95 protein-coding genes and 2 pseudogenes are annotated in these 100,097 nt (G+C 63.4%); 39 read left to right on the top strand and 58 right to left on the bottom strand.

Going from position 1 to position 100,097, the window contains the following annotated elements; genetic code table 11:
* Positions 1-15: 15 nt before the first annotated feature.
* Positions 16-882: a transcriptional regulator HexR gene (gene hexR, locus POF53_RS12555; RefSeq protein ID WP_023630201.1), complete on the bottom strand. Its 867-nt coding sequence runs from the start codon at positions 880-882 to the stop codon at positions 16-18.
* A 103-nt stretch (positions 883-985) separates the two neighbouring features.
* On the opposite strand from hexR, the gene zwf reads away from it, so the two are divergent.
* Positions 986-2,428: a glucose-6-phosphate dehydrogenase gene (zwf, locus tag POF53_RS12550; RefSeq protein WP_203649326.1), complete on the top strand. Its 1,443-nt coding sequence runs from the start codon at positions 986-988 to the stop codon at positions 2,426-2,428.
* Between the two features lie 89 nt (positions 2,429-2,517).
* Here the strand turns inward: zwf and POF53_RS12545 are convergent, their stop codons facing one another.
* Complete coding sequence (locus tag POF53_RS12545) at positions 2,518-5,394, bottom strand: EAL domain-containing protein (protein WP_232855419.1); 2,877 nt, start codon at positions 5,392-5,394, stop codon at positions 2,518-2,520.
* 239 nt (positions 5,395-5,633) lie between these two features.
* Between POF53_RS12545 and uvrD the strand changes: the two genes are divergently transcribed.
* The 3 genes from uvrD (at position 5,634) to POF53_RS12530 (ending at position 9,457) form a co-directional block, all read left to right on the top strand.
* Entirely contained in the window at positions 5,634-7,817 is a 2,184-nt protein-coding gene (gene uvrD, locus POF53_RS12540; protein WP_498967933.1) for a DNA helicase II, read from the top strand.
* A 270-nt stretch (positions 7,818-8,087) separates the two neighbouring features.
* Complete coding sequence (locus tag POF53_RS12535; RefSeq protein ID WP_062360080.1) at positions 8,088-8,936, top strand: Tim44 domain-containing protein; 849 nt, start codon at positions 8,088-8,090, stop codon at positions 8,934-8,936.
* Between the two features lie 113 nt (positions 8,937-9,049).
* A complete protein-coding gene (locus POF53_RS12530; protein WP_028689999.1) occupies positions 9,050-9,457 on the top strand; it encodes an SMI1/KNR4 family protein in 408 nt (135 codons plus the stop codon).
* A 143-nt stretch (positions 9,458-9,600) separates the two neighbouring features.
* Here POF53_RS12530 and POF53_RS12525 read toward each other — a convergent pair whose 3' ends face one another.
* Positions 9,601-11,361: a cation:proton antiporter gene (locus tag POF53_RS12525; protein WP_203649317.1), complete on the bottom strand. Its 1,761-nt coding sequence runs from the start codon at positions 11,359-11,361 to the stop codon at positions 9,601-9,603.
* Between the two features lie 326 nt (positions 11,362-11,687).
* Between POF53_RS12525 and POF53_RS12520 the strand changes: the two genes are divergently transcribed.
* Positions 11,688-12,173, top strand: a complete 486-nt coding sequence (locus POF53_RS12520; RefSeq protein WP_050707577.1) for an acyl-CoA thioesterase — start codon at positions 11,688-11,690, stop codon at positions 12,171-12,173.
* Here the strand turns inward: POF53_RS12520 and pdxY are convergent.
* Positions 12,170-13,042 carry a pyridoxal kinase PdxY gene (pdxY, locus tag POF53_RS12515; protein ID WP_498967930.1) on the bottom strand — a complete coding sequence of 291 codons (873 nt, stop codon included), beginning with the start codon at positions 13,040-13,042 and terminating at the stop codon, positions 12,170-12,172. The genes POF53_RS12520 and pdxY overlap by 4 nt on opposite strands.
* Positions 13,043-13,162: 120 nt before the next feature.
* On the opposite strand from pdxY, the gene POF53_RS12510 reads away from it, so the two are divergent.
* The gene (locus tag POF53_RS12510; protein ID WP_498967928.1) at positions 13,163-13,555 is read left to right on the top strand and encodes a DUF3301 domain-containing protein; all 393 of its coding nucleotides are present in this window, start codon (positions 13,163-13,165) and stop codon (positions 13,553-13,555) included.
* On the opposite strand, the gene POF53_RS12505 is transcribed toward POF53_RS12510, so the two are convergent.
* Genes POF53_RS12505 through zigA form a run of 3 tightly spaced genes read right to left on the bottom strand, consistent with a single transcriptional unit; the run spans position 13,556 to position 16,405 of the window.
* A complete protein-coding gene (locus POF53_RS12505; protein WP_498967926.1) occupies positions 13,556-14,530 on the bottom strand; it encodes a CobW family GTP-binding protein in 975 nt (324 codons plus the stop codon).
* Between the two features lie 52 nt (positions 14,531-14,582).
* Positions 14,583-15,200: a DUF1826 domain-containing protein gene (locus POF53_RS12500; protein WP_203649304.1), complete on the bottom strand. Its 618-nt coding sequence runs from the start codon at positions 15,198-15,200 to the stop codon at positions 14,583-14,585.
* Positions 15,197-16,405 (bottom strand): zinc metallochaperone GTPase ZigA, encoded by a 1,209-nt coding sequence (zigA, locus tag POF53_RS12495; protein ID WP_498967923.1) that lies wholly within the window; start codon positions 16,403-16,405, stop codon positions 15,197-15,199. Before zigA ends, POF53_RS12500 begins: the two co-directional genes overlap by 4 nt.
* Before the next feature lie 110 nt (positions 16,406-16,515).
* Here zigA and POF53_RS12490 point away from each other — a divergent pair, with 110 nt between their 5' ends.
* Both POF53_RS12490 and folE2 read left to right on the top strand, forming a co-directional pair.
* Positions 16,516-16,893, top strand: a complete 378-nt coding sequence (locus POF53_RS12490; protein WP_203649300.1) for a glutamine synthetase — start codon at positions 16,516-16,518, stop codon at positions 16,891-16,893.
* A gap of 24 nt (positions 16,894-16,917) precedes the next feature.
* Positions 16,918-17,799, top strand: coding sequence for a GTP cyclohydrolase FolE2 (gene folE2, locus POF53_RS12485; RefSeq protein WP_498967921.1), 882 nt, complete (start codon positions 16,918-16,920; stop codon positions 17,797-17,799).
* Between the two features lie 4 nt (positions 17,800-17,803).
* On the opposite strand, the gene POF53_RS12480 is transcribed toward folE2, so the two are convergent.
* Positions 17,804-18,331, bottom strand: a complete 528-nt coding sequence (locus tag POF53_RS12480; protein ID WP_050707585.1) for a DUF3617 domain-containing protein — start codon at positions 18,329-18,331, stop codon at positions 17,804-17,806.
* A 129-nt stretch (positions 18,332-18,460) separates the two neighbouring features.
* Here POF53_RS12480 and cls point away from each other — a divergent pair, with 129 nt between their 5' ends.
* Positions 18,461-19,900 carry a cardiolipin synthase gene (gene cls, locus POF53_RS12475; RefSeq protein WP_498967919.1) on the top strand — a complete coding sequence of 480 codons (1,440 nt, stop codon included), beginning with the start codon at positions 18,461-18,463 and terminating at the stop codon, positions 19,898-19,900.
* A gap of 35 nt (positions 19,901-19,935) precedes the next feature.
* On the opposite strand, the gene cfaB is transcribed toward cls, so the two are convergent.
* A complete protein-coding gene (cfaB, locus tag POF53_RS12470; protein ID WP_110736169.1) occupies positions 19,936-21,120 on the bottom strand; it encodes a C17 cyclopropane fatty acid synthase CfaB in 1,185 nt (394 codons plus the stop codon).
* 216 nt (positions 21,121-21,336) lie between these two features.
* Between cfaB and lpdA the strand changes: the two genes are divergently transcribed.
* Complete coding sequence (gene lpdA / locus POF53_RS12465) at positions 21,337-22,737, top strand: dihydrolipoyl dehydrogenase (protein ID WP_498967917.1); 1,401 nt, start codon at positions 21,337-21,339, stop codon at positions 22,735-22,737.
* Positions 22,738-22,892: 155 nt separating this feature from the next.
* Here the strand turns inward: lpdA and hcnC are convergent, their stop codons facing one another.
* From hcnC to rpmH, 24 genes are all read right to left on the bottom strand, one after another.
* Complete coding sequence (hcnC, locus tag POF53_RS12460; RefSeq protein WP_096049068.1) at positions 22,893-24,143, bottom strand: cyanide-forming glycine dehydrogenase subunit HcnC; 1,251 nt, start codon at positions 24,141-24,143, stop codon at positions 22,893-22,895.
* Positions 24,144-24,145: 2 nt separating this feature from the next.
* Complete coding sequence (hcnB, locus tag POF53_RS12455; protein ID WP_186712253.1) at positions 24,146-25,540, bottom strand: cyanide-forming glycine dehydrogenase subunit HcnB; 1,395 nt, start codon at positions 25,538-25,540, stop codon at positions 24,146-24,148.
* Positions 25,537-25,851: a cyanide-forming glycine dehydrogenase subunit HcnA gene (hcnA, locus tag POF53_RS12450; protein ID WP_050707591.1), complete on the bottom strand. Its 315-nt coding sequence runs from the start codon at positions 25,849-25,851 to the stop codon at positions 25,537-25,539. The genes hcnB and hcnA overlap by 4 nt, the downstream gene beginning before the upstream one ends.
* Positions 25,852-26,071: 220 nt before the next feature.
* On the bottom strand, positions 26,072-27,907 hold the full coding sequence (gene glmS, locus POF53_RS12445; RefSeq protein WP_254463967.1) for a glutamine--fructose-6-phosphate transaminase (isomerizing): 1,836 nt from the start codon (positions 27,905-27,907) through the stop codon (positions 26,072-26,074).
* Between the two features lie 12 nt (positions 27,908-27,919).
* Positions 27,920-28,687, bottom strand: coding sequence for a DeoR/GlpR family DNA-binding transcription regulator (locus POF53_RS12440; protein ID WP_498967914.1), 768 nt, complete (start codon positions 28,685-28,687; stop codon positions 27,920-27,922).
* Positions 28,688-28,903: 216 nt separating this feature from the next.
* Complete coding sequence (gene glmU, locus POF53_RS12435) at positions 28,904-30,271, bottom strand: bifunctional UDP-N-acetylglucosamine diphosphorylase/glucosamine-1-phosphate N-acetyltransferase GlmU (RefSeq protein WP_254463965.1); 1,368 nt, start codon at positions 30,269-30,271, stop codon at positions 28,904-28,906.
* Positions 30,272-30,393: 122 nt separating this feature from the next.
* Positions 30,394-30,813: a F0F1 ATP synthase subunit epsilon gene (locus tag POF53_RS12430; protein WP_054893003.1), complete on the bottom strand. Its 420-nt coding sequence runs from the start codon at positions 30,811-30,813 to the stop codon at positions 30,394-30,396.
* A gap of 44 nt (positions 30,814-30,857) precedes the next feature.
* Positions 30,858-32,234, bottom strand: a complete 1,377-nt coding sequence (atpD, locus tag POF53_RS12425) for a F0F1 ATP synthase subunit beta (RefSeq protein ID WP_028690019.1) — start codon at positions 32,232-32,234, stop codon at positions 30,858-30,860.
* Positions 32,235-32,261: 27 nt separating this feature from the next.
* Entirely contained in the window at positions 32,262-33,122 is an 861-nt protein-coding gene (gene atpG, locus POF53_RS12420) for a F0F1 ATP synthase subunit gamma (protein ID WP_028690020.1), read from the bottom strand.
* A 48-nt stretch (positions 33,123-33,170) separates the two neighbouring features.
* Positions 33,171-34,715: a F0F1 ATP synthase subunit alpha gene (gene atpA, locus POF53_RS12415; protein WP_038707082.1), complete on the bottom strand. Its 1,545-nt coding sequence runs from the start codon at positions 34,713-34,715 to the stop codon at positions 33,171-33,173.
* A gap of 21 nt (positions 34,716-34,736) precedes the next feature.
* Positions 34,737-35,273 (bottom strand): F0F1 ATP synthase subunit delta, encoded by a 537-nt coding sequence (locus POF53_RS12410; protein ID WP_023628561.1) that lies wholly within the window; start codon positions 35,271-35,273, stop codon positions 34,737-34,739.
* Between the two features lie 12 nt (positions 35,274-35,285).
* Positions 35,286-35,756, bottom strand: a complete 471-nt coding sequence (locus POF53_RS12405) for a F0F1 ATP synthase subunit B (protein WP_475860162.1) — start codon at positions 35,754-35,756, stop codon at positions 35,286-35,288.
* A 58-nt stretch (positions 35,757-35,814) separates the two neighbouring features.
* Positions 35,815-36,072, bottom strand: coding sequence for a F0F1 ATP synthase subunit C (gene atpE / locus POF53_RS12400; RefSeq protein WP_003097235.1), 258 nt, complete (start codon positions 36,070-36,072; stop codon positions 35,815-35,817).
* A gap of 144 nt (positions 36,073-36,216) precedes the next feature.
* Complete coding sequence (atpB, locus tag POF53_RS12395) at positions 36,217-37,086, bottom strand: F0F1 ATP synthase subunit A (protein WP_046857652.1); 870 nt, start codon at positions 37,084-37,086, stop codon at positions 36,217-36,219.
* A gap of 16 nt (positions 37,087-37,102) precedes the next feature.
* Positions 37,103-37,510 carry a F0F1 ATP synthase subunit I gene (locus POF53_RS12390; RefSeq protein ID WP_008092225.1) on the bottom strand — a complete coding sequence of 136 codons (408 nt, stop codon included), beginning with the start codon at positions 37,508-37,510 and terminating at the stop codon, positions 37,103-37,105.
* Between the two features lie 149 nt (positions 37,511-37,659).
* Entirely contained in the window at positions 37,660-38,538 is an 879-nt protein-coding gene (locus POF53_RS12385; protein ID WP_498967939.1) for a ParB/RepB/Spo0J family partition protein, read from the bottom strand.
* A 3-nt stretch (positions 38,539-38,541) separates the two neighbouring features.
* Positions 38,542-39,333, bottom strand: a complete 792-nt coding sequence (locus POF53_RS12380; RefSeq protein WP_011536509.1) for a ParA family protein — start codon at positions 39,331-39,333, stop codon at positions 38,542-38,544.
* Positions 39,334-39,351: 18 nt separating this feature from the next.
* Entirely contained in the window at positions 39,352-40,002 is a 651-nt protein-coding gene (gene rsmG / locus POF53_RS12375; protein WP_203649276.1) for a 16S rRNA (guanine(527)-N(7))-methyltransferase RsmG, read from the bottom strand.
* Positions 39,999-41,891 carry a tRNA uridine-5-carboxymethylaminomethyl(34) synthesis enzyme MnmG gene (gene mnmG, locus POF53_RS12370; protein WP_232855430.1) on the bottom strand — a complete coding sequence of 631 codons (1,893 nt, stop codon included), beginning with the start codon at positions 41,889-41,891 and terminating at the stop codon, positions 39,999-40,001. Before mnmG ends, rsmG begins: the two co-directional genes overlap by 4 nt.
* Positions 41,892-42,456: 565 nt before the next feature.
* A complete protein-coding gene (gene mnmE, locus POF53_RS12365) occupies positions 42,457-43,827 on the bottom strand; it encodes a tRNA uridine-5-carboxymethylaminomethyl(34) synthesis GTPase MnmE (protein ID WP_234560798.1) in 1,371 nt (456 codons plus the stop codon).
* Between the two features lie 87 nt (positions 43,828-43,914).
* Positions 43,915-45,597 carry a membrane protein insertase YidC gene (gene yidC, locus POF53_RS12360; RefSeq protein ID WP_050707603.1) on the bottom strand — a complete coding sequence of 561 codons (1,683 nt, stop codon included), beginning with the start codon at positions 45,595-45,597 and terminating at the stop codon, positions 43,915-43,917.
* A gap of 2 nt (positions 45,598-45,599) precedes the next feature.
* Entirely contained in the window at positions 45,600-45,788 is a 189-nt protein-coding gene (gene yidD, locus POF53_RS12355; RefSeq protein ID WP_498967937.1) for a membrane protein insertion efficiency factor YidD, read from the bottom strand.
* Between the two features lie 49 nt (positions 45,789-45,837).
* Complete coding sequence (gene rnpA, locus POF53_RS12350; protein ID WP_498967906.1) at positions 45,838-46,236, bottom strand: ribonuclease P protein component; 399 nt, start codon at positions 46,234-46,236, stop codon at positions 45,838-45,840.
* 16 nt (positions 46,237-46,252) lie between these two features.
* Positions 46,253-46,387 (bottom strand): 50S ribosomal protein L34, encoded by a 135-nt coding sequence (gene rpmH / locus POF53_RS12345; protein WP_003253163.1) that lies wholly within the window; start codon positions 46,385-46,387, stop codon positions 46,253-46,255.
* A gap of 581 nt (positions 46,388-46,968) precedes the next feature.
* On the opposite strand from rpmH, the gene dnaA reads away from it, so the two are divergent.
* From dnaA to gyrB, 4 genes are read left to right on the top strand one after another with little or no spacing between them, the layout of a single operon-like run.
* A complete protein-coding gene (gene dnaA, locus POF53_RS12340) occupies positions 46,969-48,495 on the top strand; it encodes a chromosomal replication initiator protein DnaA (protein ID WP_498967903.1) in 1,527 nt (508 codons plus the stop codon).
* A 40-nt stretch (positions 48,496-48,535) separates the two neighbouring features.
* Complete coding sequence (dnaN, locus tag POF53_RS12335) at positions 48,536-49,639, top strand: DNA polymerase III subunit beta (RefSeq protein ID WP_234560797.1); 1,104 nt, start codon at positions 48,536-48,538, stop codon at positions 49,637-49,639.
* Positions 49,640-49,654: 15 nt separating this feature from the next.
* Positions 49,655-50,758 (top strand): DNA replication/repair protein RecF, encoded by a 1,104-nt coding sequence (gene recF, locus POF53_RS12330; protein WP_028690032.1) that lies wholly within the window; start codon positions 49,655-49,657, stop codon positions 50,756-50,758.
* Positions 50,759-50,762: 4 nt separating this feature from the next.
* Positions 50,763-53,183: a DNA topoisomerase (ATP-hydrolyzing) subunit B gene (gene gyrB, locus POF53_RS12325; RefSeq protein WP_232855434.1), complete on the top strand. Its 2,421-nt coding sequence runs from the start codon at positions 50,763-50,765 to the stop codon at positions 53,181-53,183.
* An 80-nt stretch (positions 53,184-53,263) separates the two neighbouring features.
* On the opposite strand, the gene POF53_RS12320 is transcribed toward gyrB, so the two are convergent.
* Positions 53,264-53,899 carry a LysE family translocator gene (locus tag POF53_RS12320; protein WP_498967900.1) on the bottom strand — a complete coding sequence of 212 codons (636 nt, stop codon included), beginning with the start codon at positions 53,897-53,899 and terminating at the stop codon, positions 53,264-53,266.
* A 102-nt stretch (positions 53,900-54,001) separates the two neighbouring features.
* Positions 54,002-54,214: pseudogene (locus POF53_RS12315) on the bottom strand (2Fe-2S iron-sulfur cluster-binding protein); the annotation flags it as partial.
* Between the two features lie 263 nt (positions 54,215-54,477).
* Here POF53_RS12315 and POF53_RS12310 point away from each other — a divergent pair.
* On the top strand, positions 54,478-55,467 hold the full coding sequence (locus tag POF53_RS12310; RefSeq protein ID WP_475860172.1) for a threo-3-hydroxy-L-aspartate ammonia-lyase: 990 nt from the start codon (positions 54,478-54,480) through the stop codon (positions 55,465-55,467).
* Between the two features lie 45 nt (positions 55,468-55,512).
* Here POF53_RS12310 and POF53_RS12305 read toward each other — a convergent pair whose 3' ends face one another.
* Entirely contained in the window at positions 55,513-56,811 is a 1,299-nt protein-coding gene (locus POF53_RS12305) for a sigma-54 interaction domain-containing protein (protein ID WP_232855436.1), read from the bottom strand.
* A 245-nt stretch (positions 56,812-57,056) separates the two neighbouring features.
* On the opposite strand from POF53_RS12305, the gene POF53_RS12300 reads away from it, so the two are divergent.
* From POF53_RS12300 to POF53_RS12290, 3 genes and pseudogenes are all read left to right on the top strand, one after another.
* Positions 57,057-57,941: an MBL fold metallo-hydrolase gene (locus POF53_RS12300; protein ID WP_498967897.1), complete on the top strand. Its 885-nt coding sequence runs from the start codon at positions 57,057-57,059 to the stop codon at positions 57,939-57,941.
* A gap of 83 nt (positions 57,942-58,024) precedes the next feature.
* A pseudogene (locus tag POF53_RS12295) lies at positions 58,025-59,260 on the top strand (NAD(P)/FAD-dependent oxidoreductase); the annotation flags it as partial.
* Positions 59,257-60,075 carry a sulfite exporter TauE/SafE family protein gene (locus tag POF53_RS12290; protein ID WP_203649233.1) on the top strand — a complete coding sequence of 273 codons (819 nt, stop codon included), beginning with the start codon at positions 59,257-59,259 and terminating at the stop codon, positions 60,073-60,075. The pseudogene POF53_RS12295 and the gene POF53_RS12290, both read left to right, overlap by 4 nt.
* Here the strand turns inward: POF53_RS12290 and POF53_RS12285 are convergent.
* A complete protein-coding gene (locus tag POF53_RS12285) occupies positions 60,064-60,951 on the bottom strand; it encodes a LysR family transcriptional regulator (protein ID WP_254463959.1) in 888 nt (295 codons plus the stop codon). The genes POF53_RS12290 and POF53_RS12285 overlap by 12 nt on opposite strands.
* A 239-nt stretch (positions 60,952-61,190) precedes the next feature.
* Here POF53_RS12285 and POF53_RS12280 point away from each other — a divergent pair, with 239 nt between their 5' ends.
* Both POF53_RS12280 and POF53_RS12275 read left to right on the top strand, forming a co-directional pair.
* On the top strand, positions 61,191-62,840 hold the full coding sequence (locus tag POF53_RS12280) for a GMC family oxidoreductase (RefSeq protein ID WP_498967895.1): 1,650 nt from the start codon (positions 61,191-61,193) through the stop codon (positions 62,838-62,840).
* A gap of 97 nt (positions 62,841-62,937) precedes the next feature.
* Positions 62,938-64,557 (top strand): MFS transporter, encoded by a 1,620-nt coding sequence (locus POF53_RS12275; protein WP_498967893.1) that lies wholly within the window; start codon positions 62,938-62,940, stop codon positions 64,555-64,557.
* Between the two features lie 264 nt (positions 64,558-64,821).
* Here POF53_RS12275 and POF53_RS12270 read toward each other — a convergent pair whose 3' ends face one another.
* The 4 genes from POF53_RS12270 to glyQ all read right to left on the bottom strand — a co-directional run bounded on the left by POF53_RS12270 (position 64,822) and on the right by glyQ (position 69,167).
* Entirely contained in the window at positions 64,822-65,592 is a 771-nt protein-coding gene (locus tag POF53_RS12270) for a lysophospholipid acyltransferase family protein (RefSeq protein ID WP_203649224.1), read from the bottom strand.
* 65 nt (positions 65,593-65,657) lie between these two features.
* Complete coding sequence (gene gmhB, locus POF53_RS12265; RefSeq protein ID WP_062572332.1) at positions 65,658-66,185, bottom strand: D-glycero-beta-D-manno-heptose 1,7-bisphosphate 7-phosphatase; 528 nt, start codon at positions 66,183-66,185, stop codon at positions 65,658-65,660.
* Positions 66,186-66,189: 4 nt separating this feature from the next.
* A complete protein-coding gene (gene glyS / locus POF53_RS12260) occupies positions 66,190-68,244 on the bottom strand; it encodes a glycine--tRNA ligase subunit beta (protein ID WP_186712236.1) in 2,055 nt (684 codons plus the stop codon).
* A complete protein-coding gene (glyQ, locus tag POF53_RS12255; RefSeq protein WP_353618262.1) occupies positions 68,241-69,167 on the bottom strand; it encodes a glycine--tRNA ligase subunit alpha in 927 nt (308 codons plus the stop codon). The genes glyS and glyQ overlap by 4 nt, the downstream gene beginning before the upstream one ends.
* A 104-nt stretch (positions 69,168-69,271) precedes the next feature.
* Here glyQ and POF53_RS12250 point away from each other — a divergent pair, with 104 nt between their 5' ends.
* Positions 69,272-69,823 (top strand): DNA-3-methyladenine glycosylase I, encoded by a 552-nt coding sequence (locus tag POF53_RS12250; protein ID WP_498967889.1) that lies wholly within the window; start codon positions 69,272-69,274, stop codon positions 69,821-69,823.
* Positions 69,824-69,864: 41 nt separating this feature from the next.
* Complete coding sequence (locus POF53_RS12245) at positions 69,865-70,752, top strand: lysophospholipid acyltransferase (RefSeq protein ID WP_203649220.1); 888 nt, start codon at positions 69,865-69,867, stop codon at positions 70,750-70,752.
* A 108-nt stretch (positions 70,753-70,860) separates the two neighbouring features.
* Here the strand turns inward: POF53_RS12245 and POF53_RS12240 are convergent, their stop codons facing one another.
* The 5 genes from POF53_RS12240 to def all read right to left on the bottom strand — a co-directional run bounded on the left by POF53_RS12240 (position 70,861) and on the right by def (position 75,503).
* Positions 70,861-71,169 carry a tetratricopeptide repeat protein gene (locus POF53_RS12240; RefSeq protein ID WP_186712233.1) on the bottom strand — a complete coding sequence of 103 codons (309 nt, stop codon included), beginning with the start codon at positions 71,167-71,169 and terminating at the stop codon, positions 70,861-70,863.
* 125 nt (positions 71,170-71,294) lie between these two features.
* Positions 71,295-72,668 carry a Trk system potassium transporter TrkA gene (trkA, locus tag POF53_RS12235; RefSeq protein WP_050707620.1) on the bottom strand — a complete coding sequence of 458 codons (1,374 nt, stop codon included), beginning with the start codon at positions 72,666-72,668 and terminating at the stop codon, positions 71,295-71,297.
* A gap of 26 nt (positions 72,669-72,694) precedes the next feature.
* Complete coding sequence (gene rsmB, locus POF53_RS12230) at positions 72,695-74,005, bottom strand: 16S rRNA (cytosine(967)-C(5))-methyltransferase RsmB (protein ID WP_232855442.1); 1,311 nt, start codon at positions 74,003-74,005, stop codon at positions 72,695-72,697.
* Entirely contained in the window at positions 74,002-74,934 is a 933-nt protein-coding gene (fmt, locus tag POF53_RS12225; RefSeq protein ID WP_232855443.1) for a methionyl-tRNA formyltransferase, read from the bottom strand. Before fmt ends, rsmB begins: the two co-directional genes overlap by 4 nt.
* A 62-nt stretch (positions 74,935-74,996) precedes the next feature.
* Positions 74,997-75,503, bottom strand: coding sequence for a peptide deformylase (gene def / locus POF53_RS12220; RefSeq protein WP_028690050.1), 507 nt, complete (start codon positions 75,501-75,503; stop codon positions 74,997-74,999).
* A 289-nt stretch (positions 75,504-75,792) separates the two neighbouring features.
* Here def and dprA point away from each other — a divergent pair, with 289 nt between their 5' ends.
* From dprA to POF53_RS12195, 5 genes are all read left to right on the top strand, one after another.
* Positions 75,793-76,809 carry a DNA-processing protein DprA gene (gene dprA / locus POF53_RS12215; RefSeq protein ID WP_498967885.1) on the top strand — a complete coding sequence of 339 codons (1,017 nt, stop codon included), beginning with the start codon at positions 75,793-75,795 and terminating at the stop codon, positions 76,807-76,809.
* A 42-nt stretch (positions 76,810-76,851) separates the two neighbouring features.
* Complete coding sequence (gene tsaC / locus POF53_RS12210) at positions 76,852-77,406, top strand: L-threonylcarbamoyladenylate synthase type 1 TsaC (protein WP_498967883.1); 555 nt, start codon at positions 76,852-76,854, stop codon at positions 77,404-77,406.
* 436 nt (positions 77,407-77,842) lie between these two features.
* Complete coding sequence (locus tag POF53_RS12205; RefSeq protein ID WP_498967881.1) at positions 77,843-78,154, top strand: hypothetical protein; 312 nt, start codon at positions 77,843-77,845, stop codon at positions 78,152-78,154.
* Between the two features lie 294 nt (positions 78,155-78,448).
* Complete coding sequence (locus POF53_RS12200; RefSeq protein WP_046853585.1) at positions 78,449-78,733, top strand: type II toxin-antitoxin system Phd/YefM family antitoxin; 285 nt, start codon at positions 78,449-78,451, stop codon at positions 78,731-78,733.
* Positions 78,699-79,004, top strand: a complete 306-nt coding sequence (locus POF53_RS12195; RefSeq protein ID WP_203649203.1) for a Txe/YoeB family addiction module toxin — start codon at positions 78,699-78,701, stop codon at positions 79,002-79,004. The genes POF53_RS12200 and POF53_RS12195 overlap by 35 nt, the downstream gene beginning before the upstream one ends.
* A 112-nt stretch (positions 79,005-79,116) precedes the next feature.
* Here POF53_RS12195 and POF53_RS12190 read toward each other — a convergent pair whose 3' ends face one another.
* Complete coding sequence (locus tag POF53_RS12190) at positions 79,117-80,094, bottom strand: NADPH:quinone reductase (protein ID WP_475860194.1); 978 nt, start codon at positions 80,092-80,094, stop codon at positions 79,117-79,119.
* Positions 80,095-80,226: 132 nt separating this feature from the next.
* Between POF53_RS12190 and hemF the strand changes: the two genes are divergently transcribed.
* Together hemF and aroE are read left to right on the top strand one after the other, a co-directional pair.
* A complete protein-coding gene (gene hemF / locus POF53_RS12185; RefSeq protein WP_498967878.1) occupies positions 80,227-81,138 on the top strand; it encodes an oxygen-dependent coproporphyrinogen oxidase in 912 nt (303 codons plus the stop codon).
* 25 nt (positions 81,139-81,163) lie between these two features.
* Positions 81,164-81,988 carry a shikimate dehydrogenase gene (gene aroE, locus POF53_RS12180; RefSeq protein ID WP_254463952.1) on the top strand — a complete coding sequence of 275 codons (825 nt, stop codon included), beginning with the start codon at positions 81,164-81,166 and terminating at the stop codon, positions 81,986-81,988.
* 124 nt (positions 81,989-82,112) lie between these two features.
* Here aroE and POF53_RS12175 read toward each other — a convergent pair whose 3' ends face one another.
* From POF53_RS12175 to betC, 3 genes are all read right to left on the bottom strand, one after another.
* Entirely contained in the window at positions 82,113-83,678 is a 1,566-nt protein-coding gene (locus POF53_RS12175) for a SulP family inorganic anion transporter (RefSeq protein ID WP_498967875.1), read from the bottom strand.
* Positions 83,679-83,827: 149 nt separating this feature from the next.
* Positions 83,828-84,751 (bottom strand): choline ABC transporter substrate-binding protein, encoded by a 924-nt coding sequence (gene choX / locus POF53_RS12170; protein ID WP_232855451.1) that lies wholly within the window; start codon positions 84,749-84,751, stop codon positions 83,828-83,830.
* A gap of 14 nt (positions 84,752-84,765) precedes the next feature.
* Entirely contained in the window at positions 84,766-86,283 is a 1,518-nt protein-coding gene (gene betC, locus POF53_RS12165) for a choline-sulfatase (protein ID WP_498967873.1), read from the bottom strand.
* 108 nt (positions 86,284-86,391) lie between these two features.
* On the opposite strand from betC, the gene POF53_RS12160 reads away from it, so the two are divergent.
* Both POF53_RS12160 and POF53_RS12155 read left to right on the top strand, forming a co-directional pair.
* The gene (locus tag POF53_RS12160) at positions 86,392-87,288 is read left to right on the top strand and encodes a choline sulfate utilization transcriptional regulator (protein WP_232855453.1); all 897 of its coding nucleotides are present in this window, start codon (positions 86,392-86,394) and stop codon (positions 87,286-87,288) included.
* A gap of 160 nt (positions 87,289-87,448) precedes the next feature.
* Positions 87,449-87,781: a DOPA 4,5-dioxygenase family protein gene (locus POF53_RS12155; protein ID WP_203649193.1), complete on the top strand. Its 333-nt coding sequence runs from the start codon at positions 87,449-87,451 to the stop codon at positions 87,779-87,781.
* A 119-nt stretch (positions 87,782-87,900) separates the two neighbouring features.
* Here the strand turns inward: POF53_RS12155 and trpA are convergent, their stop codons facing one another.
* Positions 87,901-88,710 carry a tryptophan synthase subunit alpha gene (gene trpA / locus POF53_RS12150; protein WP_203649191.1) on the bottom strand — a complete coding sequence of 270 codons (810 nt, stop codon included), beginning with the start codon at positions 88,708-88,710 and terminating at the stop codon, positions 87,901-87,903.
* Positions 88,707-89,924: a tryptophan synthase subunit beta gene (gene trpB, locus POF53_RS12145; protein WP_498967870.1), complete on the bottom strand. Its 1,218-nt coding sequence runs from the start codon at positions 89,922-89,924 to the stop codon at positions 88,707-88,709. Before trpB ends, trpA begins: the two co-directional genes overlap by 4 nt.
* A gap of 214 nt (positions 89,925-90,138) precedes the next feature.
* Here trpB and POF53_RS12140 point away from each other — a divergent pair, with 214 nt between their 5' ends.
* Positions 90,139-91,035, top strand: a complete 897-nt coding sequence (locus POF53_RS12140; protein ID WP_498967868.1) for a LysR family transcriptional regulator — start codon at positions 90,139-90,141, stop codon at positions 91,033-91,035.
* On the opposite strand, the gene POF53_RS12135 is transcribed toward POF53_RS12140, so the two are convergent.
* Positions 91,032-91,355, bottom strand: a complete 324-nt coding sequence (locus POF53_RS12135; protein ID WP_498967866.1) for an ElaB/YgaM/YqjD family protein — start codon at positions 91,353-91,355, stop codon at positions 91,032-91,034. The two genes, POF53_RS12140 and POF53_RS12135, sit on opposite strands and share 4 nt — an antisense overlap.
* Before the next feature lie 150 nt (positions 91,356-91,505).
* Here POF53_RS12135 and POF53_RS12130 point away from each other — a divergent pair, with 150 nt between their 5' ends.
* Both POF53_RS12130 and POF53_RS12125 read left to right on the top strand, forming a co-directional pair.
* Positions 91,506-91,721: a dodecin gene (locus POF53_RS12130; protein ID WP_011531496.1), complete on the top strand. Its 216-nt coding sequence runs from the start codon at positions 91,506-91,508 to the stop codon at positions 91,719-91,721.
* Between the two features lie 102 nt (positions 91,722-91,823).
* Entirely contained in the window at positions 91,824-92,045 is a 222-nt protein-coding gene (locus POF53_RS12125; protein WP_110736077.1) for a DUF1161 domain-containing protein, read from the top strand.
* 99 nt (positions 92,046-92,144) lie between these two features.
* On the opposite strand, the gene POF53_RS12120 is transcribed toward POF53_RS12125, so the two are convergent.
* Positions 92,145-93,149, bottom strand: coding sequence for an LLM class flavin-dependent oxidoreductase (locus POF53_RS12120; RefSeq protein WP_203649187.1), 1,005 nt, complete (start codon positions 93,147-93,149; stop codon positions 92,145-92,147).
* Between the two features lie 152 nt (positions 93,150-93,301).
* Here POF53_RS12120 and POF53_RS12115 point away from each other — a divergent pair, with 152 nt between their 5' ends.
* The gene (locus POF53_RS12115) at positions 93,302-93,727 is read left to right on the top strand and encodes an OsmC family protein (RefSeq protein WP_498967863.1); all 426 of its coding nucleotides are present in this window, start codon (positions 93,302-93,304) and stop codon (positions 93,725-93,727) included.
* 75 nt (positions 93,728-93,802) lie between these two features.
* On the top strand, positions 93,803-94,036 hold the full coding sequence (locus POF53_RS12110) for a DUF1161 domain-containing protein (RefSeq protein WP_498967861.1): 234 nt from the start codon (positions 93,803-93,805) through the stop codon (positions 94,034-94,036).
* A 137-nt stretch (positions 94,037-94,173) separates the two neighbouring features.
* Here POF53_RS12110 and POF53_RS12105 read toward each other — a convergent pair whose 3' ends face one another.
* Both POF53_RS12105 and POF53_RS12100 read right to left on the bottom strand, forming a co-directional pair.
* Positions 94,174-94,587 (bottom strand): PA0061/PA0062 family lipoprotein, encoded by a 414-nt coding sequence (locus POF53_RS12105; RefSeq protein ID WP_203649181.1) that lies wholly within the window; start codon positions 94,585-94,587, stop codon positions 94,174-94,176.
* A 55-nt stretch (positions 94,588-94,642) separates the two neighbouring features.
* Positions 94,643-95,062, bottom strand: coding sequence for a PA0061/PA0062 family lipoprotein (locus tag POF53_RS12100; RefSeq protein ID WP_254463949.1), 420 nt, complete (start codon positions 95,060-95,062; stop codon positions 94,643-94,645).
* 139 nt (positions 95,063-95,201) lie between these two features.
* Between POF53_RS12100 and POF53_RS12095 the strand changes: the two genes are divergently transcribed.
* Complete coding sequence (locus POF53_RS12095; protein WP_498967858.1) at positions 95,202-96,242, top strand: aminopeptidase; 1,041 nt, start codon at positions 95,202-95,204, stop codon at positions 96,240-96,242.
* A 57-nt stretch (positions 96,243-96,299) separates the two neighbouring features.
* Here POF53_RS12095 and POF53_RS12090 read toward each other — a convergent pair whose 3' ends face one another.
* Together POF53_RS12090 and POF53_RS12085 are read right to left on the bottom strand one after the other, a co-directional pair.
* Positions 96,300-96,947, bottom strand: a complete 648-nt coding sequence (locus POF53_RS12090; protein WP_498967857.1) for an HAD family hydrolase — start codon at positions 96,945-96,947, stop codon at positions 96,300-96,302.
* Between the two features lie 103 nt (positions 96,948-97,050).
* Positions 97,051-97,599: a gamma carbonic anhydrase family protein gene (locus POF53_RS12085; RefSeq protein WP_232855458.1), complete on the bottom strand. Its 549-nt coding sequence runs from the start codon at positions 97,597-97,599 to the stop codon at positions 97,051-97,053.
* Positions 97,600-97,665: 66 nt separating this feature from the next.
* On the opposite strand from POF53_RS12085, the gene prlC reads away from it, so the two are divergent.
* Positions 97,666-99,753, top strand: a complete 2,088-nt coding sequence (gene prlC / locus POF53_RS12080; protein WP_498967854.1) for an oligopeptidase A — start codon at positions 97,666-97,668, stop codon at positions 99,751-99,753.
* Positions 99,750-100,028, top strand: coding sequence for a YheV family putative zinc ribbon protein (locus POF53_RS12075; RefSeq protein WP_110736062.1), 279 nt, complete (start codon positions 99,750-99,752; stop codon positions 100,026-100,028). The genes prlC and POF53_RS12075 overlap by 4 nt, the downstream gene beginning before the upstream one ends.
* The last annotated feature ends 69 nt before the right edge of the window (positions 100,029-100,097 follow it).

Genomic DNA, 100,097 nt, shown 5'->3' with positions numbered 1-100,097 from the left:
GAACCTCTGCATTGCTCAGTCGTCGGTGGCCTTGATCGACTTCGGCGACAAACGCAGGCTGCGCAAGCTGCGCTTCACGCTCTTGAGGTGGTTGACCAGGCTTGGCCCACGGGCCATGGCCACGCCCATGGCCAGCACGTCGATCACCACCAGGTGGGCGATACGCGAGGTCAGCGGGGTGTAGATCTCGGTGTCTTCATGCACATCGATGGCCAGGTTGACCGTCGACAATTCGGCCAGCGGCGTCTGGCTCGGGCACAGGGTGATCAGGTTGGCGCCGCTTTCACGCACCAGGTTGGCGGTGATCAGCAGGTCCTTGGAACGCCCCGACTGCGAAATGCACACCGCCACATCGCCCGGCTTCAGGGTGACCGCTGACATCGCCTGCATGTGCGGGTCGGAATAGGCCGCGGCGCTGAGCAGCAGGCGGAAGAACTTGTGCTGGGCATCGGCCGCGACCGCGCCGGAAGCGCCAAAGCCGTAGAACTCCACGCGCTGGGCTTGGGCCATGGCGGTCACCGCCTGCTGCAGCGCTTGCGGGTCGAGGTGCTCGCGCACTTCCATCAGCGTGTGCAGGGTGGTGTCGAAGATCTTCAGGCTGTAGTCGGCGACCGAGTCGTCTTCATGGATGGCAAACTGGCCGAAACTGGCGCCGGCGGCCAGGCTCTGCGCCAGCTTGAGCTTGAGGTCCTGGAAGCCCGAACAGCCTATCGCCCGGCAGAAGCGCACGATGGTTGGCTCGCTGATCCCCACGCTGTGCGCCAGGTCGGCCATCGAGCTGTGCATGACGGCAGCCGGATCGAGCAGCACATGGTCGGCCACTTTGAGTTCCGATTTACGCAGCAGGTGCCGCGATTGGTCGATATGTTGCAACAGATTCACGGGCTGGACTCGGTTATGATCGGCGTGCCGGGATGTAGCTTTCTTGTAGTTATACTACATGCTTGCCAACCCGCCCAGCTAAACGAACGTGGAGAGTGGTGGTTTGACGATTCCTTGCGACATCCTGGTCTTCGGCGGCACGGGCGACCTGGCCCTGCACAAACTGCTCCCGGCGCTCTACCACCTGTATCGCGAGGCCCGCCTGCACAACGCCGTGCGAATCATTGCCCTGGCCCGGCGCAACCTTTCGCGCAACGACTACCTCAAGCTCGCCGAACGCCACTGCCGGGCGCAGATCGCCCGCCAGGACTTCGACGAGGACGTCTGGCAGCGCTTCTGCGCACGCCTGGACTATTTCCCCATGGACGCCGCGCAAAGCGCCGACTTCGGTCGCCTGGCCCGCTACCTGGGCGAACCTGGCGGGTTGACCCGGATCTTCTATCTGGCCACCGCGCCCAAGCTGTTCGTGCCCATCGCCAACCACCTGCGCATCGCCGGCCTTGCCGACAGCGAGGCGCGCATCGTGCTGGAGAAGCCCATCGGTCACTCGCTGGAGTCGGCCACCGCGATCAACGAGGCCATCGGTGCGGTGTTCAGCGAACCGCAGGTGTTCCGCATCGACCACTACCTGGGCAAGGAAACCGTGCAGAACCTCATGGCGCTGCGCTTTGCCAATGCCCTGCTGGAGCCGGTGTGGCGCAACGGCCAGGTCGACCATGTGCAGATCAGCGTCTGCGAGACCCTTGGCGTGGAAAACCGCGGCGCCTACTACGACCGTGCCGGCGCCACCCGCGACATGCTGCAGAACCACCTGCTGCAATTGCTCTGCCTGGTGGCCATGGAGCCGCCGGCGCAGTTCGAGGCCGAGGCGGTGCGCGACGAAAAGGTGAAGATCCTCCGCGCGCTCAAGCCCATCACCGGCCAGGACGTGCAGGACAAGACCGTGCGCGGCCAGTACGGCGCCGGCAAGATCGGCGGCCAGGAAGTACCGGCCTACTACTTCGAGAAGGACGTGGACAACGACAGCGACACCGAGACCTTCGTCGCGGTGCAGGCGCACATCGACAACTGGCGCTGGGCCGGCGTGCCCTTCTACCTGCGCACCGGCAAGCGCATGGCGCGGCGCTCGTCGCAGATCGTCATCCAGTTCAAGCCGGTGCCCCACGAGCTGTTCAGCGGCGGCCAGGTCAACCAGTTGCTGATCCAGCTACAGCCTGACGAACACATCAGCCTGCGCATGATGACCAAGAGCCCGGGCAAGGGCATGCGCCTGGCACCGGTCGAACTGGACCTGAACCTCGCCCAGGCCTTCGCCCAGACCCGCCGCTGGGACGCCTACGAGCGGCTGCTGCTGGATGTGCTGGAAGGCGACTCGACACTGTTCATGCGCCGCGACGAGGTCGAGGCCGCCTGGGCCTGGATCGACCCGATCCTGCAGGGCTGGGAGGAGCACTTCCAGGCGCCACGTCCCTACCCCGCCGGCAGCAATGGCCCGGAACAGGCCAACAGCCTGTTGGCCCGCCAAGGCCAGGCCTGGCACCTGTAGGAGCGGCCTCGTGCCGCGAAACGGCTGCAAAGCAGCCCCGGCAACTCCAAGCCGGGCGCCTATTATCAACGCCTTGAAAAGGCCGACCTTCAGCGCAACAGGTCGGCCGTCGAGCGATCAAGCAGCGCGCGGAACGAGGTCGCATCCACCGGCCGGCTGATCAGGTAGCCCTGCACCTCGTCACAGCCATGCTCGCGCAGGAACTGAAGCTGCTCGCGGGTTTCCACCCCTTCGGCCACTACCTTCAGTCGCAGGCTCTTGGCCATGGCGATGATCGCCCGGGTGATGGCCGCGTCCTGAGTCCCTTCGAGCAGGCCGCGAATGAACGCCTGGTCAATCTTCACGTAGTCGACCGGGAACCGTTTGAGGTAGCTCAGCGACGAGTAGCCGGTGCCGAAATCGTCGATGGCCAGCTTCACCCCCAGCGCGTGCAGCTGTTCGAAGGTGGTGATGATGTGCTCGACGCTGTCCAGCAACTGGCTTTCGGTCAGCTCCAACTCCAGCAGGTGCGGCGCCAGGCCTGACTCCTGCAGGACCTGGCGCACCAGGCTGACCAGCTTGCCTTGGCGCAGCTGGTACACCGACAGGTTGACCGAAACGCGTACCTCCAGGCCCTGGCGCAACCATTCGCACGCCTGCCAGCAGGCCTGGCGCAGCACGAACTCACCCATGGGCGCGATCAGCCCGGTCTCTTCGGCCAGGCCGATGAACTCACTGGGCGGCACCATGCCCCACTCGGGGTGCTGCCAGCGCACAAGCGCCTCGGCCGCGTGCAACTGGCCGGTGCGCAGGCACAGCTTGGGCTGGTAGTAGACCAGCAACTGGCGCTCGTCGATGGCCTTGCGCAGCTGGTTCTCCAGTTGCAGGCGCTCCAGGGTGCTGGCGCGCAAGCTCTCGGTGTAGAACTGGAAGCTGTCGCCGCCCAGATGCTTGGCATGCTGCTTGGCCATGTCGGCCTGGCTGACCAGGGCATTGAGGTCCTGGGTGGCGTCGGACAACAGGCTGATACCTACCGAGGCGCTGATCACCACCTCGTGCCCACCGACGCGCTGGGGTACGCGCAGCTTGTCGAGCAGCCGGGTGGTGACGCGCACCAGGCTCGACAGGTTGGTGTAGCCGTCGAACAGCACGGCGAATTCGTCGCCGGACAGGCGCGCCACGGTGTCGGCCTCCGGCACCGCGTTGGCCAGGCGCTGGGCCATCTTCTTGAGCAGCTGGTCCGCCAGTTCATGGCCCAGGCTCTCGTTGAGCAGCTTGAAACGATCCAGGTCCACATGCAGCAGCGCCAGGCTGCGGCCGTTCAGGCGCATGCGCTGCGCCGCCTCGTGCAGGCGCAGGCGGAACAGCGCGCGATTGGCCAGCCCGGTGAGGTCGTCGTAATGCGCCAGGTAGCGCAGGCGCTCCTCGGATTCGCGGCGTGCGGACAGGTCGGTGAAGAAGCCGACGATGTTGACGATCCGTCCCCGAGGGTCATTCACGCTGTTCAGTTGCAGCCACTGCGGGTAGAGCTCGCCGTTCTTGCGCGCCTCGACCAGCTCGCCCTGCCAGCGGCCCTGCTGCTCCAACGCCTGGTCGATAGCCTGGCTGTGGCGCCGGGCATCGCGGCTGCAGGGCAGTTCCAGGGCATTGCGGGCGATCAGCTCGGCCCGGCCGTAGCCGGTGACATCGCAGAAGGCCTGGTTCACCGCCAGCAACTGGAAGTCCGCGTCGAGAATGGCGATCCCTTCGCTGGCCGCCTCGAACACCGTCGCGGCCAGGCGCTGCTGCTCTTCCTGCTCCTTCTGCGCGGTGATGTCGCGGCGGGTGCCGAGCATGCGCAGGACCTTGCCCTGGTCATCGGACTCCACCGCCCGCCCACGGTCCTCGATCCAGCACCAGTGCCCCTGGGCGTGGCGTACCCGGTACTCGACCCGGTAATCCTCGGTGCGCCCCTTGAGGTGCTCGACCAGCGTGCGCCGCAGCACAGGCAGGTCATCAGGATGCAGCCGTGGCTTGAGGTCGGCGCGCACCGAGCGCACTTGCTCCGGATCCAGACCGAACAGCGCATGCAACTGGGTGTGATGGACCTCGTCGGTTTCCAGGTTCCAGTCCCACAGCCCGAGCTCACTGGCCTGCAAGGCCAGGGCCAGGCGCTGCTCGCTCTTGCTCAGGGCCTGGTTGGCCAGGTCCAGCTCATGACTGCGTTGGGCCACCCGCTGCTCGAGGCCGGCATGGGCCTTGCGCAGGTCGTCCTCGGCCCGGCGTCGTTGGGCGATCTCGGCGCTGAGCTGACGGTTGAGGCCCTCGCCATGGCGCTGGGCGTTCTGCAGGTGCTCGATCAGCGCCTGGTTCTGGAAGCGGCGCAGCAGGCCGCGCTCGATCAGGCGATTGACCTGCCAGGCCACCACCATCAGCGCCACCAGCAGGATCAGCCCCAGCCAGCCCCAGCCGCGCTGGTGCCCGGCGTCATAGACGAACAGAAACGCGATCGGCGGCAGCAGGCACGGCAGGGCGAAGCTGAGAAACGCCGGCAGGCTCACCGCGTAGGCGACACTGGCGGACAACGCCGCCGCGCCGAGCAGGCCGAAGACCCAGGCCTGCTGCACGAAGTTGTCCGCCGGCGCCAGGGCGATGACCGCGCTGGCCAAGGTCAGGCCGCTGAACGCCGAGCCGAGCAGGAACATGCGCCGCCAGGTCGGCTTGGCCTGGCGCGCCGGCGTCGCCGCGTCGAAGGCCGCCACCTGGATCACCCGCAGCGCCACCAGCGCCAGCAACCAGGCCAGCCACACCCCGACCAGCAGATAGCGCGCAGGGCTCCACAGCAGCCAGGCGCAGAGCAGGCCGTTGAGCAGCATGAACAAGGTGGGCAACAACGAGCCCTGGTACAGCAGGCGAGTACGCTCGATCGACAGCTGGGTGGCGAATTGCCTGCGAACGCTCCTTGTCGTCTCCGGCGATGCTCCGATCGCCCCGCAATCCTGGGTCATATTGGCTGGTTTCTTTTGTGTTCTTGTTATGGCTGACCGCAAATGTGCAGGGAGCATACACAAGCACCGCGTCGGACCAAACTGCTCTGCGTCATGATTTCGAAAATGTCTGCTGCGTCCAGGTCTGACCGCTCAACCACGGGTGCCGGGCAAGACCACCGATGAACGGTCGAGCGTCCGCCCGGCGATTTGCACCCGGGGCGTTTGCCCCTGCCTTCGCGCGGCCATAGAATGCCCGGATGCATAATGACGACCTCTCCCTCCTGCTGAACTCCCTCAACGACGCTCAACGCCAGGCCGTGGCGGCCTCGGTGGGGCGCCAACTGGTTCTGGCCGGCGCCGGCTCGGGCAAGACCCGCGTGCTGGTGCACCGCATCGCCTGGCTGATCCAGGTCGAGCAGGCCTCGCCGCACTCGATCCTGTCGGTGACCTTCACCAACAAGGCCGCGGCGGAAATGCGCCAGCGGATCGAGCAACTGCTGGGCATCAACCCGGCCGGCATGTGGGTCGGCACCTTCCACGGCCTGGCCCACCGCCTGCTGCGGGCGCACTGGCAGGAGGCGGGGCTGGCGCAGAACTTCCAGATCCTCGACAGCGACGACCAGCAGCGCCTGATCAAGCGGGTGATCCGCGAGATGGGCCTGGACGAGCAGAAATGGCCGGCGCGCCAGGTCCAGTGGTTCATCAACGGGCAGAAGGACGAAGGCCTGCGCCCACGCCATATCCAGGCCAGCGGCGACCTGTTCCTGGCCACCATGCGCGACATCTATGTCGCCTACGAGCAGGCCTGCGACCGCGCCGGGGTCATCGACTTCTCCGAGCTGCTGCTGCGCGCCCTCGATCTGTGGCGAGACCACCCGGACCTGCTCAGGCACTACCAGCGCCGCTTCCGCCACCTGCTGGTGGACGAGTTCCAGGACACCAACGCCGTGCAGTACGCCTGGTTGCGCCTGCTGGCCTCCGGTGGCGACAGCCTGATGGCGGTGGGCGACGACGACCAGTCGATCTACGGCTGGCGTGGCGCCAAGATCGAGAACATCCACCAGTACACCGCCGACTTCCCGGACGCCGAGCTGATCCGCCTGGAGCAGAACTACCGCTCCACCGGCGGCATCCTCAAGGCCGCCAACGCCCTGATCGCCAACAACAGCGGGCGCCTGGGCAAGGAACTGTGGACCGACATGGGCGAAGGCGAGCCGCTGACGCTCTACGCCGCCTACAACGAGCATGACGAAGCGCGCTACGTGGTCGAGACCATCGAAAGCCTGATCAAGCAGGGCAACGCGCGTAACGAAGTGGCCATCCTGTATCGCTCCAACGCCCAGTCGCGGGTGCTGGAAGAGGCCCTGCTGCGCGAACGCATCCCGTACCGCATCTATGGCGGCCAGCGCTTCTTCGAGCGCGCCGAGATCAAGAACGCCATGGCCTACCTGCGCCTGCTCGAAGGTCGCGGCAACGACGCGGCGCTAGAGCGGGTGATCAACGTACCGCCACGGGGCATCGGCGAAAAGACCGTTGAGGCCATCCGCGACCACGCCCGCCACAGCCAGTTGTCGATGTGGGAAGCCATGTGCCAGCTGCTCGCCGCCAAGGCCCTCAAGGGCCGCGCCGCCAGCGCCCTGGGCGCGTTCATCGAGCTGCTCGAGAACCTCGCCGCCAAGGTGCTGGACATGCCGCTGCACCTGATGACCCAGACGGTCATCGAGCAGTCCGGGCTGATCGTCTATCACCAGGAAGAAAAAGGCGAGAAAGGCCAGGCCCGGGTGGAAAACCTTGAGGAACTGGTCAGCGCGGCGCGCAACTTCGAGACCAGTGACGAAGACGCCGACCTCTCGCCGCTGTCGGCGTTCCTCGGCCACGCTTCGCTGGAGGCTGGCGACACCCAGGCCGACGAGCACGAGGACAGCATCCAGCTGATGACCCTGCACAGTGCCAAGGGCCTGGAGTTCCCGTACGTGTTCCTGGTAGGCATGGAGGAAGGCCTGTTCCCGCACAAGATGAGCCTGGAAGAGCCCGGTCGTCTTGAAGAGGAGCGCCGCCTGGCCTACGTGGGGATTACCCGGGCCATGCGCCAGCTGGTCATGACCTACGCCGAGACCCGTCGACTATATGGCAGCGAGACCTACAACAAGGTGTCGCGCTTCGTCCGGGAGATCCCCGCCGGACTGGTGCAGGAGGTGCGCCTGTCGAAAACCGTCAGCCGTCCGTTCGGTGGCGCGAAGACGCCGGCCAGCAGCCTGTTCGCCAACGCCAGCATCCCGCAGACCGCCTTCAGCCTCGGCCAGCGGGTGCAGCATGCGGTGTTCGGCGAGGGCGTAATCCTCAACTTCGAGGGCTCCGGGGCCCAGGCACGGGTGCAGGTGAACTTCTCCGAGGGCAGCAAATGGCTGATGCTGGGCTACGCCAAGCTGGAAGCTATCTGACTGGACTGAACGACACGCGCCTGTAGGAGCGGCCTCGTGCCGCGAAAGGGCCGCAAAGCGGCCCCGGCAATTTCAGCGTCACACCGCAACAGGGGCTGCTGCGCAGCCCTTTCCGGCCGGTCCGACGCCTCGGCAAGGCCGCTCCTACAGGTGAACGCGTAGATCCGGGCGATCAGGCAAAAGCTCGAAACATCTTGTCGCTGGCTATGTCTGCCAGTTCATGTGCACCATGACGCGCGTGCAATCCACACAAACGGGAATCCCCATCTTATGCAACGTTTTCTTAGCATCGCTCTGGCGCTCTGCGTCGGCCTGACGCTGAGCCTCGACGCCAACGCCAAGCGCTTCGGTGGTGGCAAGAGCTCGGGCTCCGCGCCTATCCACCAGACCCGCCAGGCCACCCCGACCACGCCTGCCGCCGCCCCGACCGCTCCTGGCCGCGCACCCGCTGCCGCCAGCGGTGCCTCGCGCTGGCTGGGCCCACTCGCCGGCCTCGCCGCCGGTGGCCTGCTGGCCTCCATGTTCATGGGCGACGGCTTCGACGGCATGCAGATCCTCGATTTCCTGATCATGGGCCTGATCGCCTTCCTGGTCTTCCGCTTCATCGCCGCGCGCCGTCGCCAGCAGCAGCCGCAACACGCTGCCGCCGGCCACGCCCCGTACCAGCGCGAAGCACAGCCGCAGGCCGCACCGCAGTCGATCTTCGGCGGCTCCGCCGCACCGGTCGCCTCGCCTGTGATCAACGCCCCGGCCTGGTTCAACGAAGCCAGCTTCCTGTCCGCCGCCCGTTCGCACTTCCAGTCGCTGCAGCAGCACTGGGACGCCAACGAGATGGACAAGATCGCCGAGTTCGTCACCCCGCAGATGCTCGAGTTCCTCAAGCGCGAGCGCGCCGAGCAGGGTGAAGGCTTCCAGTCCACCTACATCGACGACCTCGATGTGCAACTCGACGGCGTCGACGAGCGCGCCGACCAGACCGACGCCACCCTGACCTTCCGTGGCGTGTCGAAGACCTCGCGCTTCGACCAGGGCGAAGCCTTCAGCGAAAGCTGGCACATGGTTCGCGCCCATGGCGAAAACCAGCCTTGGCTGCTGGCCGGTATCCGCCAAAACGGTTAACCGTCGCACGTTGCAGAAAAAACCCCGGGCCTGTCCCGGGGTTTTTGCTTTTGCCAGAGCGGCCTACTAGGGTATAACGCGCAGCGTTGTCATAAGGTCAGAGGATGTGAACCGTGGAAGAAGTGATCGAACAACTCCGTGAAGCCAACGAGCCGGTACCGGTGCCGCTGGAGCTGCCGGACGAGGATCAGCTGGTCGAGATCGAGGAAGAGCTGTTCATCAACATCCCGTTCGTGTTCAAGGAATACCTGCTGACCGTCAGCGACGTGGTGTACGGTAGCCTCGAGCCGGTGACCGTGACCGATCCGCAATCCCACACCTACCTGCCGGAAGTGGCGGCCAACGCCTGGGACGCCGGTGTGCCCCGCGATCTCATTCCCATCTGCCAGGACGGAGACGACTACTACTGCGTCGAAGAGGACGGCACCGTGGTGCTGTGGTCCGGCGAAGAAGAAATCGTCACCGAGGAAAGCTGGGAATCGGTCTGGCACTGGGCACGGGATGTCTGGCTGGAAAGCTGAATGAGAAATACCCGCATAAAGTGATGGCTTATAGCTACCAATCACTCGTAGAATCGCCAGGCTCTCTGCGCCTGGCGACACTGCTACCGCTCCATCCCCTCGGACGACGGTGAAATCTTGCGCAGAAAGCGTTAACCGCCCGCTCAGTGCGAATGATCGCGGCTGTTCTCCAGCGTCTCCAGCAACGCCACCTGCATCCGCGTATGCACCCGGATCAACCAGCGCCACAGCAGCGCCACCACCACCGCCGCCACCACCACGATGACCAGCAGCAGTTCGCTGGTCGGCAGGATGCTTGCCGACAAGGCCGACAGCAGCAGGAAGATCACCAGCAGTGACAGCAGCGGAATCACCTCGGCGATCACCCGCCGTACCCGCTGGGTATGCCGCCCGGCCATCTCGGGCTTGACGCCCATCTCCGCCAGCAGCATCGACAACGCCTTGAGCTTGCGATACGCCGCGATCAGGAACGGCAGCGACAACAGCAATGCCGCGCCCCAGATCATCGCCTTCTGCTGGCCGGCGTCCGCCACCCACTCGCTCAACCAGCTGCCGATGCGCCCGGCGAAGTAGCCGCCACTGAAGAAGATCGCGATCACCAGCGCCAGGTTGACCCCGACTTGCAGCAGAATGCGTCGGATCATCGCCGCCAGCATGGCCCCCTCGCCCTGCGGCTGGATGCTGCGCAACCACTCGCCGTACAACGACAGCACCCGTGCCACGCGGCTCGGCACCACCTTGCCCAGCCTGATCGACAACGGATCGGCGGCACGGATCAGGTACGGTGTCAGCAAGGTGGTGATGGCCGACACCGCCACTGCGACCGGATAGAGAAAGTCACTGGTGACCTGCAGGGTCACCCCCAGGGCGGCGATGATGAAGGAGAACTCGCCGATCTGCGAAAGCCCCATCCCCACGCGCAACGAGGTGCGCCCGTCGTTGCCGGCGATGAACGCGCCCAAGCCGCAGGAGAGCATCTTGCCCAGTACCACCGCCAGGGTGATGACCACGATCGGCCAGGCGTACTCGACCAGGATCGACGGGTCGATCATCAAGCCGATGGCGACGAAGAAGATGGCGCTGAACAGGTCGCGAACCGGCTCGATCAGGCGCTCGATCTTCAGCAGCTGGCGCGACTCGGCCATGATCGCACCGATCAGGAAGGCGCCGAGCACCATGCTGTACTCGAGCTTGACCACCAGCAGGCAGAAGCCGAAACACAGGCCCAGCACGGTGATCAGCAGCATCTCGTTGCTTTCGAATTTCGCCACGTAGGCCAGCAGCCGCGGCACCAGCAGGATGCCGATGACCAGCGCGACGATCATGAACAGCGACAGCTTGCCCACGGTGGAGAACACTTCGCCGGAGCTCACCGAGCCACTGACGGCGATGCCCGACAGCAGTGCGATGATACCGATGCCGAGGATGTCCTCGACGATCAACACGCCGAAGATCAGCTGGGCGAAACGCTCGTTCTTCATCTTCAGGTCGTTGAGCGCCTTGACGATGATGGTGGTCGAGGAGATCGCCAGGATCGCCCCGAGGAACAGCGAATCCATGGTGTTCCAGCCGAACCAGCGACCGATCTCGAAACCGATCCAGATCATCAGCACGATTTCCAGGAAGGCCGCGATGAAGGCCGTGGCGCCGACCTTGAACAGCTTGCGCAGGCTGAACTCCAGGCCCAGGCAGAACATCAGGAAGATCACCCCCAGCTCGGCCAGGGTCTTGATGGTGTCTTCGTCGTGGATCAGGCCGAACGGCGGCGTATGCGGGCCGATGATGAAACCAGCGACGATATAACCCAGCACCACCGGCTGCTTGAGGCGATGAAAGAGGATGGTGACCACCCCGGCAACCAGCATGATCACCGCCAGGTCCTGGATGAAGCTGATGGCATGCATGGCGTGATACTCCTTGTTTTCAGTGCTCGGGGCGAACCGCTCCTCTGCCGGACGATCCTTCGGCGCGGAGCAGGCACATACTCTTGTGATAGACGCAAAAGCCCACGTTGCATGGGCGTCGTCAGGTTAACATCGCGCCTTGCCACAAATTGCCGATGCAATATGCAGAAACAGATCGGCCGATTCGACACCGCCGATGGCAAGATTGGCGTGACGATGGAGCGTCAGCCGACGTCCCGTACCAGGATGGGAAACCTCAACGAGGGGAAACAGAAGTGTCTGCAGATACCCGCCCCGAATCCGTGCAAATTCACCGTGAGCTCTCTATGGAACCTGGAAACGCCCAGCTGACCATGACCGTCCTGATGACACCGGACATGGCCAATTTCTCTGGCAACGTACACGGCGGCACCCTGCTCAAGTACCTCGACGAAGTCGCCTATGCCTGCGCCAGCCGCTATGCCGGCACTTATGTGGTGACCCTGTCGGTGGACCAGGTGATTTTCCGCGAACCGGTGCATGTCGGCGAGCTGGTGACCTTCCTCGCCTCGGTCAACTACACCGGCAACACCTCGATGGAGGTGGGCATCAAGGTGGTCACCGAGAACATCCGCGAGCGCTCGGTACGCCACTCCAACAGCTGCTTCTTCACCATGGTCGCGGTGGACGACGACCGTCGCCCGGTGAAGGTGCCGCCGCGCCAGCCGCAGAGCAGCGAGGAGAAGCGCCGCTTCCTGCAAGGCCAGCAACGCCGCCAGATCCGCCAGGAGCTGGAACAGCGTTACCAGAACCTCAAGGCTGATTCGATCTAGTACATCAGGCGCTGCGCCTCGAAGCGCACCCGTGGATGGGCGATGCGATCCTGGGCCCGCACCAGCTGCAGTTCATAGCTGGTACAGGCCTGGGTTTCCAGCAGCACCTCATGTACCGCGGCGGCGGTGAATTCGAAAGCCTGCAACCAGTCGTCACCCAGCAGCACGCGGGCGAGGAACAGCCCGGAGGTCAGGTCGCCCACGCCCACCGGCTGGCGTGGGAAGGCCAGCAAGGGCCGGCGCAGGTGCCAGCTGGCATCACGGGTCACCAGCAGCATCTCGAAGGTGTCGTCCGCCCGCTGTGGATAATTCAGGTGCTTGACCAGCACCACCTGCGGCCCGCGCTCCAGCAACCCGCGCGCCATGCTCACGCAATCGTCCAGGGACTGCGCGCGACGGCCACAGAAGCTATCCAGCTCGAGCTGGTTCGGGCACAGGATATCGGCCTTGGCGACGGCCTCCTCGAGCAGGAACTCGCTGACCTCTGCCGGTACGATGCAGCCCTTCTCGGCATGCCCCATGACCGGGTCGCACAGGTACAAGGCCTTGGGATTGACCGCCTTGATCCGCTCGACGCCGGCCAGGATCGCCCGCCCCTGCTCGGCACTGCCCAGGTAGCCCGACAACACCGCATCGCAGTGGCCCAGCTCACCGATATTGGAAATGCCTTCCACCAACGCGGGAATTTGCGCTGGGGCAAGCACTTCCCCAGCCCACTGTCCATACTGAGTATGGTTGGAGAACTGTACGGTGTTGAGCGGCCAGACGTTGACCCCAACCCGCTGCATGGGAAACACCGCGGCGCTGTTTCCGGCGTGTCCAAAGACCACGTGGGACTGAATGGCGAGCAGGTGCGGCGTACGTTTCATGCGGGACGATTCCGAAACTGTGTGAATAAGTGTGCGGCCCGCAGTATGAACCCGATTGCCATCTGTACGACAGGCCAGAGACGCAGTTAAGCTGGATCGACCTGTCTGGAGCTTACGCAAATGCTGACCCTGGAAAACCTCTTCGTCCTGATGCTGGTGGCGACCGCAGGCGCCTGGCTGTGGCACAACCACGGGCTGCGCGAAAAGGCCCTGGCACGGGTCAAGCAGCATTGCGCCAAGCTCGACCTGGAACTGCTCGACGACGCCGTGGCGCTCAAACGCATCGCCTTCGTGCGTGACGCCAATGGCAGGAAGCGCCTGGCGCGCATCTACAACTTCGAGTTCACCGTCACCGGTGAACAACGCCACCCCGGCACCGTCACCCAGTTCGGCGCCCACACCATGCAGATTGAACTCGCGCCCTATCCGTTCGAGATCAAGACCCCGCCGCGTACCAACAACGTCATCGAGATGCAGCAGTGGCGCCAGGAACATAACCGCTGGCGCAATTGATCAACGGATCAGCTGGCAGCCGCCGATGGCCGCTTGCAGGGCCTGCAAGGGTTGCGGTCGATCGAAGATCAGCTCGATACGCGAGTCCTTGCGCCATTCGCTGGAACGCCACTCCAGCGTCCCGCCTTCCAGGCCGTTGAACGACTGCCAGCCTTCCGTGCTGTGGATAACACCCTTCGCCCGGCGCCACACCCATTGCTCGAGAACACCGCGCAGCACCGCATTGTCGAGGCATTGGTCGGGATGCCAGCGCCAGCCGACGCTCCAACCTCCCTCCCCCTGCTGAAACTGGCAGATCGGCTGTCGTGGATCGGTCCACAGGGTGGGCAACGGCACTGCACCGTTATCCACAGGCAGGCTGCCAAGGTCGAGAGTGCCTACTGCTACGGGGGTTGAAACAGGCAATACAGCAAGCGGCAGTACCCCGTGATCCGTCCAGCATGACGGTATTGCGGGTAGTGATGCAGTTATCAACAAGCGTTCGGCTTCATCCACAACGCTCGCCTTGTTGAACACCAGCATCCCCGCCTTCGCCAGTGCCTGGTGCTGAGCCTCAGGCAGGACGCCGCCCCGGGACAGGGCTGCGGCATCCAGCACCATCAGCAGTGGCTGGACCGACAGTACGCCAGTCCAGGGTGGGCGTCCCAGTTGCTCCAGCAACTCGAGCGGGTGACCAAGGCCGGACGGTTCGATGAACAGACGGTCCGGGCGCGCCTTGCGCAGCAAACGGCCAAGCCCCACCTGGAACGGCGCGCCATTGACGCAGCACAAGCAGCCTCCCGCCACTTCACCGATGGCGATGCCCACCTCGTCGCGGCTGAGCAAGGCGGCATCGAGGCCGACCTGGCCGAACTCGTTGACCAGCACGGCCCAGCGCTCGCCGGCTGGACGCTGCTCCAGCAGGTGGCGGATCAGGCTGGTCTTGCCGGCGCCGAGGGGGCCGGCGATCACATAGGTGGGAATGTCCTGCAGCATGGCTCGGTATCGGGGGGGATTGATGGCAGTCTATACCGCCGGGCCCCGCGATTCATGCCAACCAGTCCAGGCTCAGCAACAATCGGCGCTCCCCGGCAGGCGTCAGCGGTGATCGGTGCACCAATCCCGCGCCCTCGTTGCCCAGCCACTTCTCGCCCTTGAGCAGGGCCACCTCTCCCGCCGTCAGGCGCCGAACGTTATCCACAGGTGGTAACGACTGCTGCAAGCGCGCGCGATCGATCGCTCCCTCCGCCAGCCATTCGCTGCCCGCGCCGGCATAGGTGCTGAGCAGGCGCACCGGCACATGGTCCACATGCATGCGCGGACACATCGCCCCGTCCAGTACCCGCACGCGTACACCGAGACGACGGGCTCCCAGCAGGCAGGTATAGGCGGCCACCAGCCAGGCCACATCCGCGACGAAACCGTCATAGCCGTGCAGATCAGCGGCCTCCCTGAGCAAACCGGGCAAGGCCGGCGGGTGGCGTTCATCCACCTCGATCACCCGCTCATCGGCCAGGGATTGGCCAAGGCTGAGCACCAGGTTGGCGAAGTCCTCCACCTGGGCCGGCAGGCGGCGCTGCCAGACCGCCAGGTTGACGCCGTCCTGAAGAATGTCGGTCATCACCTGGGGCGATTCACCGAACACCTGGCGGATATCCACAGTCATGCCACCGCGTCCTCGTGCCAGGCACCGAAAGGATCGGGTAGCCGCAGCCAGGCCATCGGTCCAGTTTCCATCTCCTCGTCCGTGAGCAGGCAGGCCTCCAACTCTGTGGATAACCGCTGGAAGTCGATGTTCTGCCCGATGAACACCAGTTCCTGGCGGCAATCGCCGCTTTCCACCGACCACTGCTTGAGGATCGCCGCGGTGTTCTCTTCGTCCTGCGGCCATTGCTCGCGTGGCACGAAGCGCCACCAGCGCCCCGCCAGGCCGTGACGCATCATGCCACCGGCCTGGGACCAGCTCCCGGCCTCCTGATACTTGCTGGCCAGCCAGAAGAAGCCCTTGGAACGCAGCAACCGGCCGTTGCTCCAGGGCGTGTGGATAAAATCGAAGAAGCGCTGCGGGTGAAACGGCCGACGAGCCTGCCAGGTGCTGGCGGCGATGCCGTATTCCTCGGTTTCGGGTACATGCTCGCCCCGCAGTTCGCGCAGCCACCCCGGAGCCTGGGCTGCCTGGTCGAAATCGAACAGGCCGGTATCGAGGATGCGCGACAGCGCCACCTGGCCCATCACCATCGGCACGATCTGCGCCCGGGCATTGAGGCTGCGCAGGATGGCCACCAGCTCCTCGCGGGCAGACTGGCTGATCAGGTCGATCTTGCTCAGCAACAGCACGTCGGCGAATTCGACCTGCTCGATCAACAGGTCACTGATCGAGCGCTCGTCCTGCTCACCCAAGGTCTCGCCACGGCTGGCGAGACTCTCGGCGGCCTGGTAGTCACGCAGGAAGTTCAGCCCGTCGACCACGGTGACCATGGTGTCCAGGCGCGCCATGTCGGAGAGGCTGCGCCCCTGTTCGTCGCGAAAGGTGAAAGTCTCGGCAACCGGCAGCGGCTCGGATATTCCGGTCGACTCGATCAGCAGGTAATCGAAGCGGCCCTCACTCGCCAACCGCGCCACCTCTTCCAGCAGGTCCTCGCGCAAGGTGCAGCAGATGCAGCCGTTGCTCATCTCCACCAGTTTTTCTTCCGCCCGGTTCAGGCTGACGTTGCGCTGGACCTCGCTGGCATCAATGTTGATTTCACTCATGTCGTTGACGATCACGGCGACGCGCAGGTTGTCGCGGTTGCGCAGGACATGGTTGAGCAGCGTGCTCTTGCCGGCGCCGAGGAAGCCGGACAGCACGGTGACAGGGAGACGGTTGGGCATGACTAACCTCATCGGGCAGGCGCATTCGAATCGATGCATTGCATAATGTTATATTATAACAATACAATTTCGCCAAGCCGTGTCGACCGAACGGTTGTCTGGAGAGCGTCATGAAATCATCCGGCCTCGCTGCCTTGCTGCTGCTCGCAACACCCACGCAGCTCTTCGCCATGCCTCACACCGACCTCGCTCTGTGCACCCGCAGCGCGACCTTGCTCGCCTGCCAGGATGGCCAGGGCAACTACTACAGCGTGCGTACCGAAGGCAGCACCTTTTACCTGCGAGGCTACGAAGTAGCAGGCAAGCGCCTGTGGGCTCAGACCAACAGCCGCTACGGCACGCTGACCTTCTTCACCGGGCTGGCCAGCGACGGTGAAGCCTGGGTGGGCTACAGCCGTCGCATCGGCTGGACCACCCTCAACCGTGTCTCCAGCTCCAGCGGTCAACGCTTCAACCTGCACTGCAGCCTTGTCGGCGGTTGCCGCTGACTGCCATCACTTCAGGATTCTTCCATGTCTAGCCTTGCCCTTCCCGACATCGCCGCACAGAGCAGCCAGCAGGCACTGCCGCTGGACTGGGTCGGCATGTGCGGTATCGCCCTGCCGCTGCTGGTCGACGGACGCAGCCTCGGCGCCCACGCCGATGCCGGCGTGAGCCTGGATGACGGCTCAGCCCGGGGCATCCACATGTCACGGTTGTACCTGGCGCTGGAAGCGCTGGAACAGCAAGCCTTGAGCCCACGGCTGATTCGCCGGACGCTCGAGCACTTTCTCGCCAGCCACGAGGGCCTTTCGAACACCGCCTACCTGCGTCTGGCGTTCGATCACCTGCTCAAGCGCCCGGCGCTGGTCAGCCCGCTGGCAGGCTGGAAACGCTACCCGGTGAGCATCGAAGCCCAGCTGAAAGATGAAATGTTCCACGTGGAACTATCGGTGCACATTCCCTACTCCTCGACCTGCCCCTGCTCGGCGGCGCTGGCCAGGCAACTGATCCAGGCACAGTTCGACCGGGACTTCGCTGATCAGTCGCTGGAGCGGGAACGTGTTCGCCAATGGCTTGGCAGCAGCGACGGCATCGTTGCAACACCCCACAGCCAGAGGAGCCTGGCCAAGCTGCAGGTCCGCCTGGACGGCGACGCGTTCAGACTGACTGAGTTGATCGAGACAGCGGAGGCAGCCTTGGGCACGGCCGTACAGACGGCAGTGAAGCGCGCCGACGAGCAGGCCTTTGCCCTGGCCAACGGACAGAACCTGATGTTCTGCGAGGATGCCGCCCGCCGCCTGCATGCGGCCTTGCGAACGCTAGCGGGCGTGAGCGGCTTCAGCGTGCGCGTGGAACATGCAGAGAGCCTGCATGCCCACGACGCGGTGGCGGTCAGTCGTTATCGCTGGTGACAGATCAGGTACGCGGCTTGACGGTTCCACAGTCATTCCCAAGCCACACCGCCCGGGTGTCCATGCTGCCCTGCTGCTGGACCCCGGAGGCATTGAAGGTGCCGTTGACCTTGGTCAGGAACTCCCGGTCGCTGAGGAAGGTGGCCTGGCCGTTGCCCTGGGCCTTGGGGCAACTGAACTGGAATTTCCAGACATTGCCATTGCGCTCGGTGATCTTCTGCGTGCACCCCGACTGCGGATCCTGCAGCGGAATGTCATTGGTCTTGACCTGCTCCGCAGTCAGGCACGAACGCACCCCCTTGCCCCCCACCGTGATGCCCTGCTTGGCCAGGGCACCCTCCATCATCGCCCGTTGCTCGGGCGGCAGGTTCTTCAACTGACCGAGCATGAACTCCATGTCCGGCAACGGCTTGCCATCGACCTGCATGTTGCTGGTGGTCAGTTCCCACAGGCCGGGTTGCAGCATCTGCGCATGAACCAGCGGGCTGCCCAGCCCCAGTACCAGGGCGAGCAGTGGCAGACGAATCTTCATGGATGAAAGCTCCTCGAAATACCGGCTCCGGCCGGACTGAGCCGTTAGACGTCAAAATCGCCTGTGGGTTGCAGGCATACCCTCGAACGTGGTCTGTTAGCAGCAGTGCTCTCGGCAAGCAGGATGCGTATGGATTTCCACAGCCCCTACTTCTTCGGTTACTTGCTCGGCCTGATTCATCTGCTCGGCCTCATCGCCGCGCTGCATGCGGTGTTCACCGTGCGCACCGCCCAGGGTGCGATCGCCTGGGCCATGTCACTGCTGTTCATCCCCTACCTCACCCTCATCCCCTACCTGGTGTTCGGCGCCCGTTCCTTCTACGCCTATATCCAGGCGCGGCGCCAGGCCAACCAGGAAATGCACGTGGCCATGGCCAACCTGAACTGGCGGCCCTGGGTGGAGGAAGCGTTGACCGCCCGCGAGTCCGACAGCTACGCCGCCCTGCGCGCCATGCCCAAGCTGGGGCGCATGCCGTGCCTGGCCAACAACGAGGTGAAGCTGCTGATCGATGGCGCCGCCACCTTCGAGGCGATCTTCTCGGCCATCCGCACCGCGCGCGACACCGTGCTGGTGCAGTTCTTCATCATCCATGACGACGCCCTCGGCCGGGAGTTGCAGCAACTGCTGCTGCGCAAGGCCGCCGAGGGGGTGCGGGTGTTCGTGCTGTACGACCGCGTCGGCAGCCATGCCCTGCCAGCCAGCTACAGCCAGGTGCTGCGCGACGGCGGCGTACAGATCGAAGCGTTCGCCACCCGGCGCGGCTGGTTCAACCGCTTCCAGGTCAACTTTCGCAACCATCGCAAGATCGTCGTGGTCGATGGCCTGCTCGGGTTTCTCGGCGGCCATAACGTAGGGGACGAGTACCTCGGGGCGCACCCCAAGCTGTCACCCTGGCGCGACACCCATGTGCAGATCGGCGGTCCGGTGCTGGCCTGCCTGCAGGAGTCCTTCGCCGAGGATTGGTACTGGGCCACGCGCCAGCTGCCGCCGCTGATCCTGCCCGACGTCTACCCGGAGAACGGCGTGCTGTGCCAGGCCTTGGCCAGCGGCCCGGCCGATCCACAGGAAACCTGTGCGCTGTTCTTCCTCGAGGCGATTCACTCGGCCACCCGACGGGTCTGGATCACCAGTCCCTATTTCATCCCCGACGAAGCCATCTTCGCCGCCCTGCGCCTGGCAGTGCTGCGGGGTGTCGACGTACGCATCCTGATTCCCTCGCGCCCCGACCACCGCATCGTCTACGCCGCCTCCAGCCTGTTCGCCTTCGAGGCGGTGCGCGCCGGGGTGCGCATGTTCCGCTACCTGCCGGGCTTCCTGCACCAGAAGGTGGTGCTGGTTGACGATGAGGTCAGCGCCATCGGCAGCGCCAACCTCGACAACCGCTCGTTCCGGCTGAACTTCGAGATCACCCTGCTCACCGTGGACCGCGCTTTCGCCGACCAGGTCGAACGGATGCTGGAGAATGACTTCGCGCAGGCCCGGGAGATCACCGCGGAGGACAGCCGCGACACCCACCGCCTGCAACAGCTGGGGATGCGTATCGCACGGCTGATTTCACCGATCCTGTAGCCCGGCGAGCCTTGTCGGCACGCCGGGCTAGCCGATCAGCGATAGAGGTCCTCACGGGTCCACGGCAGGTCGTGGTGGCCGTCGGCGTAGGGCTTCACCGCGAGAATCTGGTGCAGGTTGATCCAGCCCTTGGTGAAGGCGTAGGCGCAACCGGCCAGGTACAGGCGCCAGATACGCAAGGTCTTCTCCGGCACCAGCGCGGCGGCGCGGTGCAGCTGGTTCTCCAGGTTCTCGCTCCAGTGGTTGAGGGTCTTGGCGTAATGCAGGCGCAGGCTCTCGATATCGACCACCTCCAGGCCCGCCTCGCAGATCCGCGCCGTGATCATCGAGATATGCGGCAGCTCGCCGTGGGGGAACACATAACGGTCGATGAAGTCCCCCGCGCCACGGCCAACCGGACGACCATCGACGTGCTTGGCGGTGATGCCATGGTTCATCACCAGGCCACCTTCACGCACCGCGCCGAACAGCCGCTGGCAATACAGCTCGAGGTTGGCATGCCCGACGTGTTCGAACATGCCGACGCTGACCGCCTTGTCGAAGCGACCATCCTGAGGCAGGTCGCGGTAGTCGAGGATCCGCAGGTCGACCTTGTCGGCCAGGCCCTCCTCCTTGACCCGTTGGCGACCGAGCTTCAGCTGCTCCTTGCTCAGGGTGATGCCAAACACCTTGGCGCCGTACTCGCGGGCGGCGAATCGCGCCAGCCCGCCCCAACCGCAACCGACATCCAGCAGGTAGTCGCCGGCCTGCAGGCGCAGCTTGCGGCACAGGTGGTCGAACTTGTCCTGCTGGGCCTGGGCCAGGGTGTTATCCGGCTCCTTGAAGTAGGCGCAGGAGTAGACCATGTCCGGGTCGAGCCACAGTTGGTAGAAATCGTTGGACAGGTCGTAATGGTAGGAAATGGCTTCGGCATCGGTGCGCTTGTCATGGGACGTGCGCTCCGGCAAGAACTCGTCTTCATCCTTGAGCAAGGCTTCGCTGAGCTCGTCGCAGACCCGAATCACTTCGCCGATATCGCCTTCCAGCTCCAGCTTGCCCTCGACGAAGGCAGAGCCAAGCTCTTCCAGGTTCGGGTGGGTGAGCTGGGCGATCAGCTGGGGCTCCTTGACCAGGATGGTGACCTGCGGGCTCGGCCCCAGATCGAACTGGTTGCCGTCCCACAACTTGACGCGCAAAGGTAAGTGCAGGCTCTGCAATGCGGGTGGAAGTTGCGCAAGCATTCATGACCCTCCCTTTCATTGATACGGGACGTCAGGCCTCAAGGTGTCGGACGTCACCGGATCAGGGTAGTTCATTCGTGCGAAGTTTCCGTTAATCGCGACCATAGTCTAGAACTATCTGGTCCGGGCCGCACAACAGATTGTATACAATTTGCATATCTCAGACTAACCTTGTGCCCCTCTTCGCTTCCTCACACTCTCGGAGTAACGAAACCCATGAAATCCTATGACGTGGTGATCATTGGCGGCGGCCCCGGCGGCTACAACGCAGCGATCCGCGCCGGCCAGCTGGGCCTGAGCGTGGCCTGTGTCGAGGGTCGCCCGACCCTGGGCGGTACCTGCCTGAACGTCGGCTGCATGCCGTCCAAGGCGCTGCTGCATGCATCCGAGCTGTACGAGGCGGCCAGCGGCGAAGAGTTCGCCCACCTGGGGATCGAGGTCAAGCCGACCCTCAACCTGGGCCAGATGATGAAGCAGAAAGACGAAAGCGTGACTGGCCTGACCAAGGGCATCGAGTACCTCTTTCGCAAGAACAAGGTCGACTGGGTCAAGGGCTGGGGCCGCCTGGACGGCGCCGGCAAGGTGGTGGTCAAAGCCGAGGACGGCAGTGAAACCACCCTGCAGGCCAAGGACATCGTCATCGCCAGCGGTTCCGAACCCACGCCGCTGCCTGGCGTGACCATCGACAACCAGCGCATCATCGATTCCACCGGCGCCCTGTCGCTGCCCCAGGTGCCCAAGCACCTGATCGTGATCGGCGCCGGCGTGATCGGCCTGGAGCTGGGTTCGGTGTGGCGCCGCCTGGGTGCCGAAGTGACGGTGATCGAATACCTGGACCGCATCTGCCCGGGCACCGATGAGGAAACCGCCAAGACTCTGCAGAAGGCCCTGGCCAAGCAAGGCATGACCTTCAAGCTCGGCAGCAAGGTGACCCAGGCCACATCCAGCGCCGACGGCGTCAGCCTGACCCTGGAGCCCGCCGCCGGTGGCAACGCCGAAACCCTGCAGGCCGACTACGTGCTGGTGGCCATCGGTCGCCGTCCTTATACCAAGGGCCTTAACCTGGAAAGCGTGGGGCTGGAAACCGACAAGCGCGGCATGCTCGCCAACGACCATCACCGCAGCACGGTCCCGGGTATCTGGGTGATCGGCGACGTCACCTCCGGCCCGATGCTGGCGCACAAGGCCGAGGACGAAGCGGTGGCGTGCATCGAGCGCATCGCCGGCAAGCCCCACGAGGTCAACTACAACCTGATCCCCGGCGTCATCTATACCCGCCCGGAATTGGCCAGTGTCGGCAAGACCGAGGAGCAGCTCAAGGCCGAAGGCCGTGCCTACAAGGTCGGCAAGTTCCCCTTCACCGCCAACAGCCGGGCCAAGATCAACCATGAGACCGAAGGCTTCGCCAAGGTTATCGCCGACGCCGTCACCGACGAGGTGCTGGGCGTGCATCTGGTTGGCCCGAGCGTGAGCGAGATGATCGGCGAGTTCTGCGTGGCCATGGAATTCTCGGCCTCGGCCGAGGACATCGCCCTCACCTGCCACCCACACCCGACCCGCTCCGAGGCGCTGCGCCAGGCGGCGATGAATGTGGATGGGAAAGCGATGCAGATCTGACGCAAAGCCTTGCGTTAAACCGTGTGGGAGCGGCTTTAGCCGCAAAGCAAGCGATTCGGTGGATGGCACCGGCTTCGCCGGTGTTCGCGGCTAAAGCCGCTCCCACAGGTACTACGCCAACCTGTCGGAGCGGCCTTGCCCCACGAGTGCTCGACCTAGCCGTGGGCCAGTTGTTTATCCACACCCTCACGGAAGCGCGACGCCAGGAATGGCGTGATATCCAGCGGTAACGCCTCGTTGTGGACAACCTTGTCCAGCAACACACCGGTAATCGCCGACGTGAGGATTCCTGTACGGAAATGTCCACAGGCATTGAAATAGCCCTGCACATTATCCACAGGCCCGAGAATCGGCAGCTCGTCCGGTGACCCCGGGCGCAGGCCGGCCCAGGTGCGCTTGAGGTTCACCTGCGCCAGCTGCGGCACGCAACGAATCGCACCCTGCACCAGGCCGCTGATTTCCGGGAAAGTATTGCTGACATCGAAGCCCTTCTCTTCCGTGGTACTGCCGATCAGGATCTCGCCATTGTCCTTCTGCGCCATGTAGCAATCGCTGGTGGTGATGCAACCATCGAGCAGCTTGGGCAGGCGTTCGGTCAGCACGATCTGGCCCTTCACCGGCTTGACCGGAATGCTCTCCCCGGTCGCCCATTCGCTCAGCTCGGCGGCCCAGGCGCCAGCGGCATTGATCAAGGTGGCGCAATGGAACTCGCCGGCCTCGGCGGTGCGCACGCCCTTGATCCGCGAGCCTTCATGCAGCACGCCGGTGATGTTCACGTTCGGGTACAAATCGACGCCGTTCTGCCGCGCCGCCTCCATGTAGGCATCGCCCAGGCGGAACGGGCTGACCTGATGGTCGCAGAGAAACTCCAGCGCGCCATTGGCCTTGAGCGTCACCGCCGGCTCCGAGGCCCGCAGCGCGTCGCGGTCGAGCCAGCGTACCTGGTCGGCCAGGTGCGGGATCTGTTTGACGATGTGCTCGGCGTACAGTTGGTCTTCTTCATCCTGGATGATGTACTTGAGCCCGGTGCGTTCGAACTTGAAGTCCATCCCGTGGCGCTCGATCAGCTCCTGGTGCAGCTGTGGATAAAGCGCGTTGGACTGCAGGGCGAAGTCAAAGAAGCACTCCGGCAGGATGTGCGGCGTGCTCGAGTCAACCACCACCGCCGCGCCGTTGGCCTCACGCTTGTTGCGCGAGGACATCATGCGAAAGAAGATCACCCCGCAGCCCAGTCCCACCGACTCGCCGATGGCCCACAGGCCGCCGGCCGAGGCACGGGTGGCGTTGCCCGGGCGCTTGCAGTCGATCAGGGCGATCTTCAGGTTGTGCCGCTTGGACAGCTGGTAGGCACAGGACGCGCCGATCACGCCGCCACCGGCAATGATGATGTCGTAATGCTTGTTCATGCTCAGGCCTCCGTGCCGAGTTGTTCGAATGCGGAAAATGGGATCGGGTCCACCGGGAAGCGCGGGCGCAGCCAGCCCACGTCCGGACGTCCAGTGGCGCTGCGCAAGCGGTCGCTGCAGTAGCCGACGCACATGCGCCCCTGGCAGTCGCCCATGCTTACCCGGGTACGCATCTTCAGGCTGGCCATGTCCTCCACGCCCTGCTCCAGGGCCAGGTCGATCTGATCGCGAGTGACGTTTTCGCAACGGCAGATCACCGTGTCGGCCTGAGGCAGCTGGATCTGCGCCGCGCCGCGCGCGGTGTAGCGTTCCACCCCAGAGCGGAAGCGCTTGATCGCCGCCAGCTTGCCGAGGAAACGCTCACGGCGCTCGATCGCCTGCTCGGCATCGAGCTTGCCCATCTGCTGCAGCATCGACACCGCGGCGATACGCCCAGTGAGCATCGCTGCCTCACCACCACGAATACCGGCCATGTCGCCGGCCAGGTGAATGTTCGGCTGGCTGCTCTGCTGCCACACGTTGCACTCGGCGCGCAGGTAGCCGTCCTCGCTGAAACCATGGGCCAGGCCCAGTTGCTGGCTGAGCTGGGTCCGCGGAATGAAGCCGTAGCCTACCGCCAGGGTGCGCACCTGCTCGCGCTGGATGCGGGTCATGTCCGGCTGCCAGTCCTGGGTGTAAGGGGCGACCTGGACCTCCTGCAACTCGCCGTCACCCGTGGCGCCCACCACGCCCCAGCCATAATGCATGGGGATGCCGTTGAGCTTCATGTAGGCCAGCATGCTCAGGCCATCGAGGAACAGCTGCGGCTTGTTCATCAACGCCAGGCTTTCCTTGGCGATACGGTTGAACGAGCAGGCTTCGTACACGCCGGCTACCTTGGCGCCGGCGGCGTGCAGCTGGCAGGCGACCAGCGGCAGCAACGGCCCGGTACCGGCAATCAGCGTGCTGCCCAGTGGCTTGACCACGCCGCTCTTGATCTGTAGCTGCAAGCCGCCGAGCAGGATCACACCGGGCAAGGTCCAGCCGGGGAACGGCACGTTGCGCTCGTGGCATCCGGCGGCCAGCAGCAGGTGCGAGTAGTCGATCTCGTGCAGTTGCTCGTCAGCGTCGAGGACCATCAGCCGTTGATCGTCCCCGCCCACCACGCGATGGTTCAGGCGCAGGTCGATGCGCTCGGCGCAGGCGGCGAAATCTTCATGCAGCTTGGTCAGGGCCTTGGTGTAGCGCGGCCCCAGGTAGCCCAGGTCGACACCCGCGCGCAGCGGGCCACGATAGACCACGCCACCGGGGCGCGAGGCCTCGTCGAACAGCAGGCAATCCACGCCATGTTCGGCCAGCTCGATGGCGGCGCCCATGCCGGCCGAACCACCACCGACGATCACGGGACGAAGGCTCATGGGTGGGCCTCCTCTTGCACGCGGTTGACCTCGGTCTCGATGCTCATGCCCGGCTTGACGATGGTCTGGCAGGCGCGACGCTTGGGACGACCATCGATCTGCACCAGGCAGCAATGGCAGACGCCCATGCCGCAGTAGGCACCGCTGAGCTGGCCATGATCGTTACGCGCCAGCTGGCGCAGGCCAACGGCGTTGAGCACGCTGAGTACGGTTTCGCCGGCACTGGCGACCGCAGGCAGGCCATTGACCAGCAGGGTCATTTCAGCGCCTTCCAATGGCTGGATATCGTGCTTTCGTTGCAGCGTCTGCATTTCCTGTCGTCCTTGATGACTGATGGGTCGGGCGACGTTAGGGCAAACAACGAGGGAAAACATTGATCCATGCCAGAGGCACGTTTAAGAAATGTCCTACAGCGACAGACGTACAATCGCGTAGGACAAGAGCGCTACAAATCCATTGTCGAACACTCAGAAATAAAAAGCCCCTGGCGGACCAGGGGCAATCGGTAGCCTTGCTTCGACAGCCGTGGGGTTACTCCACCGTCACCGACTTGGCCAGGTTACGCGGCTGGTCGACGTCGGTGCCCTTGAGCACGGCGACGTAGTACGACAGCAGTTGCAGCGGAATGGTGTAGAGGATCGGCGCCAGCGCATCGTTGATGTGCGGCACGTTGATCACATGGGTGCCCTCGCCGTTGCTCATGCCGGCGTGCTCGTCGGCGAACACCACCAGCTCGCCGCCACGGGCGCGCACTTCCTGCAGGTTCGACTTGAGCTTCTCCAGCAGCTCGTTGTTCGGCGCCACGGTCACCACCGGCATGTCGTTGTCCACCAGCGCCAGCGGGCCATGCTTGAGCTCGCCTGCCGGGTAGGCTTCGGCGTGGATGTAGGAGATCTCCTTGAGCTTGAGCGCGCCTTCCATCGCCACCGGATACTGGGCACCGCGGCCGAGGAACAGGGTGTGGTGCTTGTCGGCGAACAGCTCGGCGATCTTCTCGACCACGCCATCCATCGCCAGCGCTTCGCTCAGGCGGGCCGGCAGGCGACGCAGCTCGTCCACCAACTCGGCTTCGACACCAGCTTCGAGGGTGCCGCGCACCTGGCCGAGGGCCAGGGTCAGCAGCATCAGCGACACCAGCTGGGTGGTGAAGGCCTTGGTCGAGGCGACGCCGATCTCCGGCCCGGCCAGGGTCAGCAGGGTCAGGTCGGATTCGCGCACCAGCGAGCTAATGCCCTTGTTACAGATCGCCAGGCTGCCGAGGAAGCCCAGCTCCTTGGCGTTGCGCAGGGCCGCCAGGGTGTCGGCGGTTTCGCCGGACTGCGAGATGGAGACGAACAGGGTGTCCGGCTGCACCACCACCTTGCGGTAGCGGAATTCGCTGGCCACTTCCACCTGGCATGGGATGCCGGCCAGGCTTTCCAGCCAGTAACGGGCGACCATGCCGGCGTGATAGCTGGTGCCGCAGGCGACAATCTGCACGTTGCGCACCTTGGCGAACAGCTCGGCGGCCTGTGGACCGAAGGCCTGGACCATCACGTGGTCCTTGCCCAGGCGCCCTTCCAGGGTACGCTGCACCACGGTGGGCTGCTCGTGGATTTCCTTGAGCATGAAGTGGCGGTAGTTGCCCTTCTCGGCGGCTTCGGCGCCTTCGTGGTACTGCACCGTCTCGCGCTGGACCGGATGACCGGCCTGATCCCAGATCTGCACCTGGTCACGGCGGATCTCGGCGATATCGCCTTCTTCCAGGTACATGAAGCGGTCGGTGACCTGGCGCAGGGCCAGTTGGTCCGAGGCCAGGAAGTTTTCGCCAAGGCCCAGGCCGATCACCAGCGGGCTGCCGCTGCGGGCGGCGACCAGGCGGTCCGGCTGGCTGGCGCTGATCACTGCCAGACCATAGGCGCCGTGCAGGCGCTTGACCGCGGCCTTGAGCGCGTCGGTCAGGTCGGGAATGCCCTTGAGCAGGTGGTGGATCAGGTGGACGATGACTTCGGTGTCGGTCTGCGAGACGAAGACATAGCCCAGGCCCTTGAGCTCTTCACGCAGCTCTTCGTGGTTCTCGATGATGCCGTTGTGCACCACCGCCACGTCGTGCCCGGAGAAGTGCGGGTGGGCATTGGTCTCGGTCGGCGCGCCATGGGTCGCCCAACGGGTATGAGCGATGCCCAGCTGACCGGCCAGCGGATCGGCGCTCACGGCGCCTTCCAGCTCGCTGACCTTGCCGATACGGCGGCGACGCTCGAGCGCGCCTTGCTGGTTCAGGACGGCCAGGCCGGCGCTGTCATAACCACGGTATTCCAGGCGCTTGAGGCCTTCGATGAGGATGGCTGTGATATTGCGCTCGGCAACGGCACCAACGATTCCACACATAAGATGTTGCTCCTAGCTGATAGCGGCGCGGATAAGGGTGATGCCGCGGGCTTGAATCCGGTCGCGCGCCTCGGCGGGCAGGCGATCATCAGTAATCAGGGTGTTGACGCTGCCCCAGGGCAGCTCGAGGTTGGGGATCTTGCGACCGACCTTGTCCGACTCGACCATGACGATCACCTCGCGCGCCACCTCGGCCATGACCCGACTCAGCCCCAGCAGCTCGTTGAAGGTGGTGGTGCCACGCTCCAGGTCGATGCCGTCGGCACCGATGAACAGCTGGTCGAAGTCGTATGAGCGTAGTACCTGCTCGGCCACCTGGCCCTGGAAGGACTCAGAGTGCGGGTCCCAGGTGCCACCGGTCATCAGCAGCACGGGCTCATGCTCCTGCTCGCTGATGGCGCGGGCCACGTGGAGCGAGTTGGTCATCACCACCAGGCCTGGCTGGCGCCCGAGCTGTGGGATCATCGCTGCCGTGGTGCTGCCGCTGTCGATGATGATGCGTGCATGCTCGCGAATGCGATCGACCGCTGCCCGGGCGATGGCCTGCTTGTAGAGGGACACCGGCTGGACCGTATCGCCCAACAGCTCCTGGGGCATGGTCACCGCGCCACCGTAGCGGCGCAACAGCAGACCGTTGGCCTCCAGGGCGTGGAGATCCTTGCGGATGGTCACTTCGGAAGTTTCGAAACGCTTGGCCAGGGCATCGACGCTCACCTCGCCCTGCTCGTTGAGCAAGGCCAGGATGTTGTGGCGGCGCTGAGGGGTATTTCGTTTCGACATGTCGGCTTTAAGTTTCGATTCGAAAGATAAGTATTGCAATCAAAACCTAAGATGGACGATTCGTCAAGTTTATCTCTGCTTCGGCACGGTCCCTGTAGGAGCGGCCTTGTGCCGCGATGGGGCGCGCAGCGGCCCCAATGGAATTCACCTTGGCACCCAATAAAAAGCCGGCTTATTCACATAAGCCGGCTTTCGATCGAAAGCGCTGTGGATAACTCAGCTCTTCTTGATCTTCTCCGGCCGCTTCCAGCCTTCGATGTTGCGCTGGCGCGCACGGGCCACGCCCAACTGCCCGGCTTCAACCGTCTGGGTGATGGTCGAGCCCGCCGCGGTAGTGGCCCCCGCCTGGATTTCCACAGGTGCCACCAGCGAGTTGTTGGAACCGATGAACACATCCTCGCCCATCACCGTACGGAACTTGTTGGCGCCGTCGTAGTTGCAGGTGATGGTGCCAGCACCGATATTGGTACGGGCACCGACCTCGGCATCACCCAGGTAGGTCAGGTGACCGGCCTTGGCGCCCTCGCCCAGGTGCGCGTTCTTCAGCTCGACGAAGTTACCCACATGGGCACGAGCTTCCAGGACGCTACCTGGACGCAGACGGGCGAACGGGCCGGCATCGCTGCCCTCGCCCAGCACCGCGCCTTCAAGGTGGCTGTTGGCCTTGACCACCACGCCCTTGCGCAGGGTGCTGTCCTTGATCACGCAGTTGGGGCCGATCTGCACGTCGTCCTCGATCACCACCTTGCCTTCGAGAATGACGTTGATGTCGATCAGCACGTCGCGGCCGACCGTCACCTCGCCGCGTACATCGAAGCGCGCCGGATCACGCAGCGTGACACCCTGGGCCATCAGGCGGAGGCCTTCACGCAGTTGATAGTGACGCTCGAGCTCCGCCAGCTGGCGGCGGTCGTTGGCGCCCTGCACTTCCATCGGGTCGTGGGGCTGCTCGGTGGCGACCACCAGGCCATCGGCCACGGCCATGGCGATCACGTCGGTGAGGTAGTACTCGCCCTGGGCATTGTTGTTGGACAACCGGCCCATCCAGTCGGCCAGGCGTGCGGCAGGCATGGCGAGGATGCCGGTGTTGCCTTCCTTGATTGCCTTCAGCGCTTCGCTGGCATCCTTGTGCTCGACGATCGCGGTCACGTTGCCCGCCGCGTCACGCACGATGCGGCCGTAGCCGGTCGGGTCCTGCAAGGTCACGGTGAGCAGCCCGAGCTGCTGCTCGCTAACCTTGGCCAGCAGGCGCTGCAGGGTGTCCACCTCGATCAGCGGCACATCGCCGTACAACACCAGCACGGTATCGGCGGTGATGGCCGGCAACGCCTGGGCCACGGCATGGCCGGTGCCCAATTGCTTGTCCTGCATGACGAAGTTCAGATCGTCGGCTGCCAGGCGCTCACGGACCAGCTCGGCGCCATGGCCGATTACCACGTGAATACCTTCGGGCTGCAACTGGCGTGCACTGTGGATAACGTGGCCGAGCATGGAATTGCCGGCGACCGGGTGCAGTACCTTCGGCAGCGCGGAGCGCATGCGGGTGCCTTGGCCTGCGGCGAGAATGACGATATCGAGGGACATTGACTGGCTACCAATCCTGGGCGGTCAGGGACGTGACCGAAGGGGAATTTCAGAAAAAGAAAAAGGGTAGCCGAGGCTACCCTTTAACTCAATCGCAACGGCAGTAAGCGGCCAAGGCCGGATTACTTGCCTTTGCGCAATTGCTGGACAGTACGCAGCTGAGCTGCAGCCTCGGCCAGACGTGCGGCAGCAGCGCCGTAGTCGAAGTCCGAGCCTTTAGTGTTCAGCGCGTTCTCGGCAGCCTTGAGGGCTTCCTGAGCCTGAGCTTCGTCCAGGTCGGCAGCGCGCTGCACGGTGTCGGCAAGAACCTTGACCATGTTCGGCTGCACTTCGAGGAAGCCACCGGAGATGTAGAACACCTCTTGAGTGCCACCCTGCTTGGTCAGCGTGATCGGACCAGGCTTGAGATTGGTGATCAGCGGCGCGTGGCCCGGAGCGATACCAAGATCACCCAGGTTACCGTGCGCGACTACCATCTCGACCAGGCCGGAGAAGATCTCTCCTTCCGCGCTGACGATATCGCAATGGACTGTCATAGCCATCTGCTTGCCTCAACCTGATTAGCGCCCCTTGCGGGGCGCCGGGATTACAGTTTCTTGGCTTTCTCGATCGCTTCGTCGATGCTGCCGACCATGTAGAACGCTTGTTCTGGCAGGTGGTCGTAGTCACCTTTGAGGATGCCGCTGAAGCCAGCGATGGTGTCCTTGAGCGAAACGTACTTGCCTGGCGAGCCGGTGAAGACTTCGGCCACGAAGAACGGCTGCGACAGGAAGCGCTGGATCTTACGAGCGCGGGCAACCAGTTGCTTGTCGGCTTCGGACAGTTCGTCCATACCCAGGATCGCGATGATGTCCTTCAGCTCTTTGTAGCGCTGCAGAACATACTGAACGCCACGAGCGGTCTCGTAGTGCTCGGTGCCGATCACGTTCGGGTCCAGCTGGCGCGAAGTCGAGTCCAGTGGGTCGACCGCTGGGTAGATACCCAGGGAAGCGATGTCACGGGACAGAACGACGGTGGCGTCCAGGTGGGCGAAGGTGGTCGCTGGCGACGGGTCGGTCAGGTCGTCCGCAGGTACGTATACGGCCTGGACGGAGGTGATCGAACCTTCTTTGGTCGAAGTGATACGCTCTTGCAGAACGCCCATCTCTTCGGCCAGGGTCGGCTGGTAACCTACTGCCGAAGGCATACGGCCCAGCAGTGCGGATACTTCGGTACCGGCCAGGGTGTAACGATAGATGTTGTCGACGAACAGCAGAACGTCGTTACCTTCGTCACGGAACTTCTCAGCCATGGTCAGGCCGGTCAGCGCTACGCGCAGACGGTTTCCTGGTGGCTCGTTCATCTGACCGTAGACCAGCGCTACCTTGTCGAGAACGTTGGAGTCCTTCATCTCGTGGTAGAAGTCGTTACCCTCACGAGTACGCTCACCCACACCAGCGAACACGGAGTAACCGCTGTGTTCCATGGCGATGTTACGGATCAGTTCCATCATGTTCACGGTCTTGCCGACGCCGGCACCACCGAACAGACCAACCTTACCACCCTTGGCGAACGGGCAGACCAGGTCGATAACCTTGATGCCGGTTTCCAGCAGGTCGTTGCCGCCCGCCTGGTCGGAGAACGAAGGCGCTGGCTGGTGGATACCGCGACGCTCTTCTTCGCCGATTGGACCGGCTTCGTCGATCGGGTTGCCCAGGACGTCCATGATACGGCCCAGGGTTGCCTTGCCGACAGGTACCGAGATGGCAGCCTTGGTGTCGACGACATCCAGACCGCGCTTCAGACCTTCGGTCGAGCCCATCGCAATGGTACGAACCACGCCGTCGCCCAGCTGCTGCTGAACTTCCAGGGTGGTTTCCGCGCCTTGTACTTTCAGCGCGTTGTAAACACTCGGCACGGCATCACGTGGGAATTCCACGTCGATGACGGCGCCGATGATTTGAACGATACGTCCGCTACTCATAGCTGGATCCTCTGAATTTTTGAACCGTTAAACCGCGGCAGCGCCGCCGACGATTTCCGAGATCTCCTGGGTGATCGCAGCCTGACGCGCCTTGTTGTAGATCAACTGAAGCTCTTTGATCAAATCACCGGCGTTGTCTGTGGCGTTTTTCATGGCGATCATCCGGGCCGCTTGTTCAGCAGCGTTGTTCTCGACCACCGCCTGGTAGACCTGCGACTCCACGTAACGCACCATCAAGCCGTCCAGCAGCTCTTTTGCGTCGGGTTCGTACAGGTAGTCCCAGTGGTGCTTGAGTTCCTGATCCGGGGTTGCCACCAACGGTACCAATTGCTCGACCGTCGGTTTTTGGGTCATGGTGTTGATGAACTTGTTCGAAACCACCGAGAGGCGATCGATGCGGCCGTCCAGGTAGGCGTCCAGCATCACCTTGACGGAGCCGATCAGATCATTGATCGATGGCTCTTCGCCCAGATGGCTGATCGCGGCTACGACGTTACCGCCAAAGATGCGGAAGAAAGTCGCACCCTTGCTGCCGATCACGCACAGGTCGATTTCAACGCCCTGTTCGCGGTTTTCGTTCATGTCCTTGACCAGGGCCTTGAACAGGTTGGTGTTCAAGCCACCGCACAGACCACGGTCACTGCTCACCACGATATAACCAGCGCGCTTTACAGGGCGCTCGATCATGAACGGGTGGCGGTATTCCGGGTTGGCGTTGGCCAGATGACCGATCACCTGGCGGATACGCTCCGCGTAAGGACGGCTAGCAGCCATGCGCATTTGTGCCTTGCGCATCTTGCTGACCGCCACTTTCTCCATGGCGCTGGTAATTTTTTGCGTGCTTTTGATGCTCGCAATCTTACTGCGAATCTCTTTTGCGCCTGCCATGTATCACCTATCAGGTTAGCAAGCGGGGGCCGGAGCCCCCGCTGCGGCTTACCAGGTCTGGGTGGCCTTGAACTTCTCGATACCGGCTTTCATGCCAGCGTCGATTTCGTCGTTGAAGTCACCCTTCACGTTGATCTTCGCCATCAGTTCGGCGTGATCACGGTTGAAGTAGGCGATCAGCGCTTGCTCGAAGCTGCCAACCTTGGAGACTTCTACGTCGGTCAGGAAACCACGCTCAGCGGCGTACAGCGACAGGGCCATGTCGGCGATCGACATTGGCGCGTACTGCTTCTGCTTCATCAGCTCGGTAACGCGCTGACCATGCTCCAGCTGCTTGCGGGTAGCCTCGTCCAGGTCCGAAGCGAACTGGGCGAATGCCGCCAGTTCACGGTACTGGGCCAGGGCGGTACGGATACCACCGGACAGCTTCTTGATGATCTTGGTCTGGGCGGCACCACCAACACGGGATACCGACACACCGGCGTTAACGGCAGGACGGATGCCTGCGTTGAACATGGCCGATTCCAGGAAGATCTGACCGTCGGTGATCGAGATCACGTTGGTCGGAACGAACGCGGAAACGTCGCCAGCCTGGGTTTCGATGATCGGCAGAGCGGTCAGCGAGCCAGTCTTGCCGGTTACGGCACCGTTGGTGAACTTCTCGACATACTCTTCGGAAACGCGCGATGCACGCTCCAGCAGACGGGAGTGGAGATAGAACACGTCGCCTGGGTACGCTTCACGTCCTGGTGGACGGCGCAGCAGCAGGGAGATCTGACGGTAGGCAACGGCCTGCTTGGACAGGTCATCGTAAACGATCAGGGCGTCTTCACCGCGGTCACGGAAGAACTCGCCCATGGTGCAGCCGGCGTACGGGGCCAGGAACTGCAGTGCGGCGGATTCCGAGGCGCTGGCAACGACCACGATGGTGTTGGCCAGGGCGCCAGCTTCTTCCAGCTTGCGAACGATGTTGGCAACGGTGGAACGCTTCTGGCCGACTGCAACATAAACACAGAAAATACCGGAGTCTTTCTGGTTGATGATGGCGTCGATGGCCATGGCGGTCTTGCCGATCTGACGGTCACCGATGATCAGCTCGCGCTGGCCACGGCCGACAGGGATCATGGCGTCGACGGACTTGTAGCCAGTCTGTACAGGCTGGTCTACCGACTTACGCCAGATCACGCCTGGAGCTACTTTCTCGACCGCGTCGGTCTGGGTGTTGCCCAGAGGACCTTTGCCGTCGATCGGGTTACCCAGTGCGTCGACGACGCGACCCAGCAGTTCCTTACCAACCGGAACTTCCAGGATGCGGCCGGTGCACTTGGCGCTCATGCCTTCGGCGAGGGTGTCATAGGCACCCAGGATCACTGCACCTACGGAGTCTTGCTCCAGGTTCAGGGCCATGCCGAATACGCTGCCAGGGAACTCGATCATTTCGCCGTACATGACGTCGGCCAGACCGTGGATCCGCACGATGCCGTCGGAAACCGAAACGACGGTACCTTCGTTACGGGCTTGGGAGCCGACATCGAGGTTGTCGATGCGGCCCTTGATGATTTCACTAATTTCGGAAGGATTGAGTTGCTGCATTGCTCTGCTGCCCCTTCAAACTCAAGATTTCAAGGCTTCGGCCAGTTTCGCGATCTTGCCGCGAACCGAACCGTCGATTACCAGGTCGCCAGCGCGGATGACGACGCCGCCGATCAGGCTGGCATCCTCCGACGCGTGCAGGCGCACTTCCTGGCCTAACCGTGCACTGAGAACCTTGGCGAGTTTGTCTTGCTGTTCTTGGTTCAACGCAAAAGCACTGGTGACTTCCACGTCCACGGACTTCTCTTGCTCGGCCTTGTACAGGTCGAACAGAGTCGAAATCTCCGGCAGAAGCAGGAGACGTTCGTTTTCCGCGGCAACATGAATGAAATTCTGTGCCTTGGCGTCAAACTTGTCACCGCACACTTCAATGAATGCGGCGGCCTTTTCTGCGCTAGTCAGTTGCGGGGCCTTGAGCAGGCGCTGCATGGTGTCGTCTTGCGACACCGCAGCAGCCAGGCCGAGCATGGCTGACCAATTGGCCAGTTGCTGATGGGCCTGGGCATGCTCGAAGGCAGCCTTAGCGTAAGGTCGGGCCAACGTGGTCAGTTCTGCCATGATCGCCCTCGCTTAAATTTCAGCGGCCAGTTTGTTAACCAGCTCCGCATGCGCGTTTTGATCGATTGTGGCGCCAAGGATCTTTTCAGCACCGCCAACGGCCAGGGCACCCACTTGGGCACGCAGGGCGTCTTTGACGCTGTTCAGTTCCTGTTCGATCTCGGCTTGAGCCTGAGCCTTCACACGGTCAGCTTCGACGCGAGCCTGTTCACGGGCTTCCTCGACAAGCTGAGCAGCGCGTTTCTTGCTTTGCTCAATGATTTCGGCTGCCTGTGCCTTCGCTTCACGCAGTTGCTGACCCGCTTTCTCTTGGGCCAGCTCCAGGTCGCGAGCTGCGCGGTTGGCAGCGTCCAAGCCGTCGGCGATCTTCTTCTGACGCTCTTGCAGGGCAGTGATGACCGGAGGCCACACGTACTTCATGCAGAAAGCTACGAAAATGAAGAAAGCAACGGATTGGCCAATCAGGGTTGCATTAATGTTCACGCCAACACCTCGCTCGGTCTTTGTCCATCACACCAATCAACTCGTAATGAACGAGTGATTAGCCGGCGATCTGACCAACGAAGGGGTTCGCGAAGGTGAAGAACAGAGCGATACCAACACCGATCATGGTTACGGCGTCGAGCAGACCGGCAACGATGAACATTTTGACCTGCAGCATCGGAACCATTTCTGGCTGGCGAGCAGCGCCTTCCAGGAACTTGCCGCCCAGCAGGCCGAAACCAATGGCGGTACCCAGAGCACCCAGGCCGATCAGCAGAGCAACAGCGATAGCGGTCAGACCAACTACAGTTTCCATCTTTCCTCCCGACTTTTACGTCGTATTGGTTAGGTTTTTAGTTTGAAGCGGTAAAACAAATCGTTTGGTACAGCATGCCCTTGCGGACTTTTTAAGCCCTCCCCCCAAACGGGCGGGGAAGGCTATCAGACACGCCAGGCGGTCTTAATGGTTATCTTCGTGAGCCATCGACAGGTAAACGATGGTCAGCATCATGAAGATGAAAGCTTGCAGGGTGATGATCAGGATGTGGAACACGGCCCACGCCCACTGCAGCACCACACCCAGGCCGCTGAGCCACAGCAGGCCGGAGCCGAACATCACGGCGATCAGGATGAATACCAGCTCGCCGGCGTACATATTGCCGAACAGACGCAGGGCCAGCGAGATCGGCTTGGCGATCAGGGTGACGAACTCGAGCAGGAAGTTGACCGGAATCAGCAGGATCTGCACGAAGATGTTCTTGCTGCCGAACGGGTGCAGGGTCAGCTCGCCGATGAAGCCGCCCAGGCCCTTGACCTTGATGCTGTAGAAGATGATCAGGGCGAACACGCAGAAGGCCATGGCCAGGGTCGCGTTCGGGTCGGTGGTTGGCACCGCGCGGAAGACCAGATGCGGGTCACCGGAGATCCAGGCCGCCGCTTTCGGAATCCAGTCGACCGGCACCAGGTCGATGGCGTTCATCATGAACACCCAGACGAAAATGGTCAGTGCCAGCGGGGCGATCACCGGGCTACGGCCGTGGAAGGAGTCCTTCACGCTGCCGTTGACGAAGTCGACCAGCACTTCAACGAAGTTCTGCAGACCGCCAGGTTGGCCGGAAGTCGCCTTCTTGGCCGCCATGCGGAAGATGAACAGGAAGATCAGACCCAGCGCGACGGACCAGCCCAGGGTGTCCACGTGGAACGCCCAGAAGCCCATTGCCTTGGCTTCTGCAGCCGAATGGGCGAAGCCCCAGCTGCCGTCTGGTAGTTGACCGTAGGTCAGGTTCTGCAAGTGGTGCTGGATATAACCCGAAGCGGTTTCTTCTGCCATGGTTGCCTCAAACGCCCTAAGGTCTCGAAAGTCTTTTATTCATCAGCAGGGGCGCGAACCAGCTGACCAAAAGGGTCAGCACGAAGACGCCGAATACTGCCAACGGCGCCAATGGCTTCACTCCTGCGAAGGTCAGTGCAAACAGCACTGCCGTCAAAATCATCTTGCCTGCCTCGCCCGCGTAGAACGACTTGACGATGGCCTGCGCCGCCCGGGCTCCGCTGAAGCGAAAAGCCTTCCAGGCGAAATACACATTGGGCAGCCAGGCAATCAACCCTCCGCAGAGGCCTGAATATCCACTGACCGCCCCTTTCCACTGCCACAACACCAGCGTTGCCAGCAGCAGGACGACAAATTGAGCCAGCAGTACCGGAAAAACCGCCCAGCGATGGAAAGGCAGGCGGTTTGGCGTGCGGATTTCCATCACAACTGCTCCTCTAAAGTCGACCGCCTAGTCAGCAATGACTTGGCATAATTTGTGCCGACAAAATGCGCGCAGAGTATAGGGGTGGATTAACCCCTATTCAACTCTTCGGTAGTGATTTCCGACTGCGCGCTACAACAGGAATTGTTTCAGCGGATGTGAGCAAGCACGCCCTGCAACTCGTCAAGGGAGTTATAGCGAATAACCAACTGACCTTTGCCCTTGTTGCCATGGCGAATTTGTACCGCCGAGCCCAGGCGCTCTGCCAGACGCTGTTCGAGACGGGCAATGTCCGGATCAGGTTTGCTCGCCTCGACCGGCTCAGGTTTGCCATTGAGCCACTGGCGCACCAGTGCCTCGGTCTGGCGCACGGTGAGCCCGCGTGCGACAACATGACGCGCCCCTTCTTCCTGGCGATCTTCCTCGAGGCCGAGCAAGGCGCGGGCATGGCCCATCTCCAGGTCGCCGTGGGCGAGCATGGTCTTGATCGCCTCCGGCAGCGAGATCAGGCGCAGCAGGTTGGCCACGGTTACCCGCGACTTGCCGACGGCGTCCGCCACCTGCTGCTGGGTCAGCTCGAACTCCTGCTGCAGGCGCTGCAGGGCGAGCGCCTCTTCCAGCGGGTTGAGGTCCTCGCGCTGGATGTTCTCGATCAGCGCCATGGCGATGGCGGCTTCGTCGGGCACTTCGCGCACCATCGCCGGAACGGTGTCCAGGCCGGCCTGCTGGGTGGCGCGCCAGCGCCGCTCACCGGCGATGATCTCGTAGCGGTTGTCGCCGATCGGGCGCACCACGATCGGTTGCATCACGCCATGGGTGCGGATCGAGTGCGCCAGTTCTTCCAGCGCCTCGGGATCCATGTCGCGGCGCGGCTGGTACTTGCCGCGCTGGATCAGCTCGACCGGCAGGTGTTGCAGTTCCTTCTGGTCGATCTTGACAGCCTGCGCCTCGAGCGCGCTGACGGAAGGACCACTGAGCAGTGCATCCAACCCACGTCCGAGACCGCGTTTCTTGATGGCCATGCGGATTCCTTAAGTTGTCTGTGCAATGCGTGATGGACGGCGCTGACGGCGAACCAGTTCCCCGGCCAGCGCCAGATAAGCGAGCGCGCCGCGGGATTGCTTGTCGTAGGCCAGGGCCGGCATGCCGAAGCTCGGCGCCTCGGCCAGGCGGATGTTGCGCGGGATCACCGTGTCGTACAACTGGTCGCCGAAGTGCTCCTTGAGCTGCGCCGATACATCGTTGTTCAGGCTCAGGCGCGGGTCGTACATGGTCCGCAGCAGGCCTTCGATCTTCAGCTCCGGGTTCAACCGGGCAGCGATGCGCTTGATGTTATCCACAAGGTCGCTGAGACCTTCCAGCGCGTAGTACTCGCACTGCATGGGGATGATCACGCCATCGGAGGCGACCAGGGCGTTGAGCGTCAGCATCGACAGCGACGGTGGGCAGTCGATGAGGATGTAGTCGTAGTTCTCGCGGATCGGCGCCAGCGCGTTGCGCAGGCGGCTCTCCTTCATCTGCATTTCCAGCAGGACCACCTCGGCGGCGGTCAGGTCGCGGTTGGCCGGCAACAGCTGGTAACCGCCGTGCTCGGAGTAGTGCATGGCCTGGGCCAGGTCGCATTCCCCGATCAGCAGGTCGTACACCGAGTGCTCGAGCTCGTGTTTATCCACACCGCTGCCCATGGTGGCGTTGCCCTGTGGATCGAGGTCGATCAGCAGCACGCGACGCTTGGTCGCGGCCAGCGATGCGGCGAGATTGATGCAGGTGGTGGTCTTGCCCACACCACCCTTCTGGTTCGCGATTGCGAATACCTTAGCCATTGTTGCGTGTGTTCCCAGTCATGCCTTGCGGCGCAGTATCAGCAGATGGCGCTGGCCCTGGCAACCTGGAACGGTCAGGGCCTGCTCGCTTTCCACTGTGAAGTCTGCGGGCAATGCTACCAGTTCGTCGGCAGGATGCAGCCCCTTCATTGCAAGCCATTGCGTGCGGGCGTCACCCAGGTGGCGGGTCCAGTTGGTGAAATTCTCCATGCTGCTGAACGCTCGGGAAACGATCCCGCAGAACGGCTGCTCGGGCTGGACCTCTTCCACCCGGCTGTGGATAACCGTGAGGTTGTCCAGTTTCAGTTCCATCTTCACCTGGGTGAGGAAACGGGTCTTCTTGCCGTTGCTGTCCAGCACCGTCACCTGTTTGTGCGGATGCAGGATGGCCAGCGGAATACCCGGCATGCCGCCGCCGCTGCCGACATCCAGCCAGCGCTGGGTGTCATTGTGGATAAACGGCATGACACTCAGGCTGTCGAGCAGGTGGCGCGAGACCATCTCGTCCGGGTCGCGCACCGCGGTCAGGTTGTAGGCCTTGTTCCATTTGATCAACAGGGCCAGGTAGCCCAGCAGCAACTCATGCTGCTGCGCGCTCAGCTCGACACCAAGCTGGCGCGCACCTGTGGACAACTCTTCGGCGTGTTGCGGGGTGACCGGGGAACTCAAGCGCTTTGCTCCAATTCGCGGCCTGCGCCGCGCTTTTTCAAGTGAATCAGCAACAGGGAAATCGCCGCCGGGGTGACACCCGGAATGCGCGAAGCCTGGCCCAGGGTCTCCGGGCGGGTCTGCCCGAGCTTGCCCTGGATCTCCTTGGACAGGCCGGAAATCGTGGTGTAGTCGATATCCACAGGCAGGCGCGTGTCTTCGCTGGCGCGCAGTCGGGCGATCTCGTCCTGTTGGCGGTCGATGTAGCCGGCGTACTTGGTCTTGATCTCGACCTGCTCGGCAACCTGTGGATCGATCACTTCACCGCCGGTCGCCTCGATCAAGCCAGCGTAGTCGACTTCCGGACGGGCGAGCAGGTTGAGCAGGCTGTATTCATGGGCCAGCGGCGTGCCGAACTTATCCACAACAGCTTGGCCCTGCGGCGTCCCCGGACGAACCCAGGTGCTCTTCAGGCGCTGTTCTTCACGCTCGATGCCTTCGCGCTTGGCGCAGAACGCAGCCCAGCGCTGGTCGTCGACCAGACCCAGTTCGCGGCCTTTCTCGGTCAGGCGCAGGTCGGCGTTGTCTTCGCGCAGGATCAACCGGTACTCGGCACGTGACGTGAACATGCGGTACGGCTCCTGGGTCCCCAGGGTGATCAGGTCGTCGACCAGCACGCCGATGTAGGCCTCGTCGCGGCGCGGGCACCAGCTTTCACGGCCCTGGGCACGCAGCGCGGCGTTGGTCCCGGCCAGCAGGCCCTGGGCGCCGGCCTCTTCGTAACCGGTGGTGCCGTTGATCTGGCCGGCGAAGAACAGGCCGCCGATGACCTTGGTCTCGAGGCTGTACTTCAGGTCGCGCGGGTCGAAGTAGTCGTACTCGATGGCATAGCCCGGACGGACGATGTGGGCGTTTTCCATGCCGCGGATCGAGCGGACGATCTCCAGCTGCACGTCGAACGGCAGCGAAGTGGAAATACCGTTGGGGTACAGCTCGTGGGTGGTCAGGCCTTCCGGCTCGATGAACACCTGGTGGCTTTCCTTGTCGGCGAAGCGATGGATCTTGTCCTCGATCGACGGGCAGTAGCGCGGGCCGATGCCTTCGATCACGCCGGAGTACATCGGCGAACGGTCGAGGTTCGAGGCGATGATCTCGTGGGTGCGGGCGTTGGTGTGGGTAATCCAGCAGCTCACCTGGCGCGGATGCATTTCGGCATTGCCCATGAACGACATCACCGGGATCGGCGTGTCGCCCGGTTGTTCTGTCATCACCGAAAAGTCCACGGAACGGCCATCGATGCGCGGCGGCGTGCCGGTCTTCAGCCGGCCGACGCGCAGCGGCAGTTCACGCATGCGCTGGGCCAGGGCGTTGGCGGGTGGATCGCCGGCGCGACCACCGGAGTAGTTCTGCAGACCAATGTGGATAAGTCCGCCGAGGAAGGTGCCGCTGGTCAGGACCACAGAGTCGGCGAAGAAGCGCAGGCCCATTTGCGTGACCACGCCCTTGACCTGGTCCTGCTCGACGATCAGGTCATCGCAGGACTGCTGGAATATCCACAGGTTCGGCTGGTTTTCCAGGATTTCGCGCACCACCGCCTTGTAGATGGCGCGGTCGGCCTGCGCACGGGTGGCGCGTACGGCCGGGCCCTTGCGGTTGTTCAGGATGCGGAACTGGATGCCGCTCTTGTCGGTGGCCAGCGCCATGGCGCCGCCGAGCGCATCGATTTCCTTGACCAGGTGGCTCTTGCCGATGCCGCCGATGGCCGGGTTGCAACTCATGTGACCGAGGGTTTCCACGTTGTGGGTCAGCAGCAGGGTTTTCACACCCATGCGTGCGGACGCAAGCGCAGCCTCGGTACCGGCATGGCCGCCGCCGATGACGATCACTTCAAAACGGGAAGGGAAATCCACCACGCACCTCGTGCCTGTTTTTGCGAATAGAGAAGGTAAGCGGACAAGTATAGGGACTTACCGCCCTTCAAAGAAACCTTCTGAGCAAAAAATGAGCAGGCTGTGGATGAGTGGCAGGCAAAAGAAAACAAAGAGGAAAAATTTAAAAAAGCTTTGTTTTTATGTTTATGTTTAGGGCCCATCCTGTCTGTGCATAAGTCTTCCAAGGCCACAGAATACGGCATGTACAGAGAATCAAAACCCTGTGTCGAAACAGGCCTGTGGGCTCTGGATAGCGCTGTTTAACCTGTGGATGAATGTGCCTGTTACCCACAGGGCGGTTTGTCCTCAGAAAAAAAGCCCGGTTATCAACGGAGCTGAGGCCGAGTTTTCCACAGAGCTCCCGAGTCAGGACTTTAATCTGTGGATGACGTCGTGGGAGCGAGCTTGCCTCGCGAAGCAGGCTTACAGATTTGGCAACGGCTGCACCGGTGTTCGTGGGTCAGGCCCGCTCCCACAAACCTGAATCACAGGCAAAAAAAAGCCGCTCCAGACAGGAGCGGCCTTGTTATCGAAGGGCTGTGGACTATTTGCCGATGCAGAAGCTCGAGAAAATCCTGCCAAGCAGGTCGTCCGAACTGAACGCCCCGGTGATTTCACCCAGCGCCTGCTGTGCCTGGCGCAGATCCTCCGCCAACAGCTCTCCGGCGCCAGCCAGGGTCAGCTGCGCACGACCATGCTCCAGGTGCTCACTGGCCTGGCGCAGCGCTTCCAGGTGCCGGCGACGGGCGCTGAAGCTGCTCTCCGCGGTCTGTTCATACCCCATGCAGGCCTTGAGGTGGTCACGTAGCAGGTCCAGCCCCATGTCGTCTTCGCGGGCACTCAGGGTAATGGTTACATGCCCATCGTCACTCTGCTCCATGCCGACACGTTCACCACTCAAGTCGGCCTTGTTACGGATGAGCGTGACCTTTGCCACATCTGGTCGTTGATCCAGGAATTCCGGCCACAGCGCAAAGGGATCACTGGCTTCCGGTGCGGTCGAGTCGACGACCAGCAGCACCCGATCAGCCTCGCCGATGGCCTTGAGCGCCCTTTCCACCCCGATCTTTTCCACATGGTCATCGGTATCGCGCAGACCGGCGGTGTCGACCACATGCAACGGCATGCCATCGATGTGGATATGTTCGCGCAGGATGTCCCGGGTGGTGCCGGCGATATCGGTGACGATCGCCGCCTCGCGTCCGGCGAGCTGGTTGAGCAGGCTCGATTTGCCGGCGTTCGGCCGACCGGCGATGACCACCGTCATGCCGTCACGCAACAGGGCACCCTGCCCGGCCTCACGCTGCACTGTGGACAACTCGCTGCGCACGTCATCGAGCATGCGCAACACATGGCCGTCAGCGAGGAAGTCGATTTCTTCCTCAGGGAAGTCAATTGCGGCCTCGACGTAGATGCGCAAGGCAATCAGCGCTTCGGTCAGCCCATGCACGCGCTTGGAGAACGCTCCTTGCAACGAACGCAGGGCATTACGGGCAGCTTGCGTGGAGCTGGCTTCGATCAGGTCAGCGATGGCTTCGGCCTGGGCCAGGTCGAGCTTGTCGTTGAGGAACGCACGCTCGCTGAACTCGCCCGGGCGTGCCAACCGGCAGCCCAGTTGCAGGCAACGCTGCAGCAGCATGTCCATGACCACCGGCCCCCCGTGGCCCTGCAGCTCCAGCACGTCTTCGCCAGTGAACGAGTTCGGCCCGGGGAAGAACAGCGCGATGCCTTCGTCCAGGACCAGGCCATCGGCATCGCGGAACGGGCCGTAGTGGGCATGGCGCGGGGTCAGCGCGCGGCCGGTGACGGCCTGCCCGGCCTGGCTGGCCAGCGGCCCGGACAAGCGGACGATGCCGACCCCACCGCGGCCCTGGGCGGTAGCGATGGCGGCAATGGTTTCACGCACAGTGTTCATGCTCGAAAGCCTCTACAACGAATTCGTCAGATAGCAAAAACGCCCCACTAGGGGGCGTTTTTATTCACAGGCAAACAGGCTTGCCCGTCAAGCGGCAGCTTTCTTGGTCGCTGCCTCGATGCTGCGGGTGATGTACCACTGCTGTGCGATCGACAGGCAGTTGTTCACAACCCAGTACAGCACCAGACCGGCCGGGAACCACAGGAAGAAGAAGGTGAAGATGATCGGCATCATTTTCATCACCTTGGCCTGCATCGGATCCGGCGGGGTCGGGTTCAGACGCTGCTGGATGAACATGGTGGCGCCCATGATGATCGGCAGGATGAAGAACGGATCCTTGATCGACAGGTCGGTGATCCACAGCATCCACGGTGCCTGGCGCATCTCTACGCTTTCCAGCAGTACCCAGTACAGGGCCAGGAACACCGGCATCTGTACCAGGATCGGCAGGCAGCCGCCCAGCGGGTTGATCTTCTCTTTCTTGTACAGCTCCATCATCGCCTGGGACATCTTCTGGCGATCGTCACCGAAGCGTTCCTTGAGCTGGGCCAGTTTCGGCGCCACGGCACGCATGCGCGCCATCGAGCGGTAGCTGGCGGCCGACAGCGGGAAGAACAGGCCTTTGATCAGCATGGTCAGGACAATGATCGACCAGCCCCAGTTGCCGAGCAGGCTGTGGATATGTTGCAGCAGCCAGAAGATCGGCTGGGCGATGAACCACAGGAAGCCGTAGTCGACGGTCAGTTCCAGGCCTGGGGACAGTTCCTTGAGCTTGGACTGGATCTTGGGACCGGCATACAGCATCGCGCTGGTTTCGACCTTGCCGCCGGCAGGGACGTCAAGCGCAGGGCCGGTGAAGCCGATGATGTAGTTGCCCTGGCTGTCCTTGCGGGTCTGGACGGCGTTGTTGTCCGACTTGCTCGGGATCCAGGCGGTCACGAAGTAGTGCTGCAGCCAGGCGACCCAGCCGCCGGTCACATTTTCTTTCAAATTGCCCTTGTCGATGTCTTTCATCGACACTTTCTTGTACGGCTCGGAAGCTGTCCACAGGGCGGCGCCCAGGTAGGTGGCCGTACCGGTGGCAGTGCTCGACGACGGATCGGAGCTGGCGTCGCGCTTGAGCTGGGCAAACATGTTGCCGCTCCAGGCCTGGCCGCTCTGGTTGTCGATCAGGTAGCTGACGGTCAGGTCGTACTCACCGCGCTTGAAGCTGAAGCGCTTGATGTAGTTGACGCCGTTCTCGCTGAACTTCAGGTCGACGGACAGTTGGTCCTGACCGTCGGCAAGCTGGAAGCTCTTCTGTTCGGCGGCGTACAGCGGGCGACCCGTGGAGCGGGCGTCCGGGCCGTTGGTGCCGGTCAGGCCGCTCTGGGCCAGGTACACGCGCTCGCTGCCGTTGTCGAACAGCTGGAACGGAATGTCCGGATGGTCCTGGCGACGTGGGTACTTCGGCAGGTTCAGCTGGACGATGTCACCACCGACCGGGTCGATAGCCAGGTCCAGGACATCGGTCTTGATCCGGATCAGGTCCTTGCTGACCGCGACCGGCGCCAGTTCAGCAGGGCTGGATTCAGCATTGGCGCTCGGCACATCGGCGCTTGCACCGGAGTTGCCGGCCGGCACGGTGTCCGGCAGGGCCGGGGCAGCATTGCTGGCAGCAGCATTCTGAGTCGGCAGGGCAGCCTGGCCATAGTCCTGGTTCCACTTGAGGACCATGACATAGGACACGATTGCCAGGGCGACGATCAGGATCGTGCGTTTAATATCCATGATTACTCGGCTATCGAAGAAGTTCGGGAGGAAGGAGCAGGTGGAACGGGATCGAAACCGCCGTCGTTCCACGGATGACAACGCCCCAGGCGACGAACGGCCAGCCACCCACCACGCAAGAGGCCATGGTTTTCGATGGCTTCATAGGCGTAACAGGAACAGCTGGGATAGAAACGACAGTGACTGGCCATCAGTGGACTGATGGCATAACGGTAGAACTGGATCGGAACGAGGGCCAGTTTACGCATCGTGACTGTCTACCCCTGCGGAATCGGCGACCGCTGGAGAGGGCCGACTGCGGACCAGTCGCTTCCAGAGCTTGCCAAAGTGTTGGTGCAATTCTGGGTTTTCCACTTCGCCCAACCCCTTGCGTGCAACGATCACGATATCCAGCCCTGCCAGCATTTGCTGGTTCAGGCGGAACGAATCGCGCATCAGGCGTTTCAGGCGATTGCGTTGAACGGCGAGCTTGACGCTCTTCTTGCCGATTACCAGGCCGAGGCGTGGATGATCGAGGCCGTTCTCGCGGGCAAGGATAAGCAGGTTTTTCCCTGGAACCTTGCCGGTTGGGGAGTCGAAGACCGCTTTGAAGTGCCGGGGTGTAAGCAGTCGCTTGTCCCGACTGAAGTCCTGACTCACCACCTGTACCGAAAAATCAAATGGCCAGACGCTTACGGCCTTTGGCACGGCGACGCGACAGAACGGCACGGCCGTTCTTGGTAGCCATACGGGCACGGAAACCGTGGGTGCGGGCGCGCTTGATGGTGCTTGGTTGGAAAGTACGTTTCATGGCGTGTTACCTGGGTTGGTCGACAACGGGCCGGAAGGGCCCCCTTTTTAAGAGATCGGCGATTCTAGAGAAAGCAAGGCGATAGGTCAATTTCCAACCAGCCTTTCCTTATGGAAGGTCGAGGCAGGTCGATGGGTGCTACCTCGACCTGGCTGACCTGAAAGCGGGCAAATCAAAAAAACAGAAGAGGCATATAAAAAGCTTTTCTGAAGAACTTATAGATCTTAGGTGGATAACCTTCTGTGGATAACCTATTTGAGCCCTTTAACTGCGGGCTGTACAGAAAACCATAACCTTGTCGGTAAGGGGTGTTCTGTCTGTGCCTGGGGTGAGGAAAACCTGTGGGGGAAAAGGGTGTTTATCCACAGCCGATTTATCCACAGATCAGAACCCAGGGTTGTGCATAGCCCCCAGGCGCTGTTATCCACAGGGCTTATCAACAGTGCATGAGTGGTGTTCGAGTCGTTTTTTGGCGGATTTACCCTGATAGTGGGTGGCGTCACGTGTGGATAACTGACCGCCCGCCCGGTACAATGGCGGTTTGTTTTTGCCTCATCCGGCTTTCAACTCAGGGGATATCCGTGTCAGTGGAACTTTGGCAGCAGTGCGTGGAGCTTCTGCGCGATGAGCTGCCTGCCCAGCAATTCAACACCTGGATCCGCCCGCTACAGGTCGAAGCCGAAGGCGACGAGTTGCGCGTCTATGCGCCCAACCGCTTCGTGCTCGACTGGGTCAATGAAAAGTACCTAGGCCGCCTGCTCGAACTGCTGGGTGAACAGGGCAGCGGTATCGCTCCCGCCCTTTCCTTATTAATAGGCAGCCGTCGCAGCTCCGCAGCCCGTGCCGCTCCCAACGCCCCTGTCAGTGCCGCCGTCGCGGCAACCCTTGCGCAACAGGCGCAGGTGCAGCAGGCAGCGCCGGTGCTCGAGCCTGTCAGTGCACCTGTGGTGGAGCCGACGCAGGTTGCCGAAGTCGAAGAACCTTCTTCGCGCGACAGCTTCGACAGCATGGCCGAGATCGCGACCGCTCCGGTTACCAGTGGGCGTACCGAGCAGCGTACGGTGCAGGTCGAGGGTGCCCTGAAGCACACCAGCTACCTGAACCGCACGTTCACTTTCGAAACCTTCGTCGAAGGCAAGTCGAACCAGCTGGCCCGGGCCGCAGCCTGGCAGGTTGCCGACAACCCCAAGCACGGCTACAACCCACTGTTCCTTTATGGTGGCGTCGGCCTGGGTAAGACGCACTTGATGCACGCTGTGGGTAACCACCTGCTGAAGAAGAACCCGAACGCCAAGGTGGTCTACCTGCATTCGGAGCGTTTCGTCGCCGACATGGTCAAGGCGCTGCAGCTGAACGCGATCAACGAATTCAAACGCTTCTACCGTTCGGTCGATGCGTTGCTCATCGATGACATCCAGTTCTTCGCCCGCAAGGAGCGTTCCCAGGAAGAGTTTTTCCACACCTTCAACGCCCTGCTCGAGGGCGGCCAGCAGGTGATCCTCACCAGCGACCGCTACCCGAAGGAGATCGAAGGCCTGGAAGAGCGCCTGAAGTCCCGCTTCGGCTGGGGCCTGACGGTGGCCGTCGAGCCGCCGGAGCTGGAAACCCGCGTGGCGATCCTGATGAAGAAGGCCGACCAGGCCAAGGTCGAGCTGCCGCACGATGCCGCGTTCTTTATCGCCCAGCGTATCCGCTCCAACGTGCGTGAGCTCGAAGGCGCCCTGAAGCGGGTGATTGCCCATTCGCACTTCATGGGCCGCGACATCACCATCGAGCTGATCCGTGAATCGCTCAAGGATCTTTTGGCGCTGCAGGACAAGCTGGTCAGTGTGGATAACATCCAGCGCACCGTGGCCGAGTACTACAAGATCAAGATCTCCGATCTGCTGTCCAAGCGGCGGTCGCGCTCTGTTGCGCGACCACGTCAGGTGGCCATGGCGTTGTCGAAAGAGCTGACCAACCACAGTCTGCCGGAGATCGGTGACATGTTCGGCGGCCGCGACCACACCACCGTTCTGCACGCCTGCCGCAAGATCAACGAATTGAAGGAATCCGACGCGGACATCCGCGAGGACTACAAGAACCTGCTGCGCACGCTGACGACCTGATGGCCGTCTGCGCAGCTAATTGAAGGCAAGGGACTAGACCATGCATTTCACCATTCAACGCGAAGCCCTGTTGAAACCCCTGCAACTGGTCGCAGGTGTCGTCGAGCGCCGCCAGACCTTGCCGGTCCTGTCCAACGTCCTGCTGGTCGTGCAAGGCCAGCAGCTGTCGTTGACCGGTACCGACCTGGAAGTCGAACTGGTTGGCCGCGTCCAGCTGGAAGAGCCTGCGGAGCCGGGCGAGATCACTGTTCCGGCGCGCAAGCTGATGGACATCTGCAAGAGCCTGCCCAGCGATGTGCTGATCGACATCAAGGTCGACGAGCAGAAGCTGCTGGTCAAGGCTGGCCGCAGCCGTTTCACCCTGTCCACCCTGCCGGCCAATGACTTCCCGACCGTGGAGGAAGGCCCAGGCTCGCTGACCTGCAACCTGGAACAGAGCAAGCTGCGCCGCCTGATCGAGCGCACCAGCTTCGCCATGGCCCAGCAGGATGTACGCTATTACCTCAACGGCATGTTGCTGGAAGTGTCCACCGATACCCTGCGCGCCGTCGCCACCGATGGCCACCGTCTGGCGCTGTGCGCCATGCAGGCGGCGATCGGCCAGGCTGAACGCCATCAGGTCATCGTGCCACGCAAGGGTATCCTCGAGCTGGCGCGCCTGCTCACCGATCCGGAAGGCATGGTCAGCATCGTCCTGGGCCAGCATCACATCCGTGCCACCACTGGTGAGTTCACCTTCACCTCCAAGTTGGTTGACGGCAAGTTCCCGGACTATGAGCGCGTCCTGCCCAAGGGCGGCGACAAGCTGGTGATCGGTGACCGCCAGGCGCTGCGCGAGGCGTTCAGCCGTACCGCGATCCTGTCCAACGAGAAGTACCGCGGCATCCGTCTGCAACTGGCCGCCGGCCAGCTGAAGATCCAGGCCAACAACCCGGAGCAGGAAGAAGCGGAAGAAGAGATCAGCGTCGACTATAACGGCAGCTCGTTGGAGATCGGTTTCAACGTCAGCTACCTGCTGGACGTGCTGGGTGTCATGACCACTGAACAGGTTCGCCTGATTCTGTCCGACTCCAACAGCAGCGCCTTGCTGCAGGAAGCCGGCAATGACGACTCGTCCTACGTTGTCATGCCGATGCGTCTGTAAGCCATAGCAGGCGACATGTCCCTTCGACGTCTCTCGGTCACCGCGGTGCGCAACCTGCACCCGGTGACCCTCTCACCCTCCCCCCGCATCAACATCCTTTACGGCGCCAACGGCAGTGGCAAGACCAGCGTGCTCGAAGCCGTGCACCTGCTGGGGCTCGCCCGCTCGTTCCGCAGCACCCGGTTGAACCCGGTGATTCAGTACGAGCAGCCGACCTGTACCGTATTCGGTCAGGTCGAACTGGCCGAAGGTGGTACCAGCAACCTGGGTGTTTCACGGGAGCGGCAGGGTGATTTCACCATCCGTATCGACGGCCAGAATGCGCGCAGTGCCGCGCAACTGGCCGAGATGTTGCCCCTGCAACTGATCAACCCGGACAGTTTCCGCCTGCTTGAAGGTGCGCCCAAGGTGCGCCGGCAGTTTCTCGACTGGGGCGTGTTCCACGTGGAACCTCGCTTCATGGCGACCTGGCAGCGCCTGCAGAAGGCCTTGCGGCAGCGGAACTCATGGCTGCGGCATGGTACACTTGATGCCGTTTCGCAAGCCGCCTGGGATCGGGAGTTATGTCTCGCCAGTGCGGAAATAGATGAATACCGTCGCAACTACATCAAGGCCTTGAAGCCTGTCTTCGAGCGTACCCTGAGCGAGCTGGTCGAACTGGACGGGCTGACCCTGAGCTACTACCGAGGCTGGGACAAGGACCGGGAACTCAACGAAGTCCTCGCAACCTCTCTCCTTCGCGATCAGCAGATGGGCCATACCCAGGCCGGGCCACAGCGTGCTGATCTGCGCCTGCGATTGGGCGCGAACAACGCGGCCGACATCCTCTCGCGCGGGCAGCAGAAGCTGGTGGTCTGTGCCCTGCGCATTGCCCAGGGACATCTGGTCAGCCAGGTTCGTCGCGGTCAGTGTATTTATCTGGTGGATGACCTGCCGTCCGAGTTGGACGAGCAGCACCGCCGCGCCCTGTGCCGCTTGCTTGAAGAATTGAACTGCCAGGTGTTCATCACCTGTGTAGACCACGAATTTCTGAGGGAAGGCTGGCAGACGGAAACGCCAGTCGCCTTGTTCCACGTGGAACAAGGCCGTATCACCCAGACCCACGACCATCGGGAGTGAAGGCATGAGCGAAAATCAAACGTACGACTCCTCCAGCATCAAGGTGCTGAAAGGGCTGGATGCCGTACGCAAGCGTCCCGGCATGTACATTGGCGACACCGATGACGGCAGCGGCCTGCACCACATGGTGTTCGAGGTGGTCGACAACTCGATCGACGAAGCCCTGGCCGGTCACTGCGATGACATCACCGTCATCATTCACCCGGACGAATCCATCAGCGTCCGTGACAACGGCCGTGGCATTCCAGTCGACGTGCATAAAGAAGAAGGCGTTTCCGCAGCCGAGGTCATCATGACCGTCCTGCACGCCGGCGGTAAGTTCGACGACAACTCCTACAAGGTATCCGGCGGTCTGCACGGCGTAGGTGTTTCGGTGGTGAACGCCCTGTCCGAGCAACTGGTGCTCACCGTTCGTCGTAGCGGCAAGATCTGGGAACAGACCTACGTCCATGGTGTGCCACAGGCACCCATGGCGGTCGTCGGTGAAAGCGAAACCACCGGTACCCACATCCACTTCAAGCCCTCGGCTGAAACCTTCAAGAACATCCACTTCAGCTGGGACATTCTCGCCAAGCGTATCCGCGAGCTGTCGTTCCTGAACTCGGGTGTTGGCATCCTGCTGAAGGACGAGCGCAGCGGCAAGGAAGAGTTCTTCAAGTACGAAGGCGGCCTGCGCGCATTCGTTGAATACCTGAACACCAACAAGACCCCGGTCAATTCCCAGGTCTTCCACTTCAACGTCCAGCGTGACGATGGCGTGGGTGTCGAAGTCGCCCTGCAGTGGAACGACAGCTTCAACGAAAACCTGCTGTGCTTCACCAACAACATTCCCCAGCGCGATGGTGGTACCCACCTGGTCGGTTTCCGTTCCTCGCTGACCCGTAGCCTGAACAGCTACATCGAGCAGGAAGGTCTGGCGAAGAAGAACAAGGTCGCCACCACCGGTGACGACGCCCGTGAAGGTCTGACCGCGATCATCTCGGTCAAGGTGCCGGATCCGAAGTTCAGCTCGCAGACCAAGGACAAGCTGGTTTCCTCGGAGGTGAAGACCGCCGTGGAACAGGAGATGAACAAGTACTTCGCCGACTTCCTGTTGGAGAACCCCAACGAAGCCAAGGCGGTGGTCGGCAAGATGATCGACGCTGCCCGTGCCCGTGAAGCGGCGCGTAAGGCCCGTGAGATGACTCGCCGCAAAGGCGCGCTGGACATCGCTGGCCTGCCGGGCAAACTGGCCGACTGCCAGGAGAAGGACCCTGCCCTTTCCGAACTGTACCTGGTGGAGGGTGACTCCGCAGGTGGTTCGGCCAAGCAAGGCCGTAACCGTCGCACCCAGGCGATCCTGCCGCTCAAGGGCAAGATCCTCAACGTCGAGAAAGCGCGCTTCGACAAGATGATCTCTTCCCAGGAGGTCGGCACGCTGATCACCGCACTGGGTTGTGGCATCGGCCGCGAAGAGTACAACATCGACAAGCTGCGTTATCACAACATCATCATCATGACCGATGCTGACGTCGACGGTTCGCACATCCGTACCCTGCTGCTGACCTTCTTCTTCCGTCAATTGCCGGAGCTGGTCGAGCGTGGCTACATCTATATCGCCCAGCCACCGCTGTACAAGGTGAAGAAAGGCAAGCAGGAGCAGTACATCAAGGACGACGAGGCCATGGAAGAATACATGACCCAGTCGGCCCTTGAGGATGCCAGCCTGCACCTGGACGAAGCTGCGCCAGCCGTCTCCGGTGTTCAGCTGCAAGCCCTGGTAAATGAATTCCGCGGTGTGATGAAGACGTTGAAGCGTCTGTCGCGTCTGTACCCGGAAGAGCTGACCGAGCACTTCATCTACCTGAATAAGGTTTCTCTCGAGCAACTGGCCAACAAGGCGCAGATGGACGATTGGCTGAAGGCGTTCCAGCAGCGCCTGGATAACAGCCAGCGCTCCGGTCTGGTTTATAAAGCCGACTTGCATGAGGACAAGGAGCGCAACCTCTGGCTGCCTGTCGTTGAAACGACATCCCATGGTTTGGCCAGCTATGTCACCTTCAACCGTGACTTCTTCGGCAGCAATGACTACAAGACTGTCGTTGCCCTGGGTGAAAAGCTGGGTACCTTGCTGGGCGACGGCGCCTATGTTCAGCGTGGCGAACGTCGCAAGGCAGTTACCGAGTTCAAGGAAGCCCTCGACTGGCTGATGAACGAAAGCACCAAGCGCCATACCATCCAGCGATACAAAGGGCTGGGTGAGATGAACCCGGACCAGCTGTGGGAAACCACCATGGATCCGACCGTGCGCCGCATGCTCAAGGTGACCATCGAGGACGCCATCGCCGCCGATCAGCTGTTCAACACCCTGATGGGTGATGCGGTCGAACCGCGTCGCGACTTCATTGAAAGCAACGCGCTGTCGGTGTCCAACCTGGACTTCTGATCTTTCGGTCGGACACGCAAAAGAAAAAAGCCAATACGCGAGTATTGGCTTTTTTTTGAATCAGCAGGTATGACTGATATTCAGGCAACTTTCGCCTGAACGGTGAACAGGCTCGCTCCCAGCGCCACGAACGAGGCGCCGAACAGCCGGTTCATCAACCTCGCACGGTTCGGCGAGGCGAGCTTGCGACGCAGCACCTGGGCCAGGGTCACATAGAAGGCGTGGGAGACGATCGAGCAGGCCGCGAAGGTCAGTACGAGAATGCCCAGCTGCACGGTCGAATCACTGCCCGGACGGATGAACTGCGGCAGGAACGCTGCGAAGAACAGGATCGCCTTGGGGTTGGTCAGCGCCACCGTCACGCCGTTGAGCATCAGCCTGTTATTGGTGGAGGCGCGCCCGGCCGGCTGGTCGAGTTTGTCGAAGGCGCTGGTGCGGCTCCTCCACTGCTTGATGCCCAGGTAGATCAGGTAGCTCGCGCCGAGCACCTTGAGTAGCAGGAAGGCCGTGGCGGACGCCTGTAGCACCACCCCCAACCCGGCACTGGTGGCGGCCGAGATTGCCAGCAAGCCGAAGGCGTTGCCGACTGAGCCGAGCATCGCCCGTCGCGGTCCGTAGGCCACCGAGTTGGACAACGCCATGATGACTCCGGGACCTGGGGTCAGGGTAACCAGCATGGCGACGACGACAAAACCGAACCATTCGTGAAGCGACATCCTTGTACATCTCCTGTGAAACACCACATAGATTCGACGGACTGTAACAGATAGTTGCCCTGCTCATGAATGGCCGGCACCGCTTGCGATTACCGGCGGTCTTTACAGGTCCAGCACCAGGCGAGGCGACTTGCAACCCGACACGCAGATCATCATCGTCTTCCCCGCCTCCCGCTCGGCGGGGCTGAGCACGAAATCGCGGTGGTCGGGCGTGCCTTCCAGCACAGTGGTTTCGCAGGAGCCGCACACCCCTTCCCGGCAGCTGAACGAGACCAGATGACCTGCGTCGAGCAGCGTGTCGATCAGGCTGCCGCGCCCGGGTCGAAACTCGCCAGCGCGCTGGGCCGCGGCAACCTCAATTTCCCGGCATTGGTCGACGCGATCCAGTACACCGGTTGGAAAGGGATGGTCGGTTTTGAAACCCGGGGCGGCACCCTGATGGGCGGTGTCAGTCATCTCAACCAGTTAGTGGCGGCTTCGACCCACTGATCAGCGAGACGCGAGGCACAACCTCTCGTAAAACACGCGCACGGCAGCTAATCTGGCTGCCGTGCGTGTCTTCGTGCCAAGGAATCGCCATGACCGAACAATCGCTACCTACAGTCCAGGACGTGCAAGCCGCAGCCGATCGCCTGCAAGGCCATGTCCACCGTACTCCTGTGTTCACCTCCTCCACCCTCGACGCCCGGGTTGATGCGCAGGTCTTCTTCAAGTGCGAACAGTTTCAGCGCATGGGCGCCTTCAAGATTCGTGGCGCGCTCAATGCGCTGATGCGGCTCGATCCGGCCAGCCGGCAACGCGGAGTGGTCGCTTATTCGTCTGGCAACCACGCCCAGGGCGTCGCCCTCGCCGCCCGGGAGCTGGGTATGCCGGCGGTGATCGTGATGCCCGCCGACGCCCCTGCGGCAAAACGGGCAGCCACCGAAGGCTACGGTGCCACTGTGGTCGCCTATGACCGCTACCGCGAAGACCGTCTCGCCATCGCCCGTCAGTTGCAGTTGGATCACGGTTACACGCTGATCCCTCCGTTCGATCACCCGGATGTGATCGCCGGGCAAGGCACCGCGGCGCTCGAGCTGTTCGAGGAGACTGGCCCGCTGGACGTATTGCTGGTACCGGTGGGCGGCGGTGGGCTGATTTCCGGCTGTGCCCTGGCGGCGCATTTACGCAGCCCCGACTGCGAAGTGATCGGGGTCGAACCCGAGGCCGGCAACGACGGTCAGCAGTCCTTCCGCACCGGCAAACTGGTGAGCATCGACACGCCAGCGACCCTGGCCGATGGCGCGCAGTCGCAGTCGCTGGGGACGATCACCTTTCCATTGATCCAGCAGCTGGTGAGCGACATGGTCACGGTATCGGACGCGGAGTTGCTGCAGGCCATGGGTTTTCTGGCTGAGCGCATGAACCTGTTGGTCGAGCCCACCGGCTGCCTGGCGGCAGCAGCGGTAGTGAAGCTGCGCGAACGGCTGCGGGGCAAGCGAGTCGGGGTCATCCTCACCGGCGGCAACGTCGACCTGCAGCACTATGCGCGTTTGCTACTCGAAGCCGAGGGCGCCGCGCCCCGCTGACAGGAGGTAACGACTCAAATCCTCGGGATGTTTCACGTGGAACATTTACAGCCCGAGGGTTTTGAGTCGCCGATACAGCGTGCGTTCACTCATGCCCAGATGTGCTGCCAGTTCGTTGCGTGATCCTTTGAAGGTCTCCAGGGCGTGCGCCAGGTCGGCCATTTCTTTGCGCCCCCGACTGCGCAAGTGGCCCTGATCTGACATCGGATGGATGTCTTCGGGCAGATGTTCCGGACGAATGAAACCGTCATCGGCAAACAGCCTGGCCCGTTCCAGGATGTTCCTGAGCTCACGAATGTTGCCTGGGAAGGTATGCAGGTTGAGGCACGAGAGTGTTTCGGCGGTAACCTTGGGCGAGTGCTTGCCGGCCATGCGTTGCAGCAGACTCTCACAGAGCAACGGCAAATCCTCGACCCGCTCACGCAGTGATGGCAGGCGAATCGGGAATCCGCTGATGCGGTAATACAGGTCTTCGCGGAACGTCCCTTCGGCGGCCATCTCTTTCAATGGCTTGTGCGTGGCCGAGACCAGGCGAAAGTCCGAATGGACCGTGCGCGTGCTGCCGACCGGGCGGAAGCTGCCGGACTCGATCAGGCGCAGCAGCTTCACCTGCATCGCCAGCGGTACTTCACCGATCTCATCGAGGAACAGGGTGCCACCGTGAGCGGCTTCGGCCAGGCCGATCTTGCGTTGGGTCGCACCGGTGAAGGCGCCCTTCTCATAGCCGAACAGTTCACTCTCGAACAACGACTCGGTCAGCCCGGTACAGTCCACCACCACCAGGGGACCATTGGCTCGGGGGCTGCCCAGGTGCAAGGCGCGGGCGAACAGCTCCTTGCCCGTGCCCGACTCGCCCTGGAGCAGTACCGGAATCTGCGCAGGGGCTGCACGTTGCAAACTGGCCACGGCGGTCTTGAAAGCTGGCGCCCGGCCAACCAGTCCTTGTTGTTGAGGTTGTGCCGATGCCAGGGTGACGCTGGTCAGGCGTTCGACGAAGGCCACTACCCTGCCCTCGTGATCGAGGATCGGGCGCAGCTCTACATCCACATGTTCCGGCCCTCGCGGGGTGTGATGGATGTGCAGCACGCGCTCCGGCACCTTGCTGTCCAGCGATTTGCGCAGTGGGCAATGTTCCCCGGCCTGGTCGCAGGGCACGGCATAGTGGTGCGAGACCCGGTGGCATTTTTCGCCGATCGGCGCGTGCTCCTCGTTGCCGAACTGGCGACGGTACGCCGCGTTGGCAGCCAGGATGTTGTAGTCGGTGTCCAACACGATACTGGGCAGGACATCGTGTTCGAGGTAGGACACCAGCGCGAGGATCGCGGGATGGGAAGCGGCTAGCATGACAGCACCAGATGAAGGACCTGGCGAGGGTAGCAAGGACTGCCAAACACTGCCATTGGCTGACAGTCGACTGCCAGGAACTGTCACCTTTGGTTGGTTGGAATGGGGCTGCTGCGCAGCCCATCGCGGCACAAGGCCGCTCCTACAAGGGGGCGGCGTCCTATCTGAAAGGCTGGCATGTATCTTGATAAAGCACCCTCCACTGCCTATGCCTTCAAGGAGGCCTGGGATAACTGGAGAGTGCAATGATCATCGGCAACAACCTTCACGTCGAAGCATTCTTCGACAAGGCGACCTGGACCATCAGCTACCTGGTCATGGATGGCGAGACGCGCCAATGCGCGCTGATCGACAGCGTGCTGGACTATGACCCCAAGTCAGGGCGCACCTGCACCGATTCGGCGGACAAGCTGATTGCTCGCGTCAAGGCGCTGGACGCCAAGGTGCAATGGATCCTGGATACTCATGTGCACGCCGACCATCTGTCCGCCGCGGCCTACCTCAAGGAGCAGCTTGGCGGCACCATCGCGATCGGTGCGCAGATCACCCAGGTGCAGAAAGTCTTCGGCACCCTGTTCAACGCCGAGCCGGGTTTTGCCCGTGACGGCAGCCAGTTCGATGTCCTGTTCGAAGATGAAGAGGGATTTCGCATCGGCAACCTGCATGCCCGTGCCCTACACACCCCAGGGCATACTCCGGCGTGCATGAGTTACATGGTCGAGGACGCGGGCGAGACCGCAGTGTTCGTCGGCGACACCTTGTTCACCCCCGACTATGGCACCGCCCGTTGCGATTTTCCGGGCGCCAGCGCGAAGACCCTGTACCGGTCGATCCGTCGCTTGCTGGCCTTCCCCGACCAGACCCGGCTGTTCATGTGCCATGACTACCTGCCCGGTGGTCGTGAGTTGTGTTACGTCACCACCGTGGCCGAGCAACGCGCCGACAACATTCATATCCACGAAGGTGTCAGTGAAGAGAGCTTCGTCGAAATGCGTGAAGCCCGTGACAAGACCCTCGACATGCCCGTGCTGATCCTGCCGTCGGTGCAGATCAACATGCGCAGCGGGCAATTCCCCGAACCTGAAGCCAACGGTGTGAGCTACCTGAAGATCCCGCTGAACAAGCTGTAAGCCACGCCGTACCCATAACGAGATTTCCAAGGAACACCGCCATGCCTGCCCTGTCCCCTGCCGATTCCTCCCGTGCCGACCACCACAAGGTGGTGATCGTCGGCGCCGGTGCCGCCGGTATCGCCACCGCCTCCAGCCTGATCGCCCGTGACCCGTCGCTGGATATTGCCTTGATCGACCCTGCCGACGTGCACTACTACCAACCTGGCTGGACCATGGTCGGCGCCGGTGTTTTCAAGGCACCGAGTACCGCCCAGACCATGGCGGCCACCCTGCCCCGTGGCGTGCGCTGGATCAAGGCACGGGTGGAGGGCTTCGACCCTCAGGGGCAGTTGGTGGTGCTCGAGGACGGGCGTGCGGTCAGCTATGAGCAACTGGTGGTCTGCCCGGGATTGAAACTCGACTGGAACGCCATCGAGGGTTTGAGCGAGACCCTCGGACGCAACGGCGTCACCTCCAACTACCGCTACGACCTGGCACCCTACACCTGGCAACTGGTGCAGAACCTCAAGCAGGGGCGCGCCCTCTTCACCCAGCCGCCGATGCCGATCAAATGCGCCGGTGCGCCGCAGAAGGCGCTGTACCTGTCCTGCGATCACTGGTTGCGCAATGGGCACCTGGGCAATGTCAGGGCCAGCTTCTTCAATGCCGGGGCGGTGCTGTTCGGTGTACCGGACTATGTGCCGGCGCTGATGAGCTACATCGACAAGTACGGCGTGGACCTGAACTATCAGCATCGCCTGACGGCGGTGGATGGTCCGAACAAGCGCGCCACGTTCATCCGTACCCTCCCCGACGGCAGCACCGAGACCCGGGTCGAGGCCTTTGACATGCTGCATGTGGTGCCGCCCCAGGTGGCGCCTGACTTCATCCGCCAGAGCCCGCTGGCCGATGCGGCGGGCTGGGTGGATGTCGATCCCCATACCCTGCGTCATCGCCAGTTCGGCAATGTCCACGCGCTGGGTGACGTGGCCAATACCAGCAACGCCAAGACCGCCGCCGCCGCCCGCAAGCAGGCGCCGGTGGTGGCCAACAATGTGCTGGTGGCACTGGGTCGTCTGTCGACCCTGGCCCAGTACGACGGCTACGGCTCCTGCCCGTTGACGGTCGAGCGCGGCAAGATCGTCCTGGCCGAGTTCACCTATGGCGGCAAGGTCGCGCCGAGTTTCCCGCGCTGGCTGCTCGATGGCCGCAAGCCGACGCGCCTGGCCTGGTTGCTCAAGGCGCAGATCCTGCCGCCGCTGTACTGGAAAGCCATGCTCAAGGGCCGCGAGTGGTTGGCCCGGCCGCAACCTCTGGTGGTCGAGGCGCAGCAGTGATCGAACAGCAACTGCTGGGCGCCGGGCTCGGCGCGATCATTGGCGCGGTGCTGGCCCTGACCGGCGCAGGCGGCGGCATCCTCGCGGTGCCGCTGCTGGTGTTCGGCCTGGGGCTGAGCATGGTCGAGGCGGCGCCGATCGGCCTGCTGGCGGTGGGGCTGGCAGCTGCGGTCGGTGCGGTGCTCGGCCTGCGCCAGGGGCTGGTGCGCTACCGGGCGGCCCTGTTTATCGCGGTGATCGGGATTGCCTGTGCGCCCTTCGGGCTTATGCTCGCTCACCGAGTCCCCAATACGCCGTTGGCCTTGGTGTTCGCCGGGGTGCTGGTGTACGCCTGCCTGCGGATCTGGCGCAAGGCGGCGCGTGAGCTGCGTGGCGAGTCACCCTGTGGTGAGCGGGAGATCATGCCCTGTGTGCTTAACCCGCTGCAGGGGCGCTTGCGTTGGACCCTGCCCTGCGCCCGGGCGCTGGCATTCACCGGGATGCTGTCGGGGTTGCTGTCAGGCCTGCTGGGTGTCGGTGGTGGCTTCGTGATCATCCCGGCACTGAACCGCTATACCAACCTGAACATGAAAAGCATCGTCGCCACCTCGCTGGCGGTGATCGCCCTGGTGTCCACCGGCAGCGTGGTCAGCGCCAGCGTGGCGGGGGTGATGCACTGGAGGGTCGGGGCGCCGTTCGCCGTGGGGGCGGTGCTGGGTCTCTTGCTGGCGCGGCCATTGGCGAGCAAGCTGGCCGGCCCTCGTCTGCAGCAGCTGTTCGCCGTGGTGGGCTGTAGCGCTGCGGTACTGCTGGCCGGCAAGGCGCTACTCGGCTAGCAACTCGTCCTGTTCGGCAGCGCACAGCGCCAGCAGGTAGTCCCACAACACCCGCAGGCGTACCGACTTGTGCAGCTCGCGGCGGGTGCAGATCCAGTAGCTGCGCTGGATGGTCTCGCTGGGCAGCACACGCACCAGCTTGGAGTCGTGGCGAGCCATGTAGTTGGGTAGCACGGCAATACCCAGCCCAGCCTGCGCGGCTTGCTGCTGGGCGATCACGCTGGTGCTGCGGAACACCACGTTGGGCGCCCGGCAGAAACTGTTGAGGAACAGCAGCTCCTGGCTGAACAGCAGGTCGTCGACATAGCCGATCCAGCTGTGCCGGGCCAGGTCTTCGCGGCTGTGCAGCGGTGGCGCGCGGTCCAGATAATCCTGGCTGGCATACAGGGCCAGGCGATAGTCGGTGAGCTTGCGGGTGATCAGCAGGTCGGCGTTGGGGCGTTCCAGGTGAATGCTGATCTCGGCTTCGCGGTTGAGGATGCTGACGAACCGCGGCACCGCCACCAGTTCCACTTCGAGCCCCGGGTAGCGCTGGAACAAGGCTTTCATGCGCGGGGTGAAGAACATGATGCCGATGCCTTCGGTCACCCCCAGGCGGATCTTGCCCAATGGCGTGATGGCCTGGGTGATTTCTTCCTGCGCCAGCAGGGCGACGTTCTCCATGGCTTCGGCATGCTTGAGCAGGGCCTGGCCGGAAGGCGTGAGTTCGTAACCCTGGGCGTGCTGGACGAACAGCGCGGTGCCCAGGTGCTTTTCGATGCTCTCGATATGCCGGGCCACGGTGCTGTGGGTGGTGTTGAGGCGCTTGGCGGCGGTAAGCAGGCGACCGCTGCGCTGCAACTCGAGGAAAAACCGCAGATCGTTCCAGTCGAACATGCTTGTTCCTTTGGCTGTTCGCGCTGGCCCTTTCGCGGGTAAACCCGCTCCCACAGGCTCACCGCCGACCCTGAATTCGGCGATAACCCTGTGGGAGCGGGTTTACCCGCGAAGGGGCCGGCTCAGGTATGGCGCTGTGCTAAAACGCACAACGGCTGCGCGAAATCTCGTGTTTCCTCGGCGAAATTAATCAATAAGATGGATCGGGACAAGAATAATAATCAGGCGCGAGGTTGCACATGCCATCAGCCGATCCTGTCTACGACTATGTGGTCGTGGGTGCCGGTCCCGCCGGTTGCCTGCTGGCCAACCGCTTGTCCGCCGACCCTTCGTGCCGCGTATTGCTGCTCGAGGCGGGTGGCCGCGACAATTATCCCTGGATTCACATCCCCGTCGGTTACCTCTACTGCATCGGCAACCCACGCACCGACTGGTGTCTCAAGACCGAGGCCCAGCCCGGCCTGAACGGTCGCAGCCTGGGTTATCCACGGGGCAAGGTGCTGGGCGGCTGCTCGTCGATCAACGGCATGATCTACATGCGTGGCCAGGCCGCCGACTACGACCGCTGGGCCGAGCAAGGCAATGACGGGTGGGCGTGGAAGGATGTGTTGCCCTTGTTCAAGGCCAGCGAGAACCACTTCGCCGGCGCCAGCGACAGCCACGGTGTCGAGGGGGAATGGCGGGTCGAGCAGCAGCGCTACAGCTGGCCGATCCTCGATGCCTTCCGCGATGCCGCCGAGCAGAGTGGCATTGCCAAGGTCGGCGACTTCAATACGGGTGACAACGCCGGCTGTGGATACTTTCAGGTCAATCAGCGCAGCGGTGTGCGCTGGAACTCGGCCAAGGCGTTTCTCAGGCCCATCCTCAAGCGCCCCAACCTGACAGTGTTGACGGACGTACAGGTCGACCAGGTGCTGCTCGACAACACCCGCGCCCGGGCGGTGAAGGCCTTGTGGCAAGGCGCCTGGCATGAGTTCGCCGCTCGCCGCGAGATCGTCCTGTGCGCGGGCTCCGTGGGCTCGCCCGGCATTCTGCAACGCTCCGGCATCGGCCCACGCAAGCTGCTCGAAGACCTGGGTATCGGTGTACGCCACGATATGCCCGGGGTTGGCGGCAACCTTCAGGACCATCTGCAGTTGCGGTTGATCTACCAGATCCGCAACACCCGCACCCTCAACCAGATGGCCAACAGCCTGTGGGGCAAGCTGGGCATGGGCCTGCGCTACGCCTACGACCGCAGCGGCCCGCTGGCCATGGCGCCGAGCCAGCTGGGCGCCTTCGCCCGTTCAGGCCCCGAGCAGGCAACCGCCAACCTGCAGTACCACGTGCAGCCGTTGTCGCTGGACCGTTTCGGCGAACCGCTGCACCGCTTCCCGGCCTTCACCGCCTCGGTGTGCAACCTGCGCCCGGCGAGCCGTGGGCGCATCGACATCCGCTCGGCGGACATGAATGCCGCGCCGGTGATCGACCCCAACTACCTCAGTGACCCCGAGGACCTGCGCGTCGCCGCCGAGGCCATCCGCCTCACCCGGCGCATCGTCCAGGCCCCTGCCCTGGCGGCGTTCGATCCTCGCGAGTACTTGCCAGGCCCTGCCCTGCAGAGCGACGAAGATCTGCACCAGGCCGCCGCTCAGATCGGCACCACCATCTTCCACCCGGTGGGCACCTGCCGCATGGGCAGCGGCACGCTCGACGTTGTGGATAACCAGCTGCGCGTGCATGGCATCCCAGGCTTGCGCGTGGCCGACGCTTCGATCATGCCGCAGATCGTTTCCGGCAATACCTGTTCACCCACGTTGATGATTGCCGAAAAGGCGGCACAACTGATCCTCAAGGGGGCCAATACCCAGACCAACCTCAGCGACGCCAGCGCGATACCGACGCCCTGACCCGGGTGTTTGCAACAGCGGCGGCTTGTGGTCGCAAGTCGCCGGCAGTGGAACAACAAGAATAATCACTGTGGCCTGCGGGCCGAGGACAGCAACGATGTCGGATTACATCCAGGAACAGGGGGCGGCGGCGAGCAGCCCAAGCCGTCGTGAAGAGCGCAAGATCATTTTCGCGTCATCCCTCGGGACGGTGTTCGAGTGGTATGACTTTTTTCTCTATGGCGCGCTGGCTGCGGTCATCAGCAAGCAGTTCTTCGCGGGGGTCAACGACACCACCGCCTTCATCTTCGCCCTGATGGCCTTCGCCGCCGGCTTCCTGGTGCGCCCGTTCGGCGCGCTGGTGTTCGGCCGACTGGGCGACATGATCGGGCGCAAGTACACCTTCCTGGTGACCATCGTGCTGATGGGCCTGTCCACTTTCGCGGTCGGCCTGCTACCGACCTATGCCAGCATCGGCATCGCTGCACCGATCATCCTGGTGGTGCTGCGCATGCTTCAGGGGCTGGCGCTGGGCGGTGAGTACGGTGGTGCGGCCACCTATGTCGCCGAGCACGCGCCTCATGGCAAACGTGGCTTCCATACCGGCTTCATCCAATCCACTGCCACACTGGGCCTGCTGTTGTCGCTGACCGTCGTCCTGGCCAGCCGCTACATCAGTGGCGACCAGTTCGAAACCTGGGGCTGGCGCCTGCCGTTCCTGCTGTCGATCGTGCTGCTGGCGATTTCCACCTGGATCCGCATGAGCATGCACGAGTCGCCGGCCTTCGTGAAAATGAAGGCCCAGGGCAAGGTGAGCAAGTCGCCGATCCGCGAGTCGTTCACTTCGTGGCCGAACCTGAAGGTGGTGCTCACGGCGCTGTTCAGTATCAATGCCGGGCAGGCGGTGACCTTCTACACCGCGCAGTTCTACGTACTGTTCTTCATGACCCAGATGCTCAAGGTGGACCCGGCCCAGGCCAACACCCTGCTGATCATCAGCGTGGTGATCGGTGCGCCATTCTTCGTGTTCTTCGGCTGGCTGTCGGACCGGGTCGGGCGCAAGCCGATCCTGATGATCGGGCTGTTGTTGGCCACGGTGTGCTACTTCCCGATGTTCAAGGCCCTGAGCCACTACGCCAACCCACAGATCGACGCTGCCAGTCGCCAGGCGCCGATCGTCGTCACCGCCGATCCCAAGGGCTGCACCTTCCAGTTCGACCCGGTGGGCAAGGCACGCTTCGACAGCCCGTGCGACAAGGTCAAGACGTTCCTGGTCAAGCAGGGCCTGCCCTACAGTTCGGTGAATGTCGCCGGCAGCGAGGTGATCGTCAGCATCGGCGACAAGACCATCAATGGTTTCGACGAGACGGCCATGCGTAACGCTATCGATAGCGCTGGTTACCCGGCCAAGGCAGATCCCGCGCATGTGAACCAGGTGATGGTAGTTGTGCTGATCGTCGCCATGATCCTGATCGCCACCATGACCTACGGGCCGTTGGCGGCGGTGATGGTCGAGCTGTTCCCGACGCGCATCCGCTACACCTCGATGTCCCTGCCCTATCACATCGGCAACGGCTGGTTCGGCGGCTTCCTGCCGACGGTGTCGTTCGCGTTGGTGGTGTACACCGGGGATATCTTCTATGGGCTGTGGTACCCGGTGCTGATTACCGGGGTGAGCCTGGTGGTGGGGATCTTCTGCCTGAAAGAGACTCGGGATGTGGATATCGACAAGGTCTGAGATTTTCGCTGGGGCCTTCGCGGGTAAACCCGCTCCCACAGGTTTGCGCAATACCCTGTGGGAGCGGGTTTACCCGCGAAGAAGCCAGCAGCGATTTCAGCCCACAAAAAAACCGGCGTAAAAGCCGGTTTTTTTATCGCGGGAAAAAACTTATGCACGATTTTCGAAAAAACGTCATACATGGAAATAAATATCTAATTCAATAACTTAGCTATGTTTGAAGACGCTTAATCCAAAAATTGCTAACACGTTATCCACAGATCGTCAGGCAGGCTGCTGCTCGGGTTTTTCCGCCGCGGGCGGCAGCGAACCCATGGCGCGTTGGGCCGCCTCGTTCCATGCCTGGGCACGGTCGTTGAGCTCAGCGATGGCTCGCGGACCTGTCCCCTCCGGGTACATCGGCTCGCCAATCACCACCTCGATGGTGCCCGGGCGCTTGCCCCAGCCTTCACGCGGCCAGAACTTGCCGGCGTTGTGGGCAATCGGCAGTACCGGCAGGCCTGCGTTCACCGCCAATGCGGTACCACCACGGGAGAACTTGCCGATCTGCCCATGCGGCACGCGGGTGCCTTCGGGGAAGATCAACACCCAGGTGCCCTGCTTGAGCAGCTCGTCGCCCTGGCTGGCAACCTGGCGCAGGGCCTCCTTCGGGTTCTTCCGGTCGATGGCGATCGGTCGCAGCATGGCCATGGCCCAGCCGAAGAATGGCACGTACAGCAGCTCGCGCTTGAGCACCTGGCTCAGCGGCGAGAAATACGCCGACAGGAAGAACGTCTCCCAGGTGCTCTGGTGGTTGGACAGGATCACGCAAGGTACCTCAGGCACGTTCTCGGCGCCGGTGATCTTGTAGTCGATCCGCAGGATCGTCCGTACCAGGAACAGCGCGCAGCGGCACCAGTAGACGTTGATGAACCGGTAGCGCTTGGGGAACGGCAGGAAAGGCGCGACAAAGAAGCTCAGCGAGCACCACAGCAGCGAACTGGTGCCCAACAGCAGGTAAAAAAGAAAGATTCTGATCGCCTGCAGGATCGACATAGTGGCATGTACCGTTGCGGGGCGTGCCCGCCTAATGAAAAGTGCGCCGTTCCTGGCGCACTCATTTAAATAAGTTCTCTGGCGATGGCTGCCAGATCGTCGAAAATCAGTGTAGTTTGCGGGACACCTTTTTCCAGGGTCCTTTCACCCTTGCCGGTTTTCACCAACACGGGTTGTGCATCGACGGCCAGGGCCGCCTCCAGGTCACCTTTGCTGTCACCGACGAACCATACGCCGGCCAGCGGTACCTGGTAGTGCTCGGCAATGGTCCGCAGCATGCCAGGCTTGGGCTTGCGGCAGTCGCAGCCCTCGTCCGGGCCGTGCGGACAATGCACGATCAGGCCAACTTCGCCGCCCTGCTCGGCCACCAGCGCGCGCAGGCGTGCATGCATGGCCTCGAGGGTTTCCAGCGGGTAGTAGCCGCGGGCAATGCCGGACTGGTTGGTGGCAACCGCCACCGTCCAGCCCGCCTTGCTCAACTGCGCGATAGCCTCGATCGAGCCGGGAATGGGGATCCACTCCTCCAGCGACTTGATGTAGGCGTCGGAGTCGTGGTTGATCACTCCGTCTCGATCAAGAATCAGCAGTTTCAACGACTCACCCCAGCAGCGAGATATCGGCCACGCCCAGGAACAGACCGCGCAGGCGGCTGAGCAGGGCATAACGGTTGGCGCGTACCTTGGCGTCCTCGGCGTTGACCATCACCGCCTCGAAGAAGGCATCGACCGGGTCACGCAGGGCCGCCAGGCGGGCCAGGGCCTCGCTGTACTGACGCGCGGCCGCCATCGGTTGCACGGCCTGGTCGGCCTGCTGGATGGCCGAGTACAGGGAGAACTCGTTGGCGTTGTCGAAGTACTTCGGCTCGACCTGGTCGGCGATGGCGCCTTCGGCCTTGCCCAGCAGGTTGGATACGCGCTTGTTCGCCGCGGCCAGGGCTTCGGCTTCCGGCAGCTTGCGGAAGGCCTGCACGGCCTGTACGCGCTGGTCGAAGTCCAGCGCCGAGCCCGGCTTCAGGGCACGCACCGACAGGTAGGTGGAGACGTCGATGCCTTCGTCCTCGTAGCGCGCGCGCAGGCGGTCGAAGACGAACTCCAGCACCTGCTCGGACAGGCCGGCGGCCTTGACCTTGGCACCGAACTGCTTGACCGCGAACTCGACCGCGACGGCCAGGTCCAGGTCCAGCTGCTTCTCGATCAGGATGCGCAGCACGCCCAGGGCGGCACGACGCAGGGCGTACGGGTCCTTGCTGCCGGTGGGCAGCATGCCGATGCCGAAGATGCCGACCAGGGTGTCGAGCTTGTCGGCGATGGCCACGGCGGCACCGGTGAGGGTCTGCGGCAGCTCGGCACCGGCGCCGCGCGGCATGTACTGCTCGTTCAGCGCCAGGGCGACGTCTTGCGGCTCGCCATCGTTGAGGGCGTAGTAGTAGCCGGCGATGCCCTGCATTTCAGGGAATTCACCGACCATTTCCGAGGCCAGGTCACATTTGGACAGCAGGCCGGCACGGCCGGCATTGGCGGCGCTGCCGCCGATGTACGGGGCAATGAAGGCGGCCAGCTTGGAAACGCGCTCGGCCTTGTCGAACACGGTACCCAGCTGAGCCTGGAACACCACGTTCTTCAGGCGCTCGTTGAAGCTTTCCAGCGGCTGCTTCTTGTCCTGCTTGAAGAAGAACTCGGCGTCGGTCAGGCGTGGGCGCACGACCTTCTCGTTGCCTTCGACGATCTGCTTCGGATCGCGGCTCTCGACGTTGGCCACGGTGATGAAGCGCGGCAGCAGCTTGCCTTCGCTGTCCAGCAGGCAGAAGTACTTCTGGTTGTCCTGCATGGTGGTGATCAGGGCTTCCTGCGGCACCTCGAGGAAACGCTCCTCGAACGAGCACACCAGCGGCACCGGCCACTCGACCAGGGCGGTCACTTCGTCCAGCAGCGCCGGTGGCACGATGGCCGTGCCTTCCTGCTGCATGGCCAGCTCGGCGGTGCGCTTGCTGATCAGCTCGCGACGCTCGGCGAAGTCGGCCAGCACGTGGGCCTTGCGCAGGTCCTCGACGTAGTTGGCCGGGGTGGTGATGAGCACGTTTTCCGGGTGGTGGAAGCGGTGGCCACGGGATTCACGGCCGGCCTTCTGGGCCAGGATGGTGCAATCGACCACCTGGTCGCCGAGCAGCATCACCAGCCACTGGGTCGGGCGCACGAACTCTTCACGGCTGGCGCCCCAGTGCATGCGCTTGGGGATCGGCAGGTCGTTGAGCGAATCCTCGACGATGGTCGGCAGCAGGCTGGCGGTGGCCTTGCCCGGAATGTGCTGGGAGAAGCGCAGCTTGGGGCCGCTCTGGTCGATGTCCGACAGCTCCACGCCGCACTTCTTGGCGAAGCCCAGGGCGGCCTGGGTCGGCTGGCCTTCGGCGTTGAACGCGGCCTGCACCGGCGGGCCGTCGATGTTGATGCTGCGGTCCGGCTGCTGCACGTCCAGCTGGCGGATCAGCACGGCCAGGCGGCGCGGCGCGGCGTAGACCTGCTTGCCGGTGTAGTTCAGGCCGGCGGCCTGCAGGCCTTTCTCGATACCGGCGAGGAACGCGTCGCCCAAGCTGGCGAGGGCCTTCGGTGGCAGCTCTTCGGTGCCCAGTTCAACCAGGAAATCTTGAGCACTCATTGTGCAGCCTCCAGCTTAGCCAACACTTCGTCACGCAGTTCGGGAGAGGCCATCGGGAAGCCCAGGCGTGCGCGGGCTTGCAGATAGCTTTGCGCCACGTCCCGGGCCAGGGTACGTACGCGCAGGATGTAGCGCTGGCGCTCGGTCACCGAGATGGCGCGGCGGGCGTCCAGCAGGTTGAAGGTGTGCGAGGCCTTCAGGACCATTTCGTAGGTCGGCAGCGGCAGGTCCAGCTTGATCAGGCGGTTCGCTTCGCTTTCGTAGAAGTCGAACAGTTCGAACAGCTTCTCGACGTTGGCGTGCTCGAAGTTGTAGGTCGACTGTTCCACTTCGTTCTGGTGGAACACGTCGCCGTAGGTGACCTTGCCGAACGGACCGTCGGCCCATACCAGGTCGTAGACCGAGTCCACACCCTGCAGGTACATGGCCAGGCGCTCCAGGCCGTAGGTGATCTCACCGGTGACCGGGTAGCACTCGATGCCACCGACCTGCTGGAAGTAGGTGAACTGGGTCACTTCCATGCCGTTCAGCCAGATTTCCCAACCCAGGCCCCAGGCACCGAGGGTCGGCGATTCCCAGTTGTCTTCGACGAAGCGGATGTCGTGAACCAGTGGATCCAGGCCGATGGCTTTCAGCGAGCCGAGGTACAGCTCCTGGAAGTTGGCCGGGTTCGGCTTGAGTACCACCTGGAACTGGTAGTAGTGCTGCAGGCGGTTGGGGTTTTCGCCATACCGCCCGTCGGCGGGGCGACGGCTGGGCTGCACGTAGGCGGCGTTCCAGGTCTCCGGGCCTACGGCGCGCAGGAAGGTAGCGGTGTGGAAAGTGCCGGCGCCTACTTCCATATCGTAGGGCTGAAGCACCACACAACCTTGCTCGGCCCAGTAGTTCTGCAGGGCGAGGATCAGGTCTTGGAAGGTACGCACGGCTGGCGTAGGCTGGCTCACGAAATTCACCTGTATCTGGGGATGCGGATGTAAAGAGCGGGAGTATACCCGATTCGCCTCGCCCTCTACGTTATTGGAGCCTTATGCCACGCTGCTTTTGGTGTTCCGACGATCCGTTGTACCAGGCCTATCACGACCATGAGTGGGGAACGCCGCAGCGCGATCCGGCGTTGCTCTTCGAGATGCTTTTGCTCGAAGGGTTCCAGGCGGGGTTGTCGTGGATCACGGTACTGAAGAAACGCGAGCGCTATCGCCAGGTGCTGGATGGCTTCGATCCGGTGAAACTGGCGCGCCTGAGCGACGAGCGCATCGAGGAGCTGATGCTTGATCCCGGCATCATTCGCAACCGCCTCAAGCTCAAGGCCGTGCGCCGCAATGCCCAGGCCTGGCTGGCTGTGGATAACCCCGCCCAATGGCTGTGGTCGTTCGTCGGCGGTGCGCCGAAGATCAACCAGTTCCAGGGGCGCGGCGACGTGCCGGCGGTCACCGATGAGGCCAAGGCCATGAGCAAGGCCCTGCAGAAGGCCGGCTTCACCTTTGTCGGGCCGACCATCTGCTACGCCTTCATGCAGGCCACCGGCATGGTCATGGACCACACCACCGACTGTGATCGTTACGCCGCGCTGGTGCGCTGACGGGGTACAATGCGCGCCTTGCTGAAATAAGGAATTCGCCTGTGGAAAAGTTCAAGGGCGCCCTGATGGTCGGGGTGCTGCGCCTGTTTGCCAAGCTGCCCTGGGGCGCTGTGCAGCGCGTCGGCGCCGGTATCGGCTGGCTGATGTGGAAAATCCCCAATGGCTCGCGCAATGTCGTGCGGATCAACCTGGCCAAGTGTTTCCCGGAGATGGACCCGGTCGAGCGCGAGCAGCTGGTTGGCCGCGCGTTGAAGGATATCGGCAAGTCGTTTGTCGAGAGCGCCTGCGCCTGGATCTGGCCGCCGCAGCGCTCGCTGGAGCTGGTCAAGGAAGTGCACGGCCTGGAAGTGCTGGAGCAGGCCCTGGCCTCGGGCAAGGGCGTGGTCGGCATCACCAGCCACCTGGGCAACTGGGAGGTGCTCAACCACTTCTACTGCAACCAGTGCAAACCGATCATCTTCTACCGCCCGCCCAAATTGAAGGCTGTGGATGACTTGCTGCGTGAACAGCGCGTACAGATGGGCAACCGCGTGGCGCCTTCGACCAAGGAAGGCATCCTCAGCGTGATCAAGGAAGTGCGTCGGGGTGGCCAGGTGGGGATTCCGGCCGACCCGGAGCCGGCGGAGTCGGCGGGCGTGTTCGTGCCGTTCCTCGGCACCCAGGCGCTGACCAGCAAGTTCGTGCCGAACATGCTGGCTGGCGGCAAGGCGGTGGGTGTTTTCCTGCATGCCCTGCGGTTGCCGGATGGCTCGGGCTTCAAGGTGTTCCTGGAAGCGGCGCCGGAAGCGATGTACAGCACCGATGTGACTGAATCGGCGGCGGCCATGAGCAAGGTGGTCGAGCGTTATGTGCGCGAGTACCCGAGCCAGTACATGTGGAGCATGAAGCGCTTCAAGAAGCGTCCGGCGGGCGAGCCGCGCTGGTATTGAGATTGCTGGGGGCGCTTCGCGGCACAAGGCCGCTCCTACAAGGTGACCGCGATCCCCTGTAGGAGCGGCCTTGTGCCGCGAAAGGGCTGCAAAGCAGCCCCGGCGATCTCAGATCTTGTTCAATTTCTTCAGGAACACGGTCATCTCTTTCTCAGCCTGCTTGTCGCCATGGGCCTGCGCCGCGACGATCCCCTCTTCCCAGGCCTTGCGCGCGCCGTCCAGATCCCCGCTCAACTGATACGCCTTCCCCAGCAGTTTCCACGCCGCCGAGTACTTTGGATCCTGCTTCACACAAGCCGCCAGGTGCACCGCTGCTTCAGCCCCATTGCCCTCGTCCAGCCAAGCCTTGCCCAGCCCAAACCTCAGCAGCGGGTTATCCACACCCTTGGCCAGCATCTTCTCCAGCGATTCGCGCATAGGTTTCTCTCCCGAATCCATGATGTTGCGGGCGCCTGTGGGAGCGGGTTCACCCGCGAATGCGTCGCTGAATCGGCAATCGTATTCGCGGGTAAACCCGCTCCCACAGGGGTTGGCTTTCTCTTCTAGAAGAAACTCAGGCCCACGTGGAACAGCTTCTCCACGTCCCGAATATGCTTTTTATCCACAACGAACAGGATCACATGGTCGCCCGACTCGATCACCGTGTCGTCGTGGGCGATCAGCACTTCCTCGTCGCGGATGATCGCGCCGATGGTGGTGCCCGGCGGCAGCGAGATGTCCTCGATGGCCTTGCCCACTACCTTGCTCGACTTCGAATCGCCATGGGCCACCGCCTCGATGGCCTCGGCCGCGCCGCGGCGCAGCGAGTGCACGCTGACGATATCGCCGCGGCGCACGTGGGCCAGCAAGGTGCCGATGGTGGCCAGCTGCGGGCTGATGGCGATGTCGATCTCGCCGCCCTGCACCAGGTCGACGTAGGCCGGGTTGTTGATGATGGTCATCACCTTGCGCGAACCCAGGCGCTTGGCCAGCAGCGACGACATGATGTTGGCCTCGTCGTCATTGGTCAGGGCCAGGAAGATGTCGGCGTCGGCGATGTTCTCTTCGAGCATCAGGTCGCGGTCGGAGGCGCTGCCCTGCAGCACCACGGTGCTTTCGAGGGTGTCGGAGAGGTAGCGGCAGCGCGCCGGGTTCATCTCGATGATCTTCACCTGGTAGCGGCTCTCGATGGCCTCGGCCAGGCGTTCGCCGATCTGCCCGCCGCCGGCGATGACCACGCGCTTGTTGGTCTCGTCGATACGCCGCAGCTCGCCCATCACCGCGCGGATGTCCTTCTTCGCGGCGATGAAGAACACCTCGTCGTCGGCCTCGATCACCGTGTCGCCCTGGGGCGTGATCGGCCGGTCGCGGCGGAAGATCGCCGCCACGCGGGTGTCGACGTTGGGCATGTGGGCGCGGATCTGGCGCAGTTGCTGGCCCACCAGCGGGCCGCCGTAGTAGGCCCTGACCGCCACCAGTTGGGCCTTGCCTTCGGCGAAGTCGATCACCTGCAGCGAGCCCGGGTGTTCGATCAGTCGCTTGATGTAGTTGGTCACCACCTGTTCGGGGCTGATCAGCACGTCCACCGGGATGTGGTCGTTGTCGAACAGCTCTTCGCGGGTCAGGTAGGCTGACTCGCGCACCCGGGCGATCTTGGTCGGGGTGTGGAACAACGAATAGGCGACCTGGCAGGCGACCATGTTGGTCTCGTCGCTGTTGGTCACCGCCACCAGCATGTCGGCGTCGTCGGCGCCGGCCTGGCGCAGCACCGTCGGCAGCGAGGCGCGGCCCTGCACGGTGCGGATGTCCAGGCGATCGCCCAGGTCGCGCAGGCGCTCGCTGTCGGTGTCGACCACGGTGATGTCGTTGGCTTCGCTGGCCAGGTGCTCTGCCAGCGTACCGCCTACCTGGCCTGCGCCGAGGATGATGATCTTCATCCGCTACTCCCTACCCTTTTTGTTCTTTACCCGCGCGAGGCGGCAATCTTGATCAGCTTGGCATAGTAGAACCCGTCGTGGCCGCCTTCCTGGGCCAGCAGCTGGCGGCCGTGGGGCTGGCGCAGGCCGGCCTCAAGGGCCAGGTCCAGCTCGCGGGCGCCGGGGGTGCGGGCGAGGAAGGCGTCGATCACTTCGGTGTTCTCGGTTGGCAGGCTCGAGCAGGTCGCGTAAAGCAGCATGCCGCCCACTTCCAGGGTCGGCCACAAGGCATCGAGCAGCTCGCCTTGCAGCGTTGCCAGGGCCGGGATGTCCTCGGCCTGGCGGGTCAGCTTGATGTCCGGGTGGCGGCGGATCACGCCGGTGGCCGAGCAGGGCGCATCGAGCAGGATGCGCTGGAATGGCTTGCCGTCCCACCAGCTGGTGGTGTCGCGGGCGTCGCAGGCGATCAGCTCGGCGTCGAGCTTGAGGCGGTCGAGGTTCTCGCGCACGCGGGCCAGGCGTTTGGCTTCCAGGTCGATGGCGACCATGTGGGCCAGGCCAGGTTCGGCTTCCAGCAGGTGGCAGGTCTTGCCGCCCGGGGCGCAGCAGGCGTCGAGCACGCGCTGGCCGGGGGCCAGTTCGAGCAGGTCGGCGGACAGTTGCGCGGCTTCGTCCTGCACGCTCACCCAGCCGTCGGCGAAGCCCGGCAAACCACGTACGTCGCAGGCTTCGGCCAGGACGATACCGTCGCGGCTGAACTGGCAGGCGCTGGCCTGGATGCCAGCCTCGGCCAGCAGCACCAGGTAGGCGTCGCGGCTGTGGTGGCGGCGGTTGATCCGCAGGATCATCGGCGGGTGGGCGTTGTTGGCGGCGCAGATGGCTTCCCATTGCTCCGGCCAGAACGTTTTCAGCGCCTTCTGCAGCCAGCGCGGGTGTGCGGTGCGTACCACGGGGTCGCGTTCCATGCCGGCGAGCAGCTCCTCGCCTTCACGCTGGGCGCGGCGCAGCACGGCATTGAGCAGGCCCTTGGCCCACGGCTTCTTGAGCTTGTCGGCGCAACCCACGGTCTCGCCGATGGCGGCGTGGGCCGGGATGCGCGTGTAGAACAGCTGGTACAGGCCGACCAGCAGCAGCGCCTGTACATCGGCGTCGGCGGCCTTGAACGGCTTCTGCAGCAGTTGCGCGGCCAGCAGGTCCAGGCGCGGCTGCCAGCGGGCGGTACCGAAGGCCAGGTCCTGGGTCAGGCCACGGTCGCGCTCTTCGACCTTGTCCAGTTGCGCCGGCAACGAGCTGTTCAGCGAGGCCTTGCCGCTGAGCACGGCGGCAAGGGCGCGGGCGGCGGCCAGGCGTGGGTTCATTGGCCAAGCACCTTGCCGCTGGCGAACTTCTCGCGGCGGCTGTTGAACAGGTCGCTGAAGGCCAGGGCCTTGCCGCCGGGCAGTTGCAGGCGGGTCAGGCTCAGGGCGCCGTCACCGCAGGCGACGACCAGGCCGTCCTTGCTGGCGGAGAGGATTTCACCGGGGGCGCCCTGGCCTGTGGACAAGTTGGCGGCCAGCACCTTCACGCTTTCGCCGTCGAGGGTGCTGTGGCACACCGGCCAGGGGTTGAAGGCACGGATCAGGCGCTCCAGCTCCACGGCCGGGCGGCTCCAGTCGATGCGTGCTTCGTCCTTGTTCAGCTTGTGGGCGTAGGTGGCCAGGGCATCGTCCTGGACTTCACCTTGCAGCGAACCGTCGGCCAAGCCGGCAATTGCCTGGACTACAGCAGGTGGGCCCATTTCGGCGAGGCGGTCGTGCAGGGTGCCGCCGGTGTCGTCGGCGCCGATAGGGGTAACCACTTTGAGCAGCATCGGGCCGGTGTCCAGGCCGGCTTCCATGCGCATCACGGTCACGCCGCTCTCGGCGTCGCCGGCTTCCACGGCGCGCTGGATCGGCGCCGCGCCGCGCCAGCGTGGCAGCAGGGAGGCGTGGCTGTTGATGCAACCCAAGCGCGGGATATCCAGCACCACTTGCGGCAGGATCAGGCCGTAGGCGACCACCACCATCAGGTCTGGCTTCAGTGCGGCGAGTTCGGCTTGTGCATCGGCATTGCGCAGGGTCTGCGGCTGGTACACCGGGATATCATGGGCCACGGCCAGCGCCTTGACCGCGCTCGGCATGAGCTTCTGGCCACGGCCGGCCGGGCGGTCGGGCTGGGTGTAGACGGCCACGATCTCGTACGGGCTGTCGAGCAGGGCCTTGAGGTGTTCGGCGGCAAACTCTGGAGTGCCTGCGAAGACGATGCGCATGGAGTTCTCGCTTCTTCAAAAAGAAAAAGGCTTGCCGGAGCAAGCCTTCTGGAAGGTGGGGATCAGGCTTGCTGGCGGTGCTGCTTTTCCAGCTTCTTCTTGATCCGGTCGCGTTTGAGCTGGGACAGGTAGTCGACGAACAGCTTGCCGTTGAGGTGATCGAACTCGTGCTGCACACACACCGCCAGCAGGCCTTCGCATTCCAGCTCGTAGGGCTTGCCGTCGCGGTCCTGGGCCTTGACCCGCACGCGCAGCGGGCGGTCGACGTTCTCGTAGAAGCCGGGCACCGACAGGCAGCCTTCCTGGTACTGGCCCATGTCGTGGGTCAGTTCCTCGACCGTGGGGTTGATGAAGACGCGCGGCTCGCTACGGTCTTCGCTCAGGTCCATCACCACGACCTGCTTGTGCACGTTGACCTGGGTGGCGGCCAGGCCGATGCCAGGCGCCTCGTACATGGTCTCGAACATGTCGTCGATCAGCTGGCTCAAGGCGTCGTCAAACTCCGTCACCGGTTTGGCGATGGTGCGCAGGCGCGGATCGGGGAATTCGAGAATGTTCAAAATGGCCATGGTGGTCAGGCAGTCACTGTTCGGTCGGTTGAAAACTGAGCACACATAATAAAGGGAAATGGGGCGTTCGGCACCTGTGAAGCTTGGCTAGGGTCTCTATGGGCTTGATAGCTGCCATTTCATGGACAGCTTTTCAAAGTGTTATTCACAAAGATATCCACAGGTTGTGCCACGTATCTGGCCCCCTGTCGATCAAGGACGATCCACCATGAACCCATCCCGTTCGTCGCCTTGTCCGCCTGCGGAACTGGAGGCGCGACTGCGTCTTCATAGCCTTCCGGATATTGGCTTGCGTCGTTTCCATACCCTCATCGACGCGTTCGGCAGTGCCTCGTCGGCACTCAGCGCGCCGGCCAGCGCCTGGCAGGCGTTGGGGCTGAAGGATGCCAGTATAGACGCCCGGCGCAGCCCGCAAGTGCGCGACGGCGCATTGGCTGCAATGCGCTGGATAGAGCGTCCGGGCCAGCATTTACTGATGTGGGACAGGCCTGGCTACCCGGCGTTGCTGGCCGAGATAGACGATCCGCCGCCGCTGTTGTTCGTCGCGGGCGAGCCCGCTTTGCTCGAGCAACCGCAACTGGCGATCGTGGGCAGCAGGCGTGCTTCACCCCCGGCGCTGGATACCGCGGGCGCGTTTTCCCGATGCCTTTCCCAGGCGGGTTTCACCATCACCAGCGGGCTGGCACTGGGCGTCGACGGTGCCGCTCATCGGGCTGCGTTGAAGGCTGGCGGGTACACCATCGGGGTGCTCGGCACGGGGTTGCAAAAACTTTATCCACAGCGCCACCGTGACCTGGCCAGGGCGATGATCGACAGCGGTAGCGCGCTGGTTTCCGAGTATCCGCTGGACGCTGGGCCACTGGCCGGCAACTTTCCGCGCCGTAACCGGATCATCAGCGGCTTGTCGCTGGGTGTGCTGGTGGTCGAGGCCAGCCTCGCCAGTGGCTCGTTGATCACCGCACGGCTCGCCGCCGAACAGGGGCGGGAGGTGTACGCGATTCCTGGGTCCATTCATCACCCCGGCGCCAAGGGCTGCCACCAGCTGATCCGCGATGGCGCCCTGCTGGTGGAAAGCGTGGAGCAGATCCTCGACAGCCTGCGCGGTTGGCAGAACCTGCCGCCCGCAGTTGTGGATAAACCCGCCCATCCCCTGCTCGCCCTGCTCCACGCTGCCCCCCACACCAGCGAGGGCCTGGCCCACAGCAGCGGCCTGCCGTTGGCCCAGGTGCTTGCCAGTCTCACCGAGCTGGAGCTCGAAGGCCGGGTGAGCAACGAAGCCGGGCGTTGGTTTGCCCGTGCCGGCTAAGTACACTGCGCGCACGGCGTTTATGCGGAGAGACGGAAAATGGTGAGCAGTTGGCGTGTGCAACAAGCCGCGCGCGAGGTGAAGGCGGGTGCGGTGATCGCCTATCCGACGGAAGCGGTCTGGGGCCTGGGCTGCGACCCGTGGAACGAGGACGCGGTGTATCGCCTGCTGGCGCTCAAGTCGCGCCCTGTGGATAAAGGGCTGATCCTGGTCGCCGACAACATCCGCCAGTTCGACTTTCTGTTCGAGGATTTCCCCCAGGACTGGATCGACCGCATGAGCGCCACTTGGCCAGGGCCTAACACCTGGCTGGTGCCGCACCAGGGCCTGCTGCCCGAATGGGTGACCGGGCAGCACGACACCGTGGCGCTGCGGGTCAGCGATCATCCACAGGTGCGGGAGTTGTGCGCGCTGGTCGGGCCGCTGATCTCCACCTCCTGCAACCCGGCCGGGCGGCCGGCGGCCAAGAGTCGGTTGCGGGTGGAGCAGTATTTCCACAACGAGCTGGATATGGTGCTGGGTGGGGCGTTGGGTGGGCGGAAGAACCCGAGCCTGATTCGCGACCTGGCGACCGGCGAGGTTGTGCGCCCGGGTTGATACCGCTGGCGAGGGCTTCGCCCTCGTTTCGCGGCACAAGGCCGCTCCTACAGGCAATCGCGATCCCCTGTAGGAGCGGCCTTGTGCCGCGAAAGGGCCGCAAAGCGGCCCCAGAATCCCCGCCGATTTTTCTGATTTGCACCCAGATGGCTGCCCATTCTGAATTCAGAGAAATATCCTACGCAGTCTGTCGACTGCCATTACCTTCTCAGTGGGAACTCCTGCCTCTAGGCTCCAGACCATCGCCGAATAACTTGGCGATCGGGTGTGGTAACCCGGTAACAGGAAGGTATCAGAGTCGTCTATGGCGGCTGTGCGCGGGAGGCTTTCGAGCCTGCCGGGTCTGGTACCTCCCCGGTTTACCACCCCGTGTACAGCTGCCACCCATTCGTGTGGTAACGGACGAGGTGTCAGCCCTACTCTGGTAGAGGTTGCCATGAACAAGAAGATTGTTCCCGATCCACCACTCCCAAACACCACAACCCACCCTTTCGGCCGCTGCGACGCCGGCCACCCTCCACTCTTCACCGTAAACCCCAGCATCGAAGCCCACGACGCCCTGGTACACGTCGCGCTCTACCTGCGCTGTGCCTACGACACCGGCATCAAGGCCCTCGATCACCTGCGCGATGAGGGGCGAGGCATGTACTGGTCCAGCCTGCATTCGCTGGAAATGGCGGAGGGGTTGGTGGAGGCGATGCTCGATGGCCTCGAGTCGGCTCCAGCGTTGAAGAAACCCGCCGGCTGAACTGACGCAATCGCGGGGCAAGCCCGCTCCCACGCCGATCTCTGGTCATGACGTGGGAGCGGCGGTTCGCCGCTGCGACTTGCCCCGCGATGAAATAGAAACTGGGAAATACCCTACGTGTCACACCGATCCAATCACGTTCTCGCTGAAGGTTTGGGCCGGTAATCTCCCTTTGCTTTGCGCAGCACTCCATCCCGAGTGATGAAGACGCCGACGGCGGGTCGTTGAGATTTGTACACAGCTTTGTACAATGTTCGCTCAGCTCTCCTTTGTAATTTGGGAAGGATTGGACAAATGCATGTACTGACTTTTAGCCAAGCTCGCGCCGACCTGAAGCAAACGATGGATGACGTATGCCGTGACCATGAGCCGGCCATCATCACGCGCCAACGTGGTGAGCCGGTGGTCATGCTGTCCCTGGAGGATTACAACGGCATGCAGGAGACCCTTTACTTGCTAGGGTCATCTGCCAACGCAAGGCGCTTGCGTTCATCAGTCGAGCAGCTGCGGTCGGGTCAGCCAGTTACCCAAGAGCTGATCATCGATGAACATGAAGTCAAAGCAACGCAACAAGACTGAGGCTCGGAATTCCGTGAGTGTTGCGTTCACTGTCGAGGGGTGGGAGGACTATCACCACTGGCGCGAAGCTGATTCGGTGATCTTCGAGGCAGTCAATGTGCTTATTCGCGAGTGCTGCCGCACACCCTTCAAAGGGACGGGCAAACCTGAGCCGCTCAAGGGTGATCTTTCCGGGTTCTGGTCTCGTCGCATCACCCGAGAGCACCGTCTGGTCTACTTCTATGAAGGTGGCCGGTTGACGGTACTGCAATGCCGGTTCCACTACGACTGAGCAATAGCATCGCGGGACAAGTCGCAGCGGCGAACCGCCGCTCCCACGCCGGTCTCTGATTATGGCGTGGGAGCGGCGGTGCGCCGCTGCGACTTGCCCCGCGATAGGGCCCTCAAGGTAGAAGCACAGTCGAGCCAACAGTCCGCCGCGCCGACAACTCCGTCTGCGCCTTGGCCGCCTCGCTCAATGGATACCGCTGCTGGATATCCACAACGAGCTTGCCACTGGCGATCATCGCGAACAGGTCGTCAGCCATTGCCTGGGTGTTCTCGGCATTGTTGGCGTAGCTCCCCAGCGTCGGCCGGGTGACATACAACGACCCCTTCTGCGACAGGATCCCCAAGTTGACCCCGGTTACCGCGCCGGAGGCATTGCCAAAGCTGACCATCAAACCGCGCGGCCGCAGGCAATCCAGCGAAGTCAGCCAGGTATCGGCGCCCACTCCGTCATACACCACCGAGCACTTCTGACCGTCGGTCAGCTCCAGCACGCGCTCCGCCACGTCTTCATGGCTGTAGTCGATGGTCGCCCAGGCGCCGAGGGCCTTGGCCCGTTCGGCTTTCTCAGCAGAGCTGACGGTACCGATCAGCTTCGCCCCCAGTGCCTTGGCCCACTGGCATGCCAGCGACCCCACACCGCCGGCGGCGGCGTGGAACAGCACGAAGTCCCCCGGCTGCACGGCATGGGTCTGCTTGAGCAAATACTGCGTGGTCAGCCCCTTGAGCATCACCGCTGCCGCCTGTTCGAAGCTGATCGCCTCCGGCAGCTTCACCAGGTTGGCCTCCGGCAGCGTATGCACCTCGCTGTAGGCCCCCAGCGGCCCACCGGCATAGGCCACGCGGTCGCCGACCTTGATCCGGCTGACGCCCTCGCCCACCGCCTCGACCACGCCGGCCGCTTCGGTGCCCAGGCCAGACGGCAGCGCAGGCGGCGCATACAGCCCGCTGCGGAAATAGGTGTCGATGAAATTCAAGCCGATCGCATGGTTACGCACCCGCACTTGCTGCGGGCCGGGCGGTGCCGGGTCGAACTCCACCAGTTGCAGGACTTCCGGGCCGCCATGCTGGCTGAACTGGATACGCTTGGCCATCACACACTCCTGTTGTCGAGGGTCGCAAAGGCCTTCTATCGGACGCCTTTGCTTGACCGCCGTCAACTGCGACGCGGCGTCGGCCGGTGGTATGCTACGCGGCGAATTTTCCCGCTCCTTCCAGGTGACCCGATGACCAGCCGCACCGAGGCCGTAAAAGCCTACCTGCTCGACCTGCAAGACCGCATCTGCTCTGCCCTCGAAACCGAAGACGGCGGCGCCCGCTTCGTCGAGGATGCCTGGGTGCGCGATGCCGGCGGCGGCGGTCGCACACGGGTGATCGGCGAGGGCAAGGTGATCGAGAAAGGTGGGGTGAATTTTTCCCACGTGTTCGGCGCCGGCCTGCCGCCGTCGGCCAGTGCCCACCGGCCGGAGCTGGCGGGCCGTGGTTTCGAGGCCCTGGGCGTGTCGCTGGTGATCCACCCGCACAACCCGCATGTGCCGACTTCCCACGCCAACGTGCGCTTCTTCATCGCCGAAAAAGAAGGCGAAGAGGCGGTATGGTGGTTCGGCGGTGGCTTCGACCTGACCCCGTACTACGGCAATGAAGAAGACTGCGTGCACTGGCACCGCGTCGCCGAGCAGGCCTGCGCGCCGTTCGGCGCCGATGTCTACCCACGCTACAAGGCCTGGTGCGACCGCTATTTCCACCTCAAGCACCGTGGCGAGCCGCGTGGCATTGGCGGCCTGTTCTTCGACGACCTGAACGAGTGGGACTTCGACACCTGCTTCGCCTTCATGCGCGCCATCGGCGACGCCTACGTCGATGCCTATCTGCCGATCATCCAGCGCCGCAAAGACACGCCGTACACTGCCAAGCAGCGTGAATTCCAGGAATACCGCCGTGGCCGCTACGTCGAGTTCAACCTGGTCTACGACCGCGGCACCCTGTTCGGTTTGCAGTCAGGCGGTCGCACCGAGTCGATCCTGATGTCGCTGCCGCCGCAGGTACGCTGGGGTTACGATTGGAAAGCGGAGCCTGGCAGCGAGGAAGCGCTCCTGACCGACTACTTCCTGCAGGACCGCGACTGGCTCGCCCAGTAAGCCAGTGGATAACCGAGGAGCCCTCATGGACCAATACGTCGTATTCGGCAACCCCATCGGCCACAGCAAGTCGCCGCTGATCCACCGCCTGTTCGCCGACCAGACCGGCCAGGACCTGGAGTACGGCACCCTGCTGGCGCCGCTGGATGAGTTCAGCGACTGCGCCACAGGCTTCTTCAAGCAAGGCAGCGGCGCCAACGTCACCGTGCCGTTCAAGGAAGAGGCCTATCGCCTGTGCGACAGCCTCACCCCGCGTGCACAGCGTGCCGGTGCGGTGAACACCCTGACCAAGCTGGCTGACGGCACCTTGCAGGGTGACAACACCGACGGTGCGGGGCTGGTGCGTGACCTGACGGTGAACGCCGGGGTGGTCTTGACTGGCAAGCGCATCCTTATCCTTGGCGCCGGCGGTGCTGTTCGGGGTGTGCTGGAGCCTATCCTGGCGCACAACCCGCAATCGTTGGTGATCGCCAACCGTACCGTTGAGAAAGCCGAGCAACTGGCGCGAGAGTTCGACGAGCTGGGGCCGGTGGTGGCCAGTGGTTTCGGCTGGTTGCAGGAGCCGGTGGACGTGATCATCAACGCCACTTCGGCGAGCCTGTCCGGCGAGCTGCCGCCGATTGCCGACAGCCTGGTCGAGGCGGGGCGCACGGTCTGCTATGACATGATGTATGGCAAGGAGCCGACGCCGTTCTGCCAGTGGGCCACCAAGCTTGGCGCGGCCAAGGTGCTGGATGGGCTGGGGATGCTGGCCGAGCAGGCGGCTGAGGCGTTCTTTATCTGGCGGGGAGTTAGGCCGGAGACTGGGCCGGTCTTGGATGAGCTGCGCCGACTACTCGCTCGTAGCTGAGATTGCTGGGGCCGCTTTGCGGCCCTTTCGCGGCACAAGGCCGCTCCTACAGAGGACCGCGCACTCTTGTAGGAGCGGCCTTGTGCCGCGAAAGGGCTGCAAAGCAGCCCCAGGATCTAAAAGGTCAATCATCGAACCGGATCGGACACTGCTCCACCCCCTCCAGCTTCTGTAACTCCTCGATCACCTGCGGCCGTGCCCGCTGCAACGTCAGGCTACCGCCATTGCGCATCAACCGCCGCGCCTCGCGGTGCAACATATCCACACCCGAATAGTCGATGAAGTTCACCTGTCGCGCATCGATCACCACATGCGGCCCCTGGCAGCGCTGCAAGCGCACCTGCAGGTAATGCGCCGCGCCGAAGAAGATCGACCCGCCCACCCGCAACACGTCCGCCTCCCCTTCCCGGCTCTGCTGCACTCGCGGCCTCGAGGTGCGCTTGAGGTAGAAGAACAGCGATGCCAGCACCCCGGCGTAGATCGCCGTTTGCAGCTCCAGCAGCAGGGTCGCGGCGGCGGTCAGCGCCATCACCAGGAACTCCGAGCGGCTGACCCGGAACAGCGCGCGGATGCCGCGATGGTCCACCAGCCCCCAGCAGATCAGCAGGATGCTGCCTGCCATTGCCGGGATCGGCAGATGGGCGATCAGCCCGGCACCAGCGACCGCGAACAGCGCCACCCACAGCGCCGAGAACACCCCGGCCAACGGTGAGCGGGCGCCTGCGTCGTAGCTGAGCCCGGAGCGGGTAAAGGAGCCGGAGGACAGGTAGCCGGAGAACAATGCCCCCATGATGTTCGACAGGCCCTGGGCGCGGATCTCCTGGTTGGCGTCGATCAGTTGCTCGGAGCGCGCGGACAGGGAGCGGGCGATGGACAGGCTGGTGACCAGCCCAAGCATGCCGATGGCCACGGCGCTGGGCAGCAGGCGCAGCATCAGTTCCACATCGAGTAGCGGCAGTGGGCTGAGCGGTGGCAACTGGCCGATGAAAGCAGGCACGCGTGGCACATGGCCGAACACGCCGGGCAACAGCCAAGCCGCCAGGCTGACCAGCAGCAGACTTATCAACAGGCTAGGCCAGCGTGGACGCCACAGCTTCAATACAACACCAATCGCCAGGGTGCTCAGTCCGAGTACCAGCGATGGCATGTCCACCTCGCCAATATGACCGGCCAATTCCTGCACGGTCTTCAGAGCCGTGGCCTGGCTAGATAGGTCCAGGCCCAGCAGGTTGGGCAATTGGCCCAGGGCGATGACAACGGCGGCACCGAGGGTGAAGCCCAGCACCACCGAATGGGAGACGAAGTTGACCAGCGCGCCGAAGCGCAGCAGCCCCAGCAAGAGTTGGAAGATGCCGCCGAGAAAGGTCAGCAGCAGCACCAGGGTCACGTAGTCGGCGCTGCCGACCACGGCCAGTGGGCTGATGCTGGCGTACAGGACGATGGAGATAGCGGCGGTGGGGCCGCAGATCAGGTGCCAGGAAGAGCCCCATAGGCAGGCGACCAGCACCGGCACGATGGCGGCGTACAGGCCGTACTCGGCGGGCAGGCCGGCGATCAGGGCGTAGGCGATAGATTGCGGCAGGGCGAGGATGGCGCCGCTCAGGCCCACCAGCATGTCCTGGCGCAGGCTGCGGCCCGATTGGCGGGGGAGCCAGGTGAGGAAGGGCAGCAGGTGGGTAAGACGAGACATGCGTCATTCCTGTTCAGTATCGCTGGCGAGGGCTTTGCCCTCGTTTCGCGGCACAAGGCCGCTCCTACAGGGATTCGCGCTCGCCTGTAGGAGCGGCCTTGTGCCGCGAAAGGGCCGCAAAGCGGCCCCGGCAGCCTAACAGACAAAAATCAGAGTTTGGCTTTGACCGTTTCTGCTGCATCCCCGCCAGCTTTGGTGGTCACCCCCGCGAGCCAGGCATTAAGCACCTGTGGATGGGCCTTCACCCAACCCCTGGCTGCCTCATCAAAGCTCACCTTCTTATCCACAACCTCGGCCATGATGCTGTTCTCCATATCCAGCGTGAACGTCAGGTTGCCCAGCAACTTCGCCGCATTCGGGCACACCTGTGGATATCCCTTGCGGGTCAGCGTGTACACATCACCTTTGCTGCCAAACCATTTTTCGCCACCCGTGAGGTAATGCATCTTCAACTTCACGTTCATCGGGTGCGGGGTCCAACCCAGGAAGGTGATGAACTGCTGCTTCTTCACTGCCCGATCCACCTGGGCCAACATCGCCTGCTCGCTGGACTCGACCAGCTTCCACTGGCCGAGCTCGAAGTCGTTCTTGTCGATGATCTCCTTCAGCGACAGGTTGGCCGGCGCGCCGGAGCCGATGCCATAGAGCTTCTTGTCGAACTTGTCGGCGTACTTGTGCAGGTCGGCGAAGTCCTTCACGCCGGCCTCCCACACATAATCGGGCACCGCCAGGGTGAACTCGGTGCCCTCCAGGTTGCGCGCCAACTGCTGCACGTCGCCATTGGCGATGAACTTGTCATGAAAACCCTGCTGCGCCGGCATCCAGTTGCCGAGGAAGGCATCCACCCGGCCATCCTTGAGGCCGCCGTAGATGATCGGCACGGCCAGGCTGTCAATCTTCACCTGGTAACCCAGGCTTTCCAGGAGCAGGCGGGCGACAGCGTTGGTGCTGGCAATATCGCTCCAGCCGGGGTCGGCCAGCTTCACGGTGCTGCATTGCGCGTCGCCGTCGGCGGCGTGGGCCGTGCCCAGGCTCAGGGCCAGGGCGAGCACGGCGGTGGAGAACTTCTGCATGGCGGCCTCTCTTCTCAATCCAGGGGTGCGGGCTGTGGATAACGTGCCTTGCGCTCGAGGTCGTCGAGATCGATGTGGTTGCGCATGTACTGTTGGCTGGCGTCCACCAGGGGTTGGTGGTCCCAGCTTTTCAGCGTGCCGATGGCCAGCGCCTCGGCCACCAGGCGGCGGCGGCGCTGGCTGGCCAGCACCTGCTGGCGCAGGCTGGGGATATCCCAGCGCTGGCGTGCTTCATCGACAAATGCCTGCAGCAGCGCCTGGTGCTCCGGGCTGCCGGTGAGGTTCTCCCGCTCGTGCGGGTCGCGGCTCAGGTCGTAGAGTAAACAGGGGTCGTCCTCGCTGTACACGAACTTGTATGCGCCGCGGCGGATCATCATCAGCGGGCCGACGGTGCCTTCGGCCATGTACTCGCCGATCACCTCGTCATGGCCCCCCTGCCCTTGCAGGTGGCCGAGCAGCGAGCGGCCGTCCAGATGAAGGGTGTTATCCACAGCGCCGCCGGCCAACTCGACCAGGGTCGGCAGCAGATCGCAGGTGGATACGCTGGCGCTGACCCGCGCTGGTGCGAAGCGTTTGGGCGCGTGGATCAGCAACGGCACCCGCGCCGACATCTCGAACCAGTGCATCTTGTACCAGAGCCCGCGCTCGCCAAGCATGTCGCCGTGGTCGCCGGAGAAGACGATCAGGGTGTCGTCGGCCAGGCCGCAGTCTTCCAGCGTCTGCACAAGCAGGCCGATATTGTCGTCGATGTAGCTGCAGGCGCCGAAGTAGGCGCGGCGGGCATCGCGGATCTTGTCCACGGGCAGCGGCTTGTCCCACAGGTCGTAGACCTTGAGCAGACGTTGCGAGTGAGGGTCTTGCTGACACTGGGTGATCACGTCGCCTGGCAGCGGGATATCCACCGCCTCGTAGAGATCCCAGTAGCGTTTGGGGATGGTGTACGGGTCATGCGGGTGGGTCATCGACACGGTCAGGCAGAAGGGCCGGCCATCGTCTTCGCGCACGTGGTCGTAGAGGTACTGGCGTGCCTTGAACACCACCTCTTCGTCGAAATCCAGCTGGTTGGTACGCACGCAGGGTCCGGCCTGCAACACCGAGGACATGTTGTGGTACCAGCTAGGGCGCTCGTCGGGGGCGTCCCAGTTCACCGCCCAGCCGTAATCGGCCGGGTAGATGTCGCTGGTCAGTCTTTGCTCATAGCCATGCAACTGGTCCGGGCCGCAGAAATGCATCTTGCCCGACAGCGCGGTGCGGTAGCCGAGGCGGCGCAGGTAGTGGGCGTAAGTCGGTATATCGGCGGGGAAATCGGCGGCGTTGTCATAGGCGCCGATGCGGCTGGGCAACTGGCCGCTGACCAGGGTGAAGCGCGAGGGGGCGCACAGCGGGCTGTTGCAGTAGGCGGAATCGAACACCACGGCCTGCTCGGCGAGGCGCGCCAGGTTGGGCATCCTGATCGGCGACGGGGTGTAGATCGGCAGCAGCGGCGCGGCCATCTGGTCGGCCATGATGAACAGTATGTTGGGTTGCTTCATGGTTACTTCCATCGTCGAGGGTTATGGAGAACGCTTGCAATCCAGCATGGTGCTGTGGATAACGTGGGTAAAGCCCACGTCGGGCAATGACTGGGATTAGCCAAGCTTATGTTTGAGCACCTTGCGGAACTGTCCCTCGATGCCCTGCGTGTATTCGAGGCCGCCGCACGTCTGCGTGGCTTTACTGCCGCTGCCCTGGAGCTGGGCACCACGCAGCCGGCGGTGAGCCAGCAGGTGAAGCGCCTGGAGGCGCGGCTGGGGACGCGATTGTTCGATCGCATCTACCGGGGCATCGAGCTGACCGAAGCGGGCCAGTTGCTGTTCGAACAGGTGCATCAAGGGTTGCAGGCCATGGACGAGGGTGTTGCCCAGGCCAGTGGCCGCGGGCAGCGCGAGGTGTTGCAGGTGGCCACCGACTTCGCCTTCGCGGCGTTCTGGCTGATGCCGCGCTTGCAACGCTTTCACGAGGCCAATCCACAGGTGGATGTGAGCCTGGTCACCGGCGAGCGCAGCCAGGGGATGTTGCGCCCGGACATCGATGTGGCGGTGCTGTTTGGCGATGGGCGCTTTCACCAGGGTGAGAGCCGCTGGTTGTTCGACGAGGAGGTCTTCCCGGTCTGCAGTCCGCGGCTGGCTCATGGCAAACCCTTGTCAGCCGTGGCTTTGCAACGATTGCCCTTGCTGCATCTGAAGGGCGAGCAGGCCAGTCGCTGGTTCGATTGGGCGGGGGTGTTTCGTGGTCTTGGTGTGGACAGCCCGCCTCCGTCCGGGCAGCTACGGTTTGATAACTACACGCTGCTGATTCAGGCCGCGATTGCCGGGCAAGGGGTGGCCATCGGTTGGGCACATCTGGTTGATGGGCTGGTCGAGCAAGGGTTGTTGTGTCGGCCTATGGAAGGCAGTCTGCGGTCGGAGCGCGGGTATTACGTAGTGCTGCCGCCGCGCAAACGACGCGGGGCGCTGATCCAGCGGTTCGTAGATTGGCTGGAGCTGGAGCGCATGTAGGAGCGGCCTTGTGTCGCGAAAGGGCTGCAAAGCAGCCCCGGTAGTGTTGCGGGATTGCCATAATCTGGGGCCGCTTCGCGCCCCTTTCGCGGCACAAGGCCGCTCCTACAGGGATGGCGTAGACTTCCAGATGTTCGTATTACTGTAATCAGGAGCCACTGTGCAAAGGATCAAGGGCTATCACGCCCACGTGTACTACGACGCATCGACCATGGAACAGGCCCGTGAGCTGTGCGAGGAGGCGGCGCGCCTGTTCTCCGTGACCATGGGGCGCATGCACCAGAAGCCGGTCGGGCCGCACCCGGACTGGAGCTGCCAGTTGGCCTTCGGGCCGGAATTGGTCGGCGTGGTGCTGCCGTGGCTGGCGCTGTATCGCAATGGGCTGGTGGTGTTCCTGCACCCGGAAACCGGGGATGAGCTGGCGGATCACCGCGATCATGCGATCTGGATGGGGGCGATCAGGCCGTTGGATCTGTCGATTTTCAAAGAGTAGATCGTTGTTGCCTGTGCGGGCCTCTTCGCGGGTAAACCCGCTCCCACAGGTCAGGTGAAACTCTCAGGATCACACCATTACTGTGGGAGCGGGTTTACCCGCGAAGCAGGCGACGCGGATCAGGCCCGGGCGGCGCGCACGCCTTCAGCCAGTGCCGAGCACAGGCTCAGCACATCCTTCACTGCCTGTCCGGCATCCTTGGCCTGGGCGATCTTGTCGACCAGCGCCGAACCCACCACCACGCCATCGGCCAAACGGGCAATGGCTGCGGCCTGTTCGGGCGTGCGGATACCAAAGCCAACACTGATCGGCAGATCGGTATGCCGACGCAGGCGTGCAATGGCCTCGGTCACATGCTCGGTGGTTGCCGAACCGGCACCGGTCACACCGGCCACCGACACGTAGTAGACGAACCCGGAGCTGCGCTCCAGCACGCGCGGCAGGCGCGCATCGTCGGTGGTCGGGGTGGTCAGGCGGATGAAGTCGATACCCGCGGCCTGGGCCGGAGTGGCCAGCTCGGCGTCGTGCTCCGGTGGCAGGTCGACGATGATCAGGCCATCGACGCCGGCTTCCTTCGCCTCGGCGACGAACTGCGCCACGCCGAAACGGTGGATCGGGTTGTAGTAACCCATCAGTACGATCGGTGTGGTCTGGTTATCCACACGGAATTCGCGAACCATCTGCAGGGTCTTGGCCAGGGTCTGGCCGGCTTCCAGGGCGCGCAGGGTGGCGAGCTGGATGGCCACGCCGTCGGCCATGGGGTCAGTGAACGGCATCCCCAGTTCGATCACGTCGGCACCGGCCGCTGGCAGGCCCTTGAGGATCTCCAGCGAAGCGTCGTAGCCCGGGTCGCCGGCAGTGACGAAGGTGACCAGTGCCGAGCGGCCTTCGGCCTTCAGTTCGGCGAAGCGTTGTTCGAGACGGCTCATGCCTGTTTCTCCTGGGCGGCCATGTGGTTCATCACGGTTTGCATGTCCTTGTCACCACGACCGGACAGGCAGATCACCATCAGGTGGTCCTTGGGCAGCTTCGGCGCGCGCTTGATCGCCTCGGCCAGGGCGTGGGAGCTTTCCAGCGCCGGGATGATGCCTTCCAGGCGGCAGGTGGCGTGGAAGGCGTCGAGGGCCTCGTCGTCGGTGATGCTGACGTACTCCACGCGCTTCACTTCGTGCAGGTAGGCATGCTCCGGGCCGATGCCGGGGTAGTCCAGGCCTGCCGAGATCGAGTGGGCGTCGGTGATCTGGCCGTCGTCGTCCTGCAGCAGGTAGGTGCGGTTGCCGTGCAGTACGCCCGGCACGCCGCCGTTCAGGCTGGCCGCGTGCTTGTCGGTGTGCACGCCGTGGCCGCCGGCTTCGACGCCGATGATCTGCACGCTGGCATCATCGAGGAAGTCGTGGAACAGGCCCATGGCGTTGGAGCCGCCGCCGACGCAGGCGATCAGGCTGTCGGGCAGGCGCCCTTCCTTCTCCTGCAACTGGGCGCGGGTTTCCTTGCCGATGATCGACTGGAAGTCGCGGACCATCGCCGGGTACGGGTGGGGACCTGCCACGGTGCCGATCAGGTAGAAGGTGTCGTCGACGTTGGTGACCCAGTCACGCAGGGCCTCGTTCATGGCGTCCTTGAGCGTGCCGGTGCCGGCGGTCACCGGGACGATCTCGGCGCCCAGCAGCTTCATGCGGAACACGTTGGCCTGCTGACGCTCGATGTCGGTGGCGCCCATGTAGATCACGCAAGGCAGGCCGAAGCGCGCGGCGACGGTGGCTGTGGCCACGCCATGCATGCCGGCGCCGGTCTCGGCGATCAGGCGTTTCTTGCCCATGCGCCTGGCCAGCAGCACCTGGCCGATGCAGTTGTTCACCTTGTGCGCGCCGGTGTGGTTGAGCTCTTCACGCTTGAAGAAGATCTTCGCGCCGCCGCAGTGCTCGGTCAGGCGCTCGGCGAAGTACAGCGGGTTGGGGCGGCCGATGTAGTCGCGCTGGAAGTAGGCCAGTTCTTCGAGGAACTTGGGGTCGGCCTTGGCGGCTTCGTATTCGCGGGCCAGGTCCAGCACCAGGGGCATCAGGGTTTCGGCCACGTAGCGGCCGCCGAACGAGCCGAACAGGCCGTTGGCATCGGGGCCGGCGCGGTATTGGGTCTGGGTCATGGGGCGCTCCATAAGCGGTGTATGGGTTGGGATCGTGCTGGCTTCTTCGCGGGTAAACCCGCTCCCACAGGTACGGCGTCGCACTTGGAATCTGTGGGAGCGGGCTTGCCTGCGAAGAGGCCGACACTGGTCGATGGGCTTTACTCTACCCATGACATGCCCGGCTGAAAACCGATAAGATTGCGAAAACCTGTCAGGAAAACTCACAAGTCAAATGGCCCAGGACCTTCCCCCCCTCAACGCCCTGCGGGCCTTCGAGGCGACCGCCCGGCTGAACAGTGTCAGCCAGGCTGCCGAAGCACTTCACGTCACCCATGGCGCCGTCAGCAGACAGATCAAGGTGCTTGAGGAGCATCTGGGCGTGGCCCTGTTCGCCAAGGACGGTCGTGGCGTCAAACTCACAGATGCCGGGGTGCGCCTGCGTGATGCCAGCTTCGAGGCCTTCGACCGCTTGCGCAGTGTCTGTGCCGAGCTTTCCCGCGATGCCGACGAAGCGCCCTTCGTGCTCGGTTGTTCCGGCAGCCTGCTGGCGCGCTGGTTCATCCCGCGCCTGGGACGTTTGAAAGCTGACCTGCCGGAGTTGCGCCTGCACCTTTCAGCTGGCGAAGGCGATCTCGATCCTCGCCGCCCGGGGCTGGATGCCCTGCTGGTCTATGCCGAACCGCCATGGCCGGCGGACATGCAGGTGCATGTGCTCGCCGAAGAGCGGATCGGCCCGGTGATGAGCCCGCACTTCGAAGGCTTCGATCGTTTGAAAGCCGCGCCAGCCGTGGCTTTGCAACGAGAGGCGGTGTTGCACACGACCTCGCGGCCACAGGCCTGGCCGACCTGGGCGCAGCAGCATGGCATCGAGCCCGGCGCGCTGAGTTACGGCCAGGCATTCGAGCATTTGTACTACCTGCTGGAGGCGGCGGTGGCAGGGCTTGGCGTGGCCATCGCGCCACAACCGCTGGTGGCGGACGACCTGAAGGCCGGGCGGCTGGCTGCGCCATGGGGCTTCTCACCGACCCGCGCCGCGTTGGCCCTGTGGGTGCCCCGGCGCGCCGCGGACGGGCGCGCCGAGCAGCTGGCGCAATGGCTGCGCCGGGAGCTGCAACAGCAGGCCGGCTAGCTGCGCCGGCACATCAGGTAGGCGGCCAGCAGGCCGAGGGCGCCGACTGCCACACCGACGGTGGTCCAAGGGTGTTCCTGGGCATAGTCGCGGGTGGCGACACCGGTCTGGCGGGTGCGGGTCTTCACTTCCTCGTAGGCGTCACCGAGCAGGCTGCGTGAATGCTTGAGGGCGTTTTCGGCATTGCCGCGCAGCGCCTTCATGGTCTTGTGCGACTCCTCCGAGGCATCGTGCTTGAGGTGCTCCAGCGTCTTGAGCAGGCTTTCGATCTCGGCTTCCATGCTTTCCAGGGAGGCTTGGCGCAGGGAATTGCGTGGCATGTTGACTCTCCTTCGCGGTATGGGCTGTAAGGAGTGCGACTGCGCGGCAGTGGGAAAGTGCAGTCGAACTTTCTCCTGCGGCGATCGCTCGCAGGTAAACCGGGCCTGCGCTGCTAGGCTCAACGGACTACCCAACCAAGGAGAGCACTCATGTCGGATCATCACACCTACAAGAAGATCGAGCTGGTCGGATCCTCCCCCACCAGCATTGAAGAAGCGATCAACAATGCCCTGGCCGAGGCCGGCAAGAGCATCAAGCACCTGGAGTGGTTCGAGGTGGTCGATACCCGCGGGCACATCCGCGACAACAAGGCCGCGCACTTCCAGGTGACGCTGAAGGTGGGCTTTCGCATCGCCAACAGCTGAAACGAAGCTGGGCTAGGCTTGCCCGGCCTGATCGGGTAATAAGGTTGCAGGGCGCGAGCTTCGCGCCCTTTTCGTCTTTGATCTGTACAAGGAAAGCGATCGATGAAGAAGTTGATTCTGGCCGTGGGGCTGATGGCATTGGCCGGCGGCGCGCTGGCGGCGGGCAAGCCGTGCGAGGAGCTCAAGGCGGAGATTGCGGCGAAGCTGGATGCCAAGGGGGTGAAGGGCTATACGCTGGAGATCGTCAACAAGGGCGATCCGGCGGGCAAGGTGGTCGGCACCTGCGAGGGCGGGACCAAGGAGATTGTCTACCGCCGTGGCTGATGCGCTGGATTCTTCGCGGGCAAGCCCGCTCCCACAGGTATTCCACTGTTATCAAGGTCAGTGAGGTACCTGTGGGAGCGGGTTTACCCGCGAAGAAGATCACTCGGTCTTGAGGGCCTGCGCCATCAGCTCATAGGACCTGATCCGGTCGGCATGCTCATAAAGATCACTGGTAAAGATCAGCTCATCCGCCCCGGTCTGTTCCAGCAGCACCTCCACCTTCGCCCGCACCTTCTGCGGGCTGCCGATCATCGCCAGGCCCAGGAAGCTGCTCACCGCATCGCGCTCATGGGGCAGCCATAGTCCATTCATGCTTTCGACCGGCGGGCGCTGCATAAGGCTCTGGCCACGGATCAGCGCAAGGATGCGCTGGTACACCGACGTCGCCAGGTACTCGGCCTTTTCGTCGGTCTCGGCCACCACCATCGGGATGCCGAGCATCACGTAAGGCTTGTCCAGCGTGGTGGACGGCTTGAAATGGTCACGGTAGATGCGGATCGCCTCGTGCATGTAGCGTGGCGCGAAGTGCGAGGCGAAGGCATAGGGCATGCCGCGCATGCCGGCCAGCTGGGCGCTGAACAGGCTGGAGCCGAGCAGCCACATCGGCACCTCGGTGTCGTGACCGGGCACGGCGATCACTTTTTGATCATCGGTACGCGGGCCGAGGTAGCGTGACAGTTCCTCGACATCGTCGGGGAAGTCGTCGGCACTGCCGGAGCGTTCACGCCGCAGGGCGCGGGCGGTCATCTGGTCGGAACCCGGGGCGCGGCCCAGGCCCAGGTCGATACGGCCAGGGTACAGGCTGGCCAGGGTACCGAACTGCTCGGCAATCACCAGCGGCGCATGGTTGGGCAGCATCACCCCGCCGGAACCGATGCGGATGGTCGAGGTGCCACCGGCCAGGTAGCCGATCAGCACGGCGGTGGCCGAACTGGCGATGCCGTCCATGTTGTGGTGTTCGGCGACCCAGAAGCGGTTGTAGCCAAAGCGTTCGGCGTGCCGGGCCAGGTCCAGCGAGTTGTGCAGCGATTGCGCCGGGCTGCCATCGGCGCGCACGGGCACCAGGTCGAGGGTGGATATCTTCAGGTCTCGCAGGTGCGTCATTGGAGCCTCCGCTTCAGGTGATTGGCCAAGGGCCTTGCGAACTCTGTATGGGCATATTCGGCGGATTCAATGCCTGCCTGCAGATTGATCTGAACTTGGCGCAGGCCCAGTCCTCAGAACTGTACATACCCAACCCATGTCCGGGAGGCAGCATGAAAAAGACAGCATCGGCGGTCTGGCAAGGTGGTCTGAAGGACGGCAAAGGCCAGATTTCCACTGAAAGCGGCGCGCTCAAGCAGGCGCCCTACGGCTTCAACACCCGCTTCGAGGGCAGCCCCGGGACCAACCCGGAGGAGCTGATCGGCGCCGCCCATGCCGGGTGCTTCTCGATGGCGCTGTCGATGATGCTGGGCGAGGCGGGTTTCACCCCGGAACGTATCGATACCGTTGCCGAAGTGAGTCTCGACAAGCAGGCCGACGGCTTTGCCATTACCGCCGTGCACCTCACGCTCAAGGCAGCAGTGCCGGGTGCCAGCGAAGCGCAATTCAAGGAGATCGCCAACAAGGCCAAGGCGGGTTGCCCGGTCTCCAAGGTACTGAACGCGACTATCAGCCTGGACGCCACCCTGCTTTCCTAGGCGGCGCAACGGCGGCGGTTTCCTGTAGTCTAAACAGCGTTGGCAGCTCGTCTGCCCTGTCTCAGGAGCCGTTCCATGATCCGCGTAGCAATTGGTGTGCTGGCTTCCCTGCTCGCCACGGTCGCACTGGCCGCGCCCAAGCCGTGCGAGGAACTGAAGGCCGAGATCGAAGCGAAGATCCAGGCGCGCGGGGTGACCTCCTACACGCTGGAGATCGTGCCTAACAGCGAAGTCCGCGATCAGAACATGATCGTGGGCAGCTGCGATGGCGGCACGAGGAAGATCATCTACCAGAAGAACGATAGGTAAGGCCGGCTTCCACCTCTGTAGGAGCGGCCTTGTGCCGCGATGGGGCTGCGCAGCAGCACCGGTGATTTTTGTTTGATGCTGAAATCCTGGCGTCCCTATCGCGACACAAGGCCGCTCCAGGCGAATGGCTGTGAGTCCTAGGGAATACAGGTCACGTTGCTCGGCTCGTTGACCACCACCTTGCGGTTGGCGTCGTACAGCAGCACCTGCGGTTGCATCGCCGGGGCCCGTGCCTCCAGGCGATAACGCTGGCCGGCCTTGAAGTCGTTGTAGCGCACGGTGAGATAGCAGGTTCGCTCGGTGGGGTCGGTGCTGAAGCCGCCGGAATGGATCTCGTAGTCAAAGCGCACCACCAGTTCGTGCTTGCCCGGCGTCACCTGGAAGTAGCGACCGTCATCCAGGCGCTGGCCGTCGAGGCGGTCGGCCATGATGGTCCTGCCGGGGGTGATGGTGTAGAGATCGACCCAGGCCTTGCCTGGGTCTACGGGCGGCAAGGGGCTGGCGCACGCCCCCAGTGCACTGAGGGCCATCAGCATCATGGGCTGGCGCATGGTGAAACTCCCGCTCGCGGTTCACAGGTTACAAGCATAGCGCCGTTCGCAGGGTTCAGGTGCGCTGGCAGCCTGCCGGCTCACCTTGGCCGATCAGTTTCTGCTGCTGGTCGTAGAGCTTGATCCAGGGGCGGAAACCGATGCTGCCCGCCTGCATCTGGTAGCGTTGCCCGGCGGTGAAGTCCTTGTAGCTGAGATTGAGCTGGCAGTCGCGCCACAGCGGCTCGTCCACCGGGCCGATGTTGCTGGGCGTCACGGTGAACTGGTAGCGCACGGTCAGCTCATGATTGCCGGGCTGCACCTGGAAATAGCGGGTGTCGGCCCAGTCGCGCTCATCGACCTGCAGGGCGTGCAGCGAGTCGTTGTCACCCGGGGCGAGGTCGATCCAGGCCTGGTTCGGGTCGGCGCGCGGCAGGAATGAGGCACAACCGGACAGCAGCACGAGCGTGCCGGCGGCAAACAGCAGAGTACGCATGGCGAAGCTTCCCCTTGGCGAGATAGTCTTGGTCGCATTCGGCCGACGAGCGAGATAGACAGCCTCGATGTTTGGACTTTTTCTTTTCATGCGCTGCAGCCGTCGGGCTCTGGACCGCGTTTTCACCCGGTTGGTTCCCGTGGCGCTGGGCGTCCTGCTGAGCGGTTGCTCCAGCGTGGGCTATTACGGCCAGTTGGCCGAAGGCCAGTGGCAGTTGTTGCGGGCGCGCCAGCCGCTGGATCGGGTGATCGAGGATCCGGCCACCAGCCCGGTGCTGCGCCAGCGCCTGTCGTTTGCCGAAAAGGCCCGGGCGTTTGCCAGCTCGCAGTTGAAGTTGCCGGACAACGGCAGTTACCGGGTCTACGCCGATTTGGGGCGACCGTATGTGGTGTGGAATGTGTTCGCGACACCTGAGCTGTCGTTGCAGCCGGTGACCCATTGCTTCCCCATCGCCGGCTGCGTGGCTTATCGAGGGTACTACCGGCAGGGCGCGGCCCGCGGCGCGGCGGCGTTGATGCGCCAGGAAGGCCTGGATGTCTATGTGGGAGGCGTGGAGGCTTACTCCACCCTGGGATGGTTCGATGACCCGATTCTGTCGACCATGGCCGGCTGGGGGGATGAGCGCCTGGCCACGGTGATCTTCCATGAGCTGGCGCACCAGCGCTTCTACGTGCAGGACGATACCGAGTTCAACGAGTCGTTCGCCTCGTTCGTCGAACAGGAGGGCACCCGGCAATGGCGCGCGGCACGTGGCTTGGCAGCCATCGACGAGGCTGGCGCCAGGCAGCGCGAGCAGTTCACCCGGCTGGTGCTGGCCAGCCGCGAGCGGTTGCAGGCGATCTATGCCGGGCCGTTGGATGAGGCGAGCAAACGGGCGGCCAAGCAGGTTGAGTTCGAGCGGTTGCGCCGGGAATACCGCGAGGTGCGGGATCGGGATTGGGGCGGGGATCGGCGGTTCGATGCCTGGATCTTTGCGCCATTGAACAATGCCAAGTTGTTGCCTTTTGGGCTTTATGATCAGTGGGTTCCGGCGTTTTCGCAGTTGTTCAAGGATGTTGGTGGGGATTGGTTGAGGTTTTACCAGCGAGTCGAAGAATTGGGTCGGATGCCCATTGATAGGCGCAAGGCACAGTTGGAGCGTCTGATGCCATCGCGGGGCAAGCCCGCTCCCACGCCATGATCAGCTGCCAGCGTGGGACAGAGGACAGCGTGGGAGCGGGCTTGCCCCGCGAAGAGGTCAGCGCGTAAAGGCCTGGTGCAACTCGGCCAGTGTCTCGAAATGGAACGCTGGCGCCTCGGCCTCCAGTTCCTCCCGGCTGCCGAACCCATAGCCCACCGCCACAGCCTGCAACCCATTGCTGCGCGCACCGATCAGGTCATGCTTGCGGTCACCGATCATCAGGGTCTGTGCCGGGGCGAGCCCTTCTTCATCCAGCAGGTGGCGAATCAGCTCGACCTTGTTGGTGCGGGTGCCGTCCAGCTCGCTGCCGTAGATCACCTTGAAGTGCTGGTCGAACTCGAAATGCCGGGCGATCTCGCGGGCATACACCCACGGCTTGGAAGTGGCGATATACAGGGTGCGTCCCTGGCCGTTGAGCGCCTGCAGCAGCTCGGGCACGCCGTCGAACACCAGGTTCTCGTAAAGCCCGGTGACCTTGAAGCGCTCGCGGTAGAAGTTCACCGCATCCCAGGCCTTGGCCTCGTCGAAGCCATAGAACTGCATGAAGGCCTGCAACAGGGGCGGGCCGATGAAGTGCTCGAGGCGGGTCAGGTCCGGCTCGTCGATGCCCAGCTTGGCCAGGGCGTACTGGATCGAGCGGGTGATTCCTGAGCGCGGGTCGGTCAGGGTGCCGTCGAGGTCGAAGAGGATGTTCTGCTGGTGCATGTAATGGATTCCGCTCGAATTCTGGGTCGACTGCTTCGCGGGTAAACCCGCTCCCACAGGCTGTGTGCAAGATCTGTGGGAGCGGGCTTGCCCCGCGATGGCGTCATTGCGGTTGGTCGTAGCCTTCGGCCAGGTGCTGGTCCTTGAGCTTCACGTAGTTGCCGGCACTGTAGGCAAAGAACGCGTGTTCCTGCTCGCTCAGCAGGCGCACCTGCTTCACCGGGCTGCCCATGTACAGGTAGCCGCTGACCAGGCGCTTGCCCGGCGGCACCAGGCTGCCGGCGCCGATGATCACTTCATCCTCGACGATGGCGCCGTCCATGAGGGTGCTGCCCATGCCGACCAGGATGCGGTTGCCCAGGGTACAGCCATGCAGCATGACTTTGTGACCGATGGTCACCTCGTCACCGATGATCAGCGGAAAACCGTCGGGGTTGAACGGCCCGGCGTGGGTGATGTGCAACACGCTGGCGTCCTGCACGCTGGTGCGCGCGCCGATGCGGATGCGGTGCATGTCGCCGCGTACCACGGTCAGCGGCCAGATCGAGCTGTCCTCGCCGATCTCGACGTCGCCGATGACCACCGCCGAGCGGTCGACGAAGGCCCGTGCTCCCACTTTCGGCGTGTGTTGCTGGAAGGTCCGGAGGGCCATGATAGTGTTCCTCTGCAATGCCGATAGGCAGGCTGCCTGCTGCGGTCGGCGTCGATTGTAATTAAGATGGTCCCGTGTTTCTCCTGCCAAGGTACCCGAACCGTGAGTGCGAACAACCCGCTGCTGCAGTCCCATGATCTGCCGCCCTTCTCGGCAATCCGCGCCGAGCATGTGCTGCCGGCGATCGAGCAGATCCTCGCCGACAACCGCAAGGCCATCGCCGAGATCCTCGAAAAGCAGGGCAAGAACCCGACCTGGGCCGGCCTGGTGCTGGCGATGGACGAACTCAACGACCGCCTGGGCGCCGCCTGGAGCCCGGTCAGCCACCTCAATGCGGTGTGCAACAGCCAGGAGCTGCGCGAGGCCTACGAGTCGTGCCTGCCGGCCCTGAGCGCCTATTCCACCGAACTGGGCCAGAATCGCGCCCTGTTCGAAGCCTATGAAGCCCTGGCCGCCAGCCCCGAGGCCGCAGGCTTCGACGTGGCGCAGAAGACCATCATCGACCACGCCCTGCGCGACTTCCGCCTGTCGGGCATCGACCTGCCGGCCGACCAGCAGCAGCGCTACGCCGAAGTGCAGAGCAAGCTCAGCGAGCTGGGCAGCCGCTTCTCCAACCAGCTGCTCGATGCCACCCAGGCCTGGACCAAGCACGTCACCGACGAGGCCGCCCTCGCCGGCCTGACCGACTCGGCCAAGGCGCAGATGGCCGCCGCCGCCCAGGCCAAGGGCCTCGACGGTTGGCTGATCACCCTGGAATTCCCCAGCTATTACGCGGTGATGACCTACGCCGACGACCGCGCCCTGCGCGAAGAGCTGTATGCCGCCTACTGCACCCGCGCCTCCGACCAGGGGCCGAACGCCGGCCAGTTCGACAATGGCCCGGTAATGGAAGAGATCCTCGACCTGCGTCAGGAGCTGGCCAAGCTGCTGGGCTACCCGAACTTCGCCGAGCTGAGCCTGGCCACCAAGATGGCCGAGTCCAGCGACCAGGTGCTGAGCTTCCTGCGCGACCTGGCCAAGCGTTCCAAGCCGTTCGCTGCCCAGGACCTGGAACAGCTCAAGGCCTACGCCGCCGAGCAGGGTACCCCTGAGCTGGCCAGCTGGGACGCCGGCTACTTCGGCGAGAAGCTGCGCGAGCAGCGCTACAGCGTGTCGCAGGAAGCCCTGCGCGCCTACTTCCCGATCGACAAGGTGCTGACCGGCCTGTTCGCCATCGTCCAGCGCCTGTACGGCATCGAGATCGCCGAGCTCAAGGGCTTCGACAGCTGGCACCCGGACGTGCGCCTGTTCGAGATCAAGGAAAACGGCCAGCACGTCGGGCGCTTCTTCTTCGACCTCTATGCCCGCGCCAACAAGCGTGGCGGTGCCTGGATGGACGGCGCCCGCGATCATCGCCGCACCGCCGCCGGCTCGCTGCAGAGCCCGGTGGCCAACCTGGTGTGCAACTTCACCCCGGCCACGCCCGGCAAACCGGCGCTGCTGACCCACGACGAAGTCACCACCCTGTTCCACGAGTTCGGCCACGGCCTGCACCACCTGCTGACCCGCATCGAGCATGCCGGCGTGTCCGGCATCAACGGCGTGGCCTGGGACGCCGTGGAGCTGCCGAGCCAGTTCATGGAGAACTGGTGCTGGGAGCCCGAGGGCCTGGCGCTGATTTCCGGCCACTACGAGACCGGCGAACCACTGCCCCAGGACCTGCTGGACAAAATGCTGGCGGCGAAGAACTTCCAGTCCGGCATGATGATGGTGCGCCAGCTGGAGTTCTCGCTGTTCGACTTCGAGCTGCACGCCACCCACGGCGACGGCCGCGGCGTGCTGCAGGTGCTCGAAGGCGTGCGCGACGAGGTCTCGGTGATGCGCCCGCCGGCCTACAACCGCTTCCCCAACAGCTTCGCGCACATCTTCGCCGGCGGTTACGCGGCGGGTTACTACAGTTACAAGTGGGCCGAAGTGCTGTCGGCCGACGCCTTCTCGCGCTTCGAGGAAGAAGGCGTGCTGAACGCCGAGACCGGCCGTGCCTTCCGCGAAGCCATCCTGGCCCGTGGCGGTTCCCGCGAGCCGATGGTGCTGTTCGTCGACTTCCGGGGCCGTGTGCCTTCCATCGATGCATTGCTGCGCCACAGTGGCCTCACCGAGGACGCGGCGGCATGAGCGAGGTAGCCGTGAGCAAGAGCAAGCGACGTTTCATCGCCGGGGCGGTATGCCCGGCGTGCAGTGAGATGGACAAGCTGATGATGTGGAACGAGGACGGCGTGCCGCACCGCGAGTGCGTGGCCTGCGGGTTCACCGACACCCTGAACGAACAGGGCCTGTCGGTACCCTCGGAGCTGGGCACCCGGGTCAACCACCTGGCGCCCAAGGCGGCGCCGGCCAAGGTGCAGACCGTGCAGTTCTTCCCCAATCCGAAGCTGAAGAAGCCGGAGTAAGCCTGGGCCCGCTTTGCGGGCCAGGGGGGGGGGGGGGGGGGGGGGCCGCGCCCCCCCCCCCCCCCCGGG

It is taken from the genome of Mitsuaria sp. RG, assembly GCF_028369275.1.
Classification (GTDB): Bacteria; Pseudomonadota; Gammaproteobacteria; order Pseudomonadales; family Pseudomonadaceae; genus Aquipseudomonas; species Aquipseudomonas peradeniyensis.
This window is presented reverse-complemented; position numbering and strand designations above follow the sequence as displayed.

Coding starts and splice junctions, on each gene's coding strand:
- POF53_RS12545 (WP_232855419.1), bottom strand. CDS start 5,394: ATGACCCAGGATTGCGGGGCGATCGGAGCATCGCCGGAGACGACAAGG.
- uvrD (WP_498967933.1), top strand. CDS start 5,634: ATGCATAATGACGACCTCTCCCTCCTGCTGAACTCCCTCAACGACGCT.
- POF53_RS12535 (WP_062360080.1), top strand. CDS start 8,088: ATGCAACGTTTTCTTAGCATCGCTCTGGCGCTCTGCGTCGGCCTGACG.
- POF53_RS12525 (WP_203649317.1), bottom strand. CDS start 11,361: ATGCATGCCATCAGCTTCATCCAGGACCTGGCGGTGATCATGCTGGTT.
- POF53_RS12520 (WP_050707577.1), top strand. CDS start 11,688: ATGGAACCTGGAAACGCCCAGCTGACCATGACCGTCCTGATGACACCG.
- pdxY (WP_498967930.1), bottom strand. CDS start 13,042: ATGAAACGTACGCCGCACCTGCTCGCCATTCAGTCCCACGTGGTCTTT.
- POF53_RS12510 (WP_498967928.1), top strand. CDS start 13,163: ATGCTGACCCTGGAAAACCTCTTCGTCCTGATGCTGGTGGCGACCGCA.
- POF53_RS12505 (WP_498967926.1), bottom strand. CDS start 14,530: ATGCTGCAGGACATTCCCACCTATGTGATCGCCGGCCCCCTCGGCGCC.
- POF53_RS12500 (WP_203649304.1), bottom strand. CDS start 15,200: ATGACTGTGGATATCCGCCAGGTGTTCGGTGAATCGCCCCAGGTGATG.
- zigA (WP_498967923.1), bottom strand. CDS start 16,405: ATGCCCAACCGTCTCCCTGTCACCGTGCTGTCCGGCTTCCTCGGCGCC.
- POF53_RS12490 (WP_203649300.1), top strand. CDS start 16,516: ATGAAATCATCCGGCCTCGCTGCCTTGCTGCTGCTCGCAACACCCACG.
- folE2 (WP_498967921.1), top strand. CDS start 16,918: ATGTCTAGCCTTGCCCTTCCCGACATCGCCGCACAGAGCAGCCAGCAG.
- POF53_RS12480 (WP_050707585.1), bottom strand. CDS start 18,331: ATGAAGATTCGTCTGCCACTGCTCGCCCTGGTACTGGGGCTGGGCAGC.
- cls (WP_498967919.1), top strand. CDS start 18,461: ATGGATTTCCACAGCCCCTACTTCTTCGGTTACTTGCTCGGCCTGATT.
- cfaB (WP_110736169.1), bottom strand. CDS start 21,120: ATGCTTGCGCAACTTCCACCCGCATTGCAGAGCCTGCACTTACCTTTG.
- lpdA (WP_498967917.1), top strand. CDS start 21,337: ATGAAATCCTATGACGTGGTGATCATTGGCGGCGGCCCCGGCGGCTAC.
- hcnC (WP_096049068.1), bottom strand. CDS start 24,143: ATGAACAAGCATTACGACATCATCATTGCCGGTGGCGGCGTGATCGGC.
- hcnB (WP_186712253.1), bottom strand. CDS start 25,540: ATGAGCCTTCGTCCCGTGATCGTCGGTGGTGGTTCGGCCGGCATGGGC.
- hcnA (WP_050707591.1), bottom strand. CDS start 25,851: ATGCAGACGCTGCAACGAAAGCACGATATCCAGCCATTGGAAGGCGCT.
- glmS (WP_254463967.1), bottom strand. CDS start 27,907: ATGTGTGGAATCGTTGGTGCCGTTGCCGAGCGCAATATCACAGCCATC.
- POF53_RS12440 (WP_498967914.1), bottom strand. CDS start 28,687: ATGTCGAAACGAAATACCCCTCAGCGCCGCCACAACATCCTGGCCTTG.
- glmU (WP_254463965.1), bottom strand. CDS start 30,271: ATGTCCCTCGATATCGTCATTCTCGCCGCAGGCCAAGGCACCCGCATG.
- POF53_RS12430 (WP_054893003.1), bottom strand. CDS start 30,813: ATGGCTATGACAGTCCATTGCGATATCGTCAGCGCGGAAGGAGAGATC.
- atpD (WP_028690019.1), bottom strand. CDS start 32,234: ATGAGTAGCGGACGTATCGTTCAAATCATCGGCGCCGTCATCGACGTG.
- atpG (WP_028690020.1), bottom strand. CDS start 33,122: ATGGCAGGCGCAAAAGAGATTCGCAGTAAGATTGCGAGCATCAAAAGC.
- atpA (WP_038707082.1), bottom strand. CDS start 34,715: ATGCAGCAACTCAATCCTTCCGAAATTAGTGAAATCATCAAGGGCCGC.
- POF53_RS12410 (WP_023628561.1), bottom strand. CDS start 35,273: ATGGCAGAACTGACCACGTTGGCCCGACCTTACGCTAAGGCTGCCTTC.
- atpE (WP_003097235.1), bottom strand. CDS start 36,072: ATGGAAACTGTAGTTGGTCTGACCGCTATCGCTGTTGCTCTGCTGATC.
- atpB (WP_046857652.1), bottom strand. CDS start 37,086: ATGGCAGAAGAAACCGCTTCGGGTTATATCCAGCACCACTTGCAGAAC.
- POF53_RS12390 (WP_008092225.1), bottom strand. CDS start 37,510: ATGGAAATCCGCACGCCAAACCGCCTGCCTTTCCATCGCTGGGCGGTT.
- POF53_RS12380 (WP_011536509.1), bottom strand. CDS start 39,333: ATGGCTAAGGTATTCGCAATCGCGAACCAGAAGGGTGGTGTGGGCAAG.
- mnmE (WP_234560798.1), bottom strand. CDS start 43,827: ATGAACACTGTGCGTGAAACCATTGCCGCCATCGCTACCGCCCAGGGC.
- yidC (WP_050707603.1), bottom strand. CDS start 45,597: ATGGATATTAAACGCACGATCCTGATCGTCGCCCTGGCAATCGTGTCC.
- yidD (WP_498967937.1), bottom strand. CDS start 45,788: ATGGCCAGTCACTGTCGTTTCTATCCCAGCTGTTCCTGTTACGCCTAT.
- rpmH (WP_003253163.1), bottom strand. CDS start 46,387: ATGAAACGTACTTTCCAACCAAGCACCATCAAGCGCGCCCGCACCCAC.
- dnaN (WP_234560797.1), top strand. CDS start 48,536: ATGCATTTCACCATTCAACGCGAAGCCCTGTTGAAACCCCTGCAACTG.
- recF (WP_028690032.1), top strand. CDS start 49,655: ATGTCCCTTCGACGTCTCTCGGTCACCGCGGTGCGCAACCTGCACCCG.
- gyrB (WP_232855434.1), top strand. CDS start 50,763: ATGAGCGAAAATCAAACGTACGACTCCTCCAGCATCAAGGTGCTGAAA.
- POF53_RS12320 (WP_498967900.1), bottom strand. CDS start 53,899: ATGTCGCTTCACGAATGGTTCGGTTTTGTCGTCGTCGCCATGCTGGTT.
- POF53_RS12310 (WP_475860172.1), top strand. CDS start 54,478: ATGACCGAACAATCGCTACCTACAGTCCAGGACGTGCAAGCCGCAGCC.
- POF53_RS12305 (WP_232855436.1), bottom strand. CDS start 56,811: ATGCTAGCCGCTTCCCATCCCGCGATCCTCGCGCTGGTGTCCTACCTC.
- POF53_RS12300 (WP_498967897.1), top strand. CDS start 57,057: ATGATCATCGGCAACAACCTTCACGTCGAAGCATTCTTCGACAAGGCG.
- POF53_RS12285 (WP_254463959.1), bottom strand. CDS start 60,951: ATGTTCGACTGGAACGATCTGCGGTTTTTCCTCGAGTTGCAGCGCAGC.
- POF53_RS12280 (WP_498967895.1), top strand. CDS start 61,191: ATGCCATCAGCCGATCCTGTCTACGACTATGTGGTCGTGGGTGCCGGT.
- POF53_RS12275 (WP_498967893.1), top strand. CDS start 62,938: ATGTCGGATTACATCCAGGAACAGGGGGCGGCGGCGAGCAGCCCAAGC.
- POF53_RS12270 (WP_203649224.1), bottom strand. CDS start 65,592: ATGTCGATCCTGCAGGCGATCAGAATCTTTCTTTTTTACCTGCTGTTG.
- glyS (WP_186712236.1), bottom strand. CDS start 68,244: ATGAGTGCTCAAGATTTCCTGGTTGAACTGGGCACCGAAGAGCTGCCA.
- POF53_RS12250 (WP_498967889.1), top strand. CDS start 69,272: ATGCCACGCTGCTTTTGGTGTTCCGACGATCCGTTGTACCAGGCCTAT.
- POF53_RS12240 (WP_186712233.1), bottom strand. CDS start 71,169: ATGCGCGAATCGCTGGAGAAGATGCTGGCCAAGGGTGTGGATAACCCG.
- trkA (WP_050707620.1), bottom strand. CDS start 72,668: ATGAAGATCATCATCCTCGGCGCAGGCCAGGTAGGCGGTACGCTGGCA.
- rsmB (WP_232855442.1), bottom strand. CDS start 74,005: ATGAACCCACGCCTGGCCGCCGCCCGCGCCCTTGCCGCCGTGCTCAGC.
- fmt (WP_232855443.1), bottom strand. CDS start 74,934: ATGCGCATCGTCTTCGCAGGCACTCCAGAGTTTGCCGCCGAACACCTC.
- def (WP_028690050.1), bottom strand. CDS start 75,503: ATGGCCATTTTGAACATTCTCGAATTCCCCGATCCGCGCCTGCGCACC.
- POF53_RS12205 (WP_498967881.1), top strand. CDS start 77,843: ATGAACAAGAAGATTGTTCCCGATCCACCACTCCCAAACACCACAACC.
- POF53_RS12200 (WP_046853585.1), top strand. CDS start 78,449: ATGCATGTACTGACTTTTAGCCAAGCTCGCGCCGACCTGAAGCAAACG.
- POF53_RS12195 (WP_203649203.1), top strand. CDS start 78,699: ATGAACATGAAGTCAAAGCAACGCAACAAGACTGAGGCTCGGAATTCC.
- POF53_RS12190 (WP_475860194.1), bottom strand. CDS start 80,094: ATGGCCAAGCGTATCCAGTTCAGCCAGCATGGCGGCCCGGAAGTCCTG.
- hemF (WP_498967878.1), top strand. CDS start 80,227: ATGACCAGCCGCACCGAGGCCGTAAAAGCCTACCTGCTCGACCTGCAA.
- aroE (WP_254463952.1), top strand. CDS start 81,164: ATGGACCAATACGTCGTATTCGGCAACCCCATCGGCCACAGCAAGTCG.
- POF53_RS12175 (WP_498967875.1), bottom strand. CDS start 83,678: ATGTCTCGTCTTACCCACCTGCTGCCCTTCCTCACCTGGCTCCCCCGC.
- choX (WP_232855451.1), bottom strand. CDS start 84,751: ATGCAGAAGTTCTCCACCGCCGTGCTCGCCCTGGCCCTGAGCCTGGGC.
- betC (WP_498967873.1), bottom strand. CDS start 86,283: ATGAAGCAACCCAACATACTGTTCATCATGGCCGACCAGATGGCCGCG.
- POF53_RS12160 (WP_232855453.1), top strand. CDS start 86,392: ATGTTTGAGCACCTTGCGGAACTGTCCCTCGATGCCCTGCGTGTATTC.
- trpA (WP_203649191.1), bottom strand. CDS start 88,710: ATGAGCCGTCTCGAACAACGCTTCGCCGAACTGAAGGCCGAAGGCCGC.
- trpB (WP_498967870.1), bottom strand. CDS start 89,924: ATGACCCAGACCCAATACCGCGCCGGCCCCGATGCCAACGGCCTGTTC.
- POF53_RS12140 (WP_498967868.1), top strand. CDS start 90,139: ATGGCCCAGGACCTTCCCCCCCTCAACGCCCTGCGGGCCTTCGAGGCG.
- POF53_RS12135 (WP_498967866.1), bottom strand. CDS start 91,355: ATGCCACGCAATTCCCTGCGCCAAGCCTCCCTGGAAAGCATGGAAGCC.
- POF53_RS12130 (WP_011531496.1), top strand. CDS start 91,506: ATGTCGGATCATCACACCTACAAGAAGATCGAGCTGGTCGGATCCTCC.
- POF53_RS12125 (WP_110736077.1), top strand. CDS start 91,824: ATGAAGAAGTTGATTCTGGCCGTGGGGCTGATGGCATTGGCCGGCGGC.
- POF53_RS12120 (WP_203649187.1), bottom strand. CDS start 93,149: ATGACGCACCTGCGAGACCTGAAGATATCCACCCTCGACCTGGTGCCC.
- POF53_RS12115 (WP_498967863.1), top strand. CDS start 93,302: ATGAAAAAGACAGCATCGGCGGTCTGGCAAGGTGGTCTGAAGGACGGC.
- POF53_RS12110 (WP_498967861.1), top strand. CDS start 93,803: ATGATCCGCGTAGCAATTGGTGTGCTGGCTTCCCTGCTCGCCACGGTC.
- POF53_RS12105 (WP_203649181.1), bottom strand. CDS start 94,587: ATGCGCCAGCCCATGATGCTGATGGCCCTCAGTGCACTGGGGGCGTGC.
- POF53_RS12100 (WP_254463949.1), bottom strand. CDS start 95,062: ATGCGTACTCTGCTGTTTGCCGCCGGCACGCTCGTGCTGCTGTCCGGT.
- POF53_RS12090 (WP_498967857.1), bottom strand. CDS start 96,947: ATGCACCAGCAGAACATCCTCTTCGACCTCGACGGCACCCTGACCGAC.
- POF53_RS12085 (WP_232855458.1), bottom strand. CDS start 97,599: ATGGCCCTCCGGACCTTCCAGCAACACACGCCGAAAGTGGGAGCACGG.
- prlC (WP_498967854.1), top strand. CDS start 97,666: ATGGTCCCGTGTTTCTCCTGCCAAGGTACCCGAACCGTGAGTGCGAAC.
- POF53_RS12075 (WP_110736062.1), top strand. CDS start 99,750: ATGAGCGAGGTAGCCGTGAGCAAGAGCAAGCGACGTTTCATCGCCGGG.